The 115,343-nt window shown below is 40.0% G+C and carries 110 protein-coding genes and 1 riboswitch (2 of these 111 running past the window's edge); of the genes, 71 read left to right on the forward strand and 39 right to left on the reverse strand.

Features of this window, described 5'->3' with window-relative positions:
• The 4 genes in view from FPV17_RS09900 to FPV17_RS09915 are tightly spaced (at most 35 nt apart) and all read left to right on the forward strand, a layout consistent with a single transcriptional unit that may run on beyond the window.
• A protein-coding gene (locus tag FPV17_RS09900; protein WP_144558878.1) for an AbgT family transporter crosses the window boundary here: on the forward strand, window positions 1–1,246 show its 3' portion. Its footprint begins 293 nt before the window's first position; the window shows 1,246 of its 1,539 coding nt (coding positions 294–1,539); its start codon lies beyond the left edge, outside the window; the stop codon is at window positions 1,244–1,246.
• 23 nt (window positions 1,247–1,269) lie between these two features.
• On the forward strand, window positions 1,270–2,463 hold the full coding sequence (locus FPV17_RS09905) for a M20 metallopeptidase family protein (protein ID WP_035398762.1): 1,194 nt from the start codon (window positions 1,270–1,272) through the stop codon (window positions 2,461–2,463).
• A gap of 3 nt (window positions 2,464–2,466) precedes the next feature.
• On the forward strand, window positions 2,467–3,759 hold the full coding sequence (locus tag FPV17_RS09910) for an amidohydrolase (protein WP_144558879.1): 1,293 nt from the start codon (window positions 2,467–2,469) through the stop codon (window positions 3,757–3,759).
• A 35-nt stretch (window positions 3,760–3,794) separates the two neighbouring features.
• On the forward strand, window positions 3,795–5,111 hold the full coding sequence (locus FPV17_RS09915; protein WP_144558880.1) for a hypothetical protein: 1,317 nt from the start codon (window positions 3,795–3,797) through the stop codon (window positions 5,109–5,111).
• Window positions 5,112–5,144: 33 nt separating this feature from the next.
• Here FPV17_RS09915 and FPV17_RS09920 read toward each other — a convergent pair whose 3' ends face one another.
• Window positions 5,145–6,071 (reverse strand): RNPP family C-terminal domain-containing protein, encoded by a 927-nt coding sequence (locus tag FPV17_RS09920; RefSeq protein WP_144558881.1) that lies wholly within the window; start codon window positions 6,069–6,071, stop codon window positions 5,145–5,147.
• Window positions 6,072–6,450: 379 nt separating this feature from the next.
• Here FPV17_RS09920 and putP point away from each other — a divergent pair, with 379 nt between their 5' ends.
• Both putP and FPV17_RS09930 read left to right on the forward strand, forming a co-directional pair.
• Window positions 6,451–7,965 carry a sodium/proline symporter PutP gene (putP, locus tag FPV17_RS09925; protein WP_246117165.1) on the forward strand — a complete coding sequence of 505 codons (1,515 nt, stop codon included), beginning with the start codon at window positions 6,451–6,453 and terminating at the stop codon, window positions 7,963–7,965.
• A 123-nt stretch (window positions 7,966–8,088) separates the two neighbouring features.
• Window positions 8,089–8,484, forward strand: coding sequence for a hypothetical protein (locus tag FPV17_RS09930; RefSeq protein ID WP_144558882.1), 396 nt, complete (start codon window positions 8,089–8,091; stop codon window positions 8,482–8,484).
• 46 nt (window positions 8,485–8,530) lie between these two features.
• On the opposite strand, the gene pucG is transcribed toward FPV17_RS09930, so the two are convergent.
• Both pucG and allC read right to left on the reverse strand, forming a co-directional pair.
• Window positions 8,531–9,766, reverse strand: a complete 1,236-nt coding sequence (gene pucG / locus FPV17_RS09935; RefSeq protein WP_144558883.1) for a pyridoxal-phosphate-dependent aminotransferase family protein — start codon at window positions 9,764–9,766, stop codon at window positions 8,531–8,533.
• 12 nt (window positions 9,767–9,778) lie between these two features.
• Window positions 9,779–11,011 carry an allantoate deiminase gene (allC, locus tag FPV17_RS09940; protein WP_144558884.1) on the reverse strand — a complete coding sequence of 411 codons (1,233 nt, stop codon included), beginning with the start codon at window positions 11,009–11,011 and terminating at the stop codon, window positions 9,779–9,781.
• Between the two features lie 148 nt (window positions 11,012–11,159).
• Here allC and FPV17_RS09945 point away from each other — a divergent pair, with 148 nt between their 5' ends.
• The 3 genes from FPV17_RS09945 (at window position 11,160) to allB (ending at window position 15,855) form a co-directional block, all read left to right on the forward strand.
• Entirely contained in the window at window positions 11,160–12,785 is a 1,626-nt protein-coding gene (locus FPV17_RS09945; protein WP_144558885.1) for a PucR family transcriptional regulator, read from the forward strand.
• A gap of 261 nt (window positions 12,786–13,046) precedes the next feature.
• Window positions 13,047–14,486, forward strand: a complete 1,440-nt coding sequence (locus FPV17_RS09950; protein WP_144558886.1) for a YfcC family protein — start codon at window positions 13,047–13,049, stop codon at window positions 14,484–14,486.
• Window positions 14,487–14,505: 19 nt separating this feature from the next.
• Window positions 14,506–15,855 carry an allantoinase AllB gene (gene allB, locus FPV17_RS09955; protein WP_144558887.1) on the forward strand — a complete coding sequence of 450 codons (1,350 nt, stop codon included), beginning with the start codon at window positions 14,506–14,508 and terminating at the stop codon, window positions 15,853–15,855.
• 55 nt (window positions 15,856–15,910) lie between these two features.
• Here the strand turns inward: allB and FPV17_RS09960 are convergent, their stop codons facing one another.
• The 3 genes from FPV17_RS09960 to FPV17_RS09970 form a co-directional block, all read right to left on the reverse strand.
• A complete protein-coding gene (locus FPV17_RS09960) occupies window positions 15,911–16,693 on the reverse strand; it encodes a PAS domain-containing protein (RefSeq protein WP_144558888.1) in 783 nt (260 codons plus the stop codon).
• A 282-nt stretch (window positions 16,694–16,975) separates the two neighbouring features.
• Window positions 16,976–17,452 carry a FixH family protein gene (locus FPV17_RS09965; protein ID WP_144558889.1) on the reverse strand — a complete coding sequence of 159 codons (477 nt, stop codon included), beginning with the start codon at window positions 17,450–17,452 and terminating at the stop codon, window positions 16,976–16,978.
• A gap of 32 nt (window positions 17,453–17,484) precedes the next feature.
• Window positions 17,485–18,834 (reverse strand): PepSY-associated TM helix domain-containing protein, encoded by a 1,350-nt coding sequence (locus FPV17_RS09970; RefSeq protein WP_246117166.1) that lies wholly within the window; start codon window positions 18,832–18,834, stop codon window positions 17,485–17,487.
• Between the two features lie 212 nt (window positions 18,835–19,046).
• Here FPV17_RS09970 and FPV17_RS09975 point away from each other — a divergent pair, with 212 nt between their 5' ends.
• The 6 genes from FPV17_RS09975 (at window position 19,047) to FPV17_RS10000 (ending at window position 24,872) form a co-directional block, all read left to right on the forward strand.
• Window positions 19,047–19,583, forward strand: coding sequence for a TetR/AcrR family transcriptional regulator (locus FPV17_RS09975; protein WP_060705926.1), 537 nt, complete (start codon window positions 19,047–19,049; stop codon window positions 19,581–19,583).
• Between the two features lie 64 nt (window positions 19,584–19,647).
• Window positions 19,648–20,784: an MFS transporter gene (locus FPV17_RS09980; protein WP_144558890.1), complete on the forward strand. Its 1,137-nt coding sequence runs from the start codon at window positions 19,648–19,650 to the stop codon at window positions 20,782–20,784.
• 129 nt (window positions 20,785–20,913) lie between these two features.
• Window positions 20,914–21,660: an IclR family transcriptional regulator gene (locus FPV17_RS09985; RefSeq protein WP_060705924.1), complete on the forward strand. Its 747-nt coding sequence runs from the start codon at window positions 20,914–20,916 to the stop codon at window positions 21,658–21,660.
• Between the two features lie 41 nt (window positions 21,661–21,701).
• A complete protein-coding gene (locus tag FPV17_RS09990; protein ID WP_144558891.1) occupies window positions 21,702–22,331 on the forward strand; it encodes a bifunctional 4-hydroxy-2-oxoglutarate aldolase/2-dehydro-3-deoxy-phosphogluconate aldolase in 630 nt (209 codons plus the stop codon).
• Between the two features lie 14 nt (window positions 22,332–22,345).
• Complete coding sequence (dgoD, locus tag FPV17_RS09995; RefSeq protein ID WP_060705923.1) at window positions 22,346–23,494, forward strand: galactonate dehydratase; 1,149 nt, start codon at window positions 22,346–22,348, stop codon at window positions 23,492–23,494.
• Window positions 23,495–23,522: 28 nt separating this feature from the next.
• Entirely contained in the window at window positions 23,523–24,872 is a 1,350-nt protein-coding gene (locus FPV17_RS10000) for a GntT/GntP/DsdX family permease (protein ID WP_144558892.1), read from the forward strand.
• An 81-nt stretch (window positions 24,873–24,953) separates the two neighbouring features.
• Here the strand turns inward: FPV17_RS10000 and FPV17_RS10005 are convergent, their stop codons facing one another.
• Complete coding sequence (locus tag FPV17_RS10005) at window positions 24,954–26,192, reverse strand: MFS transporter (protein WP_144558893.1); 1,239 nt, start codon at window positions 26,190–26,192, stop codon at window positions 24,954–24,956.
• Between the two features lie 470 nt (window positions 26,193–26,662).
• On the opposite strand from FPV17_RS10005, the gene FPV17_RS10010 reads away from it, so the two are divergent.
• From FPV17_RS10010 to FPV17_RS10035, 6 genes are all read left to right on the forward strand, one after another.
• The gene (locus FPV17_RS10010) at window positions 26,663–27,745 is read left to right on the forward strand and encodes a response regulator aspartate phosphatase (protein WP_035398071.1); all 1,083 of its coding nucleotides are present in this window, start codon (window positions 26,663–26,665) and stop codon (window positions 27,743–27,745) included.
• Window positions 27,742–27,966, forward strand: coding sequence for a hypothetical protein (locus tag FPV17_RS10015; protein WP_144558894.1), 225 nt, complete (start codon window positions 27,742–27,744; stop codon window positions 27,964–27,966). The genes FPV17_RS10010 and FPV17_RS10015 overlap by 4 nt, the downstream gene beginning before the upstream one ends.
• A 331-nt stretch (window positions 27,967–28,297) precedes the next feature.
• The gene (locus FPV17_RS10020; RefSeq protein WP_052008264.1) at window positions 28,298–28,861 is read left to right on the forward strand and encodes a TetR/AcrR family transcriptional regulator; all 564 of its coding nucleotides are present in this window, start codon (window positions 28,298–28,300) and stop codon (window positions 28,859–28,861) included.
• 87 nt (window positions 28,862–28,948) lie between these two features.
• Window positions 28,949–32,065 (forward strand): MMPL family transporter, encoded by a 3,117-nt coding sequence (locus FPV17_RS10025; protein ID WP_144558895.1) that lies wholly within the window; start codon window positions 28,949–28,951, stop codon window positions 32,063–32,065.
• Window positions 32,066–32,219: 154 nt separating this feature from the next.
• A complete protein-coding gene (locus tag FPV17_RS10030; protein WP_144558896.1) occupies window positions 32,220–32,993 on the forward strand; it encodes a hypothetical protein in 774 nt (257 codons plus the stop codon).
• Window positions 32,994–33,052: 59 nt separating this feature from the next.
• Window positions 33,053–34,294 (forward strand): MFS transporter, encoded by a 1,242-nt coding sequence (locus FPV17_RS10035; protein ID WP_186370775.1) that lies wholly within the window; start codon window positions 33,053–33,055, stop codon window positions 34,292–34,294.
• A 216-nt stretch (window positions 34,295–34,510) separates the two neighbouring features.
• Here the strand turns inward: FPV17_RS10035 and FPV17_RS10040 are convergent, their stop codons facing one another.
• Window positions 34,511–34,897 (reverse strand): RidA family protein, encoded by a 387-nt coding sequence (locus FPV17_RS10040; protein ID WP_144558898.1) that lies wholly within the window; start codon window positions 34,895–34,897, stop codon window positions 34,511–34,513.
• A gap of 109 nt (window positions 34,898–35,006) precedes the next feature.
• Between FPV17_RS10040 and FPV17_RS10045 the strand changes: the two genes are divergently transcribed.
• Window positions 35,007–35,342 carry a winged helix-turn-helix transcriptional regulator gene (locus FPV17_RS10045; protein WP_035396099.1) on the forward strand — a complete coding sequence of 112 codons (336 nt, stop codon included), beginning with the start codon at window positions 35,007–35,009 and terminating at the stop codon, window positions 35,340–35,342.
• 265 nt (window positions 35,343–35,607) lie between these two features.
• Here FPV17_RS10045 and FPV17_RS10050 read toward each other — a convergent pair whose 3' ends face one another.
• From FPV17_RS10050 to FPV17_RS21895, 3 genes are read right to left on the reverse strand one after another with little or no spacing between them, the layout of a single operon-like run.
• Window positions 35,608–35,823, reverse strand: a complete 216-nt coding sequence (locus FPV17_RS10050; protein ID WP_144558899.1) for a hypothetical protein — start codon at window positions 35,821–35,823, stop codon at window positions 35,608–35,610.
• Entirely contained in the window at window positions 35,820–35,972 is a 153-nt protein-coding gene (locus tag FPV17_RS21890; RefSeq protein WP_186370776.1) for a hypothetical protein, read from the reverse strand. The genes FPV17_RS10050 and FPV17_RS21890 overlap by 4 nt, the downstream gene beginning before the upstream one ends.
• Window positions 35,973–36,137, reverse strand: a complete 165-nt coding sequence (locus FPV17_RS21895; protein ID WP_186370777.1) for a hypothetical protein — start codon at window positions 36,135–36,137, stop codon at window positions 35,973–35,975. It abuts the gene before it with no gap.
• Between the two features lie 321 nt (window positions 36,138–36,458).
• Here FPV17_RS21895 and FPV17_RS10055 point away from each other — a divergent pair, with 321 nt between their 5' ends.
• The 5 genes from FPV17_RS10055 to FPV17_RS10075 all read left to right on the forward strand — a co-directional run bounded on the left by FPV17_RS10055 (window position 36,459) and on the right by FPV17_RS10075 (window position 42,036).
• Window positions 36,459–38,117 (forward strand): ABC transporter substrate-binding protein, encoded by a 1,659-nt coding sequence (locus FPV17_RS10055; protein WP_144560461.1) that lies wholly within the window; start codon window positions 36,459–36,461, stop codon window positions 38,115–38,117.
• Between the two features lie 63 nt (window positions 38,118–38,180).
• The gene (locus FPV17_RS10060; RefSeq protein ID WP_035396107.1) at window positions 38,181–39,137 is read left to right on the forward strand and encodes an ABC transporter permease; all 957 of its coding nucleotides are present in this window, start codon (window positions 38,181–38,183) and stop codon (window positions 39,135–39,137) included.
• A gap of 45 nt (window positions 39,138–39,182) precedes the next feature.
• Window positions 39,183–40,079: an oligopeptide ABC transporter permease gene (gene opp4C, locus FPV17_RS10065; protein WP_035396183.1), complete on the forward strand. Its 897-nt coding sequence runs from the start codon at window positions 39,183–39,185 to the stop codon at window positions 40,077–40,079.
• Between the two features lie 14 nt (window positions 40,080–40,093).
• Window positions 40,094–41,074: an ABC transporter ATP-binding protein gene (locus FPV17_RS10070; protein ID WP_035396185.1), complete on the forward strand. Its 981-nt coding sequence runs from the start codon at window positions 40,094–40,096 to the stop codon at window positions 41,072–41,074.
• Window positions 41,071–42,036 (forward strand): ABC transporter ATP-binding protein, encoded by a 966-nt coding sequence (locus FPV17_RS10075; protein ID WP_035396110.1) that lies wholly within the window; start codon window positions 41,071–41,073, stop codon window positions 42,034–42,036. The genes FPV17_RS10070 and FPV17_RS10075 overlap by 4 nt, the downstream gene beginning before the upstream one ends.
• Before the next feature lie 86 nt (window positions 42,037–42,122).
• On the opposite strand, the gene FPV17_RS21900 is transcribed toward FPV17_RS10075, so the two are convergent.
• The 8 genes from FPV17_RS21900 to FPV17_RS10110 form a co-directional block, all read right to left on the reverse strand.
• Window positions 42,123–42,284: a hypothetical protein gene (locus FPV17_RS21900; RefSeq protein WP_164468421.1), complete on the reverse strand. Its 162-nt coding sequence runs from the start codon at window positions 42,282–42,284 to the stop codon at window positions 42,123–42,125.
• 172 nt (window positions 42,285–42,456) lie between these two features.
• Window positions 42,457–42,861: a VOC family protein gene (locus FPV17_RS10080; RefSeq protein ID WP_035396113.1), complete on the reverse strand. Its 405-nt coding sequence runs from the start codon at window positions 42,859–42,861 to the stop codon at window positions 42,457–42,459.
• Window positions 42,862–42,978: 117 nt separating this feature from the next.
• A complete protein-coding gene (locus FPV17_RS10085; protein ID WP_144558900.1) occupies window positions 42,979–43,755 on the reverse strand; it encodes a PepSY domain-containing protein in 777 nt (258 codons plus the stop codon).
• Window positions 43,756–43,848: 93 nt separating this feature from the next.
• Window positions 43,849–44,517, reverse strand: a complete 669-nt coding sequence (locus FPV17_RS10090) for a PepSY domain-containing protein (protein WP_144558901.1) — start codon at window positions 44,515–44,517, stop codon at window positions 43,849–43,851.
• A complete protein-coding gene (locus FPV17_RS10095; RefSeq protein WP_144558902.1) occupies window positions 44,504–45,880 on the reverse strand; it encodes a HAMP domain-containing sensor histidine kinase in 1,377 nt (458 codons plus the stop codon). Before FPV17_RS10095 ends, FPV17_RS10090 begins: the two co-directional genes overlap by 14 nt.
• Window positions 45,877–46,578, reverse strand: coding sequence for a response regulator transcription factor (locus tag FPV17_RS10100; protein WP_144558903.1), 702 nt, complete (start codon window positions 46,576–46,578; stop codon window positions 45,877–45,879). Before FPV17_RS10100 ends, FPV17_RS10095 begins: the two co-directional genes overlap by 4 nt.
• Before the next feature lie 320 nt (window positions 46,579–46,898).
• Window positions 46,899–47,243, reverse strand: coding sequence for a DMT family transporter (locus tag FPV17_RS10105; RefSeq protein ID WP_052008077.1), 345 nt, complete (start codon window positions 47,241–47,243; stop codon window positions 46,899–46,901).
• 20 nt (window positions 47,244–47,263) lie between these two features.
• Window positions 47,264–47,581 (reverse strand): DMT family transporter, encoded by a 318-nt coding sequence (locus FPV17_RS10110; RefSeq protein ID WP_186370778.1) that lies wholly within the window; start codon window positions 47,579–47,581, stop codon window positions 47,264–47,266.
• An 89-nt stretch (window positions 47,582–47,670) separates the two neighbouring features.
• On the opposite strand from FPV17_RS10110, the gene FPV17_RS10115 reads away from it, so the two are divergent.
• Window positions 47,671–48,249: a CGNR zinc finger domain-containing protein gene (locus FPV17_RS10115; protein WP_035396124.1), complete on the forward strand. Its 579-nt coding sequence runs from the start codon at window positions 47,671–47,673 to the stop codon at window positions 48,247–48,249.
• Window positions 48,250–48,305: 56 nt separating this feature from the next.
• Here FPV17_RS10115 and FPV17_RS10120 read toward each other — a convergent pair whose 3' ends face one another.
• Both FPV17_RS10120 and FPV17_RS10125 read right to left on the reverse strand, forming a co-directional pair.
• A complete protein-coding gene (locus FPV17_RS10120) occupies window positions 48,306–50,153 on the reverse strand; it encodes a serine hydrolase domain-containing protein (RefSeq protein ID WP_144558905.1) in 1,848 nt (615 codons plus the stop codon).
• 177 nt (window positions 50,154–50,330) lie between these two features.
• On the reverse strand, window positions 50,331–50,939 hold the full coding sequence (locus FPV17_RS10125; protein WP_144558906.1) for a DUF4352 domain-containing protein: 609 nt from the start codon (window positions 50,937–50,939) through the stop codon (window positions 50,331–50,333).
• Window positions 50,940–51,178: 239 nt separating this feature from the next.
• On the opposite strand from FPV17_RS10125, the gene FPV17_RS10130 reads away from it, so the two are divergent.
• The 7 genes from FPV17_RS10130 (at window position 51,179) to FPV17_RS10160 (ending at window position 57,273) form a co-directional block, all read left to right on the forward strand.
• Window positions 51,179–52,042, forward strand: coding sequence for an AraC family transcriptional regulator (locus FPV17_RS10130; protein ID WP_144558907.1), 864 nt, complete (start codon window positions 51,179–51,181; stop codon window positions 52,040–52,042).
• Window positions 52,043–52,498: 456 nt separating this feature from the next.
• Complete coding sequence (locus tag FPV17_RS10135) at window positions 52,499–52,837, forward strand: hypothetical protein (protein WP_144558908.1); 339 nt, start codon at window positions 52,499–52,501, stop codon at window positions 52,835–52,837.
• A gap of 303 nt (window positions 52,838–53,140) precedes the next feature.
• Window positions 53,141–53,455: a hypothetical protein gene (locus FPV17_RS10140; protein WP_055735192.1), complete on the forward strand. Its 315-nt coding sequence runs from the start codon at window positions 53,141–53,143 to the stop codon at window positions 53,453–53,455.
• A gap of 32 nt (window positions 53,456–53,487) precedes the next feature.
• Window positions 53,488–54,306, forward strand: coding sequence for a YfjC family protein (locus FPV17_RS10145; RefSeq protein ID WP_144558909.1), 819 nt, complete (start codon window positions 53,488–53,490; stop codon window positions 54,304–54,306).
• Window positions 54,307–54,324: 18 nt separating this feature from the next.
• Complete coding sequence (locus tag FPV17_RS10150; RefSeq protein WP_144558910.1) at window positions 54,325–54,777, forward strand: PH domain-containing protein; 453 nt, start codon at window positions 54,325–54,327, stop codon at window positions 54,775–54,777.
• An 8-nt stretch (window positions 54,778–54,785) separates the two neighbouring features.
• Window positions 54,786–55,172, forward strand: coding sequence for a YwqH-like family protein (locus tag FPV17_RS10155; protein WP_081762264.1), 387 nt, complete (start codon window positions 54,786–54,788; stop codon window positions 55,170–55,172).
• Between the two features lie 187 nt (window positions 55,173–55,359).
• Entirely contained in the window at window positions 55,360–57,273 is a 1,914-nt protein-coding gene (locus tag FPV17_RS10160) for a serine hydrolase domain-containing protein (RefSeq protein ID WP_144558911.1), read from the forward strand.
• 272 nt (window positions 57,274–57,545) lie between these two features.
• Here FPV17_RS10160 and FPV17_RS10165 read toward each other — a convergent pair whose 3' ends face one another.
• Window positions 57,546–57,995 (reverse strand): VOC family protein, encoded by a 450-nt coding sequence (locus tag FPV17_RS10165; RefSeq protein WP_035396150.1) that lies wholly within the window; start codon window positions 57,993–57,995, stop codon window positions 57,546–57,548.
• 80 nt (window positions 57,996–58,075) lie between these two features.
• Here FPV17_RS10165 and FPV17_RS10170 point away from each other — a divergent pair, with 80 nt between their 5' ends.
• Window positions 58,076–58,996 carry a helix-turn-helix transcriptional regulator gene (locus FPV17_RS10170; protein ID WP_144558912.1) on the forward strand — a complete coding sequence of 307 codons (921 nt, stop codon included), beginning with the start codon at window positions 58,076–58,078 and terminating at the stop codon, window positions 58,994–58,996.
• Window positions 58,997–59,003: 7 nt separating this feature from the next.
• Here the strand turns inward: FPV17_RS10170 and FPV17_RS10175 are convergent, their stop codons facing one another.
• The 5 genes from FPV17_RS10175 to FPV17_RS10195 form a co-directional block, all read right to left on the reverse strand.
• Complete coding sequence (locus FPV17_RS10175) at window positions 59,004–59,576, reverse strand: YdeI/OmpD-associated family protein (RefSeq protein WP_144558913.1); 573 nt, start codon at window positions 59,574–59,576, stop codon at window positions 59,004–59,006.
• Window positions 59,577–59,672: 96 nt separating this feature from the next.
• Entirely contained in the window at window positions 59,673–60,380 is a 708-nt protein-coding gene (locus tag FPV17_RS10180; protein WP_144558914.1) for an ABC transporter permease, read from the reverse strand.
• Between the two features lie 14 nt (window positions 60,381–60,394).
• Window positions 60,395–61,318 (reverse strand): ABC transporter ATP-binding protein, encoded by a 924-nt coding sequence (locus FPV17_RS10185; protein ID WP_144558915.1) that lies wholly within the window; start codon window positions 61,316–61,318, stop codon window positions 60,395–60,397.
• A gap of 93 nt (window positions 61,319–61,411) precedes the next feature.
• Window positions 61,412–62,347, reverse strand: a complete 936-nt coding sequence (locus FPV17_RS10190) for a sensor histidine kinase (RefSeq protein WP_060705895.1) — start codon at window positions 62,345–62,347, stop codon at window positions 61,412–61,414.
• A complete protein-coding gene (locus FPV17_RS10195; RefSeq protein WP_035396196.1) occupies window positions 62,347–63,042 on the reverse strand; it encodes a response regulator transcription factor in 696 nt (231 codons plus the stop codon). Before FPV17_RS10195 ends, FPV17_RS10190 begins: the two co-directional genes overlap by 1 nt.
• A gap of 205 nt (window positions 63,043–63,247) precedes the next feature.
• Here FPV17_RS10195 and FPV17_RS10200 point away from each other — a divergent pair, with 205 nt between their 5' ends.
• On the forward strand, window positions 63,248–64,573 hold the full coding sequence (locus FPV17_RS10200) for a right-handed parallel beta-helix repeat-containing protein (RefSeq protein WP_144558916.1): 1,326 nt from the start codon (window positions 63,248–63,250) through the stop codon (window positions 64,571–64,573).
• A gap of 81 nt (window positions 64,574–64,654) precedes the next feature.
• On the opposite strand, the gene FPV17_RS10205 is transcribed toward FPV17_RS10200, so the two are convergent.
• The 3 genes from FPV17_RS10205 to FPV17_RS10215 all read right to left on the reverse strand — a co-directional run bounded on the left by FPV17_RS10205 (window position 64,655) and on the right by FPV17_RS10215 (window position 67,497).
• Window positions 64,655–64,921, reverse strand: coding sequence for a hypothetical protein (locus tag FPV17_RS10205; protein ID WP_144558917.1), 267 nt, complete (start codon window positions 64,919–64,921; stop codon window positions 64,655–64,657).
• 484 nt (window positions 64,922–65,405) lie between these two features.
• Complete coding sequence (locus FPV17_RS10210) at window positions 65,406–66,800, reverse strand: sensor histidine kinase (RefSeq protein WP_035396160.1); 1,395 nt, start codon at window positions 66,798–66,800, stop codon at window positions 65,406–65,408.
• Window positions 66,790–67,497, reverse strand: coding sequence for a response regulator transcription factor (locus tag FPV17_RS10215; RefSeq protein ID WP_035396162.1), 708 nt, complete (start codon window positions 67,495–67,497; stop codon window positions 66,790–66,792). Before FPV17_RS10215 ends, FPV17_RS10210 begins: the two co-directional genes overlap by 11 nt.
• Window positions 67,498–67,651: 154 nt before the next feature.
• Here FPV17_RS10215 and FPV17_RS10220 point away from each other — a divergent pair, with 154 nt between their 5' ends.
• The 5 genes from FPV17_RS10220 (at window position 67,652) to thiC (ending at window position 73,663) form a co-directional block, all read left to right on the forward strand.
• Entirely contained in the window at window positions 67,652–68,419 is a 768-nt protein-coding gene (locus FPV17_RS10220; protein ID WP_144558918.1) for an ABC transporter ATP-binding protein, read from the forward strand.
• Window positions 68,406–70,274, forward strand: coding sequence for an FtsX-like permease family protein (locus FPV17_RS10225; RefSeq protein ID WP_144558919.1), 1,869 nt, complete (start codon window positions 68,406–68,408; stop codon window positions 70,272–70,274). The genes FPV17_RS10220 and FPV17_RS10225 overlap by 14 nt, the downstream gene beginning before the upstream one ends.
• A complete protein-coding gene (locus FPV17_RS10230; protein ID WP_144558920.1) occupies window positions 70,271–70,639 on the forward strand; it encodes a YxeA family protein in 369 nt (122 codons plus the stop codon). The genes FPV17_RS10225 and FPV17_RS10230 overlap by 4 nt, the downstream gene beginning before the upstream one ends.
• A 402-nt stretch (window positions 70,640–71,041) precedes the next feature.
• The gene (locus FPV17_RS10235) at window positions 71,042–71,470 is read left to right on the forward strand and encodes a thioredoxin family protein (RefSeq protein ID WP_144558921.1); all 429 of its coding nucleotides are present in this window, start codon (window positions 71,042–71,044) and stop codon (window positions 71,468–71,470) included.
• A gap of 185 nt (window positions 71,471–71,655) precedes the next feature.
• Window positions 71,656–71,770: riboswitch (TPP riboswitch) on the forward strand.
• Between the two features lie 120 nt (window positions 71,771–71,890).
• Window positions 71,891–73,663, forward strand: coding sequence for a phosphomethylpyrimidine synthase ThiC (gene thiC, locus FPV17_RS10240; RefSeq protein WP_144558922.1), 1,773 nt, complete (start codon window positions 71,891–71,893; stop codon window positions 73,661–73,663).
• A 243-nt stretch (window positions 73,664–73,906) separates the two neighbouring features.
• Here the strand turns inward: thiC and FPV17_RS10245 are convergent, their stop codons facing one another.
• Complete coding sequence (locus FPV17_RS10245) at window positions 73,907–74,926, reverse strand: exosporium glycoprotein BclB-related protein (RefSeq protein ID WP_281284339.1); 1,020 nt, start codon at window positions 74,924–74,926, stop codon at window positions 73,907–73,909.
• A gap of 340 nt (window positions 74,927–75,266) precedes the next feature.
• Here FPV17_RS10245 and FPV17_RS10250 point away from each other — a divergent pair, with 340 nt between their 5' ends.
• The 3 genes from FPV17_RS10250 to FPV17_RS10260 all read left to right on the forward strand — a co-directional run bounded on the left by FPV17_RS10250 (window position 75,267) and on the right by FPV17_RS10260 (window position 77,508).
• Window positions 75,267–75,494, forward strand: a complete 228-nt coding sequence (locus FPV17_RS10250) for a hypothetical protein (RefSeq protein WP_035398821.1) — start codon at window positions 75,267–75,269, stop codon at window positions 75,492–75,494.
• Between the two features lie 32 nt (window positions 75,495–75,526).
• The gene (locus tag FPV17_RS10255; RefSeq protein ID WP_144558924.1) at window positions 75,527–75,937 is read left to right on the forward strand and encodes a DUF4181 domain-containing protein; all 411 of its coding nucleotides are present in this window, start codon (window positions 75,527–75,529) and stop codon (window positions 75,935–75,937) included.
• A 65-nt stretch (window positions 75,938–76,002) separates the two neighbouring features.
• Window positions 76,003–77,508 carry a hypothetical protein gene (locus FPV17_RS10260; RefSeq protein ID WP_144558925.1) on the forward strand — a complete coding sequence of 502 codons (1,506 nt, stop codon included), beginning with the start codon at window positions 76,003–76,005 and terminating at the stop codon, window positions 77,506–77,508.
• Between the two features lie 56 nt (window positions 77,509–77,564).
• Here the strand turns inward: FPV17_RS10260 and FPV17_RS22525 are convergent, their stop codons facing one another.
• Window positions 77,565–77,717 carry a zinc-binding dehydrogenase gene (locus tag FPV17_RS22525; RefSeq protein WP_081762446.1) on the reverse strand — a complete coding sequence of 51 codons (153 nt, stop codon included), beginning with the start codon at window positions 77,715–77,717 and terminating at the stop codon, window positions 77,565–77,567.
• 242 nt (window positions 77,718–77,959) lie between these two features.
• A complete protein-coding gene (locus FPV17_RS10270) occupies window positions 77,960–78,628 on the reverse strand; it encodes a TetR/AcrR family transcriptional regulator (protein ID WP_144558926.1) in 669 nt (222 codons plus the stop codon).
• 190 nt (window positions 78,629–78,818) lie between these two features.
• Here FPV17_RS10270 and FPV17_RS10275 point away from each other — a divergent pair, with 190 nt between their 5' ends.
• From FPV17_RS10275 to FPV17_RS10300, 6 genes are all read left to right on the forward strand, one after another.
• Window positions 78,819–80,324 (forward strand): BCCT family transporter, encoded by a 1,506-nt coding sequence (locus FPV17_RS10275; RefSeq protein WP_144558927.1) that lies wholly within the window; start codon window positions 78,819–78,821, stop codon window positions 80,322–80,324.
• A gap of 2 nt (window positions 80,325–80,326) precedes the next feature.
• Window positions 80,327–82,381: a CocE/NonD family hydrolase gene (locus FPV17_RS10280; protein WP_144558928.1), complete on the forward strand. Its 2,055-nt coding sequence runs from the start codon at window positions 80,327–80,329 to the stop codon at window positions 82,379–82,381.
• A 246-nt stretch (window positions 82,382–82,627) separates the two neighbouring features.
• Complete coding sequence (locus FPV17_RS10285) at window positions 82,628–83,875, forward strand: Zn-dependent hydrolase (RefSeq protein ID WP_060705737.1); 1,248 nt, start codon at window positions 82,628–82,630, stop codon at window positions 83,873–83,875.
• A 197-nt stretch (window positions 83,876–84,072) separates the two neighbouring features.
• A complete protein-coding gene (locus FPV17_RS10290; protein ID WP_144558929.1) occupies window positions 84,073–85,098 on the forward strand; it encodes an extracellular solute-binding protein in 1,026 nt (341 codons plus the stop codon).
• Between the two features lie 71 nt (window positions 85,099–85,169).
• On the forward strand, window positions 85,170–86,264 hold the full coding sequence (locus FPV17_RS10295; protein WP_035398345.1) for an ABC transporter ATP-binding protein: 1,095 nt from the start codon (window positions 85,170–85,172) through the stop codon (window positions 86,262–86,264).
• Window position 86,265: 1 nt separating this feature from the next.
• On the forward strand, window positions 86,266–87,918 hold the full coding sequence (locus FPV17_RS10300; RefSeq protein ID WP_210244253.1) for an ABC transporter permease: 1,653 nt from the start codon (window positions 86,266–86,268) through the stop codon (window positions 87,916–87,918).
• Between the two features lie 39 nt (window positions 87,919–87,957).
• On the opposite strand, the gene FPV17_RS10305 is transcribed toward FPV17_RS10300, so the two are convergent.
• A complete protein-coding gene (locus tag FPV17_RS10305; protein WP_186370779.1) occupies window positions 87,958–88,929 on the reverse strand; it encodes a LacI family DNA-binding transcriptional regulator in 972 nt (323 codons plus the stop codon).
• A gap of 144 nt (window positions 88,930–89,073) precedes the next feature.
• Between FPV17_RS10305 and FPV17_RS10310 the strand changes: the two genes are divergently transcribed.
• The 8 genes from FPV17_RS10310 to FPV17_RS10345 all read left to right on the forward strand — a co-directional run bounded on the left by FPV17_RS10310 (window position 89,074) and on the right by FPV17_RS10345 (window position 99,470).
• Window positions 89,074–90,075: a TRAP transporter substrate-binding protein gene (locus FPV17_RS10310; RefSeq protein WP_144558931.1), complete on the forward strand. Its 1,002-nt coding sequence runs from the start codon at window positions 89,074–89,076 to the stop codon at window positions 90,073–90,075.
• The gene (locus FPV17_RS10315; RefSeq protein ID WP_035398343.1) at window positions 90,072–90,590 is read left to right on the forward strand and encodes a TRAP transporter small permease; all 519 of its coding nucleotides are present in this window, start codon (window positions 90,072–90,074) and stop codon (window positions 90,588–90,590) included. The genes FPV17_RS10310 and FPV17_RS10315 overlap by 4 nt, the downstream gene beginning before the upstream one ends.
• 18 nt (window positions 90,591–90,608) lie before the next feature.
• Window positions 90,609–91,907, forward strand: coding sequence for a TRAP transporter large permease (locus FPV17_RS10320; protein WP_035398341.1), 1,299 nt, complete (start codon window positions 90,609–90,611; stop codon window positions 91,905–91,907).
• A gap of 25 nt (window positions 91,908–91,932) precedes the next feature.
• Window positions 91,933–94,329 (forward strand): glycoside hydrolase family 31 protein, encoded by a 2,397-nt coding sequence (locus FPV17_RS10325; protein ID WP_144558932.1) that lies wholly within the window; start codon window positions 91,933–91,935, stop codon window positions 94,327–94,329.
• Entirely contained in the window at window positions 94,329–95,723 is a 1,395-nt protein-coding gene (gene uxaC, locus FPV17_RS10330; protein WP_210244254.1) for a glucuronate isomerase, read from the forward strand. The genes FPV17_RS10325 and uxaC overlap by 1 nt, the downstream gene beginning before the upstream one ends.
• Window positions 95,724–95,950: 227 nt before the next feature.
• On the forward strand, window positions 95,951–97,621 hold the full coding sequence (locus FPV17_RS10335; RefSeq protein WP_144558934.1) for a sensor histidine kinase: 1,671 nt from the start codon (window positions 95,951–95,953) through the stop codon (window positions 97,619–97,621).
• A 4-nt stretch (window positions 97,622–97,625) separates the two neighbouring features.
• A complete protein-coding gene (locus tag FPV17_RS10340) occupies window positions 97,626–98,384 on the forward strand; it encodes a response regulator transcription factor (protein ID WP_035398339.1) in 759 nt (252 codons plus the stop codon).
• 81 nt (window positions 98,385–98,465) lie between these two features.
• Complete coding sequence (locus FPV17_RS10345; protein WP_144558935.1) at window positions 98,466–99,470, forward strand: NADP-dependent oxidoreductase; 1,005 nt, start codon at window positions 98,466–98,468, stop codon at window positions 99,468–99,470.
• A gap of 46 nt (window positions 99,471–99,516) precedes the next feature.
• On the opposite strand, the gene FPV17_RS10350 is transcribed toward FPV17_RS10345, so the two are convergent.
• Both FPV17_RS10350 and FPV17_RS10355 read right to left on the reverse strand, forming a co-directional pair.
• The gene (locus FPV17_RS10350) at window positions 99,517–100,653 is read right to left on the reverse strand and encodes an MFS transporter (RefSeq protein ID WP_144558936.1); all 1,137 of its coding nucleotides are present in this window, start codon (window positions 100,651–100,653) and stop codon (window positions 99,517–99,519) included.
• 158 nt (window positions 100,654–100,811) lie between these two features.
• Window positions 100,812–101,390: an RDD family protein gene (locus tag FPV17_RS10355; protein WP_144558937.1), complete on the reverse strand. Its 579-nt coding sequence runs from the start codon at window positions 101,388–101,390 to the stop codon at window positions 100,812–100,814.
• Between the two features lie 150 nt (window positions 101,391–101,540).
• On the opposite strand from FPV17_RS10355, the gene FPV17_RS10360 reads away from it, so the two are divergent.
• The 4 genes from FPV17_RS10360 to FPV17_RS10375 all read left to right on the forward strand — a co-directional run bounded on the left by FPV17_RS10360 (window position 101,541) and on the right by FPV17_RS10375 (window position 105,569).
• Window positions 101,541–103,094, forward strand: coding sequence for an ABC-F family ATP-binding cassette domain-containing protein (locus FPV17_RS10360; RefSeq protein WP_144558938.1), 1,554 nt, complete (start codon window positions 101,541–101,543; stop codon window positions 103,092–103,094).
• 143 nt (window positions 103,095–103,237) lie between these two features.
• Entirely contained in the window at window positions 103,238–103,774 is a 537-nt protein-coding gene (locus FPV17_RS10365) for a D-glycero-alpha-D-manno-heptose-1,7-bisphosphate 7-phosphatase (RefSeq protein ID WP_035398908.1), read from the forward strand.
• A 29-nt stretch (window positions 103,775–103,803) separates the two neighbouring features.
• A complete protein-coding gene (locus FPV17_RS10370) occupies window positions 103,804–104,643 on the forward strand; it encodes an MBL fold metallo-hydrolase (protein ID WP_035398910.1) in 840 nt (279 codons plus the stop codon).
• 80 nt (window positions 104,644–104,723) lie between these two features.
• A complete protein-coding gene (locus FPV17_RS10375; RefSeq protein WP_144558939.1) occupies window positions 104,724–105,569 on the forward strand; it encodes a PhzF family phenazine biosynthesis protein in 846 nt (281 codons plus the stop codon).
• 47 nt (window positions 105,570–105,616) lie between these two features.
• Here the strand turns inward: FPV17_RS10375 and FPV17_RS10380 are convergent, their stop codons facing one another.
• Complete coding sequence (locus FPV17_RS10380; RefSeq protein WP_052008355.1) at window positions 105,617–106,357, reverse strand: carbonic anhydrase; 741 nt, start codon at window positions 106,355–106,357, stop codon at window positions 105,617–105,619.
• Between the two features lie 327 nt (window positions 106,358–106,684).
• Here FPV17_RS10380 and FPV17_RS10385 point away from each other — a divergent pair, with 327 nt between their 5' ends.
• Together FPV17_RS10385 and FPV17_RS10390 are read left to right on the forward strand one after the other, a co-directional pair.
• Window positions 106,685–107,011 carry a hypothetical protein gene (locus tag FPV17_RS10385; protein ID WP_035398916.1) on the forward strand — a complete coding sequence of 109 codons (327 nt, stop codon included), beginning with the start codon at window positions 106,685–106,687 and terminating at the stop codon, window positions 107,009–107,011.
• 94 nt (window positions 107,012–107,105) lie between these two features.
• Window positions 107,106–107,897: an ABC transporter ATP-binding protein gene (locus FPV17_RS10390; RefSeq protein ID WP_144558940.1), complete on the forward strand. Its 792-nt coding sequence runs from the start codon at window positions 107,106–107,108 to the stop codon at window positions 107,895–107,897.
• A gap of 11 nt (window positions 107,898–107,908) precedes the next feature.
• Here FPV17_RS10390 and FPV17_RS10395 read toward each other — a convergent pair whose 3' ends face one another.
• Window positions 107,909–108,214 (reverse strand): hypothetical protein, encoded by a 306-nt coding sequence (locus FPV17_RS10395; protein WP_144558941.1) that lies wholly within the window; start codon window positions 108,212–108,214, stop codon window positions 107,909–107,911.
• 145 nt (window positions 108,215–108,359) lie between these two features.
• Between FPV17_RS10395 and FPV17_RS10400 the strand changes: the two genes are divergently transcribed.
• The 6 genes from FPV17_RS10400 to FPV17_RS10425 all read left to right on the forward strand — a co-directional run bounded on the left by FPV17_RS10400 (window position 108,360) and on the right by FPV17_RS10425 (window position 115,197).
• The gene (locus FPV17_RS10400) at window positions 108,360–109,409 is read left to right on the forward strand and encodes an NAD(P)/FAD-dependent oxidoreductase (RefSeq protein ID WP_144558942.1); all 1,050 of its coding nucleotides are present in this window, start codon (window positions 108,360–108,362) and stop codon (window positions 109,407–109,409) included.
• Between the two features lie 95 nt (window positions 109,410–109,504).
• A complete protein-coding gene (locus FPV17_RS10405) occupies window positions 109,505–110,554 on the forward strand; it encodes an iron-siderophore ABC transporter substrate-binding protein (protein ID WP_144558943.1) in 1,050 nt (349 codons plus the stop codon).
• Window positions 110,555–110,607: 53 nt separating this feature from the next.
• Window positions 110,608–111,585 (forward strand): FecCD family ABC transporter permease, encoded by a 978-nt coding sequence (locus FPV17_RS10410; protein ID WP_144560462.1) that lies wholly within the window; start codon window positions 110,608–110,610, stop codon window positions 111,583–111,585.
• A 26-nt stretch (window positions 111,586–111,611) separates the two neighbouring features.
• The gene (locus tag FPV17_RS10415; RefSeq protein WP_246117168.1) at window positions 111,612–112,628 is read left to right on the forward strand and encodes a FecCD family ABC transporter permease; all 1,017 of its coding nucleotides are present in this window, start codon (window positions 111,612–111,614) and stop codon (window positions 112,626–112,628) included.
• On the forward strand, window positions 112,628–113,431 hold the full coding sequence (locus FPV17_RS10420) for an ABC transporter ATP-binding protein (RefSeq protein ID WP_144558944.1): 804 nt from the start codon (window positions 112,628–112,630) through the stop codon (window positions 113,429–113,431). Before FPV17_RS10415 ends, FPV17_RS10420 begins: the two co-directional genes overlap by 1 nt.
• A gap of 392 nt (window positions 113,432–113,823) precedes the next feature.
• Window positions 113,824–115,197 carry a sodium-dependent transporter gene (locus FPV17_RS10425; protein ID WP_144558945.1) on the forward strand — a complete coding sequence of 458 codons (1,374 nt, stop codon included), beginning with the start codon at window positions 113,824–113,826 and terminating at the stop codon, window positions 115,195–115,197.
• A gap of 37 nt (window positions 115,198–115,234) precedes the next feature.
• On the opposite strand, the gene FPV17_RS10430 is transcribed toward FPV17_RS10425, so the two are convergent.
• Window positions 115,235–115,343 carry the end of a DUF2705 family protein gene (locus FPV17_RS10430; RefSeq protein ID WP_144558946.1) on the reverse strand. 824 nt of this gene lie beyond the right edge of the window, so the window shows 109 of its 933 coding nt (coding positions 825–933); its start codon lies beyond the right edge, outside the window; the stop codon is at window positions 115,235–115,237.

The raw sequence follows: 115,343 nt of genomic DNA on the forward strand, positions 1-115,343 counted from the left end.
TGGGATTGGACTTGCGCAACAAGTCGGACTAGTCGAAACGTTTATTAAAAGTACGATTTTAAGGGCACCAGCAAAATTAGTAACAGTCGCTGTTGTAACAACCGGTATTATAGGAAACATCGCTTCAGATGCGGCTTACGTACTCGTTCCACCCCTTGGTGCGATGATCTTTTATGCGATCGGTCGACATCCTTTAGCGGGTATGGCGGCAGGCTTTGCTGGGGTAGGCGCAGGCTTTACAGCCAACTTCCTTCCTGCAGGTACAGATGTTCTTTTGTCTGGTATTTCGACGGAAGTCGTTCAAACCATGAACCCTGATATGGTCGTTCATATGACCGATAACTACTTTTTTATGTTTATTTCATCTATTATGCTTATTATTATTTGTACGGTTATTACAGAAAAAGTAATTGAACCAAGACTTGGAAAATTTAATCCTGCATACGGAGCGAAAGAATATGTCGATCAAGAATTAGAGAAAGTGGGACCAAAAGAAACGAAAGCATTGCTTATAGCGGTTTTTACTGGATTTCTTTATTTAGCGATAGTTTCATTCTTTATTGTTCCAGAAAGTGGCATTCTCCGAGGTGAAGGTGGAAGCATTGTTCCTTCGCCATTTATTAGCAACATCGTCCCTATTATTTTGTTCTTGTTTTTAACCGTATCAATTGCTTATGGCGTTGCAGCTGGTGTCATTAAATCAACTCGTGATGTGCCAGAAATGATGGCAGAAGCGATTAAAAGTATGGCAGGTTACATTGTATTAATCTTTGCAGCAGCTCAATTTATTGCTTATTTTGATTGGAGTAATATTGGTGTTTGGATTGCTGTAAGTGGTGCGGAATTTTTAGAAAGTGTCAATATGACCGGTATAGGTGTGCTCGTTGCTTTTATCTTTTTAACAACATTACTAAATTTGTTTATTTTTAGTGGATCCGCTCAATGGGCGCTTATGGCACCGGTTTTTATTCCGATGTTTATGCTACTAGACTACCATCCTGCGCTTGTTCAGTTAGCCTATCGAATTGGGGATTCATCAACGAGTGTTATAACGCCAATGAATCCATATGTGCCAATGGTTCTCGCATTTATGAAAAAATATGATTCTCGTTCGGGCTTTGGGACGTTATTTTCGATAATGCTTCCATATACACTTGTCATTTTGGCGCTTTGGATTGTTCTGTTCCTCGTCTGGACATGGTTTGGACTACCAATTGGTCCTGGCGTAACAGATTATAAAGGGTAGCGCAAGAAAAGAGGAGAGATGAGATGTTCTACAAATCAGCAACAGCCATTCACGAGCAAGTGATCGAGTGGCGACGTCACCTTCATCAATATCCTGAGTTAAGTCATGAAGAGAAAGAGACACGGGAATTTATTTGCCGTGTCTTGGATGATGCAGGAATTGCCTATGAAACAATGAAAGCAAGTTATGGGGTTATTGGTATAATTAAAGGAGAGAAACCTGGCAAGACGGTTGCTCTTCGCGCAGATATGGATGCCCTGCCAATTCGTGAAACAAATGACGTTCCATATCGATCAAAGAAAGAGCGAGTTATGCACGCGTGTGGCCATGATGCACACACGGCGATGTTACTTGGAACAGGGGTAACCTTGCAAGAGAATAAAGATGAAATAGCTGGAACCATTTTGCTACTATTTCAACCGGCTGAGGAAGATGCACCTATTGGTGGTGCACAAGCAATGATGGAAGATCCGGCGTTCCTTCAGTGGAAACCAGATGCTATCTTTGGCCAGCATGTTTGGCCAGATTTACCTGTTGGTCAGATTGGTGTACGAGACGGGGCAATGATGGGTAACTCGGATCGGTTTTCAATTGTTATTAATGGTAGAGCTGGGCACGCAAGTATGCCACACCAAGGTATTGATGCAATTGTTGTAGCCAATCAAGTGATGTCGAGCTTGCAAACGATTGTAAGTCGGAACGTAGATCCGCTAGATGCTGCTGTTATTACAGTTGGCAAAATTACTGGTGGAGATCGGTACAATGTGATTGCGAGCGAGGTTGTGTTAGAAGGAACCGTTCGCACGCTTTCATTGGCAGTGCGTGAACAGGTTGAAAAGCGATTAGTGAGCCTTGTTGAACAGGTTGCAGCTGGTCTCGGAGCGAAAGCGTCTGTAACGTATCAAAAAGGATATGTCTCAACTATTAATACAAGTAAATGGGCAAGTCATATTAAAGAACAAGCGAGACACTTATTCGGCGAGGGAGCAGCACCGGATATAGATCCAAGTCTTGCAGGAGAGGATTTTGGCCGGTTTTTACAAACGTACCCAGGTGCGTATTTTTGGTTAGGAACGGCGATTAAGGAAAGATCAGTTCAAAGTCCGCTTCATGATGCGTCTTTTGATATTGATGAAGAAGCGCTTGTATACGGTGTCAATTTAATGGCTACAACAGCAGTTACGGCTTTAGAGCAACTCAAAAGAGAGGAGAGCTAGCCTATGAGTAACGAGATTGATCAATGGGTGAAACAAAAAGAATCAGACATAAAAACATGGCGTCAAGAGATGCATAAAATCGCCGAAGTTGGTTTCTGTGAGTACGAAACGACTTATTATATTTTTCAACAGCTGGAGGGGCTTGGCTTTACCCTTCATACAGGTCGTGCAGTGATGAACGAAGAAGCACGTTTTGGTGTTCCGAGTGAAAAAGAATTGGCAAAACATGAAGAACGAGCGTTAGCGAATGGTGTGCCTGCGGCTTTTCTTGAAACGATGAAAAACGGCTTTACAGGTGTCATTGCTGTTCTCGAAACAGAAAAAGAAGGATCCCACACGGCGATGCGATTTGATATTGATGCGCTTCCTATTGAAGAAGAGATAGCAAATGAACATATTCCTGCTAAGAACGGCTTTCGGTCACGTAATGACGGAATGATGCATGCATGTGGACATGACGGACATGCAGCCATTGGGTTGGGAATAGCAACGTTTCTGTCAACGTGGAGAGGTCACTTATCAGGAACGTATACGCTTATTTTCCAACCGGCTGAAGAAGGAAGCAGAGGTGCTAAAGCCGTTGTTGAAAACGGCTGGCTTAACGGCGTGAATTCTTTTTTAAGCGGACATCTTGGCATACGTTCTCAACCGGTAGGGACGCTTGTCTCTGGTGCAACCAATATATTAGCGACAACGAAAATTGACGCTCGTTTTACTGGGAAAACGGCCCATGCTGGAATGGAACCGCATAAAGGAAAAAATGCAATGCTAGCGGCAGCAACAGCTGTTTTAAACTTGCATGGCATTTCTCCACACGGGGAAGGTGAAACCCGTTTAAATGTTGGTCGCTTTGATGCCGGGAGTGGAAGAAATATCGTTCCTGGCGAAGCGTTCTTACAGCTTGAAACGAGAGGGAAGTCTACTACTGAAAATGCGTATATGAAAGAGGAAGCCGTTCGTCGTTTAGAGGGTGCGGCTCATATGTATGATGTAGCTCTAGAGTATGCCATTGTTGGAGAAGGACTCGCGGCGGAAACAGATCAGTATTTTATTGATAAAATTCCTAACGCTACGGAGAAGAGTCAGTTTGTTAACGAAGTAAAAGACCTCATGCCATTAAATGGTTCGGAGGATGTAACGTATATGATGCGTCATGTTCAAGATCAAGGTGGATTTGCATGCTATATGATTTTTGGAACACCACTTGCTGCTGGCCATCACCATAAACAGTTTGACTTTGACGAGGATGCGTTACTCGTTGCTGTTAGTGCGCTTGCTCATCTAATCATTGAATAGGTTGTAGATGCCTTTAATTTGAAAGAAGGAATTGTATGACAACGCAGATTGGTTTAGTTGGGCCAAAAGATTCGGTACGACAAATGCAGCGGATTATTAAAGAATACCCGAATTTTGTCGCTGTGCCGATTATTTATAAAGAACTAGAAGAAGCTCCTACCTGCTTAAATCAGACGAATGTGACGATTGATCAATGGTTATTCTCTGGCCAAGCGCCTTTTTCTTTATGCTTGCAAAAAGGACTAATTACGAAAGAAAACGCATGGTTCGTTCCCCATGAGGGGTCAAGCTTATTAGGAACATTTTTAAAAGCTTTCTACCATACAGAACAAAAACATACTCATGTTAGCCTAGATACGATCTCCCCTGAATATACAAATTGGTTAATAAGCGAATTTTCCTTAGCCCATTTATCAATTACGCTCTTTGATTATCCGGACTATGTAGAAGAGGACAAATTGATCGCTTTTCATAAAGAAGCCTTTAGAACTGGAAAAGCAACGCTCGCTTTAACATGTTTAAGAGGGGTCTATCGTGCATTAAAGCAGTTAGGGATACCGTGTTACCGCATTAAGCCTGCAGAACCAGTGACACGGAACATTTTAGGAAGAATTCAAGAACGAGTAAATTTTCTATATGTAAAAAAAGCTCAAATTGCGGTTGTTGGCGTACTTGTCTCGTTCACGCAAACAGAGCAGAAGGAAATTGCCTATTCGTATAAATTAAAGCATCAAGAGCTACTCGTCAGAAAAAGACTGCTAGACTATGCAGAGTCTTTACAAGGGTCCTTTTTAGAGCTCGGTAATGGTTATTTTGAAATATTCACGACCCGTGGTGAGATTGAAGACCAAGGGTGGCCATATGAAATCATTGAAGATATCAAACAGGCGGCTAAACTAACGGTTTATTTGGGTGTTGGGTACGGTCGAACGGCTCTTGCCGCATCTAAACACGTACAAGTCGCGATTGATTACAGTAAGCGAGCAGAAGACGATATGATTGTGTTAGTTGACGAAGAGAAGCATGTATCAGAAGCAAAACGAAATGAAGAAACTCTTCATTATCAACAAGTACAGCTAGGTCACCATGTCACAAATATAGCCGTTAGCCCAGCGACGATTTCTCGTCTCTATGCAAAAGTATCTCAACAAACCTATACTTATTTCTCGTCACAGGATGTGGCGTCTTGGCTGAACAGTACTGAGCGAAATGCCAGACGCATTTTACACGAACTGGAAAAAGGGAATGTCATTGAGCAAGCAGGGGAAGAGCAATCTGGAAGACGAGGAAGACCAAGAAGAGTTTATCAATTTAAAAGTAAACCTACTAACAACCAAGCCACCCATGTTTAAAAGTAAACAGGGTGGCTTCTGTGTATTCCGTTTTTAATCTTCCGACATAGATTCAGTTGGCTTCAATTTTGATAGCGTATGTTCAATGATTGATACGAGCTTCTGATTGTCTTGTAATGTGACAATAACAAGTGATTTCTCAATGTAATCAATACCTTGCTGTGTATTTCCTAACAAGGAATGAGTGTAGCCGATTTGATAGAGGGCATCTCCTAATAAGGAAAGATGATTGCTAGATACCGATAGATCTAATGCAGCTTTGGCATGGCGTAATGCTTTATCGTACTCTTTTTTACGGTTGTAAACATTTGATAAATTGAAGTGTATTTTAGTCATTACTTCATAGACAGACGAATCGGTTTCTAATTCTTGGATCTTCTCTAAACACTCGAGTAACATGTATTCGCTTTCACTATAGTGTTCTTCTTCATAATAAATACTTGCTAAGCTTAATTCAAGCTCTACTCGCTGGACTAAATCAGCTTTTTGATTGGTCGTTTGTAAATCAAGTGCACGTGTATATATACTAATAGCTTCGTCAACGTTCTTTCTTTCATAGTAGCTGCAAACGGCTTCGTGCCACAACAAATATTGCCTTTCTGCATTTGATAAATGGACGGACTTGTTCTTTTCATTTTCTACAATATAGTTGAGCGCAGCGTAATCACGTCTTGCTTTTAGATTTTTGATTATCTTGCTTACTTCCGACTGACGAATATCTTTAGATGTCGGTAAATGCTCACTATTCTCTTGTCCGTATAAATAGCTCATTGTTACACCTAAGCGCTCACTTAATTGAAAAAGAATGTTTGATGACGGGTTCTCTTTCCCATTCTTCCCCTCAATATTGCTAATAACACCTTGTGTACAAATGCCTTTAGCTAATTCACTTTGTGTATAGCCTCTCATTTTTCGAATGGTTCTTAATCTTTCACCTAATACAAGTGTTTGTTTTTGCATCAGATTCTCCTTATAAAGAATTTACTAATAATTATATCATAATAATGAATGATGTTAATATTAACGTGTTGATAAAAAAGCAGTTTCTAGAAGGTGAACTCGACATTTATTGGGAGTATTAGAAAGAATAAAGGAGGAATTAGAAGCTTTTAGTAGAATCACAGAGCTGAGTTGTTTTGACTAAGAGAGGCTCATTCTAATTCTGTTTAATGTATAATCAAACCGTTCGATTTTTATATTGGAGGGATGCTATGATAATGCAGTGCTTCTGGGGAGCAATTCTTAAAAATATGAGCAACTGGCGAATAGCAATAAGAAAGGGAAATCTCGTTAGGGCTGACCTTAATCGAATAAGGCAGTTTCTTTTTTTACAGAAAGGATGTCGATTCACATTTCAATGCAAATAATTGCAGCTATTATTGTTTATTTACTAATTATGATTTTAATCGGATGGTATGGGTACAAAAAAACAGCTAGTCACTCAGATTACACATTAGGTGGTAGAGGGCTTTCTCCTGGAGTGGCAGCTTTAAGTGCAGGAGCATCGGATATGAGCGGTTGGCTGATGCTAGCACTACCTGGCTCAATGTATTTAACAGGATTAGGTGCAGGTTGGTTAGCGTTAGGTCTTATTATTGGTGCATACTTAAACTGGATCTTCTTAGCTCCGCGACTGCGGATTTATACAGAAACGGCAAATAACTCCATTACGATTCCTGCTTTTCTTGAAAACCGTTTTATCGACTCAACTAAGTTATTGCGAATTCTATCAGGACTCATTATTATTTTCTTTTTTACCATTTATGTATCTTCTGGAATGGTATCAGGTGGTCGTGTATTTGACTCTTTGCTTGGTATTAATTATCACGTAAGCTTGTTGATAGTGGCTGGAGTTACGATTCTGTACACATTGTTTGGTGGATTTTTAGCGGTGAGCTGGACGGATGTTGTCCAAGGTGGTATTATGATGCTTGCTTTACTACTCGTTCCTGTTTTTGCCTTAGCCGAAGTAGGTGGTGTAACCACTACATTCGATCAGGTTCGTAGCATAGACCCGCAATTGCTAGATGTCTTTAGAGGTGTCACAATTATTACCATCATTGGTTCCCTTGCATGGGGGCTTGGTTATTTTGGACAGCCACATATTATCGTTCGCTTTATGGCGCTTCGTACAGCGAGAGAAGCAAAGCCTGCGCGCCGGATCGGGATGGCGTGGATGATTTTATCTATTGTTGGTGCGATGATGACAGGCTTAGTTGGTAGAGCTTATTTAAATAACGAAGGCATTTTTCTTAACCCTGATAACGATAGTCAGCATGAAACCGTTTTTGTCGTTCTTGGTGAAATGCTGTTCCATCCATTTATCATTGGATTTATTTTTAGTGCGATTTTGGCAGCTGTCATGAGTACAATCTCGTCACAATTACTTGTCACGTCAAGCTCTTTAACGGAAGATCTGTATAAGACGTTTTTGAAACGGAAACCAGCAGATCGTGAACTTATTTTCCTAGGTAGAGGAGCTGTTCTTATTGTTGCTCTGATTGCATTAGCTCTTTCTTGGAATCCAGATAGTTCGATTTTAGAACTTGTTAGCTACGCATGGGCAGGGTTTGGTGCGGCTTTTGGTCCTGTTATGCTTCTGAGCTTATATTGGAAAGGGATGACAAGATGGGGTGCGCTGGCAGGTATGCTTTCAGGTGCTGTTATGGTCATTGTCTGGGCAAATACAAATTTGTATCAATTACTTGGTATGAATGAACGTGTATATGAATTATTACCAGGCTTTATAATCGCTACCCTGATGATCGTTATTGTTAGTAAGTTTACGAAGAATGACCAACGTGTCGATCAAGGCTTTAAAGAGTTCAAAGAAGAATTAAAAGCGAATAAATAACGATGAGCCCTCCAATAGGTACTTATTGGAGGGGCTTTTATAGCGTTTAAAAGATCTGGTGTTTGACTTTGGATCGAATGGGTAAAAATAGGATGGAGCTTAAAAGGAAAGGAAGTAGTCAGCATGAAGAGTTGGACACCGATGAGCATGATCTTTGTGACGGTAGTCGCTTTAACCGCTTGTAACACAACGAATGAGGAAGAGCCTGTTAATCAAAATAATGAAAGGGTAAACGAAAATCAACCTGTTGGTGAAGAAGACGAAACGAACACGATTGAAGGATTCAATGAGGAATGGACAGAAGTTGCCATTGTGCAAGAAGAGGTAGATGACACCATTACTCGTGTTGACATGCAAAATGATCGTGGTGGCAGTCGAGTCATCCTTTATTTCACAGATGAAGAGGGACCACGCTACAAATCAATACTCGTTAAAGCGGAGAGTCGTATAAAGATTATTTCTATTAACGAGGACGGTGAAGGGGAAATCTTTAATGAAGTTGTGGAAGATCAACTATAGTAAAAGGATAAATGCCACGGTGTAGAGAACTACACCGTGGCATTTTTTATGAAGGAACGTTTACTATGGCTGACTCATAGTAAGCAAGCGCTGCTTGAACGGCTTTACCACTATGAACAGGTACATCTTTATAAAGCAGTGCTGCTTCAAGAGCTGAAAGTGCAAAAAGAACATTTTCTTTTCGACAGCTATACCCCATTGAACCAATACGCCAAATCTTCCCGTGCAATGGCCCAAACGAGCTTGCTATTTCAACTCCAAAATGAGTAAGCATAAATGAACGAACAGCGTCCGCATCCACTCCAGCTGGAACTGTGATGCAAGTGACGACAGGCAATTTATGTTCATGTTCTACGAAGAGATCAAGCCCCATCGCTTTTATTCCGGCCATAAGTGCTTGCTCGTGAAAAATGTGTCGTTCAAATCGATTCTCTAAGCCTTCATCCAGTAAAACACGAAGCCCTTCATGCAACCCATAAATCATAGATGTTGCTTCGGTGTGATGGTTTAATCGTCTAGGACTCCAGTAATCTTGTAGTTGACTAAGGTCGAAATAGTTACTTCGAATAACAGACCCTGAAAATGGTGTTGTTTGATCTTGATCTGTAGCAATGCCACGTTCTACTTTTTTTCGCCGGGCGATGACGGCTTCGGCACGGCTGTTATACGTGATAGGGGCCATACCCGAAGGTACAGATAAACATTTTTGAGTTCCGCCAATTGCTGCATCAATGAACCAGTCATCGACTTTAAACTCGACCCCGCCAATTGTAGCGACAGCGTCAACGACGAACAAGCAATCTTCTTCGCGACACGTCTTCCCAATGTTTTGTAGGGGCATGACACAACCAGTAGACGTTTCTCCATGTACACAGGCAACAATTTTTGGCTTTACTTTTTTGATTTCTTGGATGACATCATTCTCATCAAAAACGGTACCCCATTCGCATTCCATTGTGTGAACAGACGCATCCAACCGTTCGCAAATTTCAACAAGTAAGTGTCCAAAGCGACCGTATATAGGAACAAATACACGATCACCAGGCTCGATTAAACTCGTTAAAACGGCCTCAAGTCCAGAGCGTGAAGTACCATCAATAGGGAAGGCCCATTGATTATTTGTTTGGAACAAGTCCCTTAACATCTCCATTGTCTCGTTCATCATTTCGGTAAACGCAGGATCGAATTGACCTAATATTGGGGCGCTCATGGCTCTTAATACACGTGGCTCAGCTTCTACTGGACCAGGCGTCATTATGGTTCGCTTCGCTAATTGACTCATCGTATTCTCTCCTTATTTGTAAGCCAGTTGATAGATAACATGCTTTAATGCGCTGACACCAACTTGTAAGTCACTATGATTGGTAAATTCGTAAGGGGAGTGACTAATTCCCTTAACGCTTGGTACAAAGAGCAAGCAAGTAGGTACCACAGCCCCTAGTATTTGAGCATCGTGACCAGCCCCGCTATACATATAGCGGTAGCTTAGCTGTTGTTGCTTTGCGTAGTCGTGAGCGATTGCTTGTAAAGATTCTTCCATATCGACTGGAACAACATCTGAATATTGTTGAACCGATATACCGACATCTGAGCCAGCCAGTTCCTTCACGAACGTATTGATATGTTCATGATACGTGTCCAGCGTGGTTGAACGATGGTGGCGGATATCAAGGGTGAAATCGACTTTTCCGGGAATGACATTCGGTGTATTAGGAGTGACGGTCATTTGACCAACCGTCGCTACGAAATGGTCATCCATCTCATGTCCGGTTTGGATGAGCTTATGTACGAGTTGACTCGCCACACTCATAGCATCTTTCCGTTTATTCATAGGAGTTGTACCCGCATGGTTGCTTTCACCAGTCACAGTGAAAATAAAACGTCTTTGCCCTACAATGCTTTTGACAATACCGAGGGTTTCACCCGCATCTTCTAAAATAGCTCCTTGCTCAATATGTAGTTCAACAAAACACGCTACATCATTCCTTAGCGGATCCTGAAAATGACCAAGTCCAAACCCTTTCTCATGCATTGCGTCAATAAACGATTTGCCATGGATATCGCGCACACTATGGTAGTCTTTGCCTTCGTGAATACCCGTTAATTTACCAGAACCCCAAAAGTTTAGAGGGAAACGGCTACCTTCTTCTTCGCAAAAAGCGATAACATCAATCGTACGTTTTGGTTGACCGTGTTCTTTTACTAATTCGGAAACGGCAACTAAGCTAGCGAGTACGCCATATGCGCCATCATACTTACCGCCATTTACAACCGTATCAATATGAGAGCCTGTTAAGACAACAGGTTCTTCTTTGTTTGTTCCTTCTACACGCCCATATACATTACCAATATCATCAAAAAAAGGCGTTAGTCCTTGTTCGTCGAACCAATCCTTAATTGTTTGCTGAGCTTGAAACCACTCGCTCGTGTAAAGTAAGCGCGTGACGCCACCGTCGTCGGTTTGGCCGATCTTGGCTAAATCTTCAATCATCGTCTTTAACGATAATGTCGTTTGCCCTGTATTCATGATAGTCGCCTCACTTTGCTTTAAATTAAAAAAATGATTGAATCGTTGTACAATTGAGTGTACTGTTAAGTTACTTATAAAACATTGGAATATTTGCTATTTATATTGAAAACCATTGTGCATGTTAACTAAAGAATGGAGAGTTGGAATGAATATAGATATGTTTGTTCAATTACCAGAATTAAAACAGGCACGAATTGTAGCAGGGATTCGGGGCAAGACGCGAAAAATAAGCAATGTAAAAATGATGGATGCGCCTGATATTATTCATTATTTAACAAAGGGAGATTTGCTTGTCACGACTGCTTATCATTATGCTGGGAAGCCTGAACGATTATTAGAACTTGTAAAAGCAATGCATGAAAAAGGCTGTGCTGGATTAGGCGTAAAACAAGAACGTTTCCTTGGCGAAATTCCAGATGTTGTATTGGCTTATGCAGATGAAACAAGTTTTTCAATTATTGCGTTACCTGAACAAATTGGATTAAGTTATGTTGCTAATCAAGTGCTGAGTACCATTTTGGATCAGCGTACAAACGAACTGAAGACCGCACTTGATACACATCGAACGTTTTCAAATCACATCGTGAGTGGAAAAGGGTTACCTCATTTACTAGAGAATGTCGCTCAGTTGGTTGGTTCTCCTGTTTTGCTCATGAACGAACGGTGCCAACTATTATCTTCCTCTAACACTTCCAGCCCAGTTGTAAACGGAATGGAGTATTTACATCGTATGGGCTATGCGTTTTTCACAGACGGAAGTCGATATTCAAGCTTTACATTGTTAATGAATCAACCAAAGACGGTAACTGTATTTCCGGTTTACACCGATAAAGCGAAAAAAGGAATTCTCGTCATTCTAGGCTCTTTCCTACATGAAGAGCGTCAGTCGGTATTACTTGTGGAACAAGCGACGAATGTCATTGCATTTGAGTTAATGAAGGAAAACGCATTAAAGCAATACACGAAACGAGCAAAAAATGAATTTTTTCTTCACTACTTAAATGGTCAATATGCGTCAAAAGAAGAGGTCATTAACCGTGCAAAGGAATTTGGGCTCCATAACGATCGTCCGTATAAATGTGTGGCAGGAAGATTAGATCAAGAGGAATTAAATTTAGGCTTTAAAGACAACCATATTGAAAGTGAGAAAGTATTCGACTTCGTTGAAGAAGAATTATCGATCTTTCCATTTCAATCTCATTTATTTATAAAAGGAGAGATGTGCTTCATTTTATTAGAAGGGGAGGAAGGTGATACAACAGGTGAGTCGCTACAGTCAATTGAGTTTGCACTGGAAATGATACAAGATCGTGTCGCCCTTCATTTTAAACGATCCATTTCATTTGGCTACAGTCACCTGTGTCGCCAATTTTGGGACGTGCAAGAAGCTCATAAAGAAGCCCTAAATGCGCTTCATTCGGGTCGTTTATCTGGAAATCGTCAGTTTGTTCAAGGATATCAAGCAAAAGACTTAGCGAAGCTTATTCGCATGATACCGCAGGAGGATTTAGTCGAGTTTTGCGACTTTAATTTAAAAAAATTAACGGAACCAGGTGTAACGGAAATGGCTCTCATTCAAACATTGGCTGTTTACCTTGAAACGCATTGTCAAATTTCTGAAACCGCAAAACGACTCTATGTTCATCGGAACACCATTATCTATCGTCTTGAGAAGATTGAAGAATTGTTAGGAAAAAGTTTAAAAGATCCAGATACAACCTTGCATCTACGGTTGGCACTTCGTATTCAGCATACACTCGAAACATCATAAGGCATGTGCGCTGAATCGGTAAGGGGAAACGTTGTGGCCAAATCCATGACGTTTCTTTCTGTATCAACCAAGACAGTTGTAAGAAAATCTAACAAATGAGCGTGTAATTTTTTGCAACCTCTTCTCTATTTTTTTTAATAAATTGTACAGGGTATCTAATTTGAGAATTTGTTTTTAGCTAATATAACCAATGACCTTTCTTTAGTGCGTCAGTATGATGGTGAAATAAAACTGAAGCGAGTAAAGTGAGGGGATAACTAGATGGAACTACCGAAAAGTCAGGATATACATAAGCCAAGTCCATTAGAAAAGAAAAAAGATCGAATGCCTCATATCTACGTCTTGTTGTTTATTATTAGTGGGTTAGCAGCATTGCTTACTTATCTTATTCCAGCTGGTTCATTTGAACGTGTTCCAGGACCAAATGGACGTGAATCCATTGATCCGAATTCATTTGTGACGGTAGATGCCTCTCCGGTTTCATTTATGGATTTTATGTTAGCGATTCCTGTCGGTATGGCTAGCGCAAGTGAGATTATTTTCTTTACCTTTATCATTGGTGGAATGTTTATGGTGCTGCGACGAACGGAGATTATTGAAATCGGTGTCGATCGATTAGCCAGAAAATTTCAACATAAAAGCATTGCAGTTATTCCGGTATTGTTAACGCTCTTTGCAGTTGTTGCAACGACCATTGGCACACCTGAATTGTCTCTTGTTTATATTCCAGTATTAATTCCGCTCTTCATTTCACTCGGCTATGATTCAATGACAGCTGCTGGAATAGCATTAATATCAACTGCGCTAGGATTTACAGCTGGTGTAATGAACCCAGGAACTGTTGGAATCTCCCAACAAATTTCTGGACTCGAAACTTACTCGGGTTTTGGATTACGAGTTGTTGTGTTACTCGTAATCGTACTTATTGGAAGTTTCTATATTATGAGATATGCAAAAAAAGTAAAGCAAAATCCATTGAAAAGCTATACACACGAAGAAGATGAAATAAAGCGAGTTAAATATAAAGATGCCTTAAAGCAACCAGCTAAACGCGCAACGAAGCGGCAATTGGTTGCGATTGCAACATTGCCGATTTTCTTTGGTATACTTGTATATGGTGTAACGCAACTCGGTTGGTTTATGCTTGAAATGTCTGGCTTATTTATTTTTATGGGCATTCTGGTAGGAATCATTTCAGGGTTGTCGCTTACAAAAGTATGTGAAGCTTTTACAGAAGGTTTCAGAGAAGTGCTGATGGGCGCCATTATTATTGGGATTGCTAGGTCGGTTGCAATTGTGCTAGAAGAAGGACAAATTATGGATACGATTGTATATGGTCTTGGCAATCTTGTTGGCCAATTACCGAGTACGTTAAGTGCAATCGGCATGATGACGGTTCAACTTTTTATCAATTTCTTTATACCGTCGGGAAGTGGACAGGCACTCGTTACGATGCCTATTATGGCGCCTCTTGCAGATATGCTTGGTGTTACACGCCAAACGGCGATCTTAGCATTCCAATTCGGAGATGGCTTTGCTCATATTTTGTTCCCGACATCTGGTTACTTTATGGCAGCTTTAGTCATTGCCGGTATCGGCTGGACAAAGTGGGTGAAATTCTTTAGCCCGCTATTCTTTATCTACATGGGTGTTGGGGTTGTCTTTTTAATTTATGCACAGTTGACAGGATGGACTGGTTAAACGTTGGAGGAAAAATAAGATGGTCGATATACGTATTTGTGGAGGTCGAGTTGTTTTAAACGACGGAATTTTAGAAACGGATATTGGAATTACAAATGGTGTAATTGAAACAATTGGCGCTGTCGATTCAGCAAAAAAAACAATAGAAGCAAAGGGGCAACTAGTTTTTCCTGGTGGAATTGATACACATGTTCACTTTTCAGAGCCAGGTCGAACAGAATGGGAAGGCTTTGAAACAGGAAGTCAAGCATTAGCAGCTGGTGGCATCACAACATATGTAGAGATGCCTCTTAATGCACTGCCAGCAACAACGAACGCTGAAAATTTACAGCTGAAATTGAATCGAGCCAAGTCAAAAAATGTAGTCGACTACAGCTTTTATGGTGGCTTAACGTCAGAAAATCTCGGTGATATCGAGGCATTAGCTGATCAAGAGGTAGTAGCATTCAAATGTTTTCTATCAACGTGTGGGTCTGATCAACCAGGTGACTTTTCAAATGTAGATGATGCGACCCTTAAAAAAGGTATGGAAATTTTAGCGCGAAAAGGAAAAATTCTTTGCTTGCATGCGGAAGACGCGTCGTTAACCGATCAACTTGAAATGGAATTGACTTCTCAAGGGAAAACGGATGCACAAGCATTTGTTGCCTCTAGACCAATCGAAGCGGAAGTACTTGCTGTAAAGAAAGCGATCGCTTGTTCAAGGGAGACAGGTTGTGCCATCCATTTTGTTCACATCTCATCGGCTGAAGCCATTGCGGAGATTCAACAAGCAAAAAGAGAAGGGCTTGATGTAACGGTTGAATCGTGCCCTCATTATTTCGTATTCTCTGCAGAAGAATTACCCAAATTAGGAACACTGGCTAAATGCCAGCCGCCGCTTAGAAAAGAAGAAGAGGTGACTAAATTATGGGGTTGCCTGTTGAGAGGAGAAATTGATTGGTTAACATCTGATCACTCACCATGCACAATCGATTTAAAAGAAGGGGACTTTTTTACTGCTTGGGGAGGAATTACTGGTTGTCAGAATACAATTGACATCATGTTTGATGAAGCGGTGAAAAAAAGGGGAATGTCAGCTTCAACTTTCGCTAAACTTATTGCTACGACACCAGCTAAGCGATTTAAACTTGAGCAAAAGGGTGAACTTACAGTTGGGAAAGACGCTGACTTTTTCTTTCTGGATGACACGATGTCTTACACACTTCAGCAAGGAGACTTGTACTACAAAAACCCTTATTCACCCTATGTTGGGCGAACCATTAATTGTCGAGTAACAAAATCGATTGTAAGAGGTCAAGTAGTCTATGATATAGAAAAAGGATGCAGTAAGGAAAATGGTGGAGCATTAGTGACAGTATCTAGATAAGAAAACGAAAATGAAAAAAGAGGATGGAGGCCAAAGACGGCATCATCCTCTTTAGTTACGACCATTTATTTTTATCAAATTTTAATAAAAGCTCTTGCGTAGAGGCTGCTCTGTTCAGTTTACTTGATAGAAAGGTAGGCAAATCTAGTGGAGCCACAAGTTGATGTTCTGCAAAACCAGTTACAACCATTTCTGTTCCTACCGAATGAAGATGATCATGGAGATCTAAAAGGGCTTCGAATGTTGCTTCATTAACGGTATTAATACAACTCACATCTACAGCAAGTGTTTTAATCGTATGGTCATGAATACTCCGTTTTGTTGCCTCTATTAGATTAGAGATTCGTCCTTTTGTTACTAAACCAACAATTGGCATAACGCCTATATCATGTAGTAGGGGAATGATGGGGCAAGGCAAATGATGATATTCTTTTATCGTTTCCAAATGAGCCAATTCAATTGTTTTGCGTTTTGTGATGTCTTTTTGAACACCGACAAAGTAGGTTTTATCGTCTTTATTGTTTTTAGCAGGGTCAATAGACAGTTCATTCCAGAAGGGTGTGCCATCTTTTTTATAGTTTAAAATTTCCGTTTTATAGCTTCCGAAGCGACTCATTGTACGCTTAATTTTAGCTACTTCATCTTTATTCGTATCTTCACCTTGCAAGAAACGACAATTTCTGCCCATTACTTCTTCTAGATGGTATTGTGTAATATCGGTAAAACCCTGGTTAATAAAAATGATTGGATTATCTTCTAAACTAGGATCCGTTATGGCAATCCCGATCCCCGTGTAATCAAGGCTATTTGAGAAAAAAGTCGCATCTAAATTAATCATAATCCCCTATAAATTCCTTTTCGTTTTAATCCTATGATACATAAAACGAACAGATTAATCAAACTTTCCCCTCGATCAATAGCTCATTTTGAGACATGATTCGTTTACCGACTCGTTATAAATAGGTTGTTTGAATTCTGGTCTTTTTACACATGTCCTTCCTACTACTTTAGAAAATAAGACCAACCAACATGGCGAGTAACGAAAATGGAACTGGGGATTACGAATACATGTAAAGCAGCTTACTAAACCGAGTTTCCTGTAAGACAGATTCGATTTCAATTAATGATGGTGATGTTTGCTTTCTTGAGCATCGTTCGGTTTATTGCCATTTTCAATAAACGCTTCTATCGTTTCATCTGAAACATCCCCAACAACAACCATTTGTTTTGGCATAACGTGCATATCACGAGCTGTAATATGCGACTGAACAAGATAAATGCCGTCTTCTAGAAACTCATGTTCAATGGTGTATGTTCCTGAATCTATGTATACACCATCTTGAAGTTTGCCTTCGTCTCGTTCTTGATCTTTCCAAATTTCAAACACAACGTCCTCTGCGTCATCGACAATCTCTTCTCCTTGTGTCAACGTGACGCTCAGGTTAGTCCTTACATGGGTATCGATTTCAAGCGGACTATCAATCTTTGCTCGAACAACCTCTAAAGAGGGTGTCTCTAGTGAGGAGTCGCTACACCCCGTTAGTCCAACAAATATAGACGTGATGAAACTGATTCGTACGAATAAATAGGCTCTCATTCCAATCCTACTTTCATTTTTAATTAGGGTAGCTAAGCTGAGTATCGTGTTCTATTACTGTGTTTCTTTTTCTGAACAATTGGCCGTATGATAAAGTCAAACAAAAGCAATACGATTAAGGAGAACCCAACAAGCGGCATCAAAACCCCAAAGCCGAACATGATGCTAAAGACAATCCATGTGGTTTTCTTATCTTTTGATCGTTTAGGTGCGCCGACTGAACCTTTTGGAGCTCGTTTTCGCCAGATAACATAAGAAGTTCCGATTATGCCCATTAAGCCCATGCAAGTTAATAAACCTAGGAATTGATTGAACCAGCCAAACAACCTTCCTTCGTGAAGAGCGATCCCGGACTCTACTAATTTAGCACCAAAGGAAAAGTCATCATACCGGACATCCGTTAATAGAACACCGCTATATTGATCCATATGGAGGGTAGCTAAATCTTTCGGTTGATTCATATGCGAAGCTGTATAAACGCCTAATTCTCCTTGAGGCATTGAGACTGTATATGGTTTTTGTATTTCTTTTCCTTCAAAAAGATCAATGGCTTCATCAATTGATAAAGGAAGATAGTGATGTTGATGTGAAGAAGGGACAGGTAGTGCTTGATTCGCCCAAGGTACTTCGTCAACGATGTCTTCAGTTAGCGTTATCGATTTCGGTTTATCACTAAAACTATAGGCGTACTCAGGGGCTGTTGCCATACTCTGTATAGTCGGACCTAAAACACCTGTCCACGGTAAGCCTGTTGCAATTAAAATGAACACAGATCCAGATAACCAAAATGCAGGTACAGCATGCAGATCTCTCCAAAACACTCTGCCTTTTTTGTTAAGTCGTGGTAGAAATGTTCCCCAAATTGCTTTTTTACTTCGAGGCCACCAAATATACAATCCAGTTATAAGCAAAATAATCCCCCAACATGCCGCAAGCTCAACCATTCGATTTCCAATAGTTCCAGCTATCCAAAGCTCACTATGTAGGCGCTTAACTATTTCTGTTACTTTTTCTTCATTGTTGACTATGCCAGTAATGTCTCCGCTGTAAGGGTTAACAAAGATGGAAGAGCCTACACCGTTGTTATCAACAAGAAATTCAGTTGCTTCTGTTTGGTCGCTAATCTTTACAGAGCTAATCGTTGCGTCTGGGTAAGACATGTGAAGGGATTCAGCTTGTGCCGAGTAAGGCAGGTAATCTGTCTCTTTTTCCTCAATGGTTGTGTATTCACTGTAAAGAAATCCTTCAATTTGCGGTTTAAATAAATATATCCCACCACTAAAAGCTAAAATAAATAGAAACGGAGCAACTATAACCCCTGCATAAAAATGCCACCGCCAAATCATTTGATAAAAAGAAGAGCTTTGCTGTTTCTTTTTCACAATCGTTTCCCCTTTAATTGATATCTGATACAGCAGGGTAGATAGGAATTTCTGCTGTCAACGTTACAATACAGAAAAAATGTGTGAGAAAGATGAAGTTTAAAAAATTGTATGAAGTGGTAGTTTGTTTTCATAAGCAAATCGGTTGCAAAAAAGCGAAAAGATCATTATTCTATTTAGAGTGATCGTTCTATCATAAAAGAGGTGAAGTGATGAGTAAAAAGCGAGAACAGTTACTTGCTCAATCTGAACGTTTATTTGATCAGCATGGATTTCATGCTGTTGGTCTCAAGCAAGTCATTAAAGAAGCAGAAATATCATTAATGACCATGTACAATCATTTCGAGTCTAAGGAGGCACTTATACTTGAAATCTTAAAAAAAAGAGAAGCGAGATATTTACAAAAGCTAAACCAGTTTACTGAAAAGAAGAATGGAAAGACGTTTATGCTTGCGCTAGCAGAAGCGCATTTAAATTGGATTCGTGAAAATGGATCGAATGGCTGTATGTTTTTGCGAGCGAAAGAAGAATATTCATTAGCAAAAACCGAACAATCAGCCATTGTCCTATTTGCAGATCAGCACAAACATCGGTTAACAGCATTTATTAGCAATAAAGGATTCACAAAAGAAGAGGCGATACGTGTCATGATTATACTGGAGGGTGCAACGGCAATGGCTGAAGTATTTGACGTTGAAGAAGTTGCCACTGGAGTGACACGTACAATGAAAGCGTTGTGTACAGATTAAGTAGCAACGTCTTTTCATGCACAAAAATAGAATGATCGTTATATCTAATGAGAGAGGTGGAAGTATGTTGAAAGTAGTCTTGCCTGGCATAGCCATGATTGCTGTCACGTACGCAATGGCGCGGTTAAGTTTCGGTTTATTTCTTCCTGATCTAACAGCTGATCTACAATTAAACGAAACCGATGGAGGTCTTATCGGTTCTTTAGGTTACGTAGCGTACACGCTTGCGCTTTTCTTATCTGCCTTTTTAATAACTGAAGTCGGATCAAAGCGTGTCAACGTTATCGCAGGAACAACGGCTGTTGTTGGATTAGTTGCTATTGCGACTGCACATTCCTTTTTGCACTTAAGCTTTGGCGTTTTCATTGCTGGCTTAGGAAGTGGACTCGCTTCACCTGCTCTAAGTCAGCAGGCAAAGCTACTTCTTCCTAAAAAGCAAGTTGATCAGGGGAATACGTGGATCAATAGTGGAACAAGCTTTGGCTTAATCTTAACGGGACCAGTGGTATTATTATTTACTGAACAATGGAGGCTCTCTTTCTGGCTGTTTGCTTGTATTGCCACAGCTGTGTTGATTTGGAACGTTCTCTCTTTTCCTGCTACGGGTCCTACTAACAGAGGTAAAATGTACACAAAGAGACAATGGTTTCGTATGATAAGTCAAGCACGGTATTTACTCATCGCCTCATTCGGATTGGGTATGAGTTCGTCTGTTTATTGGACATTTGGAAGAAGCTTTCTTACAGCTGAATATGGGGCTACCGCAACTGAAAGTCTTGTGTTTTGGGTAATCATTGGCATGGCAGGTATTGTAGGTGGACTAGCAGGAGGGCTCATACAAACGATTGGTTTATCTTGGTCGTATCGACTTATTCTTGTCGTTTTACTTAGTTCAATGATGATGTTAAATCTGCCTCACAGCCTTGTTGTTTTTTCATCAGCTGCTTTGTTTGGTGGGGCTTATATTTTTTTAACAGGGTTGTTTATAGTTTGGGCAACACGTATATATGAAACGATGCCATCAATCGGTGTAAGTCTTTCGTTTCTAGCATTAGGAGTAGGACAATCTCTCGGCTCTTTAGTAGCAGGGAAAATGATTGAGTCCATGTCTTATTCCGTAACCTTTACACTGTTTTCATTAATAGGATTAATAGGTCTTATTGTACCAATATCGGAAAGAAACAGGGAGCATTTGGGCTAAAATGCTTCTTGTTTCTGCATGTAGAAATCTATTATGAAACCAACGCATTGTCACACTAATGAAAGCGTGTTACACTTTCAGTGGAAAACGCATACATGATGAGTAATCACATATGTGATGGAGGGTGTTATGTCAGTAAAGTCAGCGGTTCGTGTTTTACGAATTTTTGAACTCTTGAGTACACATAAAGAAGGCTTAACAATAAAACAAATTAGTACGTTGTTGCATTTTCCTCAGAGTAGCACGTCAGCGCTTATGCAAACCCTTGTTCATGAGAACTATGTAACGATTCAGCAACGTCAGCTGTATATACTTGGACCTAAACTAATCCCAATTGGTCAGGCTGCGCTCGAATCTATTGATCTGTTATCTTTAGCCACACCTTCACTAAAGCAGTTACAAAGAGCAGTACGAGAAACCGTTTTTATGGCAACGCTTGTTAATGGTGAGTTAATCTATATTGCAAAAATGGATAGCGACCGATCCATTCGTACATCAGCTTATTTAGGGGCGAAAAACCCTCTTTACTGTACTGGCTTAGGCAAAGTCTATTTAGCGTTTATGGAAGATACTGAACGGGATGACTATTTTGAAAACATTATTTTGGAACCGATTACAGAATGTACTATGACGAGTAAAAGCGATCTTCGTGCACGTTTAACGATGTATCGAAGTCAAGGCTACGCAATTGATAATGAAGAACATGAAGAAGGATTGGTTTGTTTTGCTGCACCTATTTTTGGAAGTGTAGGCTCCATAGAAGCAGCCGTTAGTGTAGCAGGACCTAAAGAGAGAATGATAAAACACAAACATTCTATTATAAGGCATTTAAGAGAAACGACGACACTCATTTCTAGCAACCTTGGCTATAAATAGGTTTCGTCTACTAAGCGGTAAAAAAATTAGGAGGAAGTCGAATGCATACGCAAGCGAAAATTCATGAAGAAAAGCTTATTGCCATCATTCGAGACGCGCAACCAGAAGATTTACTAAACATTAGTGAAGCGTTACTAAAAGGGGGTATTTCTTTAATTGAAGTGACACTAAATTCTCCACAAGCTCTACATGGTATAGCTCGTTTAAAAAAAGCATTTGGAACGGAAATCATCATAGGTGCTGGCACCGTGCTTGATCCTGAGTCAGCAAAAGCCGCTATTGATTCCGGGGCTGATTTCCTATTGTCCCCAACGGTTAATGAAGAAACGATCAAATTAACAAAGCGTTACGGAAAAGTAAGTATTCCTGGCGCTTTTACACCGACGGAAATTCTTTCAGCTTATGAATGTGGTGCTGATTTTATTAAAGTATTTCCAGCTCGAATGGGGCCTGAGTATATAAAGGATATAAAAGGACCGTTGCCTCACATTCCGCTTGTTCCTACTGGAGGAGTAAATGAGAGGAACGTTCAAGCTTTTCTTAGCGCAGGCGGTGTGGCATGTGGGATTGGAAGCTCATTAGTAAACACATCGGAAGCCATAACAAAACAATCTTTGGAAGAACTAACGCGGAAAGCGGAACACTTCGTTTCGCTTACAGTAAACAGTTAGAGGAGGGCACCACCGTGAAATTAACAAACTATGAGCTATTCCAAGTTCCGCCAAGATGGCTTTTCTTAAAACTTGAAACAGATGAAGGAGTCGTTGGCTGGGGTGAACCTGTTATTGAAGGACGAGCAGCTACGGTTAAAGCAGCTGTTATGGAATTGATGGACTATTTAATTGGTAAGGATCCTTTGCAGATTGAGGATCATTGGAATGTTCTCTATCGTGGTGGCTTTTACAGAGGTGGACCCATCTTAATGAGTGCACTTTCTGGAATTGATCAAGCGCTGTGGGACATTAAAGGAAAGCATTTAGGTGTGCCTGTACATCAATTGTTAGGAGGCAAAGTCAGAGAATCGATCAAAGTGTATTCTTGGATCGGTGGAGACCGACCATCCGATGTCGGAGCAGCTGCAAGGGCTGTAGTGGATCAAGGGTTCAAAGCTATAAAGATGAATGCAACGGATGAAATGCAGTATGTAGACTCCTATGAAAAAATTGATCGAGTGCTAGAAAATGTAGCTGCTATACGTGATGCTGTCGGGCCTTACATTGGAATTGGCATTGATTTTCACGGAAGAGTTCATAAGCCAATGGCTAAAATTCTTGCAAAAGAATTAGAGGTTTTTAGACCGATGTTTATTGAAGAACCTGTGTTGCCAGAAAATAATGAAGCGTTACGGGATATTGCCAATCATACGGTGATCCCAATTGCTACAGGTGAACGAATGTATTCAAAATGGGATTTTAAAGATGTATTAAAGGATGGATATGTGGATATCATCCAGCCAGATTTATCCCATGCTGGTGGTATTACGGAAAACAAAAAAATCCTTTCAATGGCTGAAGCTTTTGATGTTGCTGCTGCTCCTCATTGTCCGTTAGGTCCAATTGCATTAGCGTCGTGTCTCCAAGTAGATGCCACCTGTCATAATGCATTTATTCAAGAACAAAGCCTTGGTATTCATTACAATCAAGGTTCCGACTTACTCGACTATGTAGTGGATGCGCATGTCTTTGCTTACGAAGATGGATACGTTAAGATCCCTAATCAACCTGGACTAGGGATAGATATTAATGAAGCACATGTAAGAAAAATGGCGGAGATAGGCCATAATTGGAAGAACCCTATTTGGAGACACAACGACCAAAGCGTAGCCGAATGGTAATAGAGAGAAAGAAGGAGAGGAATTTCATATGTCTTCTTTAGGGTTAATACTCGTAACAATTGTTGGAATAGCCGTTTTACTTTATTTAATTATGCATTCTAAAATGCAAGCATTCCTAGCCCTACTCATTGCTAGTATCTTTATTGGTATATTTACTGGAATGGATCCAATCTTTTTAATTGAAACGATGGAAGTAGGGATGGGTGGAACCCTGGGATTTATTGCGATTGTTGTCGGGCTGGGCGCCATGTTTGGCGAATTGCTCCGTACATCTGGTGGAGCTGAACGTTTAGCATTTACTCTAGTGGATCGATTTGGTGAAAACCGTGCACAGTGGGCATTAGCATTAACAGGCTTTATAGTCGCTATTCCTGTTTTTTTAGATGTTGCGCTTGTAATCCTCATTCCGATTGTCTATAGTTTGGCTATGCGTACAGGGAAATCACTTCTTTACTATGCCATTCCTTTATTAGCAGGGCTTGCGGTTGCGCATAGTTTTATCCCACCAACACCTGGACCAATAGCTGTAGCTACTGTACTTGGAGTAGATTTAGGCTGGATGATGTTGTTTGGTATCATTGCCGGAGTACCAGCGATGATTATTGCTGGACCTGTATTTGGTCGGTACATAGGAAATAAAGTACACGTAGGGGTTCCTGCACATATTGTCGAAGCTGCTAAGGAAGAAGGGGAAAGGAAGCAACTCCCGAGCTTTGGCCTCATTTGTTTTATTATCTTATTGCCGCTTGCGATGATTTTATTAAATACTGTTGGGGGTGTGATACTGAGAGAAGGATCCACTACCCATCAACTGCTTACGTTTATTGGGCATCCGTTTATTGCTTTAATTGTTGCAACACTGATTGCTATGTATTTTCTTGGGAAACGTCGTGGTTTATCAAAACATCAAATACAAACGATGACAACAAAAGCACTTGAGCCTGCAGGGATCGTCATTTTAATTACAGGTGCAGGAGGGGTTTTTAAGGAAGTTTTAATCGAAAGCGGTGTAGGAGATGCGATGGGAGAATTAATGGCTTCATCGGGGTTTCCGCTTGTTTTACTAGCCTTTTTAATTGCAACATTTGTTCGTGTAGCGCAAGGGTCTGCCACAGTCGCCATGATTACGGCAGCTGGACTCATCTCACCAATCATTGACATGGTTGATTTATCTCAGCCTTCACTTGCGCTAATTGCAATTGCCATTGCATGTGGAGCGACAGTGCTATCACACGTAAATGACTCTGGTTTTTGGCTTGTAAACCGCTTTTTAGAAATGTCAGAAAAGGATACATTGAAATCTTGGACAGTTATGGAAACGATTATTGGAGTTGTTGGGTTTCTAGTTGTATTTGGATTAAGTTTCTTTTTTTCATAGTACAAAAGAAAAGGGAGCAATCCCTTTTTCTGTTGGGCAAAAAGAAACAACACGCTGCTGCGCGTTGTTTCTAGTCGTGCTTTATTTAACCGTTTTATGAAAGGTTGTGCGCATTAAACAGAGGAGAATAGCGGTTGAAAAGACAATGTTTACGTAAAAGATAACACGTATATCAAAGAATTCCGCCCACAGGCCGCTAAGAATGACTCCGAGAGGCATTGTTAATTGAACAATTGTTGCGACTGAACCAGAAACCCGACCAAGCATGTCATTAGGCGTTAATTCTTGTCTGACAGCGTGATAAATCGTATTGGAAATAGCTGTTGAAAATGAATACAGGGCCATTCCAATTGCAATCATCCACCATGAGGTGGCAAAAGCCAACATGACGAAAAAAAGAATATCGAATATGTTGGTGTATGTATAAATTTTTCCACGTGGAAAGCGATCGACTAGTCTTTTAACTGCAAACAAACCGAGCAATCCGCCAATCCCGCCAATACTAAGGTACGCACCGATCTGCTGTGGCGTTGCTTGTAAATAATCAACAGCAAAAAATAACAAAATACCAATAGTTAAGCTAAAACCGAAATTTTGAAAAAATATCACGTATGTTGTTACACGTAGTAAAGGGTTATGAAAAATCTCATGAAATCCTTCTTTTGTTTCTTTCCATATCGAACGTTGTTCTTGCTTTTTTACGGTTTTTATTTCTAAAGACGGTAAAAATAAAACGCAACTTAACGTGACCGTTACAAAAAGCAATTGGATTGACATAGCTCCAGCGTAGCTAAGGGTCGCTACAGATGCTCCAGCGACTAACGGACCAAAAAGACGAACACTGTCTTTGAAAATTCCGAGTTTTGCATTTGCTTCTGTTAACTGATCTTTCGCTACTATTTGCGGTAACGCAGCGTGACCAGCATTTGTATTTAATAGACCGGACGTGAAATACAGAAAGCCAAAGAAGTAAAGCGCCCATAGCTGAATGTTTCCCATAAATAAAAATAAGGTCAATGTTGCAATGGTTATCCATTGAAGTACAGCAGCACTGATAAGAGCGGTTTTTCGATTGATTCGATCGACGAGCACACCAGCAACAACCCCAAGTGTACCACCAACTAAAAATTCGAGTAATCGCATGGTGCTGATGAGAAGAGGGCTTTGTGTCATACTGTAGAGCAGTATTGGGATAACAAGGCTATACATAAATAAGCCGAGACTACTTGACGTGGTGCTCCCGATTAATAATAAAAAAGGGCGATTCTTCCAGAGGGAACGGGAAGGGACGACGTCAATTTTTTGTTCAGGGTTTTCCAATGTGAATGCCTCCTAGACGATAGTAATAAGAATAGTTGAAATAAAATGATTTGTTTTGTTCCTCTTTCTCTTTAAAATAACCGTTTATGAAAGATACAACTGCTTAACCAACCAATTGAAAAATCAAGATTCTTCCATAATACCTGAAATAGCTTCTTATTTCAGTAGTTTCATATTGGGAAATATGAATGAATGAATAATTTCCCTTTTGTCGAATAAAGTTTTAAATGCTGCATCTTGTCAATTTTTTTTACCCAATTATGACAACGTTTCTAAAGAATCTGTCGCAATGAAACGCAATCTAACAGCGTTAACGAAAAAATGTCGGTAAATGATAAAAAGATAAATATTTTAATTTTTCTAATTAATTTGTCAGTTGGTGTTGGGAAATATGTCAGAACTATATAAGTTCCTGTCGAAGTCACTTATAATGAGAGCAATTACATGAATCTGGAGAAGAGGGATGTAACATGATTATTGCTTTATCATCTAGTATTGTCGGTAGCAAAATAGTGGAATGGCATAGTTGTTTAATAGCAAAAGATATGGTTCGTGCACAACTAACCAAGGAAGAATCAAAAAGCCTTATCATGCAAATGGAACCAAACGAAAAAATTATTGCGTACTATCAACTAGTCAGTTTTAAACATGATTTGTTGTCTACGTATGAAAAAGGTGAATTGCTAGAATCCACATTGCTCACTCCAATTGAAACAGAAAGAGACGACTACCTTCATTTTATGTATTATTTCGTATCCGGGCAGAACGAATTTCTAAACGAACGTTACAAATCTGCGATACAAATGTATAAAATTGCAGAACGGCTTATTGAAAAAGTAAATGTACCTGCTGAAAAGGCTGACTTTTATCAAGAATTAGGTATGAGCTATTATCGTATTGATCAATATACGTTCGCAGCTTCTTATATGGAGCAAGCACTAGAGTTTTTTGAGCATAACAATATGTATGTCGTGAATGAGATTCGCTGTAAACTCGTTTTAGCAGCGATTGCCACTGAGCTTGGTAAACAAACATTGGCTGAACGCATTTACAATGAAATCATACTCATATCGAAACCATTTCCATATTATCACTCCTTGGTTCTACATAATGTAAGTCAAAATCGTTTAACGCAGCGAAGAGTCGAAGAAGCGATTGATTTATTAGAGGAAGCATTATCAATAAAAGAGTTCTCTCAATCCATTACGGGTTTAAAAGCTAAATACAATTTACTCAATGCACGATTGAGAAATAAAACGTATAAAGGAGGGCTGGACGAGTTAGAATTCAGTGCGAAAGCACAAAAATTAATGGAGATTAAAGCGAAGTGTAAAGTGAGCAGAGGGCTATATTTAGATAACGATTTTTCGGAAGTTCTAATAGGGGTAGAGATGTTAAAAGCTAACGAAAAATACTTCGAATGTTCAGAAATATATGATGAAATATCGCAATACTTTGAATCAAAAGGGGAATTGGCAACAGCGCTTAAGTATGCACGGTTAGTGCATACAATGAGCAAAAAACAATCAAATGTTGGGGAGGATTTAATATGAAGAAAATGTCTTTCAAAATGATGGCAGTGATCATCCTTGCATCGACATCGTTATCAGGGGGATTCACAAGTGCAGCTAGTGGAACTGTGGATCAGCAGGGCAGACACGATTTTCACCAAATAGCAGGAAAGCATGACTTCCACCAGCAAGGAAAACACGATTTTCACCAAATAGCAGGGAAGCATGACTTCCACCAGCAGGGGAAACATGATTTTCACTAAGTAGTAGAAAGTACTTAAAAACTTATCATAAACCATTACAAGAAATAGACCTTCATAAAACGGTCTATTTTTTGTAGGTTCAATTCTATTTAGGTTATCCTATATTAGTTAGCTAGTTAAGATCTAGTTAAATGAAACATCTCTTTATGTTTACCTATTCTGAGGCTAGGTGTACCACTGCAAGGAGAAAAAAGCCACAGTATTGATACAAAGAGTGAGCCCTTTTGATAAGTTTCCAGAAAATAATATATGATCGTCTGTTTAACTTGCTTTTTAAAAACTTTTCTTATAAGATGAGGAATGAATATTCATTCCGAAGAGGTGTTGAATTTTGGGCGACAAACAAGAAGATATAAAACAGGCAGCTATCACGTTGTTTGCTAGAAGAGGTTTTGATGGCACAACTGTACCGCTAGTAGCTGAAGAAGCGTCTGTAGGTGCGGGAACTATTTATCGTTACTTTGAAAATAAAGAAGTATTGTTAAATGTTATTATGCAAGATGAAATGTTCAGACTTGAGGAATCATTAAAAGCGAAATTCCCTTTTGAGAAAACAACAAGGGAGCAGTTTAGCCACCTTTTTATCACATTAATTCGTTACTCTCAGGAGAATTTTGATGCCCTTATGCTTATTAATTCGCATACAACAAGCAGGCATATAACTGATAAGACAAAATGTGACTACACGTCTCTACTGACTTTTGTTTCAACCATTGTCGAAGCTGGCCGAGAGCAAGAGATGATTGATCGTGACTTGCCAATTGAAGCAATTGTGGCCATTACGTTCGGTGCCGTCGTCGAGCTTGCGAAATGTTTTAATGGTGGTGAACTATTGCTAACAGACGCATTATTAAAAACGTTAGATGAAAAACTATGGCGAGCGATTAGCCGTTGATTCGGTTGACGCTTGACCTTTCTATAAAAAAAAGGAATGAATATTCATTCCGTATTATAAGAATAGTAAATGATGGAGGTTTCATAGATGAACATGTTTCGTACAAATAGATGGACTGCGTTAATAGTGTGGGTTCTAATCTCTGTACTGGCTTTCTTTTCTTTGCCTGATTTAGGTCAACTTGTTCGGGATAAGGGTGAAATCACGCTGCCTGATCATGTACAAAGTATTGTGGCAAGCAATCTAGAGTCGGAAATGAATGGGAATCAAGGAAGCACGTACGATCTCATTCTAGTGTTTGACGAAGAAAGTGAAGTAGCGCTTTCAGATGATCAAGTCGCTGAAATAAAATCAATTATTCAATCATTAAAAAATGAAAAAGAAGATTTAGGAATTACATCTATCGTCAATCCCTTTGAGAATCCTGAGGTAAAGGAGCAACTTGTTTCAGAGGATGAATCTGCGGCTCTTGTACAAATGTCTGTTCGTCAGTCATTTGGGACAATTGATGAAGTAAGAGAAGTGATAAAACCGTTCGTCGAAACAGACAAAGTTGATGTATACGTAACCGGTTCAGATCTTATTGCTGAAGACTTCACAAAAACAACAGAAGACGGCATTAAGAAAACCGAAATAGTAGCTGTTGTGTTTATTATTCTTGTTCTTATTGTTGTGTTTCGGTCTCCTATTGTACCTGTTGTATCGCTTATTACGGTAGGTGTCTCGTATCTAGTCTCAATGGCGATTATTGCGGGGCTTGTACAACATGTTGATTTTCCATTTTCTAATTTTACTCAAGTGTTTTTAATTGTCATTCTGTTTGGTGTAGGAACAGACTACAATATTTTGTTGTATACAAACTTTAAAGAGGAGCTAAGTAGAGAAGAGAATGTCGCTGTAGCGATAAAGAATACGATACGCTCATCTGGAAAAACCGTTTTATATAGCGGAATTGCTGTTTTAATTGGATTTGCGACGCTAGGGCTTGCCGATTTTTCTTTCTATCAATCTACATCTGCTGTTGCAATTGGTGTAGCCATTCTCATTCTCGTATTGATTACATTAAATCCATTTTTTATGCACCTACTGGGCAAAAGGATGTTTTGGCCGAGCAAGCGCTTTGTTGGGCATGGCGACAGTCGCTTATGGGCATTTTTAGCAAGTCATTCTGTCCTCAGACCTGTTGTTAGTTTACTGCTTGTAGCTGTTTTTATTGTCCCGGTATTGATGCTATCAAAAGGGGACGTCCATTATAACGATCTATTAGAAGTTGATAATGGCTATTCATCTAAGCAAGGCATCCAACTTATACAGGATAAGTTCCCAAGTGGATTTTCATCGCCAGCAAGTCTCGTCATTCAATTAGACGAACCATTAGATACACAATCCATGTTAACGGAAATGGATCAATTAACAGATGCAGTTGGAAAAGTGGATGGTGTTGCTGAAGTCATGTCTCCTACCCGGCCAACGGGAGAAAAGATACAAGAGCTGTATATCGATGACCAAACGAATACAGTTGGGACGGGTGTTGACGAAGCGAATGGTGGCGCGAAGGAGATTCGTTCCGGCTTGTCCGAAGCGGAGCAACAGCTCTCTGAATCAAATGACAGTGACTTTGACCACATTCAGTTATTGATTGACGGTACTGCTGAAGCGTATCAAGGCAGTGTTGCTTTACAAGACGCGGTCTCTCAAATAGCTTCTGGCGTTTCAGAAGGGGCTAATGGAGCGGCGGAAATTGAATCGGGTTTAACCTCATTATCTACTAATTTGACAACGGTATCAGCTGCAACCACTGAGCTTTATTCTGTCTATAGTCAAATTGAAGCTGGCTTGCGTACATTTAGTGAAACATTTACGAGTGCGGTTGCGTTGTTCGAGCAAGGCATTCATAATATGACAACCGTACAAACAGCATTAGAGGTGTTTTTAAGTGAGAATCCCGCTATTGCGTCCGATCCTGCTGTAGTGGAAGCCCTTCAGAACGTTAGCGGAGAGGCAGAGCAAATGAATCAGCTCTCGGCACAGCTAACGGAAGCGACCCAAGAACTGGAACAAGCGTTAACAGCATTTAGTGAAGCCAATCAATCTCTCAATCAAGTAAATCAAAGTATGATTGAAATGAATGCAGGAGCTAACCAATTAGCAGAGGGTTCTAGACAATTGCAAGGTGCGCTTAGAGACGGTGCAGAGGGAGCGCAAACAGTTGAATCAGAGGCAGGTAAGTTGGGGGCAGGACTAACGCAAATTCAAACCGGCCAAGAGCAGTTGCAAGCAGGCTTACAAGATTTACAAGGTCAAATGAACGTTTTACAAGAAGGATTACTTGCTAGTACAGAAGGACTTGATGAACTCTCGGCAGGTCTCGAAAACGCAGAACAATATCTAGGGGAGGTTAGTCATTCCACATCGGCACAACGCTTTTTTATACCTGAAGATATCCTCGAAAGTGACGAATTTCAAGAGGGATTATCCATGTATCTTTCGGATGATAAACAAATCGCACGATTTACGATTATATTAGACGCTGATCCGTTTTCAGCGGAAGCAATGGATGTCGTTCGAGAGATTCAAGAGGCTGGGGAAGCTTCAGTTAAAGGTACAGCGCTAGAAGATGCGAATATAGCTGTAGGAGGCCAGTCTGCCGTCAATGCAGATCTACGCGACGTTGCGAATGGTGATTTCTTATTCACCGCAACCATTATGTTAGGAGCTATTGCCCTATTCCTTATGGTTATTACGCGATCCATCCATTTGCCTTTGTTTATTGTCGGCATTTTAGCTGTTGCGTATTACACTTCGCTTTCCATCACGGAAATGGTGAGTGGCTCATTATTTGGTGTTGAAGAGCTAAGCTGGAATGTTCCCTTCTTTGGGTTTATTCTCTTAGTGGCTATTGGGGTAGATTATAGTATCTTCTTACTAATGAAATACCGCGAAACCGAAGGCGATGCACTATCTGCGATAAAGCTTGCTTCACGTCATATTGGTGGAGTCATCATCTCAGCAGCGATCATCCTTGGTGGAACGTTTGCCGCTCTTTATCCATCTGGTGTTCTCACGCTAATGCAAGTAGCGACTCTCGTGATTGTCGGTTTATTTCTTTTAAGTATTCTATTTTTACCTGTAGTGTTGCCAGCATTAATGAGCGTAACGAACAAGTTAGGTCGTTGGGCAAAACCAAATAAACAAGAAGAGTAAAGTGGTTGAGGCAGCACAGGTGATGTGCTGCCTTGCTTTTAAAAGAGCTATTTTATTCGCACAAATGCCCATAGCCTACATAGAATGAAGAACACTATTAGATGAACAACCTACCATATGATCAAACGATTGCCGCCAATACATGATCGGGTGCATGTTTACGCTTGGTGGTTCAGAAATTTTAGTATTTAATACAAGTCTAATTGGTAAGACTTTCTGTATTGCAGATATTTTAAATAGAGTTAAGGGTAAATCCAACCTTATGATAATTGAAAGTAGGTCATTGCTTAAACTGGAACAACAAGGAATGGAGTTTTGTAATAGTGGGTTAGTTCAAACATTTCTACCTGAAAAAGCTGTTAAGTTAACAAATTATGTCTATGAACATATGAAAAAAAATCGTAGTGTAATGGGCACTAGTGTTAATTTTTATGAATTGTGTCTAATAGATAATGTACTTTTTATAGGCGATAATAATTATGCAAACGATGTTTTGAATAATAACAAGTATTTTCACAGCAAATTATTACATACAAATGGTATATTTATCGATAGGATAATCTATCCTTATAAAGATAATGACCCAGATTACCATAGAACACCTTATATATATATTAAGTTAACAAAAGATAAAAAAGAAAGCTATGAATTACTTTATAATTTAATTGATAAAATTTTTAAGGATTTTGAATTAAGTGGTGTTTTTCGAAATAGTTTTGGTTTTAGGAATATTTCTATGGAATATTTTATGAATTTAAAAGACAAATCTTTAGTATTTAAAATTGCTCCTGGAAAATTAAACGGAGTTAAATATTTTCTTTCGTTAGTTATTTTTAATTATTTACTTAAGTTTCCAAACAATAAAGAAAAAAGATTGGAGTATATTGAATTTGCTGCAAATTGCGAAGGTGAGTTGGATGAACTTTAAAGCTAAAAAGGCAATTATATAATTTTAAAAAAATAAAGATTAAAGTGGTGTTTGTCGTGGTGAGAAATAAGAATTTTCTAGCATTATTATTTACAAGAATTTTTTCTAATATGGGAGATAGTATCTTTTATATCTTGTCAATGTGGTTTATATTCGATGTCACGGGTTCAAGTTTATATGTAGGTATTGCCGGAGCGTTATTTACGATACCACCAATTTTAAGCTTTTTCTTAGGTCCAATCATAGACAACAATAATCCAAAAAAATTATATATTTTATTTAGCACGGTACAAGTTATTTTATTACTCATATTTGTATGGATTGTGAGTGCAGAGAACTTTTACTTAGCATTTTTCTTTGTCATTCTTTTTTTAATTGCTACTTTATCTGAAAGCACCTATCCACTTGAACATGTACTTATCCCACAGGTTGTACAGAAAAAAGATCTCGTAAAAGCAAATTCTGTTATGTCCATAGCTTATCAAGGGTTGGATTTTTTATTTAATGGACTTGCGGGAATATTAATCGCGTTTCTTACAGTTACATATTTATACGGATTAAATGCCGTATTGTTCCTGCTGCCTATTTTTACGATTTTAATGATTAAAATCCATTATCCAGTAAAAAAAAGAAGCGCTGTTAGAGAGGGGTTTGTGCAGTACAAACAAGATGTTAAAAGCGGGTTAGCTTTTGTGATGCACCCTTTAATCTTGAGATTACTATTACCACTTGTAGCTGTTAACTTCTTATTTGCAATTGTTTTAGTCACACTTCCAGAATTTGCAGATCACATAAATGGTGGACCAACAATGTATGGCATTATTCTAGCTGGACTTGGTGCAGGTTCAATTATTGGTGCACTTATAGCTGAGAACATACAACGAAAATGGCGCTTAGGCATCCTATTACCTGCAGGTTTTTTCTTTTCTGGTATCTCATGGTTTGTTATGGTTTTTATGGCTCAATTTAGTCTCGTTTTATTATTTGTTTTTTTAGTGTTGTCCTATATTTTTGTTGGTATTATCAATGTGTTGTTCACAACATTATTCCAGACCTTACCTGAAACAAATATGCTAGGGCGGGTAAACACAACGGTTGAAAGTGTCATAAGCATATCAATGCCATTAGGTTCTCTCCTTGGAGGCTATATTGCGACTCTATTACCAATTTCATATGTCATTGTTTTATTTGGAGTTGGTTTAGTGCTTTTAAGTATTTATTATTTATGTAGCTCTAAGGTTAGGAATTTGCCAAAAGTATTGGAGTTGAGATTAGAGGCCATTGAGAAAGTGTCAAAGTAATTACCATTATTTATACAGTATAACTATGAACGTGGAAAGTCTAGAAAAGAGCGCAACCATGTGCTTTTTTTAACGTTATGTAGTTTGCTTTTTCTTCTTTTTCCTAAGCAAGATCAAACAAGCAAGAAGAGTAAAGAAGCTTAAGCAAAATCGGCAGCACATCATCTGTGCTGCCTTGCTTTTTGTAAGAAACCAATTCATTGAGGGGTAGGAAGATCAGCTATCAGCGTGTGCAACAGCACTTATTTCAATTAATTGCTCTGGAAAAGCTAAATAGGTAACGCCAATGAGGCTACCAGCAGGGCGGTGATCATGTAAGTGTTCCTTTAACATCTGAATGACCGTTTCCGTGTGCGCTTGTGGGTTTGTTAAATATATTTCGATATAGGCGAGGTTGGAGGTTGTCACATCGAGTTCCTTAAGGACACGATCTAGATTTTCAAATGTTCGTTTCGTTTGCGCCTCGATCCCTTTTTCGCTTTCAAAGTTCCCTTCCTCATCGTACGCAAATTGGCCTGAAACGTAGATGGTGCCGTTCACACTATACCCTTGCGTAATTCCATGATCCCAAAGATTGTGATTGTAGGTCTTGACAATACTCATAATGAAATCTCTCCTTCAATTTAAGATAAAGTAAGTATAGTATTGATGTATACACAAGAATAGTACGCACTTTATTGATAGGTACTACCAGGGAGGAAAGTGTCAAAATATGAGTATGGCTGAGTACAATGAAAAAGGTTCAATCAAGGAGACATCTTTTGGGTATGCAATGTCAGTGATTGGTGGGAAGTGGAAACTGCTTATTCTTTATTTATTAGCAGAACAAGAGCCTGTTCGTTTTAATGAAATGAAAAGACAAATCGGACCAATTACGTATAAAATGCTGAGTTCACAACTTAAAGAATTAGAAGCGGATGGAATGATAAAGAGACAAGAATATCCTCAGGTTCCGCCGAAAGTCGAGTACAGTCTCACTTCTAAAGCAGAGGAGCTTTTACCTGTACTGGAACAGCTATGTGAGTGGGGAGATCAAAATAGAAACTAGAAGAATTTCGGGAAATTGGTTTACCATTTCTAGAGCGGGTAATCAGAAGAAATTTAATAGTAAAGTATGTGCGAATACGCTTATCGTGTGCAAAAGGGCTTTACAAAAAGCGCCTTTAGCAGTAAAAACCAACCTTTTCATAAAGGTTGGTTTTTACTATTCATAGAAGCAATCCATTCGGAAGCAGGAAAGATCTACTGCTCATCCCAAAGAAGGCATATGAATAAAAAAAGAGTTTAGAAGATGTAGATTGTTCTCTTGCTCATTATTCTTCATCTGTATTCGTTGGGTACTTACTACGACGATAAGACATGGTGCCTAACAATACGTAGATAATGGACATGCCAGTAAAAATAAATACCCCTGATTGTCCATTTAAACCAAATGTAGGAAGGATAAAATAACTAAAAAGAGCGATTAGTATAGAAATAACCGAAGAAATAAAATAAATGATGTGAGGTGGGCGTTGTTTCCTCTTCATCGTTTTCTCTCCTCTCCTTCCAATTGATTCATTCTTTTCTCTAATTGTTCCATTCGCTTGTTTTGCCTATTCAACTTTCCTTGAAAGGAAGCTGTATAACTGAACGTGCCGACTGCAATCGAGACTGCAAGAGCAACATAAATGTCCATCTACTTACCACCCTCTATTTGCTTTTTTTCCATCATGCCAGATAGGAAGTAGATAAAGGCAAGGGCAAAGCTTGAAAAAGTAAAAAGTAAAGGTTGATTATAGATAACCTTCATGATTCCAGAGACAAGGAAGATAGCCGAAGCGATAAAATAAATTTTTTTCATTTAAAACACCTCACGTTCTTTACGAATGGAAACTACAAAGGTTTCATAGCTATTTACTCGATCTTGCTTCGTTCTCGTTGAACAATCTCAGTAGGAGCACCTCTTTATAAAATGGCACTTGAGTAAATTATAAAAAATCAGATTTTTTATAATCGCTTGTTGACTTATCGGAATTATATGTTTTAATAATAAGAGAACTTTTTTACATAAAGATATGAAAAATTATGGGATTAAAAAGGGGGAGAAATAGTGAAAAAACGATGGACACTTTCTTTATCAGTAGCTGCTTTTACAGTGGTGCTTGGCGGCTGTAACACGGAGATGGGTAGTGACGAGCCAGCAAACAGTGATCGTGAAGAGGAAACAGCCAGCATTCAATTCGTGGAAGATACGCAAGTTGAAGCCAGTAATCCAGCTGCATCGCCAGCACTTGCAACAAATAGGGGAGAAACCATTGTCGTTGGCCTTCAAGAACCTGGGGGTGTATTTACACCATACTTTAATACAAGCGGATATGATGGAAATGTTCAAGCTGTCATGTTCCCACCGTTGGTTGATATTGATGAAAATGGCGAACCTTTCGGTCGATTAGCAGAGAATTGGAATGTTTCTGACGATGAGTTGACCTTCAGTTATACGCTACGAGAAGGCTTAACATTTGATGATGGTCGTCCATTCACAACTGAAGATGTCGCCTTTACTATTACGCTTCTCTATGACCCGAGCTATCCTGGATCAACCGACATCACGGAAACGAATTTAGTTGGTGGTTTGGATTACAAAGATGGAGACGCCGATGAGATAACGGGTATTACGATTGTGGATGAGCGTACAATCGAGTTCGAACTTGAAGAACCAAATGCACGTGCGCTCACCATGCTTGGTGGTCAAGTTTTAAGCAAAGCCTACTACGGTGAAGAATATGAAAAAGGAAATCTTGATTACATAAGCGATTTCCATCTGCGACCTGTTGGCGCAGGCCCATTTACGTTCGAAGCGTATAACCCAGGTGAAGAGATTCGTTTTACTTCAAACGAACATTACTATAAGGGCGAACCAGAAGCAGATGCATTTATTTATCGAACGACAGAAGGAGATTCCCAGCAGTTTTTCCAAACTGGAGAGCTTGATTATGGAACATTTGCGGCAGATCAAGACAATTTTGACATGCTTCAATCGTTAGAGTTTGCCGATATTAATTTGTATACGTCTTCCAATTACAGCTATATCGCCTTCAACCATGAATCTGACATTTTTAAAGATGCAAATGTCCGTAAGGCGTTTAACTACGGATTTGATCGTCAAACGTATGTGGATATTCGTTTTCAAGGGTTTGCTCAAGTCGCAAATGTCCCAGTATCACCAGTTTCATGGGCTTATACAGACGAAATTGAAGGCTTTCCCTATGACCCTGAGGAAGCGGAACGCTTACTTGAAGAAGCTGGCTGGGTTGAAGGTTCGGACGGAATTCGAGAGCGTGATGGAGAGAAACTACGTGTTTACTTCTTTACGACAGAAGCGAGTGGAGCTAGTGATGTCCTCGTAACGAGACTTCAAGAGGATTATCAGCGTATTGGCATTGACTTGCAAATTGAACAAATGGATTTTAATGCCTTGCTAGCACGTGTGGATAATGGAGATCATGATTTAGTCAGTTTCTCCACAACTATGCAGCCAGACCCACATATTGGTGTGCAAGCATTCCATTCGGATCATACAGGAAATACATTCCGTGGCTACAAGAATGAAGAAGTCGATGCACGAATTGATGCTGCAGTTGCTGTAAGTGATTTAGATGCCAGAGCAGAATCCTACCATGAATTATATGAAGCGCTTGAAGAAGATCCACCAATGATTTTACTAGATTATAATAAGGTCTTGTCTGCTACAAATGCACGCGTACAAGGCTTTGAGCCAAACGGCTTCCGGGGAATTTCACTTAGTCTCGAAGACTTACAAGTTGTTGATGTTGCTGAATGATTAGGAAAGGAGGACGGGTCGTCTGTCCTCCTTTTTTATTGAAGATAAAGGGGGTAGCTCGTCTTGCGTCATTATGTAGTTAAACGCTTGCTTTATTTAATCCCAACTTTAATTGGGGCATCCATCTTAATTTTTTTCCTGTACTCGCTTGTTCCTGGAAACTTTATTGATGCTGACCCGAATTTAACAGCTGAGCGAAAAGCAGAATTATCAGCCTTGTATGGCTTCGATCAACCAACGTTTATTCGCTATTTTATTTGGATGGGGAACCTCTTTCAAGGTGATTTAGGGTATTCGCTTCAATTTCAGCGTCCTGTATCAGAGGTCCTTGGAAATTACATATGGAGTTCGTTTATTGTTGCTTTTGCTTCGCTTTTTTTAACTTGGGGCATCGCGGTTGTTATCGGTGTTGTATCAGCTACAAAACAATATTCCTTTTTTGATGGATTTGTTACCTTTCTCGTATTTGCGGCAATGGCAACCCCGTCCTTTTTCCTTGGCTTAATCGTTATTAAACTGTTTGCTGTTGATCTCGGTTGGCTTCCGGCGGGAGGGATGACAAGTTCAGGGATGAATTACACGGGATGGGCACGAATGAAGGATATTTTGGAGCACATGATTTTGCCTGTTCTCGTTTTAACCATGCTAGGGATTGGTGGGCTCACTCGTTATTTTCGTACGAATATGCTTGAAGTCATCAAGATGGATTTTGTGCGTACCGCAAGGGCGAAGGGTTTAAAGGAAAAAGTAGTCATTTACAAACATGCGTTGCGCAACGCTCTATTACCAGCAATTACGCTGTTTGCGTTTGAATTACCAGCGCTATTTAGCGGAGCAATTATTATTGAGCAAATTTTTAACTGGCCCGGAATTGGCGCGATTTACATGCAAGCCTTTTCGGTTCGTGATTATCCGTTATTAATGGGCTTCACAATGTTTATTGCTCTTTTGACCGTTATTAGCAATTTACTAGCTGACTTGCTGTATGGTGTCGCTGATCCGCGAGTCCGGGTGAAGTAAGGGGGGAGAAGGTTGGAAAATCGTCCAAATGTACGATCATCACACATGTTTGATCTTGAAAAAGGACAAAAGTCTTCTCTTTGGAGGGAAGTAGGGCGTCGCTTTATTAAAAATAAAATGGCGGTTGTCGGACTCCTTTTTCTTTTGTTTATCTTTTTATTTAGTTTTGTTGGGCCATTTTTTTCACCTTATATGACGAGTGGGACGAATTCTCAAATGATTCATCAAGCGCCAAGTGTAGCGCATTGGCTTGGAACGGATCATTTAGGTCGTGATGTGCTGACGCGCTTAATGCTTGCTGGTCGAATTTCTTTAACTGTCGGTATAGGGGCTATGCTATTAGCAGTATCAATAGGTGGGATACTTGGCATTTTAGCTGGTTATTACAAAGGGATTCTGGATCAGCTCGTTATGCGGCTTGCAGATATTTTAATGACGTTACCTAGCATCCCACTTCTTTTTATTATGGCAGCAGTTATGTCTGAGTGGAGAGTGCCTGCGGAACAACGTCTTTACGTGGTTATGATTATGCTAAGTCTCGTAAACTGGCCAGGATTAGCCCGTCTTGTTCGTAGCCAAGTGTTAAGTTTGCGTGAGCGTGAATTTATGCAGGCAACAGAAGCATTAGGACTTAGGGATCGACGCAAAGTGCTAAACCATCTCCTTCCAAATGTAGTTCCGCTACTAATTGTAACCGCGACTTTAAGTGTTGGAGGTGCCATTTTGAGTGAATCTGTTTTAAGTTTCTTTGGACTCGGTGTCGTCCCGCCTACTGCATCATGGGGCAACATGATCAATACGGCGAATAGTTTAATTGATTTTACCAATCGTCCGTGGCTATGGATTCCGCCTGGTGTTGCCATATTTGCCACCGTCATATCTGTTAATTTGCTTGGAGATGGGCTTCGTGATGCGATTGATCCGAACATGAAAGGACGTTGATACCGGTGGAAAAAGTGAATCCGTTGTTAGAAATAGAAGAAGTACGCACCCATTTTCATACTGAGAAAGGGATCGTAAAAGCTGTTGATGGGGTAAGCTTTACGGTTCATCAAGGGGAAACGGTTTGTATTGTGGGAGAGTCGGGCTGCGGTAAAAGTGTAACCGCGTTGTCTATTATGGATCTTATTTCAGGATCAGGAAGCGTTTCTGGATCAATGAAATTAGCTGGTACAGAATTACGAACATTGTCAAAAGGAGATATGAGGCGTATTCGCGGAAATGAAATGGCAATGATCTTCCAAGAACCTATGTCTTCGCTCAACCCTGTTCTCACGATTGGAGAACAATTGATGGAAACGATTGTCAACCATACGGCGTTATCCAAGAAAGAAGTTAAGAAAAAAGCCCTTGATCTTATTGAACTCGTAGGGATTGGGCGTGGGGAATCTATTTTGAAGTCGTATCCGCATCAAATGAGCGGTGGTATGTTGCAGCGAATCATGATTGCCATTGCGCTTTCGTGCAATCCAAAGATGTTAATTGCTGATGAACCAACCACAGCGCTTGACGTTACCATTCAAGCCCAAATTTTAGACCTTCTTCGAATGCTAAAAGAAGAACAACAAATGTCTATGTTGTTAATTACTCACGACCTTGGTGTTGTTGCGGAAGTAGCGGACTATGTCGTTGTCATGTATGCGGGGAAAGTAATTGAAAAGGGCAAAGTGGAGGATATTTTTGAAAGTCCTAAACATCCTTATACAAAGGGTTTGCTTCAAGCTAAACCTATTCTTGGGTCACGTAGACAAAAACTTTATACAATTCCTGGTCAAGTACCACAGCTTTTAGATTTACCAGAATCCTGTTATTTCGCTGACCGATGTGAACACTGTATGGATATTTGCACAAGCAAAGCACCAACTTTAACAAAGGACGGGCAGAACCAACATGAAGTTGCTTGCTGGCTTTATGAAGAAAAGGAGGCGGTGCAATGAGCGAGCCATTCATAGAAGTAAATAGCCTCGAAAAAGTTTATAGTACGAAAGCATCTTTCTTCAATCGTAAACCAGAGAGAGTGATTGCTGTTGATCATGTGAGCTTCACTATTAATCAGGGTGAAGCATTCGGACTTGTAGGAGAGTCGGGAAGCGGAAAAAGTACCATTGGAAAATCATTACTTCGCCTTCATGATATTACGTCAGGTACTGTAACATATAAAAGGCAAAACGTGCATGAACTATCTAAAAGCGATATGCGTCGCTTGCGTCCTAAATTGCAGTTTGTTTTTCAAGATCCTTTTAGTTCTCTTAATCCACGTTTACGTGTAGGAGAGGCGCTTGCAGAGCCATTACTCGATCACGGCTTAGCTACAAAAGCGACTGTCAGAGAAAAAGTGCTAAATGTCATGGAACTATGTGGGTTACCTACATATCATATCGACAAATTTCCGCATGAATTTAGCGGTGGTCAACGACAACGCATTGGTATTGCTCGGGCTGTCATTATGGACCCAGAATTTATAGTTGCAGACGAGCCGGTATCTGCTTTGGATGTATCAATCCAAGCGCAAATTATCAACTTATTCCAAGAACTGCAAGAAGAGAAAAATATGGCCTATTTGTTTATCTCTCATGACTTAAGTGTAGTGGAACACTTATGTACCCGTATCGGTGTTCTTTACCTTGGAACAATGATGGAAATGGGAAGTAGGGACCAACTTTATCAAAATCCTCTTCATCCATATACAAAAGCACTCCTTGCCGCTGTCCCTATACCTGATCCCAAGCGCAAACGACAGCGGGTTCCTTTGAAGGGAGATGTCCCAAATCCTGCAAATCCACCAACTGGATGTAAATTTCACACACGCTGTCCAATTGCCACAAACGCATGTGCCAGTAAAGTACCCTTATTCCGTGAGGTTGAATCAGGTCATTATGTAGCGTGCCATTTTGCTTAAACACAACCAGTTGAATGAGGTTTAAGAAAGCACCAAGCGTTTTTAGCTTGGTGCTTGTATGCGTTGCGTTTAATGCAAGAGGATCTTTATAATGTGTTAGTGGAAGTCATTAACCGTTGTTTATCTGTATCAAAATAAATATCTAAAAATGTATTGTCTGAAAACTTTATTACAACAGCACTTTCCGTTATTTCTAGATCAGAAACAGCCTTACCTTTAAGTTGTTGAACGATTCCCTCATTTTCCATATTCATTCTCCTCTCTTTTTGTGTACTAGTGTTCTACTTAGATGGTACACTTAACAAATGCCAAAGTAAAGACTGATAAACAGATTTTTTTATAATAGATAAAACCATTTAGCAAAAACGACAAAAAAGCCTTAACCCATGTCTTTGGTTTAAGGCTTCTATTTGTTTAGGGTCATTGAGTAGGTGCCATCCACATCGGTTCAAGGGTGTTGCCATCTAGATCTAGTACTTCAAGGCCAAACATGTGCTCCTCTGGGATACCGTGATCAATGCGATAATAATGACCGCCGTTCTCTTTCGCTTTTTTAGCGAATTGTTTTATGGCGTCTGCGCTTTTCATTTCAAAAGCAATTAAAGCCGCACTTGTTTTCTGTGTGTCTGCAATTGTTTTACCTTGAAGAAATTGTTTATAGAAATCATGTGTTAACAGCATAATCCAAAAACGATCGTCCCACATCATGGCACTTGCGTGTTCATTCGAAAACATTTCATTTTTCTCAAAGCCCAGCTGTTCATAAAAATGTGTTGATATTGCTAAATTGCGAACAGGAAAGTTTACGAAAACTTTTGTCGTCATTACAGCACCTCTTTACTCGTCATACAAGTAGTGTAACCTTATTCTGTGTGCGTAACCAGGTGTATGTAGTAAAAAAGCTACCGCCATTTACTAAAACGGGGCGATAGCTTTACACAATTATTCATCACGTTCTTGTTTTAAAATATCACCAGTCTCTGCATGAAGATCGATGTCATACTCAACGTTATCAACCATGACTTCAAGCTCATAAAGGGGGATGCCATCGTCGTAATCACGTTCACTTTCCAGTATTGTCACATGTTCACCTAGTTCCGACTGGATAAAAGCAGTTACTTCATCCAATGAAAGAAAAGACTTTGCTCCGTCCTCAGATGTACTGTTTAGGAGCTCATCATCCATTTTGACAATATCACCCGTTTCCGCATCGATAACCAAGTCGACGTCGTCGTCATATTGGGCGAATTCAATCTTATAAACAAGGAGCCCCTTTTCTTGTTCTAATTCAATTTCCTTTACATTTGCTAAGCCGCTTTTTTCAACCGCAATCGTTTCAGCCTCTTGTTGTGTTAAAGCTGGCTTTGCTTTGTTCTCAGTTAGAAGCAAATCACCATCAATGTCAATTAGGTCACCAGTTTGAACATCGAATGTAAATTCATACGTTTCTTGAGGCGTACGAACATCGACTTCATACACATCGACCCCATCTTCAACATCTTGCTTCGCTTTAACCATATTGCCTCCAACATACTCTTCCGCTTGCTTAACAGCTTGTTCTAATGATAGAGAGGAAGCAGTCGTTCCTGCAACTGCTGTTGATTGCGCAGTGACTTCTTTCACAGCAGGATCTTCTTTGGCATTTGCAATACTCCAAGTTGCCCCTCCAGCTACTAGTAAAGCGCATGTCCCGGTAATCATAACGGTTTGTTTTTTCATCTTTCTGACCTCCAGTTGTTTTTGATAGCTTTACTATAGCCTCTACAAATGAAGGAACCGTGAAAGGAAAATGAAAGTTTGATGAGAAATTCATTAATCCCAAATAACCGAAATAATCTCACCAGTATACGCATCAATAATGACGAGGGCATCGTCATCACGCCCTGTATCTTCCAATTCTACTTCATAGACAAGTCGATTGTTGCGAGTTTCCTGTTCTACATCTTCAACTGTTCCTGGTATCTCAGAAAGAGCAATTTCGATTGCCTGATCCGGAGAGAGGATCGCTTGTTCTTCTTCAAGGCTAGTGCGGATGATGTGACCTGTAAAAGCATCCACCTCGACCTCTCCAGTCCGACCATCTACGCTATAGTCCACATAATAACGGTTATCCTGTAAGTTCATATTGGATATTTCAATCCCTTGTTCTGGATAAGCCTCTAACAAAATCGCCTCGATCTCTTTTTCACTTAACGGGGTCTCCCGTTGATTTAACAAGCGCAACGATTGAATAGAGCCTGATGTCGCATCTAGTGTTAGTTCATATTCCCCTGACCCTTTTAAAAAAGTGAGCTGGTAGACGTGTTCATCACCTTTATACGTAAATGATTCCATTTCGTTTGGATCAAATCGTTCCATGACAATGGCTGAGATTTCCGCATCACTTAAGGTCTCTTGCTGAAGCCAGCGATACATAAACATACCTGTGACAACCAACAGGCAGCAAGCGACGAGAAGAAGCCATTTCCTAATACGTGTCATCGTGATACTCCTTTCTCACTAATGGCAGCGTCACGTAAAACGTAGAGCCATGGTTTTCAATACTTTCCAGTCGAAGCAATCCATCATGTTCTTCTACAATCTTTTTCGCAATAGACAGACCTAATCCGCTACCACCTGTTTCTCGAGAGCGTGCTTGATCGACACGATAAAACCGTTTGAAGATTGCTGCTTGCTCTTCTTGACTGATGCCAATTCCCTGATCCTTAACGGAAATCATGCATTCCTCTTCTTTTAGTCTTTCTACAGTGACAGTGAGGGCATCATCTGAATACTTAATCCCGTTATCAAGTAATAGGAAAAAGAGTTGTTTCAATAAATGTTCGGAGCCTAGAACGTGAAGGGTCTGGCCTGTATCAGCAAACGTAATTGGCCTCCCAAAAGCGATGCTCATTCTTTCACATGTCTCTTTTACAAGCTGATTGATGTGAAGAGGCGTTTTCTCATGTGCTGGTGTTTCGCCTTTCGCTAGTAGCAGCATCTGCTCTGTTAAAGCTTTCATCCTTGTTGATTCAGACAGGATTGCGTCAACGGCTTCATCAATCATAGAAGGATCGTGTTTTCCCCATCGCTCCAACATTTTGGCATAGCTTTCCACAACCGTGAGTGGTGTCTTTAGTTCATGGGAGGCATCTGACACAAATTGTTGCTGCTGATCGGCATGTTGTTGAAGTAAATCAATCATATGGTTAAAAGAATGGCTTAAGTCAGCCAGTTCATCTTGTTTCGTCGGGACATCAGCTACTTTTCTTAGTGTACCTTGATGACGGATGTCATTCATCGTTTCAGCTAAAGAACGAATAGGCTTTAAAATAAATCGTCCTAATGCTTGACTTGCTAAAAAAGTTGGAATGAAAACAACGAGGGACGCAATCAGTAAAATCATCCCAAGCAAGGGCAAAGTTTCATCTAGATAATCAAGCTGCTGAGTAAGTTGCAAGGAGACGACTTGCCCATCTGACCATATAAGTGGGGTAGAAGCAGTGGCGTACCGGTCGTCATCAACGTGCACTACATCAGCTGTTTCCTTTGATGAAAAGGATGAAGGCCAGTCAAGCAAATCGTCATTTTTCGTGACAGTTAAAAGAGAAGCGCCGTTCTCATCAACAAGCCGTAACATCCCGTTTTCAGGGGCATACGTATGGATAAATTGATTGCGCGCCTCAGGGCTTGAGTTTGCTTGGTCAATCCCAGTGGAAATAGAGACAGCTTGACTTGCAAGCCGATCCAATTCACTGGTTGTTAAGTTTTCTTTAAACAGCGCATAAACAGACAAGTTGACTATAAGAAGCAAAATCGTCACAAGTCCAGTTGAAAATAAGGTAATACGCCATGACAATGTCATGAGCTTGATTCCTTTAACATGTAACCAGCTCCGCGAACGGTTTGAATAAAGGCTAAGCCAAACGGCTTTTCTACCTTATTGCGTAAGTACCGAATGTACACATCAACAATGTTTGTTTCTCCATAAAAGTCATAGCCCCATACACGCTCCAGCAATTGTTCTCGTGATAACACTTGATGTTGATGTTCAAGTAAACAGCAAAGTAGCGTATATTCACGATTGGTGAGGGAGACCTCGTTCCCTTTAACGTAGACTTCATGGGATGCGGTATCAACACGAAGAGAGCCAGCTGTTAATAGAGAAGAAGTTGAAGGTTTTTCAGCGATCGTAACAGGACGCAGAGACACACGAATGCGTGCTAGTAACTCTTCAATTTCAAATGGTTTGGTCATGTAATCATTGGCACCAAGGTCAAGCCCGGTTACTTTATCAACGGTGGCATCTCTAGCCGTTAGCATAATAATTGGTGTTGAATCATCTCGACTACGAACCCGTCGTAATAATTCAATGCCACTTAATCCAGGGAGCATCACATCAAGAAGCAACAAATCAAACGAGTGGGACTGGAGTGCTTCCCATGCATCAAATCCATTATGAAAAATGGTTGTCGTATAGCCTTCATGAGTTAATTCTAATTGGAGCACGCGAGCAATCCGGTGCTCATCTTCAACGACAAGTATATGGCTTTTCCTTTCCATAGGATCGTCCCTTCCACCAAGATGTATTCTTGAACGTAGCGTACACAAAAAAAGGGAACGTGACAAGTTAAAATCAGATGAGAGAAGGGAGCGGGTGCTTAACCAAATAAAAATTCGAAAAAAGGTAACGATAGCGAAAGGCAGAAAATGATAAAGGAATGAAATGTTACCAACATCGTTTCCTTGCCCACTAATCGGCAATGAATAAAAGCGGAAATACGCGGTACAAACAGTTCAACAAAGATTTTCCATTCTATTAAAGGTAGAAGCGTAAAGTTTGAGATCGAGTTGAAGAAAGGTACATCGAAGGTAAAAAAAGACTAGTTTTCGTTCCGAATAGGTTTTTTCTTTCTTAATTGAAGTAGAACAATCCCTATTATGATGAGAATCGTGCCTACAATTTTGATAATAGAGAGTGATTCATTAAAAAGAATAACACCAAATACAACAGACATCGCAGTACCCACCCCGCCCCAAATAGCGTAAGAAATGGATAAAGGTAGTTTCTTAACAGCAAAGGCTAGGAAACTAAACCCTAGAAAATAAGAGGCAAGGCAGCCAATGGTAAAAAGAACCTCTGTAAAGCCATTTGTATACTGAAGCAGAATTTGTCCACATAATCCAAAAAAAATCGCTAATGCCAAATACAAATAGTGTTTCTGCAAAACCATCCACCTCAATCTTTTTAAGAACTACTATTCAATAAAATAATTCCGGAAAGCAAAATCGTTAACGCCACAATGGATTGTTTACTAACTCGCTCATTTAGAAAAAAAAGGGAAAACAGAACGGTTGATGCTATTCCTAAGCCCGACCATGTCGCAAAAACGATACTCATAGGTAAATAGATGAGAGATCTTGCTAGAAAAAAGAACGCTAAACCGTATCCAAAAAAAGTTAATAAGCTCGGTACAATGAATTTTAGGCCGTTAGAATGTTTTAACTGAATTGAGGCATAAACCTCAATGACAATGGCAAGAAAGAGAAAAAGGTAACCGAGCACATTATAACCTCCTAAAATACTTTTGACAGTTATATACTAACCCTTTAAACTACATTTAGCAAGCTGAAATGATGAGGAGAGCGGTAACAATGAACGAAATGAAACCTTTTGAATTAAGCAAACGTACTGGGAATATTGGGTTAGATTTTATCAATTCAGCAAACTTTCACCGCACTGAAAATCATCAAGAGTGGTTTAATAGTGAGATGGATGTGATGAAGTGGGCGGATTACACCGGGATTTCTGTAGAGGAAGACTCCGGCTCTGCTATGAGTTTGGCTGAAATGATTGAGTTAAGAGAAGTAATGTATCGACTAGCGCTTCATGCCATAAAGCGGACAATAGCGGCTGTAGATGATCGTCGTACATTCAATGAATGGATCAAACAAGCCCATAAGCATACGGAAGTTACACAGAATGAGGCTGGAGTATTTGAAAAGAAGTTAATAGGAGCAGGAGGGTTAACAAATATTGCTTATGTCGTCGTCCTAGCATTTGGAGACTTGATCATGTCAAAGACAATTCAGAAAGTAAAGCAATGTCAAAGTAGCCGTTGTGAGTGGCTTTTTATTGATCAAACAAAGAATCAAAGTAAACAATGGTGTTCGATGAAGGTATGTGGCAATAGAGAGAAAGCGAAACGATTTTACCATTCAACGAAAAAGTAAAGGTCACACGTTGCTGAGTGAATTAAATAGTAAAAAAAGATGGGGCTTACACCCCATCAACCGAGCATTCTCCAATAAATAAGCGAGCTAGCAAATAGTACAAACATAACAAGAGACAGTATTCTTAAAAACAGTAGCCCTTTGCTCGTCTTCTCTCGTCGTATGCGTTTCATACAGAAGAAAAAGAATAGGAAAGCGAGAAGCAGTAACACATAATTGAGTCCGATTTGAACATAAAACTCACTGAAACGTCTTGCTGTGTCTGTGAGCATACGAAATGCCATGATGCCAACATTTACAATAAGAGCGAACGACAGCAGATGCAAGCCAATAAACGGTTTCGTGCTTTTTTTGTTTGAACGGCGTATCTTCCGTATGAGAAAGGCAACCGGAATCGTTAGCGCAGCTATAATTAGATAAAGACAAGATACAACCAACAAAATAAGAAGGGCTTGATTCATCCAAGAGTTAGGGAAATAATCACCTGCTGAGCTTGATACTTTGACGAGTTCGCCATCTTCCATTTGGGCATAAAGATAAGGCATAGTTAGAAACAGTGGGGCACCTTCATCCAATGCGTACACATAGGGTTGCACTTGCTGGTAAATGGCGGATTCACCTCCAAAGGAGACGACAATTGACTCATTGTCATGTGGTTCAATTGACATCATTAGGAGCGAATAATAAAGACGAATAAAAGAGGAATCCATCTTTCTTGACTGTTGGAAGGAACCGCTTACTTCGCTCGTGTCTGGCAAGGAACTAGTTGTTTTAGTCGTATCTAAACCGACTAGAGTTGTCATGAGCTCCTGTGTGAAGTGCAATTCCCCACCTTGATTCGTCAACACAATGACCCCAAATCGTTCATCAGGAACAAGCTGAAAATGACTAGAGAACGTTGCTGTATTGCCGCCGTGACCGACCGTCCTTTGTGAACCTGGGAATTCCCAAAAACCATGGGCCAATCCAGGAAAATTGTCTGTAGGTGCATACGTTTGTGTAAACAGCTCCTCTAACGTCGATTCAGACTGAAACAGTGGTGATTCGCCATCTTCCGGCATAAGGGCGAGAGCAAACTGCGCTAAATCAAGGGCAGTTCCATTTAAGCCGCCAGCAGGGTAAATCGACACATAAAAGGGGTTCCCCTCAATAAACTCACCTACACCGGCTGGCAAATATCCGTTTACTTTATTCGTTTCAACCGTGCTTGTCGGATCATTTGGAACAAATGCAGCCTCTACTGGCTCATCGTACGTAGAAAAGATATGATCGTGCACATACTCATAAAATGGTTGCTCCGTCACAAGTTCAACAATGTACCCAGCTAGCGCATTCGAGTAATTGGAGTAAGCAACCACTTCACCTGGTGGATAAATCTGCTTAGGCTCACCACGTTTTAAGCCTTCTTCCAATGATTCAACAAGTGCCTTATCACTGTAACCAAGATCAAAGACATAATCCTCGAAGCCAGCCTGATGATTGATTAAATGCATGATTGTAATCGGCTCATCATAGTGAAGCCTTGTTAAAAAGCCTTCTGGTAGATACGTCCGTACATCCTCTTGTAAATCAAGTTTTCCTTCCTCAACAAGCTGCATCACAGCTATGTAGACAAACAACTTGCTAATGGATCCCCATTCAAAAACGGACGTTTCAGCATCAATAGGCACGTTGTTTTCAACATCCCCTTGACCGTAGCCTTTAGCTAACACAATCTCCCCATCTTTAACAATGACAACACTCGCTCCGACGGTGGATTGCCCAATATGCTCAGAAGCAAATTGATCAACAACGTCTTCAACCTCTTCTAAAGGTATACCTGAGGGGGTGGAGGCAGCCATTGCGAGAAAAGGGTTTACCAACAGAATACAGATAAAAATAATGGGAAAGATGAATGATTTCATAAAGTCTCCTTAAGGTTTCGTCGTTTATTTGTTGTAATACGTTTGAAGAAGGGAAAAGGTTCAATATAAATTTGCTATCCTTTTTTTTATCGGAGAAGAGAGGGTAACCATTGAGCGATAAAAACGTAGACAAACAAAGAAGGTTCCTCATATGCAGAGAAACCTTCTTTGCGAAACTTAATTTTCTAATTCATCACGGGTAAATGTAAACGTCGCATCGTTGATGGCGCTAATACCGGTTAAACCGGGCTTCACGCGGAGATGATTTTCTTCATCGATATAACCTTGATAAACCGCCGTCCCAGTCATTTCATCTCCCGGAGCAATCTCTCCCTCGACACCGTCATATTCATCGTACCACTCAGAATCATCTGGCATGCCTGGTCCTTCTAGATAATCGGTGTACTCAAACGTTCGAGATGTTTCCAGAGCGTCAATGGGCTCATCACCAATGTTTTTAATGGTAATCGAAGCAATAATGTAGCCATCTAATTCCGGCATTTCGCCATCGATCTCCTCAACCATGTCCACACTATTAAGGGTAAATTCAAAAGAAGCAATGTTGCTGTGCATAATGGCTGTATCTCCGACAACAAGATCTAGTTGATCTTCGCCTTCTTCTGTCGTAGCACCGGTGTCAGCTATCTCATCCTCGACGCCATCATCTGTACTTGTAGGTGATTCTTCAGCTGGAGTGCTTGAAGCGTCGTCATTTGAATCGGCGCAAGCTCCTAAAATGAAGGGAATAGCGACCATTGTAGCTATCAAACTAGTTGTACGTTTCATATGTATATTCTCCTCTTATTTAATTGTTCTCTCTTGACATAACCTTTTTTTGATTTCTTAAACATTTTGTTAAAAATTGCTGATGGGATTGTATAATAAATTCATATTAAACGAAACGTTTAGATTTGGATAGGGAAGATTAAGATGTACTTCTAGCTGCAAAATTGGTTACAACCGGGCACAAATAGACCAGATTCGGTTGAGGAATCCCTTTAAGATAAAGCCAAGGAGTTGAAGGTATGGCAATGATTGATGTATTACAAGAAACGATTGACTATATGGAGACGCATTTGCTTGAACCACTAACAATCAGCGAGATCGCAAAACAAGCCAATGTGTCCCCGTTTCATTTTCAACGGTTGTTTACCGTGTTGACGGATATGTCTGTGGGTGACTATTTACGCAAACGGCGCTTAACATTGGCAGCACAAGAATTGGTCAGCTCAGATCTGAAAATCATTGATGTTGCGTACAAATACCAGTACGAAACGCCAGAAGCCTTTACAAAATCCTTTCGTAAGCAACACGGGGTTACACCAAGTGCCATTCGGAAAGGGCTTGGTAAGGTAAATGCGTACAATCGGCTTGTTGTGCACGTACAATTGAAGGGAGCAAATCCAATGCGCTATCGAGTAGTAAAACGAGATGAATTTCAAATAATTGGAACAAGGAGGACATTTTCACTTAGAAACGATAAAAATACGAGAGACATACCGAAGATGTGGGATCAAGCTGCACAAGATGGCACCATTTCAACGTTGGCTGGATTAAACAATGGAGAAATTAAAGGTTTGTTGGGCGTATGTGTAGACAACCAAGTGAACACAAGTCTAGAAAAGGTAGAATACTGGATTGCGGCAGAGTCATCTGCGAGTGAATCAGACGAGTTCGAGAAGCTTGTTTTACCAGCATCCACGTGGGGCGTATTTGAAGTACACGGACCAGCTCCAAGCGCAATTCCAAAAGTATGGAAAGAGATTTTCTCAGAATGGTTCCCATCGAATCCATACGAGCACGCAGGCACTCCCGAGCTTGAAGTCTATGTAGATGAAGATGTGATGAAAGAAGATTCTTATGCGGAGATTTGGATTCCGTTGAAGTGAGGAAGGGTGGGAGTAGAGCAACGTGTTAAAAGAAAGACTCCCTCTCAAATACCATAGCTATTAAGAATGGTGTCTATTAAGTGCTTTCAATAGACATCTTTTTTATGATTGATTTACAAGCAAACGAAAGGCTTTTTAGAGTAAATAATCATATTGTCTAGTAGATTTTGAAACTACTAAAACTAGATTGCCGTATAGATAATAGAGATAATCATTTCGAAGAAAAATAGTCCCTCTAAACTATTCATTTTAAAAACTCATCTATTTTTATTATTTACTCTATTGGGATTAAATGGAATGTTGAGTTTAATCATTTTTCGAGGTTTAGGCATTATTTATTTACGGATAGTCTTAATTGAAAATCGAAAGTATTATACGGATTAAAACTTAACTTGGCAATCGGAGTTGGTTAAGATGTAGTTAAAGGAGCAATTACGAGACCATGGAGCGAATTAAATGATTGTTTATGCTGGCGTTATGTTTTTATTATCAATTAGTCTTGCTTTTCAATATATAACAGCACTTGTTTTTCTTGTCCTTGGAAGAAACAATCCATATGCACGATTTGTGGAGAACTTCTATGAGCACCATCCGAAAGACTGGTACGATAAGTTTATGAATTTTTTCTACATAATGAACTATGGGGTTGCACATCGTGTTTATGAGAAAGTCATGACCAAACATGGTGGTATTAAAGGGAAACTTCGCTATGCGGGATTGGTTTTTATGGCGACAATTGTATTAATTATTATCGGTAATATCATTAATGCTATTGAAACTAGTCTTACTAGTTAAATAAAAGGAAAAAAGCTTTAAAATAAGGTATCACACTAACATCTACAAGATAAGGAGAATACTAGATGAAACCATTTATATGTAGTACAACTGAAGAATAAATTTTACTTTTTACAATATGTGGATATGAAACAATAGCTGAGTTATTTGGATAGATAGTATTTAGGAGAAGTCAGAATAGAACTGGGGAATGTCATTTAAAGTGGCGCGCATCAGCTTATGCAGCTTAAAGGCGTTTATGAGAAAACTTTAAAAGTTGGTTGGTTTAGATAATTAAATATTTGAGATGGAGCTGTTGAAACTTTGATAGATGTTTTTGCGTTTATAATAGGTCTTGCTATAGCTTTTCAATTGATTACGGCGATGCTGCTTTTTATTCTAGGAAAGAATACGCCTTTTGTCTTCTTAGTTAATAAACTGTATGAAGAAGAACCGAAGGGTATATATGATCGGTTCATGAATGGTTTTTACTATATGTTTTTTGGAATTGCAGTTGTTTTATTTCGACGTTCGACTGAAAAACATGGAGGAATAAAGGGGCGTTTTATTTTTCTTTTAGAGTGGATTGGAATAACAGTAATGCTATTCATTCTTGTCAACATTCCCCATATGTTTTAACGCAACCATTTAAACGATAAGAATATGAATAGATGAAACTATTTATGCGTTGCACGACGGAAGAGTGGATTGTACTTTTAACCATGTGTGGCTATGAGTTAATGGCTAAGTCATTAGGAGAAGCAGTGTTTGGTGAAAAGTCGGAAGAGAGCTGGAATACGTTGTTTGAAGGTGCGACTCATCAACTTATGCTTAAAGGTGTGTGGGATGATGAAAAGGCAGAAAACGATGAAATTCCACTTAGTGAGGGATTGCAGTCTTTTGTCCGAAGTGTCGCAGAGGCGAAACAGTTAATTCGTCTTGTCAATCCCCTTTCTAATGAAGCGCTTTTATTCAGATCAATCGGTGATGATAAATGGGTGGAACATTACATACAGCAAGAAATTATACAAGAATTTAATCCGGTTGAACCAGGGGATATCGAAAAGAAAATGCATCAGTTTATTCAATATGAGCAACTGGAGCCTGATGAGGAACTGTCCTTTACGATGTCAAATGGTGCTTTCACAGCGCTAAGTGATCAGCGGCATGTGGCTGAAGTGAAAAGGTACTGGTTAGAGTCAACAAAACAAAAGGAAGCATGGTTTGATGAATTCACAGAAGCACTCGTTGCGAATGAATGGAAGTTTTTTAATACAAGCGTCATGCGGATTTCACTTGAAGGAGACCAAACAGAAACGGATTTAAATGATCTCTTCTTTCATATGCCTGGAAAAGACGGGGTTTGGTTTGTGCACTATAGAGATGTCCACTCAAATGATGACGTTATCATTCAAAAAACTTCTTTGAATAAATGGAAAGATGTTAGTGGGAAATTGCTTAATCGTGTGCTGAAACAACCTGTGAAATAAAGGAGGGAGAACGTCTACATGAGTGTATATAAAACAACAAGAGATAAAAAAGTAATAACGGGCTACAGCAGTTTAGTGGTGGGACTAACTGCCATTATGGCGATCTTTGTAATAATGGATGATTCCATCGGACGCCTGTTGTTTTTTGGTTTTTTCTTTATTGTAGGCATGATTTATTTTGTATCGGGCATGGTGTTTATTTCCTATGAGTTCAAAGAAGAAGGGTTGGTTGCCCAAGCAGGCTTTATTGGCAGGGTTTTTCCCTATGAAAGCATGACAGCCATTGAGCCAATGGGCAGCCCTTTCTCGGGTAATGAGCGAATTCTTGGCTCTTCCCATGGGTTTACGATTAAACATACAGGTCCAAAAGGGGAAGTGAAGATCTCTCCCGAGCGTATGGAAGAATTTAAACGAGAATTAGTGAAACGGGCACCTCAGTTGGATGACCGTATGGAAGCAAAGGTAAGATAGGAGGGAGTATGGTGTCGGTTGAAATCATGCGAAGTCGAGTTCAATCAACAGAAAACTTTATTGAAACAGCGAATGATAAAATCAATCGTTTACGAGCATGCCGAGCTCGTTTAATGGGTCAAGAAATCACAATGGCGCATGCGAAGCACACATTTAAAGAACCAGCACTAACAAAAGATACGTGGTACGGTAAACATGCAAATGAATTTGATGCTGAACGAGAGGCTGAAGTTGTCAATTCGTATAATGATCTTTTAAACGAAGTAGGCGAAACAATAGAAAAAGCAACTAGAGAGATTCAGTCAACGCAAGAGGTGATTCACCATCAGCATAGCCTCTTAAGTGACTACAGAATTGGACTTGAACGAGCGATCGAGCGCGAAAAAGAAAGGTAGAAAATTTATGGTTGTTCACAAAAAAGCTACAGTACCACTCACACCATGCAGGTAAACCGTCCTGCATGGTTTTTTCTTATTTAGACTCCTTTTTTATTCGTTAGAAAAACGTGAGATTTGCGATAGAGAAAAGAAAGGTTGGATCCGTATACTCATGAGTGAAAGAATTGCAAAGGAGCGAATGTAAATGAAGAAACTACTTTTACTGGTGATTGTATCGGTCATGGTTTCCCTCTATCCTTCTATAGGATATGCTGAAAGTCTATCGACACCTTCTGGTATACCGACAGCTGACATTGAAGAAACCGTTGATGCCATTATGGAGGCTTACATTGAAGAAGACGTACCAGGAGCCTCTGTTTCGATTGTGCAAAACGGGGAGATTGTTTTTCAAAAAGGGTATGGGTTAGCCAATAGAGAGAAGGAACAACTGGTTCATCCTGAAACCACGTATATGGAAGCTGGTTCGGTATCTAAGTTGTTTACGTGGACTGCGATCATGCAATTAGTGGAAGAGGGGCAACTCACCCTTGATACGGATGTTCGACCGTATTTAAAGGGAGGGGAGTCAGCGCTCACCTATGATGAACCGATTACAGTGGCTCATTTGATGACCCATACAGCGGGATTTGAAGAACGGGTAGAGGATTTGACGGTTTACGATCCTGACCATCTGTTTAAATTGGAGGACTACTTAGCTCCTGATAGACAGCCGAAGCAACTGTATCCGCCTGGAGATGTGGTGGCTTACTCCAATTTTAGTACAAATCTTGCAGGTTATATGGTTGAGGAACTGACAGGTATGGCTTTTGCTGATTATGTGGAGCAATTGATTTTAACGCCTTTAGAAATGGAGCACTCCACATTTGATGTGCGCTATGATCGCATTCCTGGTTTAATGGACGAGAAGGCGGTTGGATACACGAAAAAAGGAACGGAATGGGTTGCTAAACCAACTGCTTATATTAACGATAATCCGGCTGGTGGTTTGACGACAACGACAAATGACCTTGCTCATTTTATGCTGGCACACTTAAATACGGAGCAATCTGGCTCGTACGTATTGTTTAACGACCCACAAACATTGGATACGATGCACCAGACATTATACACGCCTCATCCTGATATGGCAGGAAATGCACACGGGTTTTGGGAGCGTCAAGCAGGGGATTATCGTGTCTTAGAGCATGGTGGAAATACAGATGCGTTTAGCGCACTTCTTTCCATCGTACCTGATGAACAGTTTGGCATTGCCGTTATGACAAATATGGATGGTGAGATGGCAGGTGCGAGAAGAGAACTAACCGATGTTTTGATTGGGAAGTCGACAGAAACGCCAGAAGCGACAGATGATGTGAATCATAGTGAAGCAGTAGAGGGTCGCTACCGGTCTGCACGCTCTGTTGAAACAGGGCCAATGAAAATCATGCCTTTTCTCTCTGATGGTGACTCTGTTATTTCTGCTAATCAAGAGGGTGGGATTACGTTATCCATTGCTGCTCTCGGCGTAGAACTAGACTATGTGGAAACGGCTCCATACTTGTTTGAAAAAGTGACAGAAGAATCGTCTTTACTTGATAACGCTGGAATGAATACGGATCACTTATTCTTTAAAACGAACGATGCCGGTGAGGTGGAGCAATTATCGTATGGCGTCATTGCAGATGAATTACCGATATCGTGGCTAGCGTCACCTTATGTCGCTTATGGAATAGTAGGAGGCGCTGCACTGTTTTCACTTGTTGGTCTTGTATGGGGAATGGTTGGCTTTATCCGAAAAAGAAGGCACCAAACCCTCATCACTTCTTTGCATAGAGGGGAAATAGCGTGGTCTTTCGTTGGTGTTCTGACTCTTGGTCTTTTTGGCACCATTGTTGTTCAATTGGCGAGCAATCCGTTTCAGCCTTGGTCTAATTTTACCTTCTACGTGATCGGATTTTGGCTACTTTTCTTCGCATTTCTGGCGGTGCTTTATCCAATTGTAAAAGGGTGGCGTAAGCAAAAAGGCTTCTACTTAATAAAGGCTTTCGTTGTGCTACTAGGCTGTTTATTGGCCAGTTTGTTTTCCTTGTTATTCTTTCTTAACTTTCTCTATCTCTAAAGGATAAAGAGGCTGGGACAAAAGTAGATAGACAGACCAAAATGACGAACATTCCTGAAAATAGGAACGTTCGTCGTTTGTTTTATATGAAAATGAGCAGAAGGAGAATCCGAAGACTCCTGGGGGATCAGCACGTGTCTGAAGACTCTGAAGTGGCGGTTTTCCACGGAGGAGGCTGAGGCCGTGTCCCCGGAAAGCGAAGGATTCTCCTGTAGACTATTCGTCTTTTCAAATACTACTTTTAGTTATGTCTCGGCCTCTTTTTAATGACGTTAAACGAGTCGATTCAAAAAGCTACTTGCATCGCTATTGAATTTCCACGTCATCCCGAACTTGTCTATCAGCATACCGAAACTAGATGACCAAGGAACAGAAGAAATCGGCATTAGGATCGTCCCACCTTTTGAGAGCTTCTCAAAATAACGTTTATTCGTTTCGTCGTCTCCATCAATCATGCTTATGATGACGTTGGTTCCTCTTGTTACGTCGCCTATGACGCTTTGCATAGAAGGGAGTACGTCAGAGATCATCAGGATGTTATCGGAAAACGCGATTTGAGATTCCATAATCATCGCCTGTTCTTCACCACTAAGTGGAGCAGAAGGGTCTTGCGGGATAGAACCAAAGTTCACCTTCTTAACGGTTCCTTGTAATGCATCTTGATAAAAATCGAGTGCCTCTTGTGCTTGCCCACTAAATTGTAAATATGCGATTGCGTTCATTTTGTCTAACCTCCTCATTGGTCTATTCGTAGTATACTGGACAATAGGTGACAACTGTCTGTCGTATATAGGAGGGCGTTATGCAAAAAGTTGAAAGACTTCTTTCCATCATCATGATTCTGTTAAAAAAAGAGGTCGTGTCTGCATCAGAATTTAGTCAGCTCTTTCAAGTGACAAAACGTACGATTCAACGGGATGTGGAAACATTGAGTTATGCAAACATACCCATTTATGCAAAGCATGGCCCGAGTGGAGGGTATGCGCTAATGGAAGAATACAAATTTGATAAGCGGTTGGTGAATCAGAAAGACATTGAACATATCTTAGTGGCGTTAGATGGGTTTGAACAATTGACAACGAACAGCGCTATCCAGTTGACGATTCAGAAAATAAAGGGCATGAGTCCAACGAATCTAGCTTCAAAGATGGATGTGACGTTTTATCAGTCGATTGGGAGAAGTGAAACAAACGAAGAGCTGTCTTATTGGATGAAGGCGATTGATCACCATTGGCTACTAGCGTTTGATTATGTGGATCAACAAGGGCGAATCACCCATAGGCTCGTTGAACCGTATAAGGTTCAACTGAGGGAGATGCACTGGTATGTCGTGGGCTTTTGCCTAGAGCGTAACGATTTTCGAACATTTAAATTAACGAGAATAACAGATATGGAGAAGAAGGGCTTCTTTACCCCTAAAACGGAACAAGAAGTGACTCGAAATCAACAAATGACTAAGAAAGACCCTGTAAAACCTACTGTGGCGAATGTCGAAATTGAGATTGATATTGGTGTTCGAGATCAGTTCATTGAACGGTTTGGAAGAGAAGCTGTTGTGAAGAAGACAAAAAGAACGTGCATGGCGACCATTTCATTACCTGAGAACACATACGCGTATCAGTTTCTTGCGGGATTTGGGAACAGGATAAAAATCATTGGTCCTACCCATTATCGTAATGGCTACACGTCTTTTTTAAGAGAAGCGTTAGCATTGTATGAATGAGAGCTGTTTATTCGTAATTAAGAAGCCGTCCATTGTCATGCCATTGGCCATATTGTTTGTTTTCTTTTGTATTCGTTATAAATTTGTCTAACCTCTTTTCAAATAAAGCACGATCCTTTTTATAGCTCTGAATCGTGTCTATTCGAATTCTGTTGTAAAGCTCAGGGAAGTGATTGAAATGGCGGTAGACGTCTTCGTCTGACATGATTTGTTTCTTAATTTCTTCGTCTATGGTAAAGGAGCTAAGGTTCATGTCAGGTAGAATTCGGAGTCCTTCTTCTTTCATTAGACCTAATGTTTGTAGGCGTCTTACTCTCTCTTTGTTTAATTCTGTCCAATGGCTGTTCTTCTTTCTAGGAGAGAGCCTTTGGGCTAATTGAGTGTCCGAGACTTTTTTCTTGATGCCGTCAATCCAACCAAAACATAGTGCTTCTTCCACTGCATCTAAATAATAAATCGTTTGCGGCTGTTCAGTCATACTTACAATAATCCAACAGGAAGTGTCAACTGTTGACTGTTGAACGAACCAATTTCTTAATTCTTGTCTCGTTTTTAACGGAAGTACGTTTTTTAATTCCATCGTTTATCAGCCTCCTCTTTTTGTCTGAAATAGTGTGGTCTATCATCGTTCTTTCCTTTACGTTGTGAAAAGCTATGGACCTATTGCCCATAGCCTTCATACAGGTTCATTTAATTCTAAACGATTAATCGTTTGTATAGATACGCATGCGATGATCAACCCAATGAATGCTAGCGCTAATGGGATGTAAAAGATGTTAATTAAAGAGAATTGGGGTCCTAAAGAAGAACTTGTAACGATCACGATTAGAACCGCGGAAAGGATGGTAGCAGGCGTTGAAAAATGACGCATCCCAAAGTAAAGAGGAACGAGAGACGTACCAGCTGCTGCTACGTTAAAACCAATTAAACGTAGTAATTCTTGTAAAAGTTGTTCCTGAGTAACGTGTAAGTTGGCAGAAAAGCCAATGAACGCATTGAGTCCAGTAAAGCTCGCTACAATAAACAGCGTCGAAAGTGTCATCATTATGAAGGTTAAGCTAAAAATAAGAACAAGTTTGGCGACTATTAGTTTCTTTCGGTTGATTGGGTACGAGAATAAAACGAGACTGGTTCGATGTTTAAATTCATCAATGACGATCTTAGTGATAAGAACGGATGCAAAGATAATAAATGTTCCTCTAATTAACACGCCGGTGAACATAAAAAATTCATCACTTGTTTGGAAAATAACGTCGTTTTCAAGTTTTTCAATAACAGTGAAGAAATAGAGCATGGCAAGAATACTTGCATTCGCAATGAGCGTTCCTTTTATATACCAACCGATTTTATGTTTTTTCAATTCAAGCTTTATTAAACGATACATTAACAAATCCTCCTTTATTGGTCATTTTTACGTAAACCGATTTTTTTAATAAAATACTCTTCTAATGTCGTTTGCTTTGTTTGGATAGAATGAATCTCGATGTCTTCTAGTATTAACGCTTTTGAAATTCTGGCATGAGAGACGTCTGTTGAAAAAATACGAATCGCTTGATTCTCAACAATTTTAAAGTTTGTTATGTTTAGTTGATCATGTAAGAGAACCGCTGCTTTTTTAGGAGAGCTTGTGACGAGCTCGATGTATTCGGTATTCTGTTGCTTTAATAAATCCATTGATGTTTCTTCTATTAATTTTCCGTCTTTAATCATACCGATCGTGTCCGCAATTTGTTCGATTTCACCGATGATATGACTTGAAATAAATAGGGTCATGCCATATTCTTTGTTCAGTTTTTTAAACAATCTTCTCATGGATTGAATCCCCTCAGGGTCAAGGCCGTTAATGGGTTCATCAAGGATGACGAATTCCGGTTTTGTGAGGATGGCTCTTGCGACGCATAGGCGCTGTCTCATACCTAATGAAAATTGATGAGGTCGTTTATGCGCATCTTTAGAAAGCTCTACCCACTCTAACACATCGGAAATCGTTTGTTTGTCGTGATAGCCCATGTAGGCGCAGTGTAGCTCTAAATTCTCCCGAGCAGTCAATTTCTCATAAAAGATAGGGTATTCAATCATGCTCCCGATACGTTGTAAGTAACGAAAGGAATCTTCTTTTATGGGGGAACCGAATAGCTCGATCTCGCCATTGGTTGGTTTAATCGCGTTTATAAGCATCTTCATGATTGTTGATTTTCCTGCGCCATTAGGACCAAGAAAGCCGTAAATCTCACCTTTTTTAATAGTCAATGAAACGTCCGATACAACAGCATGTCCATCGTATCGTTTCGTAAGACCTCTCGTTTGAACAATATAGTCCATGTTGCGCCTCCTTTATTTCCTATACTCTTACTGTAACGGTTGACTATTTCTTTTCTCTATCGTAAACCTCACAAAAATCTCAAGAAAAAAAGACTAGCCCTTCTCGCGTTTTAATTTGCAAATAAAGGACGTTTTCTCGTGAGGAATTGACGACACAGAGATGGTTCCTTGCATTTGTTCGATCAGTTTCTTTGTAATGGTTAACCCTAATCCACTTCCTTGAAAATCTTTATTCCTGGATTCCTCTAATGTATACATACGCTCAAAGATGTGTTGTTGATCGGACTCAGGAATGCCAATCCCTTGATCGTACACTTCAATCACAACAAAGTCCTCTTCCGCGTACACGTGTAATCCAATCACGTTTCCATCGGCTCCGTACCGAAGGGCATTTGATACTAAATTGGCTAAAATTCGATGTAACGCTTCCTCGTTGCCGAGTGCAAAGACAGGTGAATCTGGTAAGTCAATATGAACGTCTAATCCTTTCGTTTCAATGAATTCATAAAACAGAAGAATGGATCGTTTACAGATTTCCGTTAGATTGACGGCCTCTAATGGTAAATGCTTGTCTCCTGCTTCAAGCTTCGCTAAATCAAAAAAAGAATCGATTAATGTGGTCATTTCATCTGTTTTCTCATGAATGTGAGAAAGAATACGTTCGCGCTCTTGGTTGGGCATGTCGACTTTTTCGTTAAGCATTTCAGCATACCCAGAGATAACAGTTAAAGGGGTTTTCAAGTCATGGGAAATATTGGAGAGCATGCGCTTCATTGATTGTTCTGTTCGAATAAATTGACGAGCATGCTCTCGGTTTTGATCAATGAGTTTATTCATTGAAACAAGTAGCTCTGCGATTTGTTTATGGTCCGTTCCTATAAGCACAGGGCCGCTTGCTTGACCATGGACAATGTCGGTTAGCTGCTTCTTAATGGAACGCAGCTGTTTTTGAAGCGAACGTTTTAAGTACACTTGAAAACCAATCGTAAAAAGTAAAAGGGTAATGAGGAGTAAGAGAAAAGCAATCATCAAAATTCACCTAATTTATAGCCAATACCCCAGACGGTTTTAATGTACAGTGGCTTGGCTGGATCATCTTCAATTTTTTCGCGCAGTCGGCTCATATGAACGTTAATGACATGATCGTCTCCATAATAGTGATCCTCCCAAACCGAATAATAAATTTGTTCTTTCGTCATCACTTTTTTAGGGTTTTCAATGAAGAGCTTTAATAGCTTCCATTCTTTTGAGGTGAGATGGATCACTTGATCTTTTTTCTTGACGATAAACGAATGAAGATCCATTTCAATCTCGTGGACACGTACAATTGCTGGAACGTCGGGTAGGGTAGCATTTTTATACTGGGTCGTTCGACGAATGGCTGCTTTTACTCTTGCTAATAGCTCAATCATGGAAAAAGGCTTTGTGATGTAATCATCAGCGCCAAAACCTAGACCGACTGCTTTATCAGACTCACTGTTTTTTGCGGACATAATAATGACAGGAACGTAACTCGTTTTTCTAAGGCTTAGTAGGAAATCCATTCCATTTAATTCAGGTAACATTAAATCAAGTAAGACTAAGTCATACGTATCGGTTGCAAAGCGCTGAACGGCTTCCTGCCCGGTAAATGCAGGAACAACAGTAAAGCCTTCGTTTGTAAGATAGGTTTGAACCATTTCACTAATCGCTGCATCATCTTCTACAAGTAATAATGTATTCATTCTAGCACCGTCTTTCTCGTTATAAAGTATAGCTCTATACATTAAAACACATCTTAGCAAATTTTATCGTAAAGCTGTCGCTTTTGTCATAATCAGCTTTGAGGAGAATTGACAAAATCAAGAAAGATAATCATTAGGCCTTCTCACAGCGTGGTATAATGAAACTATAGTAGAGTAATTTATTTCCAGAGAGGAACGAAATGAATTGAAACAACAAGTTTTTTTTATAGGAGTCATCCTACTAGCAGGGATGGTTTTAGCAAGTTGTCAAAGTCAGTCGGCAGAAGAAATCCTTTATGTTGCACCAGATGGTGATGATCGAAACCCTGGTACAATGGATCAGCCATTGGTGAGCCTACAGGTGGCAGCAGAAAAAGCGACAGCTGGTACAACGGTTTTCGTTCGAGAGGGGACGTATGTGGAACCTCTTCTCATACAGCATAGCGGAACGGAACAAGAGCCAATACGTTTTGAAGCGTATCAAGGAGAAGACGTTTTTCTAAGCGGTAAGGGAATGGAAGACGATTTAGACGATGTAGCTTTAATAGAAATCGATGGTCATAGCTATATTACGATTGATGGCTTTACAATCGGAGACGTCACGACAAACCATGTTGACAAAACGGTAATAGGCATTTTGATTACTGGTGCAAGTCAACATATTGAGATCGTGAATAATACAATTCAAGGAGTCTCGACAACGGCTGTTGGAGGAAACGCTCATGGCATTGCCGTTTACGGAAATGAATCGATTACAGATATTCGGATTAACCAAAATACGCTAACAGATCTAAGGTTAGGGTTAAGTGAGGCATTAGTCGTGAACGGAGATGTCAGTCATTTTACCATTAACGACAATCACGTTTATGAAACAGATAACATTGGAATTGACGTGATTGGCTATGAAGGCATCGCCATAGATCAATCGAAAGACTATGCGCGTCATGGTGTTATTCAAGGGAATGTTGTTCATCATAATTCTAGCTATGAGAATCCAAGTTATGAGAAGGATTATAGTGCTGGCGGAATTTATGTAGACGGTGGAAGTGATGTGTTGATACAAGGCAATAGGGTTTATCAGAACGATATTGGTATAGAAGCGACGTCTGAACATAAAGGCAAGTATGCAAATCACATAGACATCCTGAACAACGTGGTCTTTGAGAATAGCTATACTGGCATCGCCATAGGCGGGTATGATACAGAACGTGGAGGGACTACAAACACGGTTATTGCAGGAAATGTAGTGTCACATAACGATACAGTCGGGCTAGAGGGCGCACAACTTTTAGTGCAATACGATACGTTTTCAAACCGAATTGAACAGAATCAATTTAGTGCAAGCCAAACAGGTCTTTTTATTAGTAACGAATACGATGAAAATGAAAACATGTTCTTTAGTGAAAATGAATATGTGATACAAGAAGGTGTTAAGGCTAGGTGGCTGTGGGAGAATAAGGACGTGGATTCACTGAAGGAATTTCAGCGCTTGACTGGGAGTGATCGCGGGGCTGTCTTTCGTGCTTTATAAAGGCGATGGATACACCGCAGGTGACGAATAAGTAAGTACGAAAAAAGGCTATGAATGCATAGCCTCTTTTTCGTAGTACGATTAGTTTTGACGATGCCCATCGTCTAAATGCTTGGTTTCTCGTCTTTCTTTTTTTATAAAAAAGTAAGCCCAGTATAATGATCCAATAAATCCTGGCAAGGCTGCTACAAAAAATGCGCCTAAATACGTTATGGATTCAAATAATTGATCGTGCCAAATCAATCGCGATAGATAGAGCAGACCCACTCCAGTAATACCAGTTAGAACAGAGCCACCTATAGCAAATAGAATGAATACAACGGTTATGTGTCGTTTGCTCGTTTTCATATACAATCTCTTCCTTTGCGTTGATATTCTAGGATGTATGACTGTTAGACAACATTGACCTAGTAAGCACATGTCACTCAATCTGTTAAAAAGGGGAGTAGACGAAGATTGTGTTTATATGTGAATCGTTTGTTTCGTCAAGCGATTATGACGTTATCCATTTATAACCGTTACGAGCTAGAATAAAACTAAATGATTATTTTTAATCGTCCATTTATTTTGTGGGTATTCATTTTTAGGGACGTGAGCAGCTATTGAAAATGGATGATGTTTATACGCCGCTTTTCAGGGAATTATAAGCGTATACCATTCAATAGGAGTGATCGATATGTTGGTTCGGAGAATTCTTGCTTCGGCTATAACAACGGTGGCAATAGCAGGTGTGAATCGTATCGTGCGCAGAGTCATTTTAAAAAAATAAAAAGATCTCGCCTTGTAATCAACAAGGCGGGGTCTTTTTTTCTTCTGCAAACAGTGAAGATGACTAGCCAAACAAGATTCTGATGCTTGTCCCTTTGCCTTTTTGACTAGTCAGTTCAACCGTTGCTCCGTGTGCCTCCATTATATCTCGGGCGATTGCCATTCCCAATCCGGTTCCATTAATATTGGTTGTATTACTACCGCGGTAATAACGATCGAAGATATGATGCAAATCGCCTTGTATACCTTCGCCGTTATCTTTAATTAAAATAAAGGTAGACGTCACGTTTACATGGACAGAAACGCCTTCCTTATTATGGATCAGGGCATTGTAAATAAAGTTGAGTAGTCCTCTTTTAAGAAGATGTTGATCCACTTGACGTGTCAGCTGAGGTGCTTCACTTGTAAACGTAATCGATGCGTCTTTAAAAGTTGGTTGATTTAACACATCAATGACAATTTCACGTACAAACGGTTCAATACGAGTGTCTCTTAGCTGTAAGGGCATTTGCTGACTGCGTAAGCGCATGGTCAAATTAAAATCATCAATTAAGTTTTGAATGTAGCTTGATTGACGTTCAATAACTTCCGCGTAGTCCATTCGTTCCTGCTGAGAAACGTCATCACCTTTGAGCAACTCTGCGTATCCGTAAATGGAAGCGAGTGGTGTTTTTAAATCATGTGATACGTTGCTAATCCATTCATTGCGTAGCTTTTCAAGTTTATGTTGTTCCGCTTCGTGCTTTTTGAGCGTATCTGAAACATCATTTAAGTTTGAAAAAACCGAATGGTAGATTCCAGGTTTTTTCAAGTGCTGCTGTTTAAAATTTCGATTCTTCAGTTGTGAAATTCGTTCAATGATGGCTTGAATGGGTTTAGTCAATTTAGCGCTAAATAAAAGACCAATACTACAGGCGATGATAGTGTCAATAAGAATGATGGCGAGTAACGCTTCCGATAAAAAAGACAGAACGGTTTCTGGATTTAAAGTAAAAACGTAGCGCCGATCATCGGAATAGGGAACACCCACAATATAACTAAACGACTCATAAGCACCGACGAAGTACGTATTAAACTCATCATCCATATACTTGTACTTATGAACAAGATCCATCGGTGTGTAGTTGCTAGAAGCAGTAGATGGTGCTAAATAGGAGTCCACGACGACGCCGTTTTCATCAAGTAGTTGAAACCACGCTCCGTAGTTTTGTAACGCATCCTGACCTTCTTGGGATAAGATGGGTTCTCCATCATCAAGTGCTAAATAGTGACTAAAACCTCGTGCAAAGACTTCTGCTGAATTCTGTTCCTCTTCAGCCGTGTTGCTTAGATGTTGATTCATTAAGTAAAAAACCAAAATAAATGTATTAACAAACAGTATGATTAACACAATAATCACTATTGAAATCAGGTAGCTACCAGTTAATCTCCATCTCGTTTTTGTTAACTTAGTTCCCATGTAGACGGTAGCCTAATCCTTTTACAGTGGTAATCCACTGCGGATTGGAAGGCTGCTCCTCGATTTTTTCACGTAGACGCCTAATATGAACCATTAACGTGTTGTCCGCCCCATAGAATTCTTCTCCCCATACACGTCTAAACAATGTCTCTTTGCTAAGAATTTGATTTGGATTCCGCAAAAAGCAAGCCATTAAACCTACTTCTTTTGCGGTTAACTCTAAAAGTTGACCGTCTTTTTTTACTTCGGTTTCATGCTCATTCATTGAAAAAGGACCGACTGTCAGTACGTATTGGTGGTTCGGCTGCTCGAACTCATTCGCGTATGTTCCAGCACGTCGGAGCTGAGCTTTTACACGGTAAGCTACTTCTTTTGGGCTGAAAGGTTTCGTGATGTAATCATCGCCACCAATAGCCAACCCAAGAATCTTATCAAGTTCGTCTGATTTTGCAGATAGAAATAAGATCGGTATACGGGAAACGGTGCGAATACTCTTGCATAAATCGTAGCCTTCGCCATCAGGTAACATGATATCTAGAATAGCCAAATCAGGCTTCAATCGCTGAAAACGATCCCATCCTTCTTTTATACTTCCAGCCGTTTCAATTTGTGTGAGGCCTTCTTTTATTAAGCTTGTTTTGATTAACTGACATAAATCATGTTCATCATCCACAATTAAAATGCGAGGTTGTTCCATCTTCATCATCCTTTCAAAAAAAGAGGAGCGTTTTCTCTATCATATCAGTGTCTGCCGGTTCTTACATGTATTTAAGGTTTTTGTAAGGTTAACGTGATTTTGATTTAAGAGTGAAGAGATAAAGTAATAGACAGAAGAAAGAGGTGCTTGGCAAATGGATTCGTTACTCAGTGTTAACCAAATTGAAAAAACATATGGAAAAGGCTCAACTCGTTTTCACGCCTTAAATCAGATTTCCTTAACGATTGATCATGGAGAATTTGTAGGAGTGATGGGGCCGTCAGGTTCTGGGAAATCCACGTTGTTGAACGTGCTTGCAACAATTGATTCCCCTACATCAGGTGACATTTTTCTTGGAGAAGAAAATCTAGCGAAGATGGACACGGAAAGGCTTGCTGATTTTCGTCGAACACACCTAGGGTTTATTTTCCAGGATTATTTCTTGCTTGACTCATTAACGGCCAGAGAGAATATTCTCTTACCTCTAGCTGTAGCAAAAGAGAACGCTAAAGCAATGAATGAAAAAGTAGAGGCTATTGCAACGATGTTTGGCATTGAATCTCTACTTAATCAATTCCCGTATCAGCTTTCAGGTGGACAGAAGCAGCGCGTAGCCACTTGCAGAGCGATGGTGACAAATCCAAAAATCATCTTTGCTGATGAACCAACTGGTGCACTTGATTCAAAAGCCGCATCCGATTTACTAGAAAGCATGAGTAGGCTAAATCAAACTCACGAAACAACGATTATGATGGTGACGCATGATGCGTTTGCAGCAAGCTTTTGCCGTCGGATTTTATTTATAAATGATGGTCACGTACAGAAAGAATTGATTCGTGGAAATGAATCAAGAAAGGCATTCTTTCAAACAATTCTTGATGAACTTGCACGTTTAGGTGGTGATGGAGATGACATTCGCTGATATTGCACGGAAGAATATGAAACGGAACGTAAAAAGCTACGGCTTATACATTGGTTCTACCATTTTTTCCATCATTGTATACTTCACTTTTGTTACATTGCGATACAACGACGACATTCTAGTAGCATCCGAACAGTCAAGGCAATTAAGTAGCCTTATTACGGCTTCTACTTTCATTCTGATGGTTTTCGTCGCCATTTTTATTCTGTATTCGAATTCGTTTTTTATTAAGAAACGTAAGAAAGAAATGGCTCTCTACGCTTTATTAGGGATTCGCAAGAAAACGATCGGGTGGATGCTGTTTTTAGAAAATATGACAATTGGTATTCTTTCACTTGTTATTGGGGTCGGATTAGGGTTTGTTTTATCTCAATTTTTTCTTTCTCTACTAATGGCGTTAATGGGACTGGATTTTACACTGAGCTTTTCATTTTCTTTTGAAGCGGTCCTTCATACCGTATTGGTGTTTTTCGTCTTATTTTTAGTGACATCCTTTCAGGGATATCGTGTAATTTATCGGTTTGCACTAATTGATTTGTTTCATGCTGAAAAAAAGGGAGAGGCGCTTCCACGTGCTCGGCTACTATCGTCGATTTTCGGGATTCTCCTCCTTACAACTGGATACTGGATGGCGTTGCAAGATCTTGCCACATCTATTGTTTGGAGACAACTTGGGATTGCAACGCCTCTCGTTATAATTGGGCTGACGGTATTAGGCTCGTATCTGCTTTTTCGAAGCGTGCTCGTCTACTTGCTCCATGTCATCAAAAGACAAATCCATTGGACATGGAGTGGGTTGAATTTACTGACCGTATCGCAATTGCTTTATCGAATCAAAGGAAACGCGCTTACGTTAACCATTATTGCCACATTGAGTGCAACAATCCTTACTGCAGGTGGTGCCGTCTTTAGCATGTATTACAATGTTGAGAAGGATGTTGAGAGGTATTCACCCTTTACCTTTATGTGGGAAGGCCCCGCGCTAGAAATGGATCAGGAACAAGTTGAGTATGAAACGTCTTTTGTCAGTAAATCGGCACGGGTTATGCTGGGAGACCACGAGTTCGACTATGCCGTTATAAGCGAATCGACTTTTCTAACCCTTTCACACCAACTTGAATGGGAAGTAACAGAAGAGCTAGCAGATGACCAAATGATCATCGTTGATGCGTTTTATGATGAACGGTGGTCTGCTAATGTAGAAACGGTGCAGCTGCAGGAGAATGACTACGACGTGATAAGCATGTATGCAGATGCTCTTTTCAATGTTCGAACAATGGGTGGAACTGCGCTTGTTCTATCAGATTCACAATATGATGCTTTAGAAGCAGAGGAAAAAAGCTACCAAGCAATTCAAGTAGGCAATTATCAGAATAAGGTAGAGCTATCCCAGGAATTAGCTTCTTCTTCTGAAATAAATCAATTCTCAAGCGCAGTGCAAGATTACAGAGATTCAATGGAATCATCTGGGGTACTGATGTTTGTTGGTAGCTTTTTAGGCTTAGTCTTTTTAGCCGCAATGGGAAGCATTATTTACTTCAAGCTCATGACAGAAGTAGAAGAAGATAAGAAAGCATTCACCATTCTTCATAAAGTAGGTGTATCTAAAAAAGATATGAAGCGAAGCATTCGCCATCAGGTTGGAATGATTTTTGTTGCTCCTCTTCTTTTAGGATTGCTACATGGAAGTGTTGCTTTAACAGCCTTTTCTAAACTGCTTGATCTTCAGTTATTTGTTCCGGTTCTTTTATGGATGCTTGCCTATACGCTCATTTATATAGGTTACTATGTTGTAACCGTACAGAGTGTGAAAAAAACAATCTTTACAACGTTTAAAGGAGGTACTTCAAAATGAAAAAAGGGATTGGTATTGTACTTGTCATCGTCCTGCTCTTTGTTGGAGCGGTGGTAGCATTGGCAACAATGGATCTAAACCGTCTTGGCAAAGAGAATATGTATGTTCAAATAAGTGATTATGTTGAAATGGAAGAAACTCGTCTTGACTCTGGTGAAGTGGTATCCCGGTATTGGTATGAACTTCCTGCTATTGATGAAGCAGGTAATTCCACAATCGTACAATTTTCAGCTACGAGAGAATTACGAAAAGAAGCTTACCTGATGCTTTATGTGAAAAACGACGATGACGTAACGTCTTATGACGAAGTAAAGTGGGAAGACATTCCTGCTGGGGCACAAGACAAATTGTTACAGGTGCCATAAAGTTTGATTCTCGAAGAAAAGAAGCAGTAAAGAGTCCAGGGTGCAAAGATGCACCCTGTTTTTGTTGTACGTATCTAGTTGAATAGGGATGACACGCATCACCATCCTAAAAAAAGAAAGAAATTAGCGTTTCATTCCCATTATGACGGGGGAGGAGTTTAACGAAGTGTTCACTTCCGCTTTTATTATAATTTTTAGTAAACAATGGTAAACCAATATATGAGAAGATTCGATCTTATCATTAATAACGGTCATTTTTATAACTCATGATTTAGATTTGGCAACTTCGTGCGATAAAATCTATTCGCTAAACGAGGAAGGAATGAACGTAATAACTTCTCAATCAGAAGGAAATTTGTCTCAAACGATTATGAATTCTCTTGAAAAGGGAAGGTGATTAAAGTGAAAAAAATAACGGTCATTTTGGCTGCAATCTTAACAATGGTATTTATTGGTTTCGTCTCTGTAAGTAATTTAGTAGCAACTGAAGCATCGTTATACAAAACAGTAACCTCAGATCTGCTAAAAGAAAAGCAAGAGAATCAAGATAGCTTTATAGCGTATTTCTATCAGAAAAACTGCGCACCATGCCAACAAGTAAGACCAATTATTAATGATTATATTGAGGAAACACAAAATGAAGTATTAGCAGTTGATATAAATGAGGATGAAAATAAAAATCTCTTAATAGAGGGTTTTGATATTGATAGTACGCCAATAGTCATTTTTGTTGATTCAGGAAAAGAGCAAGAAAGGTTTTCGTCTGTTTTTGGTGAGGAAGAGTTTAAAGAGAGAGCAAGTAAAGTTTATTCCAAAGACGGGGTTAACTAAAGACTAATTCAAGATTTAGTAATCTTTGAACCTGAAATTATTTAAGAAGGAATGAGAGTCAATAGGATGTTAGGAAGTAGTTGAAATGCTATTGGTTATGAAAAAGACCAGTTATTGTAAAAGGTTTGCGGATAATTGATTGACATTTCCTTTTATTGCAACTAAAATAATAACTGAATTCAATAATTACTAACTAGGGGAGTCCAATGAGTTGGGCTGAGAGGGAAGCGCGATGAAGCTTCTTGACTCTTTGGACCTGATCTGGATCATGCCAGCGTAGGGAAGTTAACGGTTATGCACTTTACGCGTACCGTCTTCTATTTATGTATGTGATGCTAGGTTCAAAATGAGAACCTAGCTTTTTGGCGTGGACGAAGGTTCGATCTTTGAATTCCATTTTTGGGAAAAGGAGAGAACAACATGACGACATCCGAATTAAATGAGAAACGTGTAAGCATTATGTCAAATTTTGAAGGGAGTAAAAAAGTATACGTGCAAGGCTCACGACCAGATTTACGTGTTCCTATGAGGGAAATCACACTGGAACCTTCGATAGTAGACGGAAAAGAAGAGACCAATGAAGCACTGCGCGTTTATGATACGAGTGGGCCTTATACGGATAAGACTTATAAAGCAAACTTAAAAATGGGCTTACCTCGAATCCGAGAAGAATGGATTAATGAAAGAGGCGACACGGAGCTCTATATGGGGAGAGCGGTTCAACCGAGGGACAACGGATTTCGAAATAGAGATGCAATGGAGAAGATAGCGCCAAAAAGTGGACGAATGACACTGAAGGCGAAACCAGGTCATTTTGTGACACAGCTTCACTATGCGAGAAATGGACTCATTACGCCTGAAATGGAGTTCGTGGCAATAAGAGAGGGAGTAGAGCCTGAATTTGTACGAGATGAGATAGCGAGAGGGCGTGCCATCATTCCTGCGAATATTAATCATCCTGAATTAGAGCCGATGATTATTGGTCGGAATTTCCATGTGAAAATCAATGCGAATATCGGTAATTCGGCAGTATCATCATCGATCGAAGCGGAAGTCGAAAAAATGACTTGGGCCACTCGCTGGGGAGCCGACACGATTATGGATCTTTCAACTGGTAAACATATTCACACCACTCGAGAATGGATCATTCGTAACTCTGCTGTTCCTGTGGGTACTGTCCCTATTTACCAAGCGCTTGAAAAAGTAAATGGCGTTGCACAAGATCTTACGTGGGCCATTTTTCGAGATACGCTTATTGAGCAGGCAGAACAAGGTGTTGATTATGTAACCATTCATGCAGGTGTCTTACTGCGTTACATTCCGTTAACAGTAACGCGAATGACGGGAATTGTTTCACGTGGAGGTTCCATTATGGCGCAGTGGTGTTTGCACCATCACAAAGAGAGTTTTTTATACACCCATTTTGATGAGATTTGCGATATTCTAAAAGCTTACGACATAAGTCTCTCACTGGGTGATGGCTTACGTCCTGGTTCCATTGCCGATGCCAATGACGAGGCTCAATTCGCTGAGCTTGAAACGTTAGGGGAATTGACAAAACGGGCATGGAAATACGACGTACAGGTAATGGTGGAAGGGCCTGGTCATGTACCAATGCATTTGATTAAGGAAAATATGGACAAGCAGCTTGCTCTTTGTGATGAAGCTCCTTTTTATACCCTGGGTCCTTTAACAACAGATATTGCGCCTGGATATGATCACATTACGTCTGCAATTGGAGCAGCGCTAATTGGGTGGTACGGAACGGCAATGCTTTGCTATGTTACGCCAAAAGAGCATTTAGGGCTGCCAAATCGTGAGGATGTCCGCGAAGGAGTTATCACTTATAAGATTGCTGCCCATGCTGCTGATTTAGCAAAAGGTCATCTAGGTGCCCAGAAACGAGATGATGCCCTATCAAAAGCGCGCTTTGAATTTAGATGGCGTGACCAATTTCACCTTTCTCTCGATCCAGAGCGAGCAGTGGATTATCATGATGAAACGTTGCCAGCAGAAAGCGCAAAATCAGCCCATTTCTGCTCCATGTGTGGGCCAAAATTTTGTAGCATGAGAATTTCTCACGACATTCGTAAACATGCTACTGATGGAGACCTACGATCGAAAGCAGAGATCGATGAGGGTTTAAAAGCAAAGGCGAAAGAATTTAAACAGGCTGGAGGAAAGCTTTATTAATAAAGTAAAGGAGGAGTCTCTTAAGAAGAAAGTGTGCAGCTTGGACCGAGAGATGGAGCAGATACGACGGCGAATGATTGATTTGCAGAATCAAAAATATCTTTTGCAATCGGAATGCGAACATCAATTTTCTGGGAACACTCATTTCATTCGTTGCTACATATGCGGGAAAGTAGAAGTGCTTTATTATTAACTGGCTAAATAAAGAAAGCGGTCCGCATGAGCGAACCGCTTTCTTCGTCGTTACGTGATAGATAAACCTGCGCTTGTGTTACCTGTTAAAACCGTAATAAAGGTAATATCTGGTGATGCGATTTGTAAGACGAGTAATAGTAAGTCTCCAGCAAGTACAGGTTCAGCTAAGCCGGTTACTGTTCCAGTGAACGTATCACCAATTGTGATTAGCCCAGCCACAGCAGGTGTTAATGTGACTGTAGCAGTTGTTGGCAAGAATGGTGTTGATCCAAGTATAGCACCAGTTGCTTTGTAAACGGTTGCTGTTATGGCACCTGTTCCAATTGGTAAGGTTACACCTACTGTTGAGGTAAAGGACACAGATAACGAATCAATTGTGCCAGCTCGCGGTGCTCTGAAAGAGAACTCCCCTACATCTGCAACGGTAAAAGCGCCAAGTGTTACACCGGTAGAACTGCTTCCAAAGCCAACCAAGTTAACCGTCCCAACTAATCCACCAGCAATTGTTGATATAACAGATGGTACAATCCCTGATGCGAATGGTATGACGGCAGTAGAACCAGCGGCCCCAGTTGCTCCAGTAGAACCCGTTGGCCCAGTAATACCGATTCCAGTAGCGCCAGTCGGTCCAGTAGGTCCAGTAGCCCCAGTACCACCAGTGGCCCCAGTAGGTCCAGTAACGCCAATTCCAGTCGGTCCAGTGACACCAATTCCAGTAGCGCCAGTCGGTCCAGTAGCCCCAGTAGCCCCAGTTGCACCAGTCACTCCAGTAACACCCGGGTCACCAGTAGGTCCAGTAGCGCCAGTCACTCCAGTAACACCCGGGTCACCAGTAGGTCCAGTCGGTCCAGTCGGTCCAGTAACGCCAATTCCAGTAGCGCCAGTCGGTCCAGTGGCTCCAGTACCACCAGTGACCCCAGTTGGCCCGGTAGTACCAGATCCGCCACCACCAGGTCCAGTTGGCCCAGTCGGTCCGGTTGGTCCAGTGACACCATTTACTTGGGGTCTGTTAAATTTTTGTATATTTGAACAAGAACATTGAAAACGATGGCAGTGATTGCATGACATTTTCAATCCACCTCCTTCTTTGAAATAACCTCCACGCATAAATGGCTTATTAAATTTTCTTGAAATAAAAATGGAGGTGTATTATCCTATGAAACGAAAAAGAGTTTTGCCTGTGCTTTTTAAGTGTTTTATCATTCGGATTTAAAGTGTAAATATTTCATAAAAGTAAGCTGTAGGAACGAGTAGTCTCTTCATTTTATGAATTTAGTAGGACGGGTGAATGCTTTCCATTATAATGGAGACATTTGGTTTCATTAGTAAAACGATGAAACATACTAGCGCTTAGTACGTAAGTAAATGTTATGGTAATAGAAAATATAAAAGGAAAGAGTTGAACGTGATGTTGTGGATAATGGCACAAGACAAAGAGAGAATCAGTCATGTTATTGAGGTTTCGATTTCTGGAAAGAAAATTATGGGTGTTGGTAGTGCTGGATTAAATGAGTGGGGTAATTTGTTAGGGAAATACGATTCTAAAGAACGGGCGATGGAAGTGCTTGAGGACATTCATCGTACAATCGCGAATAGTAGCCAATTCGCTATAACGTATACAATGCCAACAGATTAAGAGCGCTCTAAAATGAAAGGAGGGCTAGTTTGATGAATACAGAGTCTGTTTTCGGAATCGAATTTCTTTTTATTAGTCTAGCTGTAGTTGTGCTGTTACTGTGGTTCTTTCAAATTGTCATGAGAAGGTGGTTTCAAGTGGAAAAGAAACCATTTTTCTCATATAACCATGTGAACCGAAAGCATGCAAAATGGGATTATGGTATTCGAATCTCTTTTATGGTCGTACTAATTGTTAATTTGGTACTGACTCTCAGCATGCAAAACTGGTTAATTGAACCTTGGTATCTACTTATTATTTTTTTAATTCTGTTAGCGTCGGTACGGGCTATTTTTGAAAAAAAGTATGCAGAGAATAAAAACGAATACAAATTAACATTGAGCCAACTTCTTTTTTCCGTTTTTCTAATAGGAATATTTATTTTTATTATGATAAATTTTTAGAATAATCGTTCGCCTTCTCTTTCTAGATTGTGAAGTTCGTATATGAAAAGAGAGGGGAAGTAAAAATGATTCATTTAACAAGTGCGCTTCAAATTGAACAGCAGATCATTGATATTGGAGACGGAGGGGAATACGAGACCATTACCGCAGCGATTGAAGAACTCCTTACAAGTGGGGCAACGCACAATAATTCAAGTATTACACTCAATCTTTTAAAAGGTTTTGTGCTAAAGGAACAAATTCACGTTGAAAATATGAATCTTGATTGGATTACAATTATTAGTGAAGATTCCGTTGTGCCGATTCAAGCATCAGCCATTTCAAAAACGTTAATTGAATCGAGGAGACCTGCTTTTTTTGGACGTAATCAAGCTACGCTGCCAACGATAGGCGTTTTATTTGAATATGATATGCAGACTGTTCGGTGTGATGGCATTACGGTAGCTTTTGGATCGAAAGTGCAATTACTTCCTGGTGCTGGTGTGAACTATGCTGATCGAGGGCTTGGTGCTTATTATCATTCTGAAGCTTTTTGCTATATGGAAGGCTTAACAGAAGGAGGAGGGGGAATAGGAGCTGGCGATGTAACGGGTGTATCCTTTCGTTATTGTTCCAATCGTGCTTTTATGGCGTCCTTTGGATCGAAAATAAATTGTGCCAGGTCTATTCTTGATTACTGTAGCGGCGACAATGCTGTTTATGCTATTTGGGGGTCTTTTTGCGATATTTATCAATCAAATGTGAGTCATGCTACAAATACAGCTGTCCATAGCAGAGATGGCTCGAAAGTAAATGCTCGTGAAACAAATGTATCCCACTCTAATAGAGGGTTTCATGCGCTTCACAATGGCACTATTAATGCACGCTATTCTGCTACGAAGTGGGCAGGAGATGGAGCAAAGAACTGTAGAGGCTATGGTGTCATGGCAACATACAATTCACAAATCGATGCTGCTGATTTACCAGTAGATGGCTCACATAGAGGATTCCATGCTTCTACTGGATCAACCATTAACGCTAGTACATCATCTGCCAAAAATTGTACAATCGGCTACCATGCTACAGGGGCGAGCACGATTAATGCTCAAGAAAGTGATGCGAGTGGAGCAAGCTGGGAAGGCTTTTTTGCGGAAAAAGGAAGTATAATAAATGCTGATCGATCCGCTGCGAATGATTGTCGAGAAGGTTTTAGTGCCCGATTTAATTCAACGATTAACGCAGATACATCTAGTGCCCAGCGAGCGAGAAATCATGGATTCCTTGCTAACGAAACGTCTACCATTCAAGCAAGAAACAGTGTCGCCAGTCAAGCGATGATAAATGGGTTTCTTGCAACAAGATCTTCAACGATTAACGCTCGTGGTTCGAATGCCCGTTTATGCAGTGGGAATGGGTTTAGGGCAGAGGAAGGGTCGAGTCTAAATGCTAATTCAGGAGATGCTTCAGGTAGTGGCGAAGAAGGTTTAGATGTTTTTAGAGGATCTTTTATTTCGGCTCAAAACTCTATCGGCAGTCTTAGATCGCCAGAACGATTAAATCAGCTTACGCGAGAAGGGGCCATCTTTCGTTAATGTATAGACTTAGTTAAAGAAAGCACCGACACATTGTTGGTGCTTTCTTTATGTAACTACCTATTCTGCGCCTTGACTGTTGTTGCTTTTAGCATTTTTTTAGAAAAGTCTTCTTCTTTATAATGAATGAGAACATTGGCACCTAATGAACGGCATAATACGAACTTTTCCTGAGAGCCAGCAGTAACAATAACAGATGCGCCTCGCAACCTTTTTTCTAGCTAAATGGCGACGGTACGACAACACGCGCACTGACGCGATTGATGACCGTCTCTTGGTGTTTGAATTTACATGAAAAAATAAAGTTTGATAAGCGGTGAGAAAGACTTTTGTACTAGTAGCAGCTTGTTGAAAGGAAAGGGTCTTAGGAATTTGTTTGATGGCATAACCACCTCCGTTAACAAGCCCATGATAGAGTCGCCTTCCTTATATTTACTTTCTTCAAGCGTCATTACTTAATCGTTTCAAAAAGGTGAGCGTGATAAACAATATTTCGAATAGAAACCATTGTTTCTCGTTTCGCCTCTTTTGATGTTAAGGACGTTTGGTGATTTAAAATACTTGTAAGCATGCCTTGCCAAATAAGTGTGGTCATCGTGCTGATCGTTTTCACTTTTGAGTGTGAAATCTCTCCTTTATCGGCAGCTGCCTTTAATAGAGATTCACCTCTAATGGCAACGTTTCTTTCATATAAAGCAGGCTTTAAGGTGTCGGGAAACTCGACAATATCAGCTTCGTACAGGTCATAATACTGTTTAAACAGATCTTCAGGCTCTTTGCTAATATTCATCAAAAAGATGGTGTGAAAGAGTCTGGGATCTTGATAAGAGAATTCACAAAAGCATTCCCAACCGTTTAGATATTGTTCAATGATCGACTTATTTTCTTCTATTGTATTAATAAAAGCTGATGTATAGGGCTTTAAAAATCGCATGGATGCAAAAAAGGTTAAGTGGCTTAACTCAGAAAAATAATTATAAATCGTCGCGCTATTGTAACCTGCTTTATCGGCAATTTTTCGAATTGTAATGTGATCGTAACCCTCTTCTTCAATAATAGCAGCAGTTGCTTCAATAAAATATTGCCACATCCGTCGCCGCTTTACGTCTTTTTTATTCACATCAAAAACTCCTTATTAAAATGACCTATCTTTTATTTTAAGCGATATCGCTCTTATTTGTCAGTTGACCAAGTTTCGACAAAAATATATAATCATGATTATTAAGTAATCGTGATTATTTTATAATCATGTTTATTATTTTGCAAGAACGTTTCTCTATGAGTCAAAATTTTATTAAGAGGGTGTTCAAATGAATCGAGCTAAGATTGATCCTTTAATTTTTTGGTCATCTATTGTTGTCATTCTTATTGCTTCATTGCTTCTTGTGTTAAATCAAGATGTAGCAGAGCCTTTTTTAAACGATGTGATGAATGGCATAACCACTCGAATGGATTGGGTATTTCAGTTCGTTACGTTTGGGTTGTTTATTGTATTAGGTTGGCTAGCGTTTGGGCCATACGGACGTGTCCGTTTAGGAGAAGGAAAGCCAGAATTTTCAACCTTTAGTTGGGGCGCAATGCTTTTCTGTGCTGGAATGGGAACAAGTATTATGTTTTGGTCTATTCTAGAACCGCTCTATTATTACACTGGTCCTCCTTTTGGTCTTTCACCTGAAAGTACAGATGCAGCTGATTGGGCAGTTACATATGGGCTGTTTCATTGGGGGCTATCCGCCTGGGCGCTTTACGCTCTTCCTACTGTAGCGATTGCGTATTCTTTTTATGTCTCTAAACGACCATCACTTAAAATTAGCACAGCACTTGAAGGCGTGCTCGGGAAACATGCGCATGGTTTGCTTGGTAAAATAATAGATATTCTTGTAATTTGGAGTCTTGTAGGAGGACTAGGAACGTCACTAGGCTTAGGAGTTCCGATGGTCTCAGCTGTAATTGGTGATTTAATTGGAGTGGAGCAATCTCTTGGGCTAAGTATTATCATTATTCTATTTTGGACAATCATTTTCAGTGCGAGTGCGTATTCAGGTCTTTATAAAGGTATTCGTAAATTAAGCGATATCAATGTGTATTTAGCTTTAGCTCTTGCCGCTTTTGTGTTAATTACTGGACCAACCTTATTTATTTTATCCAACTTCACAAATAGTCTTGGATTAATGCTACAAAACTTTGTATACATGAGCTTTTACACTGATCCAAATGCAAACAGCGGCTTCCCGCAAACATGGACCGTGTTTTACTGGGCGTGGTTTGCTGCGACTGCTCCATTTATTGGCTTGTTTGTAGCTCGTATTTCACGAGGGCGCTCCATTCGTCAATTGGTCTTATCTATATTATTATGGGGAACCGTTGGAAGCTGGCTCTATTTTGCTGTATTCGGTGGTTATGCCATTCATCTTGAAACAAATCAACTTCTTTCGCTTACGGACATTTTAGCAAACGAAGGAGAACAAGCGGTTATCGTTGAAATGCTTCGCTCTCTACCAATCAGTACGATTGTCATGACTTTTTTTGTTGTTTTGGCATTTATCTTTTTAGCAACGTCTCTTGATTCGGCAAGCTATGTGTTAGCATCCATCGCAACAAAAGAGTTAAAAGACGAACAAGAACCGGCTAGATGGCATCGTGTCATTTGGGGCGTTATTCTTTCTTTACTTGCCATTTCATTAATTAGTGTTGGTGCGCTACGGGTTGTGCAAACATCCGCAGTCATTGTAGCGGTTCCTGTTGTTGTGTTATATGGCTTATTTACGGTTTCACTTGTTCGCTCATTAAAAAAAGATTTTCCTAAAGGAGGCTAACGATGGTTTTTAATGTTCGAGATTCAAAGCTTCATATTAAAGAAGATTACCCTTATGACATTGAGGTAATGGAACACAGTTGGATACCCATGTCTGATGGAACCAAGCTAGCAGCAAAAATATGGCTTCCGAAAGGAGCTCAAAACCAACCGGTTCCTGCAGTGCTTGAATATTTACCTTATCGAAAAAATGACTTTACTGCTTTACGTGATTCCATTCGGCACCCATACTTTGCCGGTCATGGGTATGCAAGCATTCGTGTTGACATCCGTGGAACCGGTGATTCAGACGGGATTTTGCATGATGAATATTTGCCACAGGAACAAGAGGATGCGCTTGAGATTTTAGCGTGGCTAGAAGATCAACCGTGGTGTACTGGTGATGTAGGCATGATTGGTAAATCATGGGGTGGATTTAATGGCTTACAAGTGGCTAAACATCAGCCAAAACAGTTAAAAGCTGTTATTACGCTATGCTCGACGGATGATCGTTACGCGGATGATGTGCACTATATGGGAGGGAATATTTTAGCGTCAGACATGCTGTGGTGGTCGTCAACAATGTTTGCTTATAACGCAAGGCCGCAAGATCCCGTTGTAGTCGGTGAATCATGGTACAAAAATTGGCTTGAGCGGTTAGAAAAAACACCCCCATATGTAGAGAAGTGGCTAACCCATCAACACCGAGATGACTATTGGAAACAAGGGTCTGTCAATGAAGATTATGAAGCAATGACTGTTCCAGTATTTGCTGTCGGTGGCTGGGCTGACGGTTATACGAATGCGATCTTTAGAATGCTAGAACATTTCTCGGGTCCGAAAAAAGGGTTAATTGGGCCGTGGGTACATGAATATCCTGAAGTGGCAATTCCAGGTCCAGCAGTTGGTTTTTTACAAGAATGTGTACGCTGGTGGGATCACTGGTTAAAAGGGATAAATACAGGCATAATGGATGAACCAATGCTAACCGCTTGGCAACAAGAAAGCATCAAGCCTGCCGTTCATTATGAAGAACGTCCAGGTAAGTGGATTTTTGAGGACTCTTGGAAAGATGCAGAAAGACAGCAGCAAACCTTTTCATTAACAAGCGCTGGCAAGCTGACGCTTGAAAGAGCAGAGGATGCGACTATTTCTTTAGCAAGTGTTCAACAGCATGGCTTATACAGTGGCGTTTGGTGTCCATTCGGGCAAGAAGGGGATATGCCGTCAGATCAGCGAATGGAAAAAGGTTTAAGTACAACGTTTACGACAGAACCACTTGACGACGCGCTTCATTTACTTGGTCTGCCGAAAGTGACTATTCAGTTCAAAAGTAATAAAGCGGATGCGCTCATTGCCGCAAGACTATGTGATGTTGCCCCTGATGGCGCAGAGACCATGATTAGCTTTGGCATGTTAAATTTGAACCATTTACATGGTCATGCGTTTCCAGAAGCGCTTGAGCTAGGACAAGAATACACGGCAACCATTCAGCTCAATGCAGTCGGTATTCGTATTCCGAAAGGTCATCGCTTGCAGCTTGCTTTATCGCCAACGTACTGGCCCCATGCATGGCCATCGAAAGAAGAAGCAACTATTGAAATTGTGACTGGCACAAGTACGGTGCTCCAATTGCCGGTTCGCGATGATGGCGCACATGCACAAGATGGGGAATGGCCGTTTGAAAAGCCAGAAGCTGCTCCAGTGATGGGAAGAGAAATTTTAAGAAAAGAATCTAGATACCGTCACATCAACTATGATCTTCTAAGCGAACGTTGGGTGCTAGACGACTTCTCGGATGAAGGCAAACGGAAGCTACCTGCAAATGGACTAGAATATGGTAGTACGAATCGTAACGTTTACACGATACGTGAAGGCGATCCGCTTTCTGCAGAAGCCCACTGTACATGGGAACTCACCCTTGGACGAGGTGATTGGCAAACAGAAGTTCATACAGACAGTAAAATGACCGCTGACAAAACCAATTTCTATTTAGAAAACACTTTAAAAGCATACTTGCGCGATGAGTTAGTCTTCGAGAAAACGTGGGAAAAGATGATTCCGCGTGATTTTCAATAATAGTGTGCATAACCCTTCCTAGATTGCAGGAGGGGTTAATTTACCCATTCATTTATAAAATAGAAAGAAAAGAGTGCGTTGCGTTTAAAAGCACGAAAACGAAACACTTTTATCTGTCTTTTCAATTAACTTTTTACTTTTGACTGAATCCTATGCTAGGATAAACGTAGCTTCTCTCGTAGAGGCTTTTTCTTTTTTAGTCAATGAAATGGCTACCATAGAAACTAACTAAAATGAGGGACAACGATGAATCAAGCTATCGATCATTTAGAAACAATCAATCGATTTACATCAACAGCTAATGAAAAAGAGGGGATTACACGACTAGCTTATAGCCTAGAGGAAAAAGAGGCGAAGCAATGGTTAATGGATTCTTGTGAGCAATTAGGTTTAACAGTACGAGAAGATGAAGCTGGAAACATGATTGCGAGACGAGAAGGAAAAGACGCAAATCTTCCGGCAGTAGCGTTTGGCTCTCATCTTGATACAGTCTATCAAGCAGGACAATACGATGGTGCATTAGGTGTCATCGCTGGATTAGATGTATTAAGACAATTAAATGAAGAAGGAATTAACACCGATCATCCTCTTGAATTAATCGCGTTCACATGTGAAGAATCAGCGCGATTTGGTGTGTCTACTGTAGGAAGTAAAGCGATGGCTCAACAAGTCGATAGAGTAGCATGTCAATCCCTCGTGGATAAAGATGGAACGACCTTTACAGATGCGCTAGCAAGTGTCGATTTATCGGTGGATGACATAGAGCGTGCAGAAAGGCAGCCAGATGAATTAAAAGCATTTGTCGAACTACATATTGAGCAAGCAAAGCAACTCGAAAGACAAGAGAAAACGATAGGAGTCGTAACGGGTATTGCTGCGCCTCATCGACTTTTTCTTGTTGTGAAAGGAGAAACCTCTCATTCTGGCACGACGGCTATGGAAGACCGTCATGATGCTTTACTCGCCGCTGCGGAGTTGAGTTTAGAATTAGAACATCAATCGATTATGGAAAAAGATTGGAATACGTTTGCTACGGTAGGTACACTTCACGTGGTTAATGGTGCCATGAATACTGTACCTGGAAGAGTCGAGTTGAAAATCGATATTCGCAGTCAATATGTTCATTCACGAAATCGTATCATCACAAAGTTAAAACAAAAAATAAGCGATGTCCAAAAACAAAGAGGTGTGGTCATTGATATTGAACATGAAGAAAAAACACAACCTGTACAAATGAATGCGCGCATTCGTAGCCTAATTACGACGATTTGTAAAGAAAAGAATATACCACATATGGCGTTACCTAGTGGAGCTGGTCATGATTCAATGAATATGGCAAGGCGTTGGCCAACGGCAATGGTTTTTGTTCCTTCGGTAGATGGGGTGAGTCATCATCCGTCTGAATATACAAAAGAAGAGGATTGTTTAGTTGGAATAGAAGTGCTAAAAGAGACGGTTATACAACTTGCAAATAAAGATGTTTTACTAAGTTAGTGGAATTTTTTTATATAGAAACGATTTCTTTAACTGCACGTAATAGAGGAACCGCAAATCTTAAATGGATTTGTGGTTTTTTAGCATTGTGCCACTAAGTCACGCTTATAAATAATGGATATATTTTAGTGATTTTAGGATTTCAGCTTTGCTGTTCTTGCGATAGGATAGAGCTAGAAACAAGAGGAGGGGTTATTGTGAAAGCGCTTAAATTAATTGGTTTTTCTCTATGCGCCGTAGTGGCTTTAACGGCTTGTGGTGAATCAAGCTCAGGCTCAGGTGAAGGGGAACTCGTTATTTATACAACAAGAAGTGAAAACTTAAATGAAGCGGTTATTCCGAAATTTGAAGAAGAAACGGGCATTAAGGTACAAACCATTTCAGCAGGAACAGGAGAGGTGGTTACTCGAGTAGAGTCAGAGCGTAATAATCCACAAGGGGATATATTATGGGCAGCTGATGTCACCATGCTTCATGACAAAACGGATTTATTTGAGGAGTATGTATCTCCTGAAGATGAGTTTATGATGGAAGGATTCAAAAATACAACAGGCTTTTTCTCGCCAGCTTTTTCAGATCCAACTGTCTTTATTGTGAACACGGACTTAGTTGGTGATGTTGAAATTGACAGTTTCCAAGACTTATTAAACCCAGCATTGAAGGGGCGGATTGCGTTTGGCGATCCTGTTAATTCAAGCTCTGCTTTCCAATCGTTAGTAGCGATGCTTTATGCGGCAGGTGATGGCGATCCCTTAGCTGATGAGGCTTGGACATTTGTAGAAGCGTTTCTTGAAAATCTAGATGGAAAAGTCCAAGGAAGTTCAGGACAAGTGCATAGAGGGGTAGCAGACGGAGAATATACAGTGGGACTAACATGGGAAGATCCAGTTATTCATTATATTCAAAGTGGTGCACCTGTTGAAGTTGTTTTCCCAACTGAAGGTGTAGTGTATCCAGGTCAATCTGTTCAAATCATAAAGGGAACCGATAATTTAGAAGGTGCGAAGAAGTTCATTGACTATGTCTTATCTGAAGAAGTGCAAAGTCGTACAGGCATGGAGCTAACGGTTCGTCCTTTACGTGAAGGTGTTGAAGTTGCCGATTACATGACGCCTCAAGATGAAATTCATCTATTTGAAGAATACGATGAAGATTATATTATCGAGCATACAGATGAAATCACGGCACGCTATGTAGATGTGCTTGAACAATCAATGAATTAAGAAATAGGATATGCAGGGTACGGTTAGGCTCTGCATATCTCTTTTTAATAGATATAAAGGGGGAACCATTCATGAGTGTTGCCATTCATATAGAAAACGTTGTCAAAAAATATGAGAATCAAACTGTGATTGATGGACTGTCATTAGAAATAAAAAAAGGAGAACTGTTTACTCTTCTTGGCCCTTCTGGTTGTGGAAAAACGACATTACTACGCATGATTATCGGCTTTAACTCCATTGAAGGAGGCGCAATAAAGCTAGATGATGAGGTCATTAATAACATCCCAGTGAACAAGAGAAAGATGGGAATGGTTTTTCAAAATTACGCTATTTTCCCACATATGACTGTTGCGGAAAACATTGCATTCGGGTTGAAAGCACAACATCAAGATAAATCATCTATGAAAAGCCGAATTGAAGAAATGATGAAAGTTGTTCGAATTGAAGAGCATCAGGCTAAAAAACCGGATAAGCTTTCTGGTGGACAACAGCAACGAGTTGCGCTTGCCCGCGCTTTAGTTATTAATCCGAAGGTATTGTTAATGGATGAGCCTTTATCGAACCTGGATGCAAAATTAAGAGTGGAGATGCGAAATGCGATTAAAGACATTCAGCAAGAAGTCGGCATAACAACGGTTTATGTAACCCACGATCAAGAAGAGGCGTTAGCGATTTCTGATCGTATTGCGGTAATGAATAAAGGTGTTATTCAACAAATCGATAAGCCGGAAACGATTTATTTACGCCCGCGTACCCTTTTCGTTGCTCAATTTATAGGCACGTCAAACGTCATCAAAGCAACTGTTGAAAAGGTCGGGGATGATAGCTACCTTGTATTCAATGAACAGTATAAAGAGAAGCTTACTACGTTAAGTGATGCTGCAAAAAATGGGCAGGAGGTATTGGTTTCCGTTCGCCCTCAAGAATTTGTTGTAACGTCTGATGTGAATACAATCGCTGGAACAGTCAATAAAACGATGTTCTTAGGAATTAACACACATTATTTTGTTACATTAACGACAGGAGAAACGGTAGAAGTTGTACAAAATATTGAAGATCATGCCATTATTCCAGAAGGAACAACGGTACAAGTAAAGGTGAAACCAGCACTTATTAACGTGTTTGATTCTTCAACAGAAGAGACGCTAATAAAGGCAGGTGGCTGAAGTGCTTCGTAAATATGCAAATGGATGGAATCTGATTACGCTTTTTATTCTGTTATTTTTCGCGTTGTTCATCTTATTTCCAGTCGTCCTTGTGTTAAATAAAAGTGTGTACAATGCAGAAACCGGATTTACGTTGCAACATTTTGCCCATTTCTTTGATCGTAAATTTTATTGGGTTACGTTGTGGAATAGTATTAAAGTGACCATTGTTGCAACATTACTTGCTGTTTTAATTGGGCTGCCACTTGCTTATATCCTAAGAAGAGTGAAAATCTTTGGCAGTAAAGCGATCCAAATTTTAATTATTGTTTCGTACATCTCTCCGCCATTTATTGGTGCCTATGCATGGATTCAGTTGCTTGGACGTGGTGGGGTTATTACAAAGTTTGTAAACGATACGTTTGGTTTGAATTATGATGGCATTTATGGGTTTGCAGGAATTGTCCTTGTGCTAACGTTACAGTCCTTCCCGTTAATTTTTATTTACATTTCAGGTGCGTTGAAAAATGTTGATAATTCGTTAATTGAAGCCGCGGAAAGCCTTGGATATTCTGGGTTTCAGCGGATGTTAAAAATTGTTGTACCACTCATTACACCAACCCTTTTAGCCAGTGCGCTTCTTGTTTTTATGCGCGTTATTGCTGACTTTGGTACACCTATGCTGATTGGTGAAGGCTACCGAACCATACCCGTGTTAATTTACACGCAGTTTATGAGTGAAGTTGGTGGAGATGCTGGCTTCGCAGCAGCCATTGCAACCATTTTTATTATCGTAACAATCGCTTTGTTCCTTGTACAGCGCATTATTTCGAGACAATATTCGTATTCAATGTCGGCACTAAAGCCGATGGAGGTTAAAAAATCATTTGGGATAAAGAACGTGTTAAGCCATAGCGTTGTGTATGTGATTGCACTTTTATCGATCTTGCCACAGCTTGTTGTTATCTATACGTCCTTTTTAGAAACAACTGGTGGTCAAGTCTACACAGGGCGTTTTTCACTTCAAAATTACGAAACCATTTTGTTTAATCGTGATTTATCAATGATTTTAAATACGTATAAGCTAGGGTTTTTTGCGATAATTATAATCGTCATTATCGGGATCTTTATTTCTTACCTAACGGTCCGGAAGCGTAACCGCATTACGTCTACACTTGATACCATTTCGATGCTTCCATTTGTTATTCCAGGTTCGGTGCTTGGTATTGCGCTCGTTTTTGCTTTTAATGATGCACCCTTTTTCTGGACTGGAACAGCATTTATCATGGTGTTGGCCTTTGTTATTCGTCGAATGCCGTATACGATTCGCTCAAGTACCGCCATTATTAGTCAAATTAGTCCGAGTATGGAAGAAGCTGCGATTAGCCTCGGCGCATCAGAGAAGCGTACATTCTTTAAAGTGGTCGTTCCAATGATGATGCCTGGCGTATTAGCGGGGGCAATTATGAGTTGGATTACAATATTAGGCGAATTAAGTGCATCCATCATTCTATACTCTAGTAATACCCAAACCCTCGCCGTGTCCATTTATTCTGAAGTGATCAGAGGGAACTTTGGAAATGCGTCTGCTTACTCAGCGATATTAACGATCACATCCATTCTATCTCTATTACTATTTTTTAAATTAACAGGAAAGAAAGAGATGAATTTATGATAGAAGCCCAACCGGTTTATCCGGCTGGGCTTTTGTTTTTTATTGCTTGGATATATGCGATGATGCGCGCACAACAAGCTCCGGAACAAGCTCTCGAACAAGTCCTTCTTCTCCTGCGATTAACCGCAATAGTTCTTGAACAAGGGATTTTGCAAGTTTTTCAACCGGTACACCGACTGCTGTAAGAGGGACGTCTGCTTCAGCTTGTTGAGGAATATTGTCATAAGAGACTAGGGCAACATCCTCTGGAATAGTTAAACCGGCCTGACGAATTGCTCGAACCGTACCGACTGCAATGTCGTAGCTTGAACAAATAAGTGATTCGGGTAACGGACTTTTAGCAAGGAGAGCAGATAGAGCGGTAAAGCCATCTATACTGTTAAGTCCTTTTGTATCAATTAAAATAGGCTTCAGACCGCGTTTTTTTAGTGCGTCTAGATAGCCAGTTTGTTTAGCTAGCTGGCGTCGACCAATACCGTCAACCATCCCAACATAACCGATTGAAGAGTAGCCGGATTCAACAAGTGTTGAAACAGCTAATTCCATCGCATATTCGTGCTGTACACCTACGGTTGGAAACTGGTTAATACCTGGCACACCATAAGACAGAAGGGGCATATCAAGCTGAGCAGGTAATTGATTTTGAGGGATATCTTCTTCAAATAGAAGAATGGCATCACTACGCATTCGCGAAAAAAGAGCGATCGCTTCGGTTGGATCACTAATGGATAATAAAATATTCTTTCCTTCATCAGCCATCATTTTGTTAACGTGTCGAGCAAGCTCTGTTAAAGCAACACGGTTTATTTCTGGCCAAACGAGCCCAACTGTATTCGTTCGCTTCGTAACGAGATGTTTAGCAGCAAAATTTGGTGTGTAGCCAAGCTGCTTTGCCTTGTTTAAAATCGTTGTTTTCGTCTCGGGTTTAACGAGCGGGCTATCGTTTAGCGCTTTGGACACCGTAGAATAGCTAACATTGGCTGCTCGAGCGATGTCTTTTATCGTAACCATGGTCCATTTAACTCCTTTATGTAACCTCATTTCTTATTATTTTACGTAGTTTTTACGAAAATAACAACGTTTTCATTGATTTTGGACACGCTTTCATTTATATTAAAAATAACAACGTTGTTATTATCGGAGGAGGAACGAATTATGCGTCGTTTATCGATTGGATTTGTAAGCGCATTAACATGCTTTTTGGCTGCCTGTTCAACACCGACAGCATTATCAAGTGATGTTACCGTTATGCGCTTACCTCACAATATGAATGAAAGTCATCCAATCCATCAATCTTTGGTCCATTTCGCTGAACTAGCAGAAGAAAAGAGTAACGGGACGCTACGGTTTGATATTTTTCCAAATGGCCAATTAGGCTCTGAAAGAGAAGCAATTGAGTTAACTCAAACTGGTGCCGTAGATGCAACGAAGGTGAGTGCAACGGCGCTAGAAAGCTTTTCGCCATTCTATGCATTATTTAGTATTCCTTACTTATTTGTGGATCAAGATCATTATTATGAGGTGATGGAAAGCTCTATTGCTACTGATATCTATGATTCCACTTCTGACAGCGGTTTTTTTGGACTGACCTATTATGACGCAGGAACACGCAATATGTACACTATTAATCAACCGGTACGAGAACCAGAAGACTTAGCAGGTTTGAAAATTCGGGTACAGCCAAGCGAAACCGCCATACAAATGACACGTCTTATGGGTGGGGCTCCTACGCCAATGGCTTTCGGTGAAGTATATACTGCCTTACAACAAGGTGTAATTGATGGAACTGAAAACAATGAAACCGCTTTAATATCAAATAATCACGGTGAAGTTGCAAAGGATTATTCGTATACAGAGCATGCGATTGTGCCTGATTTACTCATTTTTAGCAAATTACGTTGGGACAGCTTCTCCGAAGAAGAACGTGCCATTATTAAAGAAGCTGCCGATGAGTCCAGCCAGTTTCATAAAGAGCTATGGGCAGAAGAAATTGAGTGCTCTGTTGAAGCTGCAAAAGAATTGGGCGTAACGTTCCATGAAGACGTGAATAAAGAAGCCTTTCGGGACCTTGTAGAACCGATGCATGAAGCCGTTCGCTCAAACGAAGAAATGGCAGAGTACTACGAACGTATCCGAGCTATGGAGAGGGGGGAGTGATTGTAGTGATTGAAAGGATAAACAAAACGATCGGGAAAATTATCATGTTTGTTTCAACAAGTATGTTCGGTGTAATGGTTTTAGTTGCCGTATGGCAAGTGGTAAGCCGTTACGTTCTAAATGCGCCAAGCACGTTTTCTGAAGAGTTTCTGCGCTACTCCTTAATCTGGGTGACAATGATCGGTGGTGCATATGCTTTTCACCTAAAAAAACATATTGCCATTGAAATGGTCGTCAACCGTCTAAATACTCGATTGCAAAAAGCCGTTCGCTTCTTAGCGCAACTATTTTTGCTAGCGTTTGCCTTAGTCGTCATGGTGTATGGAGGCATCCAACTCGTGTCTTTAACGATGACACAGCAAACCGTTTCCTTAGGTATTCCAATGGGGTACATTTATTTATCGCTGCCCATTTCAGGTGTGCTCATTACATGGTTTTGTTTAACGGAACTGTTTACTAGAAAGAACGGAGCGCCGCACGAACAAACCGAAACCATTCAGTTGAAAAACGATTAACTAGAGAAGGAGATTCAAATGGCCTTACTTGCAGGAATTAGCCTCGTTGTTGTGTTTTTACTATTGCTTGTAATCGGTGTTCCTATTGCGATAAGTGTTGCAGGGGCATCGATTGTGACAATGCTCCTTATTGCCCCTTTTGATGCGGCGGTCTTCACCTCTGCTCAGAAGATGGTAACAGGAATTGATAGCTTTACATTACTAGCTGTGCCATTTTTCTTATTAACTGGCATTATTATGAACCAAGGAGGCATTGCGCTACGATTGGTTAACGTTGCTCGTCTTCTAACTGGTAAATTACCAGGGTCCTTAGCTCATACAAATATTGTCGGGAATATGTTATTCGGTTCTATTGCGGGCTCTTCTGTTGCATCCGCAGCCGCTATTGGCAAAGTGATGCATCCCCTTCAGGAACAAGAGGGCTATGACCGTAAGTTTTCAGCTGCTGTCAACATTGCATCAGCACCAACAGGGTTAATTATTCCGCCCACTGGACTCTTTATTATTTATTCTCTCGTTAGTGGTGGAACGTCTGTTGCGGCTTTGTTTTTAGCAGGCTACATACCAGGTATTTTATGGGGACTAGCAACAATGGTTGTGGCGTATATTCTCGCCAAACGCAAAGGGTATACAGCGAAACGACATCAGGCTGGTAGTAGTCCTTTAAAAGTCATTTGGGAAGCGGTCCCAAGCTTGTTCCTTGTGATTATCATTATCGGAGGAATTATCGGGGGGTTTTTTACGGCAACAGAAGCGTCGGCTATTGCGATCATTTACGCGTTGCTCTTATCGTTTGCCTATCGAAGTCTATCAGTTAAACAACTGCCTGGTATTTTCAAGGAAGCTGTTGAGTTAACGGTTGTCATTATGTTCTTAATTGGGACATCTGCCATGCTTTCTCTCGTTATGGCGTTTACAGGCATTCCTAGTGCCATCAGTACAGGCATTTTATCATTAACGGATAATCCTATCTTCATTTTGTTACTTATTAATCTCATTCTATTGCTTATTGGTATCGTAATGGATGTGACACCTGCCATTTTAATTTTTACGCCTATTTTTCTACCAGTTGTTATGGAGTTTGGTATGGACCCTGTTCATTTTGGTGTTATTTTAATTGTAAATCTGTGTATCGGTAATATTACGCCACCTGGGGGAAGTGCTTTATTCGTAGGAAGCACAGTTGGAAAAGTGAAAATTGAAGAAGTCGTGCGACCGCTTGTCCCGTTTTATATTGGGATTATCATCGTATTAATGATTGTCACAATGATTCCTGCGCTGAGCACATGGTTACCAACACTCGCTGGTTTAATGTAATACGATAGAAAAAGGAGAGAAACCCATGAATATTCAAGCACCCTATCAATTTGAGCTGAAAGAAAAAAAAGGCTCTTTACTATCTTTTTATAGTTCGGAAGCGCAAATGACAGCATATGTATTTGTACTTGAACAAGGCATATTTCGAGTTCTTTTTGAAAAAGAAGAGGGTTTAGAAGTACCGCAAACATGGAGCATTGCTCCAGGCTGCGATGATGTACCAGTAGAAGGACGTCCGCGTTTCAGCACTGAAGGGTTTACGTGTCCGACGTTTGCGACGAAAGAGTACGATCGTCATATAGAAATCGCTACAAATGAACTGAAAGCAGTGATTCAAAAAGAAGGATTTCGCATGGCATGGTTCCAAAAACAGCAAGGTGAGTGGGTTGAATTTGCCAGTGATCGAATGACTCAAGCATATAATTTTAAAGGCGAGTTAGGGAAATCGCTTAAACATTATTTAAAAAGAGATATTAGCGAGCACTATTTTGGGCTAGGAGAACGAACAGGGGAGTTAAATCGTCACCATGGTCGTTTCCGTAATCTAACAATTGATGCAATGGGTTACGACGCTCAATATTCAGACCCGCTATACAAACATATTCCCTTTTATATCACGCGCAATCCGAAAACGAGTTATTCCTACGGCTTGTTTTATGATAATCTTGCACCAGGCTATATCGATCTTGGAAGAGAATTAGATAATTACCATAGTTTGTATCGTTACTTTGAAGCAGAAGCTGGAGATTTGGATTATTATATGATCGGTGGTCCAACAGTAAGAGACGTTGTGCAAACGTATACGTGGCTTACAGGAAACACAATGATGCCACCAAAGTGGAGCATCGGATATTCTGGATCAACCATGAGCTATACAGATGCGTCCAATGCGCAAGAACAGCTTTATCAATTTATCGCTGATTGTGAAGAGCACGATATTCTCTGTGACTCTTTTCAACTATCTTCTGGTTACACTTCTATCGGAGACAAGCGTTATGTGTTTCATTGGAACAAAGAAAAATTTCCTGACGCCAAAAAACTAGCGGCGGATTTCCGTGAAAAAGGCTTGCGGCTTGCAGCGAATATTAAGCCAGCTTTTTTAGCAGGTCATCCTGCATATGAAGAACTTGAGGAAAACGATTATTTTATTACTGATGGTCAAGGGAAAACCGAGTTAGCTCAGTTTTGGGATGGTGGTGGCGCCTATCTTGATTTTACGAACAAGCACGCATTCAACTGGTGGAAGACACAAGTGACAAACCAGTTGCTTGAATACGGTATTTCATCCACCTGGAACGATAACAATGAATATGAAATTTGGAATGAACACGCACAAGTGAATGGATTTGATCACGCGCTACCATTTCAGACCATTCGCGGGCTGTTTCCACTATTAATGATGAAAGCGTCATTTGAGGCACAAGAGGCATTTACAAAAGAAGAGCGGCCGTTTCTTATTTCGCGTTCTGGAGGGCCAGGAATGCAGCGTTACGTTCAGACTTGGACAGGTGATAATCGCACAGAATGGAAAACGATTCGCTTCAATACGAAAACCGGTCTAGGATTGAGTTTGTCAGGTATTTACAACTATGGTCATGATGTCGGTGGATTTGCCGGACCAAAGCCAGATCAAGAGTTATTTATCCGTTGGGTACAAAATGGGATCTTTCATCCACGCTTTACCATTCATTCTTGGAACGAGGATCAAACCGTAAATGAACCATGGATGTATCCAGAGGCGACATCAGCCATTCGCGCACTCATTCAGCTTCGTTCCATGTTAACACCCTATTGGTATACGACGTTCTATGAAGCGCGCACGCGCCATGAGCCTATTATGAAACCAACATTCTTTGATTTTGAAGGGGATGCCAAGACTTGGGAAGAAAATGATGATTTCCTCGCTGGACCAGCATTTTTGGTTGCATCTGTCGTAGAGCCTGGTGTAGATGAGAGGCGTGTGTATGCACCGAAATCCAAAGGGGGCTGGTTTGATTTCTATCGGGGAACAGCTGTTACTGGAGGAACTGAAGTGACATTGCCTGCACCGGATCATGAAACGCCTTTACTTGTAAAAGCAGGCTCCATGATACCAGTGAATGGTGCCGAACGAACGTTTAAAAAGAAAGATGAGGATGTACGGGGCTTCCTTTTGTTTCCGGAAGAGGGTGCGAATCACCGCAGCAGCTATACGTTATATGAGGACGATGGGATTTCACGTGATTGGAAAGAAAACCATGCTCTTGTTCATTTAGACATGACTACTACGGCAGACACAATATCTATAACTGTTACGGTAGATCACCATGGGTATGTACTACCTTATAAAGAAGCCATCTTTACTATTGCAACAGGAGATAGACGAACACTCATAGTTAATGGTAAAACCATTGAATCGGGTCAAAGAGGAGTGATTTGCTAATGTTTATACACGAAAACTTTATGCTTCAAAACGAGTATGCAAAAACGCTGTATCACAATTATGCCAAGACAATGCCTATCTATGATTTTCATAGTCACCTAGATCCAGAGTCGATCGCGAATGACAAATCCTATGAAACCATTACCGAGTTGTGGTTAGGTGACGATCATTATAAATGGCGCGCGATGAGAGCATGTGGTATTGAAGAAAGGCTCATTACTGGTCCTGCAACGGATAAAGAAAAATTCTTCGCATGGGCAAGAACGGTTCCTCAACTTCTCGGCAATCCTCTGTATCATTGGACGCATATGGAGTTAACACATACGTTTGGCATTTCAACGTTATTATCGGAAGAAACAGCAGAAAGCATTTGGCAAGAGACCAATCGTCAGCTACAAGAAAAAAAAGTCACAGTGCGGTCTTTGCTTCAGCAAGCCAATGTAGACACACTTTGTACAACCGATCAAATTATCGATTCATTAGAGGAGCATGTTCGAATTGCTCAAGATAAAACAATTGTAACAAAAGTGTTACCAACGTTTCGTGCAGATGCTGCTTTGCAAGTAGGTGGAAAGAACTTCCGAGATTTTCTTGGTAAATTAGAAAATGTGACTGGAATTGACATAAACAATGTATCGTCGTACCTTCAAGCATTAACGAATCGAATTGATTACTTTCATGAACGTGGCTGTCGAGCAAGTGATCACGGTATTGGTCAATTTCGGTTTGAAAAAGCTACTGTTCAACAGGCAGAAGAGCTATTTACTCAATTGCTGCAACAAAAGCGCTTGAACGAACACGAACGAACACTTATTCAATCTATTGTTCTCGAACATTTAGGGAAAGCTTACGCTGATAAGGGCTGGGTCATGCAACTCCACATTGGTCCTCTTCGTAACAACAATAGTGCTGCTTTTGATACCATCGGCCCAGATAGTGGATTTGATTCGATCCAAGATGATTCGTATGCCATTTCATTAAATCGTTTCTTTAATGAGCTTGAACAATTGGACAAGCTACCAAAGACGATTTGCTTTAATCTCGATTGGACGAAAAACGAAATGATTGCGGGTGCACTTGGCAACTTCCAAAAAGAAGGACTGCCAGGAAAGATGCAGCTCGGATCAGGCTGGTGGTTCAATGATACAAAAGACGGTATGCGCCGCCAAATGACAAGTTTGGCATCTGTTGGAGTTTTGTATCATTTTGTTGGAATGTTAACAGATTCGAGAAGCTTTCTGTCTTTTGCTCGCCACGATTATTTTAGACGTATTCTATGCCAATTTATCAGTGAATGGATGGAAGATGGAGAGATTCCAGCTAATTTGCCACAAGCAGGAAAACTCATACAAGCTATTTCTTACCAAAATGCAAAACGATATTTTGAATCTTGATCAGAAAGCCTTTCTAAAGAGAGGCTTTTTTTTGTCTTATGAAAGAATTATCTGAAAATAAATTCGTTTTTCAAAAAAGCAAACTTATTCAAATATGGAGATTGTGCTTTATGATGGAATGATAACGCTTACTTGATGAAAGGAGAGAACTAGTAAATGAGTTTATAGGAGGAGAGATATTAGCGAAGAAAAAAAGCTATACGCATCGTTACAGGAGGTGAATCGATATGAAATCAAAGAAAATGAAAGACGAGATTAAGCGCTCCTTTTTCACCTATGCCATCGTGGTGGTTACTGTTATCTTTTTTATTTATTTATTATTATTATCAATCGTATTTCGTTTAACAGTTATTGAGCCTAATGAAGCAAATCATGAGCATGTTTTAGCTGACGTAGAATCTGGATTCGCAGCCTATTCTAATGGGATGGAAGAGCTAGTTAATGCTTCATCAACGATTCACACCTTTTTAGAAACAGGAGAACAAGCAAGTGAGGCTTATAAAATCTTGTATGATTTTCGAAATCATCAGTCCTTACATGCAAATTTTTTGTTGTTAAATGATGATGAAGAAGTGGTGGCTACAAGCTTTTATAGCGGAACAGAGGAGGAGGCAAGAAATGGTGTTGCTTTAAATGCTCTTACTCATAAGTTAGAAGGCGCTGGTGTCGTTGGGACGCGTTTAACGAGCCCATTACGAGATGTTCATCATCGCTCTTCCTATGTTTTCTCAGCGGCAATCGGTGGAGAGGAAGGCTTACTTGGGTATTTGTTTTATTTCCTCGACTTACAGTCGTTTCCAGATCAACATTATGTGTACGTAACCGATTTGTTTGAGAATGTGATTTTTTCTAATTATTCCTATGGATTGACGACCCTAGGAAAACTTGACGTGAATCGAAAAGGGAACTGGATTACGCATGACGGAGACATGTTTTATAAAACACAAACGACTCTTTCTAAGCAAGGGATTCAGATCATTACAATGACACCAATATCCATTTATCGTTTACTGGTGTTATATGGTGTATTGACAATGATGATAAGTAGTATTGCTATTCTACTCGTTGTTTGGTTTGTTGCACCAAAGATTGTCGCGAAATCATTGCAGCCATTTGATGGATTAGTCGCGCTAATGGCATCAAAAAAGAAGTATAGTCATCTTGATCACGAGCCGAATTATGAAGAAGTCGAAATTATTTATGAAGAATACCGAAGTCGTGTATCTGAGGTTGAGCGATTGTTAGATGAAAATCAAATTATAATGGAGAAGAAGCGTATCAGTGAATTAAAGCATCTTGAAGCAAAGTTTAATCCTCATTTTCTTTTCAATGTTCTTGAAATGATTAAATATGAACTTATGGCTGATCCGCAAAGTGCTTCTGACATGGTAGTGAAAACAGCAACATTGATGCGCTATAACGCTAACTTTGGACAAACATTAGTGCCGCTCGGAGAGGATATACGTTATCTTAACGATTATTTTTCTTTACAAAAAATGAGATATGGAAAAAGGCTACACTATGAAATGACGTTCATTCCAGAATCTATATTAGACGAAGCGTCTATTCCAAAATTACTCATTCAACCATTAATTGAAAACGCAATCAAACATAATATTCATAAAACCCATTCTTTATCGATTGAAGTAACGATCAAGACAGACGGTGATCTGCTAACGATTGAGATTAAAGATAACGGAATGGGCCTTGCTAAAGAAAAAGTGGAAGAAATTAAAGCGATTTATCTTGGAGAAAAAGAAGCATCAGAACAAACAGGTCTTCATACTGTACATCAGCTTATACAGCTTTTATACGGAGATGATTATGGTTTAATGATGCACTCACAAGTTGAAGATGGAACAATTATGACAATTACGTTGCCACTACAAAAGGGGTGAAACCATGTTGAAAGTCATTATTGTAGAAGATGAACCAATTATTTTAAAAGGATTACTTTACCGAATTGATTGGCTCAAAACGAACTGCATTGTCATTGGTACGGCAGAAAGCGGAATCGAGGGCTGTCAGCTTATTTTGGAGAAAAAGCCAGATATTGTGATTACAGATATTCGTATGCCCTTTAAAGATGGCTTGGAAATGTTGCAAGAAACAAAAGACGTCTGTCAGTACGAAGCCATCATTCTTTCAGGTTATGGAGAATTTCAATACGCACAACAAGCGATTCGACTAGGTGTGCACAATTATCTATTAAAGCCTGTTGATTTAAAAGACTTTGAAGCGACACTTCATGAGTTAGCAATGAGTGTACAAGAAAAAAGATCATCGAGCCAATCGAACAGTCATCGCCATGTACTTGATTTAAAAGTAGAATGGACAGAAGGTTCTAGTTATGCTGCAGATGCGATTCGATATATTGAAAAACACTATGATCAAAAAATTAGCTTGGCGATGGCTAGTAAAGTGATTGGTCTTTCAACTGTAAGCGTGAATACAAAATTAAAAGAGCGAACGGGGTATAGTTTTAATGAGTTACTAACCCGTTATCGATTAACTAAAGCGATTCAAAAATTGCAGCACGAAAATAGTCTAGTCTATGAAGTGGCTGAACAAACGGGGTTTAGCGATTACAAATATTTCAGTGCAGTTTTCAAAAAGTATATTGGTACTTCACCAAAGCAATTCCTCAAAAAGGGTATGTGATGGACGTTTTTGATCCATCTGTTTAATACGAGGATTAACGTGGAATAAACCAATAGATGGATATAAAGGAGGAAAGACAAGATGAAGCAACAACAAATTCGACTGCGTGAACGGCCTGACGGGTGGCCTAGTGAAGAGACTTTTTCGTATGAAGAGGGGGAAGTGAAAGAGCCTACACAAGATGAAGTGACGTTAAAAACCCGCTATCTCTCAGTTGATCCGTACATGCGAGGAAGAATGAACGATACAAAATCGTATGTAGAACCCTTTCAAATAGGAGAACCTTTAAACGGTGGAATTGTGGCAGAAGTCACGAAAACAAAATCAGAAAAGTTAAAGGTTGGCGATATTGTTTCAGGTGCATTAAATTGGCAAGAATACAATACTGTTCCTGCAGACACTGTACGTAAACTTGACCTACACGGAGCACCGATGTCAACAGCGTTAGGTGTGTTAGGAATGCCAGGGCTCACGGCGTACTTTGGTATGTATCACATTGGCGAGCCGAAAGAAGGCGAGACTGTCGTGGTATCAGGTGCAGCAGGTGCCGTTGGGTCCATTGCAGGGCAATTAGCTAAACGAAAAGGTGCACACGTTGTGGGCATTGTTGGTTCAAAGGAAAAAGCAGACTATATTCGTTCTATCGGGTTTGACGAGGCTATTGACTACAAAGAAAAGCATGTGGGGCAAGCATTAGAACAAGCATGTCCAAATGGAATTGATGTTTATTTTGAAAATGTTGGTGGCGAGATCTCAGATCAAGTCTGGCCGCTTCTTAACTCATTCGCTAGAGTCCCTGTTTGTGGTGCGATTTCTTCGTATAATCTAGAACAAGGAGAAGAAGATATAGGAAGACGGGTGCAAGGATACCTGGTAAAAGCTCGTGTGAAAATGCAAGGTTTCCTTGTAGGTGATTTCCAAAGTCATTACAAGGAAGCGTACGCGGATTTATCACGTTATTTACAAAACGATGAATTACAGTTTGAAGAAACGATTCATGAAGGATTCGATAAAGTACCAGAAGCTTTTCTTGGTTTATTTAAAGGGAAAAATATAGGCAAGCAGCTTGTAAAAGTAGAGAAATAAAAAGAAGCGTTCATACGATCGTATGAACGCTTTTTCTCGTCGACTTTTATTTCATTTTCACAGCGATAATCGCAACAATTAATCCAATGACAGCAAATAAACCGCCTACAGGGGCATTAAAATCGACCGTGTATACATCAATTGTCAATCCACCAACAACCGAGCCAATGGCCATACCAACATGAGTAGCAGAGTTGTTAATACTTTGTTGGATGTCAGACGTTTTCGGTGCAGAAGCAACGAGATGTCCTTGTATAGCCGGTGTAATCGTCCAGCTTAAAAAGTTCCACAACATTAAAAGTGGAATAAGTAGTATCCCGCTGTTTGAAACAAGCGGTATGATAAACAGGACAAAGGCAAAAAAGGATAATGCGACAACCATCGTCTGTCGATTGCCAAATCGATCCGATGCATATCCCCCAAACCAACTTCCGCAAATAGCCGCTATACCGAATAACAAATAAAGAAAGCTTAGGGCATTCCCTGATACATGTAACGTTGATTGTAAGAAGGGTGTTAAAAACGCATATAGTGTTAAATGACCAATAAAAAACAAAATGGAAACAGAATGTACCATCAAAATAGTTGGTTTCCGTAGGGCACGTAGTTGTGTCGATAGAGGCACATACGGCTTTGGTTCAATGGGATTTAATGTGAACTGGATCAATACCATTAAAATAAAGGTTACAACTACAATAAAGACAAACGGCGCCCGCCACCCCCATTCGTTTCCAAGAAATAGACCTAATGGTACACCTAATACTAACGAGGCACTTACACCCATCAATACAGTTCCAATGGCTCTGGAGCGATAGGCTTCTGAACTAATTTGCGATGCAATGGTTAAACATAACGAAACAAGGAGAGCCGCACCTGATGCCGATAAAATACGTGATACAAGAAGTACGAATAAACTATTGCTGATGACCGCAATACCATTTGAAAACAAAAATAGCACGAGAACAATCATAATTAATTTTTTTCGTTCCACTTTTGCAGTAAGGGATAGCAAAACCGGACCAGCAATCGCAAAGCTGAGAGAAAAAGCAGAAATTAATAAGCCGGCTTGACCTAGTGTGATATCTAAATCAGCTGCAATGAAAGGTAAGATACCTCCAATAATTAATTCAACTAGGCCTACAATAAAGGTAAGCGTTGTTAATAGGTAAATTCTTTTGTCCAAAACGGTTCCTCCCCAAATAAAAACAGGACCTCCTGTGAAACGGGAGGCCCTGCATTAAAGCATACATGTGCTAATTCGCTAACATAACGCCCATAGTTATGTCGCCTGAATACGTAATTACTCATAAGTTAGCACGGCTTTAAGGAAGTGTCAATCGGTCAATGTTCATTTGCTTCTTTGTCAATCTTCTCTGTTTCTGCTGGTGACTGCTTCGTAACATAGGTGCCTGCAATAAGGTCATGTATGGAGCGTCTTGATTTTGATAAGCCAACCATAAACGCACTAGCAACTAATAAAATTAAAGATGGAAAAAAGCCAAGAGCTAGTATGGTGAAATCGAATCCAGATAAAATGAATTCCTCACTCAAATCGTTGTTTTGTACGAATGTTAGCCATATTCGTGTATCAACAGTGAAAGAGAGGATTGTAACGCTAATAAGTATAGGTAACACATAGATAAGGCCGCCAATAATAGTACGTTTAATCATTGTCCAAATTCCTACGTTTGTACCGTCCATGTGAATGATGCGAATCTTAAACACCCGTTTACCGACCGTGTAACCATACCAAAAAACTGGTAGTAGTAGTGCGTACAAAAACTGTGCTAATTCTGTAATACCATCTTGCCAAGCTGCTAGTAAGAATAATCCTAGAAGAAATGCCAATCCATTAAATAAAATACCATCAAGTAAAAGGGCCCCAAGTCGTATCCAAAATCCTGCTGGTTTTGTTTCCATATGATCCCTCCTTTCCCTTTTAGAATATACCATATATTCTCTACTTTTATATAGCCTGACAGGAGTGTAAGCTTACACTGTATGGATAGTTGTGGTACAATTGTTTATTGGAAAAGCAGATAACGCTTACGCATAAAGGATTGATAATAGATGAGTATTTTAACAGTGAAAAATTTAAGCCACGGCTTCGGTGATCGTGCCATTTTTCAAGATGTTTCGTTTCGATTATTAAAAGGCGAACATATTGGATTAATTGGTGCAAACGGTGAAGGAAAATCAACGTTTATGAATATTATTACCGGTAAGCTTATGCCAGATGAAGGAAAAGTAGAATGGTCAAAGAAAGTTCGAGTTGGCTATTTAGACCAGCATACCGTTCTTGAGCGTGGAATGACCATGCGGGATGTGCTAAAAGGTGCGTTTCAGTATTTGTACGACATGGAAACTGAAATGAATCAAATGTACGAGAAAATGGGAGACGTCACTCCAGAAGAGCTGGAAAAGCTATTAGAAGAGGTTGGTGTCATTCAAGACACGCTGACGAACAATGATTTCTATACCATTGACGCAAAAGTGGAAGAAGTTGCTCGTGGTCTAGGGCTAGATGATGTCGGTTTAGAAAAAGATGTAGAAGATTTAAGTGGTGGACAGCGAACGAAAGTATTACTGGCGAAACTATTACTTGAAAAACCGGACATTCTTTTACTAGATGAGCCGACAAACTATTTAGATGAACAACATATTGAATGGCTAAGACGATACCTACAGGAATATGAGAATGCGTTTATTCTTATTTCTCATGATATTCCATTTTTGAACAGTGTTATTAATTTAATTTATCATATGGAAAATCAAGAGTTAAACCGCTATGTTGGGGATTATGATCACTTTCTAGAAGTGCACGAAATGAAAAAGCAACAGCTTGAAGCAGCGTATAAACGCCAGCAGCAGGAAATGTCTCAGTTAAAAGACTTTGTTGCTCGGAATAAAGCACGAGTTTCCACACGAAACATGGCTATGTCTAGGCAGAAGAAACTGGATAAAATGGATGTCATTGAACTTGCAAAAGAAAAACCAAAACCAGAATTTCATTTCAAAGAAGCTCGTTCAACAAGTAAGCTTATTTTCGAGACAAAAGAGCTTGTTATTGGGTACGATGAGCCATTATCTAGACCGCTTGATTTACGGATGGAGCGTGGGCAGAAAATTGCTTTAGTTGGAGCGAACGGTATCGGGAAAACGACCCTTTTGAAAAGTTTACTTGGCATTCAAAAGCCTATTTCTGGTGCAGTCGAACGAGGCGATTATCAAGAGGTTGGTTATTTTGAACAAGAGGCAAAAGCAACGAATAATACGTGCATTGAAGAAATTTGGCAAGAGTTCCCTTCTCTCGGACAAGGAGAAGTTCGTTCAGCTCTAGCAAAATGTGGCCTTACTACAAAACACATTGAGAGTAAGATGGTTGTGTTAAGTGGGGGCGAAAAAGCCAAAGTCCGCTTATGCAAACTGATTAATCGAGAGTCGAATATTTTAGTCCTGGATGAGCCAACAAACCATTTAGATGTAGATGCAAAAGAAGAACTAAAACGCGCATTAAAGGCATACAAAGGTAGCATTATGTTGATTTCCCACGAACCAGAATTTTATCAAGATATTGTTACGGAAACATGGAACTGTGAGAGCTGGACGACAAAAGTCGTCTAATACGAACGAAAACGAAGATGACAAGCTCATCTTCGTTTTTTTCTATATTTATACAGAAAAAGACCGTTTGTATAAATAAAAAACACATAATTTAGATTCAAGAACAAATGCTAGGACAAGAAAAGAACGAAACGGAGGATGACATGAATCAAGCCGTATTTTTAGACCGAGATGGCGTTATTAATGAGGTTAAAACGAACAGAGTAACGTTTGTCAATAAACCAACTGACTTTTACTTACTTGATGGGGTTGGAGAAGCCATTCGATCTTTTAATCAATCTGGTTTCGCTGTTTTTGTCGTGACAAATCAAGGTGGTGTAGGTCTTGGCTATATGACAGAAAAGACACTGCGCACGATTCATGAAAAAATGGTTAAACTCCTAGCTCAACATGGTGCAACCGTCAACGATATCGCATATTGTATCCATCGACCAAATGAAGGTTGTCATTGTCGAAAGCCAGGCCCGCTTATGATCAAGCAATTAAGCGATATGTATGGAGTCGATCCAACAACAAGTATCATGGTAGGCGATCGAGAACCCGACATTAAAGCAGGTAAGAAGGCAGGCTGTAAAACGGTTTTAGTCGGTAGTCGAACGAATGCAAATTATGGTGCAGATGCCGTTTTTAAAACTTTGGCTGATGCTGTTCCTTGGATTTTAAAAGAGAAAAGCCTATAAAGGCAGATGTATTCTTAAGGAGGATGAAAATGAAAAACAAGATGTCCTATGGTGATGACTACAAAACACTCCCACTAACAACAATTGGAAATGGCGTGACCATTCAAGTATGTGAAGATGTCTTTCAATATACAAATGCCTTTGTAAATGTTTTCTTTATTGGCCATTCAAACGTCGGTGACTACGTAGTCGTTGATGCAGGTGTTCCAGGTGGAGCAAAAGATATTATAGAAGCTGCTCAATCAATATATGGCACAAAAAAACCAAAAGCCATTCTATTAACCCATGGTCATTTTGATCATGTTGGTTCTATTATTGAACTTATTGATTATTGGCAAGTACAAGTATATGCACACCCTTTAGAGTTGCCATATCTGACTGGAAAAGAACGATATCCAGAGCCAGATCCAAGCGTCGAAGGTGGTCTATTGGCAAAGATTTCTTCTTTATTCCCTAACGAACCCATTCAAATAATTGAACATGTCTCTGCCTTACCAGAGGGAGAAGTCCCTTTTTTAGAATCATTTCAATGGATTCATACTCCAGGTCATACCCCAGGACACGTTTCCTTTTTTCGTGAACACGATCGGTGTTTACTTGTGGGAGATGCATTCACTACGGTTCGACAAGATCAATTATATGAAACGATTGTTCAAAAACAAGAAGTAAATGGTCCGCCTCGCTATTTTACGACTGATTGGAATGAAGCAGAAAAATCTATTGTAAACTTACAGAAGCTTGAACCGCTAGTAGCTGTTACTGGTCACGGAGTCCCCGTTTCTGGTGAAGAACTAACGTCTGGGTTAATTGCGTTAATAGCAAATTTTAAAGAAGTGTATAAACCAGATTACGGAAGATATGTTGAATAAGTAGCAATCAGGTCTCATGGTATTTTCACTTTCAATTTAAGCATTCTTGCCTTATCCTTTTTTAAAAGGAGTGAATGTTTATGGGTTTTGATTTTCAACAAGTCGATGTATTTACAACTAAGCCGTTTAAAGGAAATCCTGTAGCCGTCATACATAATGGAGACGGGCTATCGACCGAGATTATGCAGGCTATCGCAAATTGGACAAATCTATCTGAAACCACTTTTGTCTGTAAAGCAGATTATCCACTGGCAGATTATAAACTGCGTATCTTTACCCCTCATAGTGAGCTTCCTTTCGCTGGTCACCCAACGATTGGTTCTGTAGCAGCCGTTATGGAGCGGGGGTTAAAGCCAAAACAGGAAGGACGTATTATTCAAGAATGTCAAAGAGGTCTTGTTACAATTATACAAGAGGATGATAGGTTTTTCTTCGAATTACCTGAACCAAAAGTAGAGCATGTTGATGAAGAAATCGTCCAACACATAGCAGAAGCTATTGGAGTTAGCAATGAATACATTGAAGATCGTTTGATTATAGATGTAGGCCCTGTCTGGTTAACATTAAAAATAAATAGAGACGTTAATATTAAACGTCTTAGACCAGTTATGAATCAATTAATGAAGGTTATACCTTCAGGAATAACAGGTGTAACCATTTTTGGAGACAGTAGTAATGTAGACTCACTGTTTGAAGTTCGATCATTTGCTCCAGGCGAAGGCGTACCGGAAGATCCTGTTTGCGGTAGTGGAAATGGAGCAGTAGCTACTATGGTGCGTAAGATGGCATTGCCTGTAACGGAATTTTCAACCAGCCAAGGTAGTTGTGTAGGTCGTGATGGGAAAGTTGACATTCGCTATCGAGACGGCCACATTTTAATAGGTGGCAGGACAGTCACCTGTATAGAAGGGAAGTTAACAGTATAAACAACGATTATAAATTAAAAAGCTGGCATAAGTAGCCAGCTTTTTTATCAATGATAGTGATACCCGACTTCTCGGTTACCTAAGTCTTGAACAGGGCGATAGTTAGATGGATAGATCGATTGAAAGCGATCAAGTTGCTCTCTTGAAACCTCTATTGGCTCATCCAAAACTGTCCATTTTACCCCTTCATCACATGGAGGCGTTGTTAAAGAACCTTCGTATTGAAAGGAATTCAATTCGCCGGGGATGAAATCGTTAGGGTCGAGTACAACGGTTTCCGTAGCTGTACCTTCCTCCGTTGGCATTAAGTCCCATACTTGGTCCAGTGCTTCGTGATGGGCTCCTTCTTCCATTAGCACCCCTAAAACTGCTAAATTATCATTTTTGTCTACATGAACGAGATGTAATTCCATTTCGAAATGTTCATCTTCTAGTGTGTGCTCACTTGGTGTGTGAAAATGAAATTGAGCGAGTGTATACGGTACACCGGCTAGGCGAAGGGTGCTTCCCGTCGATCCGTGCACATCTGCTTGAATGGTATGGCCGTTGTTCTGAACAGAAAATGTTGTTGGTTGATATGTATTGATAAGCGGCCATTTTGCAGAAGATAGATTGCTATACGATAATGCAATTGGAGATTGTTGCTCACCAATCGAACACATCGCATAAGATTCATCGAGTTCTCCCCAATGTTCTGGTCCTGTCTCCCCTTCATAAGACCAAGAAGCTTGTAAGGCTTGAACAGGACCTTGATACGTGAGCGTACTAGCTTGAACAGATGAAGGCAAAAGCGTTGTAGCGGCAATACTAGAAAGAGATAGAGAGATTAATAGATTTTTAATTGGAAACGCCTCCTTTTTTAACTTACGTTAAGATTATCCCCTATAAAAACCCATTAATCTACATCGTTTTCCATTTTCCCAACATGAATCTACCGGTTTTTGTTAAAAAAATAGAAGCCTTATCGATTTTTAAAGCTTCTGTAGAACACTAAGGTTCCTTTTTTAGTGCATAAGTATAAATAGAATCCAATACTTTTTGTTTCAGGCTTTTTTCAGTGCTTGCTGCCATTCTAGGTTCATATAATAATGGTGATAATGAAAAGGGTGATCCGAATGGAGAATCAAGAGGAACAAGAGAAACTTAGACTATCAGAGGATTGTTTTTACTTCGAAACGCTTATTGACGTCATTTCATCGACATTGTTTTTTTTAGGCGTAAAAATAGGAAGAGATGTTTCAAGAGTCAATCAAACGACAACGCCATTATCTGATGAAGACATGGAAGAACTTATTGTCTTTTCTGGGGCATCTTCAACAGTAGGTGGGCTACGTCATTATCAGGATATAGAAGATCTACTCGTTTCATTACAAAAAGATTTACATCATGTTGAGAGAGAATTGAACGAAATGAAACGAAAAATGAATCACTATTACCGTTGAACGAACATGAGAAATCAATTAGATTGAATCGTGCAAAAAATGTGTGAAAATGATACGATAGGAAGATCCTTTTTAAGCGAATGGAGAATGCGAAATGACTCACATAGTCACGTGCCGAAATGTCACATTTAAAAGAGATGGACAGCAGGTGTTAAACGATATAAATTGGACCATTAACCAAGGGGAGCATTGGTGTATACTCGGATTAAACGGGTCTGGGAAAACGACTTTACTGAATTTAATCAACGGCTATGCTTTTCCGACAACAGGAACGATATCCGTATTAGGGAATGAATTCGGTAAAACAAATTTACCTAATCTTCGAAAAAGAATTGGTTACGTCAGTAGTTCGTTAGACCGCTTTTTGCATATTATGCAAAATGAAACTGCAGAGGAAATAGTAGCAAGTGGTAAGTACGCTTCCTTCGGCTTATATGAACATTTATCCGATCAAGAATGGCTGCGTGTGAATGATATTCTTGAAGCACTTCGTTTACAACATTTGAAAGGCAAATCATTTTCTGTTTTATCTCAAGGCGAAAAAAGACGGGTCTTAATTGGACGAGCTTTAATGAATAATCCTGACATTCTCATTCTAGATGAACCGTGTACAGGTTTAGATGTATTAACACGTGAAGAGTTAATCAACGTAATGAATGAAATTAGTGCAAGAGGAAGTCACATCATTTATGTTACGCATCATATTGAAGAAATATCTGATGTCATAACCAATGTATTAATGGTTCGTGATGGTGAAGTGATAGGATCTGGTCGGAAAGACGAAGTACTGACTAATGAATCATTGTCCGCTACCTTTAAATTACCGGTGAGTGTAAGATGGTTGCACGGTCGCCCCTGGCTTAATATTTCTATACAAGCCAATTAAACCTCTCGAAATTATGAGAGGTTTTTGGCTGTTTTTCGACGTTGGTGTTGAAGGGTGAAGCCGTAAACAATACAAGAAATGAGAATAAGTATCCAGATGAGGTCGCGATATGTATCAAAAGAAAGGGTGAAAAAGCGGTGGCTCATTTCGAAGAGGAACCATCCTAATGGTAATAAGGGAAATGCATAGATACTCGCTTTTCGATAGCCTTCAGTATTTGTTTCTTCTTTTGCTTCTTTTGATTGAAAGAATTGGAGCTCTTTGTATCCATAATAAAAAAATGGAATAAGCAAGGACGCTCCTATTAGTACGATCATGTCTATAGCCCCCTTTATCTATCCGGTTATAGAAAGGGTATCATGGCATTGGATCAATGTAAAAACGAGATGGGAGAAAAAAATGATAAAATATATTGATAATGAGAATCTTTATCAGTATTATTAAAGAGAGAGGAGTGATTGTATGCAGAATGAATTACAGCTTTATGATATCACCATTGTTGGTGGAGGACCTGCAGGCCTTTTCGCTGCTTTTTATAGTGGTATGCGCTCAATGAAAACAAAATTAATCGAAGCAAGCCCTTATTTAGGAGGGAAATTAAATAGCTATCCAGATAAGATGATATGGGATGTTGGAGGACAACCGCCAATTAAAGCAAAGCAACTCGCTAGGCAGCTTATAGCGCAAGCAATGACGTTTGATCCAACTATTGTCTTAAATCAACAGATTCAAGATATTGAACGTACAAGAGAAGGGTACTATATCATCCAGTCCAGTACAGGTGAGTGTCACCTTACACGTACCATCGTTCTTTCGATCGGGTATGGTACAAAAAGTGCAATAAAATTATCGGTTAAAGATGCAGATAAATATGAGAATTCAAACCTTCATTACACTGTAACAGACGTAAAACAATATAAAGGGAAGCGTGTATTAATTTCTGGTGGTGGAGACTCTGCTGTTGATTTTGCGAACGCTTTATATGGTATCGCCCATGATGTAATGGTTGTTCATCGTCGAAACGAGTTTAAAGGACATGAGCGAAATGTAGAAAAAATGTTTACTAATCGTATTCGGGTTAAAATGCCGTTTGCCGTTAAACGACTTGATGGTGATCAAGCAAGGATTAATGCTGTAGAGATTGATCAAGTAGATGATAAAGGTGTCTTTTTGAATAGATGTGAGCATGTAAAAGTAGATGCAGTCATTGTCAATCATGGAATGAAGGCAGACATTGGAGGAATTCGAAACTGGGGTCTAAAAACAGATGACAGACATATTCTCGTCAATAATAAACTCGAAACTGGAAAAGATGGAATCTATGCTGCTGGTGATAGCGCGATGTTTGGCAACAAAATTCATCTGTTGGCAGGTGCATTTACCGATGCGGCTACAGCAGTAAATCATGCAAAGACTTATATAAAACCAGAGTCAGCCATGGACATTTTCATTTCTTCTCATAATCCTGTTTTTGATGAAAAAAATGAAAGGATCGAACAGGCTGCAAAATAAAATTGACTTTCGGAGGAAGGTACACTAATATAATTGATATCGATTATCATTTTCAATTATAAAGAGATGTACATAGGAAGAGGAGAACGTACGATATGATTAAGCTTAACCACTCATCTAAACTATTTTTGTTTTCTACAGCAATGATTGCTGCACTAGCAGGTTGTTCAGATAGCTCTAATGACACGTCTTCAGACGATACAGATGCTACTGTTGATAGCAGTACGGAAGAACAAATTGTCATTGAACATGCATTTGGAGAAACGGTACTTGACTCAGTACCTGAACGTATTGCCACCGTGCAATGGGGTAACCAAGATGTAGCTTTAGCATTAGGTGTTGTGCCCGTTGGATTCTCTGCTGCCAATTTCGGTGTACAAGATGATAGCGGTTTACTACCATGGACAGCAGAAAAGCTTGAAGAACTAGGTGAAGAAGACCCAAATGTTTATCAAGACACAGATGGGCTAGACTTTGAGGCTATTGCTGATTCACAACCAGATGTGATACTCGCTGCTTACTCAGGTATCACAGAGGAAGATTACAATCTTTTAAGTGAAATCGCACCAGTTGTTGCGTATCCAACTTCTCCTTGGACAACGTCTTGGCGTGATCATGTGTTGATGAATGCAGAAGGCATGGGTTTGAAAGAACAAGGCGAGCAACTGATTGAAGATACAGAACAGCTCATTGATGAAAAATTAGCTGAATACCCAGAAATTGAAGGGAAGACCGTCGCTTGGGTAAACTTCTCTGCAACGGATACGTCTAATTTACATTTATATACACCTGCAGATACACGGGTTGCATTCTTAACAGAAGAATTAAATATGGAATTTCCTCAAGAAATTAAAGATGAGCTACCGAACGAAGAAGACTTTTCATTAAGTTTAAGTGCTGAGAATGCAGATATCCTTAATAATGTTGATGTTATTCTTGGTTATGGAGACGATGAATTATTTGAAGCGTTACAAAAGGATGCTCGTCTTGGTCAAATTCCTGCTATTGAAAGAGGATCAGTGGCATTTATTAATGGTGGCTCTGAATTAGGAGCAGCTGGTACACCGAATCCACTGTCGATTGCTTATACTATTGATGAGTATCTAGAGTTAATTGGAGATGCGCTGAATCAGGCAGAGGAGTAAATCTGGTGAAGGTCGATGTGAAACGCCATCGCTATTCACCTAAGCACGCAACAATGGTTATCGGCTTTTTATTAGCGATGCTACTTGTTAGCGTGCTTTCCTCTGTTGCTTTTGGCTCCCGTGTCATTACATGGAATGAATTACTTTCTGGCTTATTTGACTCTGAATACGACACTTATAGCGCAAGTGTCGTACGAGAACGAATTCCGCGGACAATTTTTAGTTTACTTTGTGGAGCCGCTCTCGGCGTATCAGGTGCACTTATGCAGGCTGTGACACGAAATCCAATTGCTGACCCTAGCATTTTAGGTGTGAATACTGGGGCAGCCCTATTTGTTGTAGCAGGGTTAGCCTTTTTTAATATCAGTACAACGAATCAATATATATTGTTTGCCATTGTGGGAGCAATGCTCACAGCCGTATTTGTTTATGGAATTGGTTCCATGGGACGGGCAGGCGCCACGCCTCTAAAACTTGTATTAGCAGGCGTAGCTACAAGTGCCGCACTTTCTTCTATCGTAAGTGCCATTATGCTGAATCGGACTTATGTGATGGATCAATTCCGCTTTTGGCAAGTGGGTAGTGTCGGATCGGGAAGTTGGGAATCCATTTCGACTTTCTTACCTTTTCTTGTTGTTGGACTTTTTGTAGGAATCCTTTCTGCGTCTGCATTAAATGCACTAGCGCTAGGTGATGAAGTTGCAACCGGTCAAGGCGTTCGTACAGGATTACTGCGTATAACGGCTGCATTTGCTGGTGTTATTTTATGTGGAGCTACTACAGCTTTAGCTGGCCCAATCGGGTTTATTGGACTATTGTCTGCTCACCTCATTCGTCTATTACTTGGCGCTGATTTACGCTATATTATTCCGCTTTCTGCCATTGCAGGAGCAGTTATTCTAACGATTTCCGATGTTGCTGGCCGCTTAATTGGCAGTCCTGGTGAACTTGAAGCCGGTGTCATTACTGCCTTTATAGGAGCACCTATTTTAATCTTATTTGCGATGCGCATGAAAGTACGTTCACTATGATGAGACATACACGGAACACCCATTCTATGAAAAAGATTCAATTAGGACGTAAGAAAAGACAATTTCGCTGGTGGGCGGTCAATGTTACCTTATTTAGTACTGGTGTTTTACTTTGCGGTGCTATGCTAATGCTAGGAAATACGATCTACCCTGCAAATGACGTATTTCGCGCTTTGTTAGGAGAACAACTCGGGAGTATAAACTTTGCCGTTAATACGATTCGATTTCCTCGAATGCTTGCTGGTTTATTTGCTGGTTTTGCTTTCGGTATTGCCGGAAACACCTTTCAAACGATGTTACGGAATCCCTTAGCCAATCCAGATGTACTTGGCATTACCGCAGGTTCTAGTGCTGCTGCTCTATTTTGTATTCTTGTACTACAAACGAGTAATAGCATCGTTTCGATTGTAGCGATTCTTGCTGGTCTCGCAACCGTTGTGCTAATTTATGGTTTATCAAAAGGAAGAACGTTTTCAGTCGGACGTCTTATTCTTGTTGGAATTGGCGTACAAGCAATGTTAAGTGCAGTCATCTCCTATTTACTAATGAGAGGGGCGCAAGAAGATCTTCCTTCAGCAATGCGTTGGTTAAGCGGAAGTTTAAACGGTGCACAACTAGACGCTATCTATCCACTCATGTTAACGGTTATCATTTGTTCACCTGTTGTCATGTTGTTAAGTAAGCACTTGAGCATTTTGGAATTAGGAGAGCAGTCTGCCACATCCCTCGGACTAAATACTGATCGTACCCGCATGCTGCTTATTTTTGCATCCGTATGCATGATTGCGCTCGCTACAGCAACGACAGGACCGATAGCATTTGTAGCATTTTTAGCTGGTCCAATTGCGAAACGCTTAGTTGGATCGGGTCTTTCAACCGTTCTACCTGCAGGGCTTGTAGGGGTAAACTTAGTTTTAGCTGCTGACTTAGTTGGCCAATTTGCGTTTGAAATTCGCTTTCCCGTTGGAGTGATTACGGGTATGTTGGGAGCGCCATTCCTGCTTTATTTACTTATACGTATGAACCGGAAGGGAAGTTTATAATGAAAGGAACTCACCAGTTTGAAACAAAAGACATTGTAGCAGGCTATGATGGGACAACCATTTTAAATGATGTCAGTTTAGTGGTGCCAAACAACAAAATAAACGTTATTATAGGAGCGAACGCTTGCGGCAAATCGACCTTATTAAAAACGATGGCACGTTTATTAAAGCCGGATAAAGGTTCCATTACCCTTGATGGCAAAAAAATTCATGACATCCCCCCTAAAAAGTTGGCAAAAGTACTCGGTCTTTTACCGCAATCACCTATTGTTCCAGAGGGAATCACAGTAGCCGATCTTGTTGGTCGAGGAAGATTCCCTCATCAATCTATCTTTAAAGGCTGGTCAAAAAAAGATTATGAAGCGGTTACGGAAGCAATGGACATGATGAAGATTACAGAGCTCGCTAATCGTAATATCGATGAATTGTCTGGTGGACAAAGGCAACGCGTTTGGATTGCAATGGCGTTAACGCAACAAACTGACATTTTGCTTCTTGATGAACCGACTACATTTTTGGATATTACGTACCAAGTGGAAATTCTTGATCTGCTAACGGACTTGAACCGTAAGCATGGAACGACAATTGTTATGGTTCTACATGATATTAACCTTACTGCCCGTTACGCTGATTATATCTTTGCTTTAAAACAAGGCCGTCTTATAGCAGAAGGCTTACCAGGGGAAGTCATCACGAGTGAACTTATCCAAGAAATCTTTGAATTAAAATGCGATGTAATTGCCGATCCTGTTTCAAAAACACCATTGGTAGTTCCAAAAGGACGTCATCACGTAAATGTGTGAACGAACCATGCTGACAGCTGTCAGCATGGTTCGTTGCTATGTATAACCACTTCTTTACATTACCTCCTCGTCATAATAATGCGTGTTAGCAAAGGAGGCGGAGGACGCTTTAGTTAGTCCATCACATAATAACTGGAAACGGTAAAAGACTAAGAGGAGAAAGAAGTGAAAAATGTTCTTGCTGAAAAGACATGTTTTTGTTACGATTAGAAAATGTTTTTAAATAAATAGGATCTTCATTGGAAAAACTGAAACAACCGGAAGACATGCTAGCGATTCAATTGTCAGAACAAGCTGACATAAAAATAAATGTCTGTTTCAAGTGGACATATCTGTTTTGCTATCTAGTGGTGTTTTCACAAGGATCTAGAAAAAAGGAGCAAGTTTACAACATGTCAACAAAGCAACAATGGTCCTCAAAGTTAGGGTTTTTATACGCAACTGCCGGAAGTGCAATTGGACTCGGTGCAATATGGAAGTTCCCATATATTGCAGGCACAAGTGGTGGGGGCGCTTTTTTCGTGCTTTTTTTGCTGTTTACACTTTTAATTGGTGTTCCTCTGCTAATTGGTGAATATATGTTGGGGAGACATTCTCAGGCGGATGCTGTAACAACGTTTAAACAAATGGCACCTACATCAGCGTTTCGTTTTACTGGATGGCTAGGTGTGGTGACTTGTTTTCTGATCCTGTCTTTTTACAGTGTTATTGGTGGTTGGTCCATTCTTTATTTAGGCTCGTCTCTTTCTGGACAACTACATTCATTAGATGCTGATGGGTACGCCAAACGTTTTGGTGAATTAATCGCAAGCCCTTATTTAGCAGTAGGTGCGCAAGCAATCTTTCTTGCTCTTGCTGCGGGTATTGTATCAAAGGGTGTGCAAAAAGGAATTGAAAAAGCGAGTAAGTGGATGATACCGATTTTATTTATTCTCTTGCTTATTCTAGCTGGTTACTCATTGACATTGGATGGGGCTCAAGAAGGATTGAGGTTTTTATTTTCACCAGACTGGAGTACTGTATCAAATGACGTCGTTCTGTTTGCGTTAGGGCAGTCTTTTTTTGCTTTATCTCTTGGAGTGTCCATCATGATTACATTAAGTTCCTATGCATCAAAGCAACAAGATCTTCCACTATCAGCGATTACCCTTGGAGGAATGAATATTCTCGTTGCTATGCTTGCAGGTATTATGATCTTTCCAGGCGTGTTTACCTTTCAATTAGAACCTACTGAAGGGCCCACTCTTATTTTTGCAGCAGTACCAACCATTTTCTCACAAATACCGTATGGACAAGTGCTTGTCGTATTATTTTTCATTTTGTTTTTCTTTGCAGCTTTGAGCACAGCTTTTTCGCTATTAGAAATAGTAGTTGCAGCGTTTATAAAAAAAGATGCTAGCAAAAGACGTCAAGTCAGCTGGACTGTTGCTTTGCTTGTCTTAGTAATGGGTATTCCATCTACTTTATCGTTTGGCGTGATGAGTGAGCTTAATCTTTTCGGAATGCCGTTTTTTGACCTTATTGACTACACGGTATCTAATATACTTATGCCAATCGGTGCATTGATCATTAGCCTATTTTTACTATTGAAAGTACCAAAATCGGTTTTAAAGAAGGAGTTCCGACAAGGCAGTATGTTTGGACGGAAACTATTTGTTATTTGGTATAGCGTGATGGTTTTGATTGTGCCAGTGGCGATTACAGTTGTGTTAATGGATCAATTGTTCGGTCTAAATGTACTATCTATTTTAACAGTCTTATTTTAAAGAAAAAAATTCAGCTCATAGAGCTGAATTTTTTTCTTTAAGAAGGTTTAATCTCGCGCTTATGAAAGACCAATAAAGCGATTCCGATAAAAAGCAACCAATAACAAAATAGGACGATAGAAGAGAAGAGAGGACTAATTAACTCG

This window comes from Shouchella miscanthi (assembly GCF_007725405.1).
In the GTDB taxonomy this organism is placed as follows: Bacteria; Bacillota; Bacilli; order Bacillales; family Bacillaceae_D; genus Shouchella; species Shouchella hunanensis.

Coding starts and splice junctions, on each gene's coding strand:
- FPV17_RS10080 (WP_035396113.1), bottom strand. CDS start 42,861: ATGACGACAAAAGTTTTCGTAAACTTTCCTGTTCGCAATTTAGCAATA.
- FPV17_RS10345 (WP_144558935.1), top strand. CDS start 98,466: ATGAAGCAACAACAAATTCGACTGCGTGAACGGCCTGACGGGTGGCCT.
- thiC (WP_144558922.1), top strand. CDS start 71,891: ATGACGACATCCGAATTAAATGAGAAACGTGTAAGCATTATGTCAAAT.
- FPV17_RS10155 (WP_081762264.1), top strand. CDS start 54,786: ATGGTGTCGGTTGAAATCATGCGAAGTCGAGTTCAATCAACAGAAAAC.
- FPV17_RS10370 (WP_035398910.1), top strand. CDS start 103,804: ATGAAAAACAAGATGTCCTATGGTGATGACTACAAAACACTCCCACTA.
- FPV17_RS10305 (WP_186370779.1), bottom strand. CDS start 88,929: ATGGTTACGATAAAAGACATCGCTCGAGCAGCCAATGTTAGCTATTCT.
- FPV17_RS10090 (WP_144558901.1), bottom strand. CDS start 44,517: ATGACACGTATTAGGAAATGGCTTCTTCTCGTCGCTTGCTGCCTGTTG.
- allC (WP_144558884.1), bottom strand. CDS start 11,011: ATGAATACAGGGCAAACGACATTATCGTTAAAGACGATGATTGAAGAT.
- FPV17_RS09965 (WP_144558889.1), bottom strand. CDS start 17,452: ATGAGAGCCTATTTATTCGTACGAATCAGTTTCATCACGTCTATATTT.
- FPV17_RS10250 (WP_035398821.1), top strand. CDS start 75,267: ATGTTGTGGATAATGGCACAAGACAAAGAGAGAATCAGTCATGTTATT.
- allB (WP_144558887.1), top strand. CDS start 14,506: ATGGTCGATATACGTATTTGTGGAGGTCGAGTTGTTTTAAACGACGGA.
- FPV17_RS10365 (WP_035398908.1), top strand. CDS start 103,238: ATGAATCAAGCCGTATTTTTAGACCGAGATGGCGTTATTAATGAGGTT.
- FPV17_RS10405 (WP_144558943.1), top strand. CDS start 109,505: ATGATTAAGCTTAACCACTCATCTAAACTATTTTTGTTTTCTACAGCA.
- FPV17_RS10325 (WP_144558932.1), top strand. CDS start 91,933: ATGAATATTCAAGCACCCTATCAATTTGAGCTGAAAGAAAAAAAAGGC.
- FPV17_RS10150 (WP_144558910.1), top strand. CDS start 54,325: ATGAGTGTATATAAAACAACAAGAGATAAAAAAGTAATAACGGGCTAC.
- FPV17_RS10260 (WP_144558925.1), top strand. CDS start 76,003: ATGATTCATTTAACAAGTGCGCTTCAAATTGAACAGCAGATCATTGAT.
- FPV17_RS10385 (WP_035398916.1), top strand. CDS start 106,685: ATGGAGAATCAAGAGGAACAAGAGAAACTTAGACTATCAGAGGATTGT.
- FPV17_RS10215 (WP_035396162.1), bottom strand. CDS start 67,497: ATGGAACAACCTCGCATTTTAATTGTGGATGATGAACATGATTTATGT.
- FPV17_RS09985 (WP_060705924.1), top strand. CDS start 20,914: ATGTCAGTAAAGTCAGCGGTTCGTGTTTTACGAATTTTTGAACTCTTG.
- FPV17_RS09905 (WP_035398762.1), top strand. CDS start 1,270: ATGTTCTACAAATCAGCAACAGCCATTCACGAGCAAGTGATCGAGTGG.
- FPV17_RS10055 (WP_144560461.1), top strand. CDS start 36,459: ATGGGTAGTGACGAGCCAGCAAACAGTGATCGTGAAGAGGAAACAGCC.
- FPV17_RS10045 (WP_035396099.1), top strand. CDS start 35,007: ATGAGTATGGCTGAGTACAATGAAAAAGGTTCAATCAAGGAGACATCT.
- FPV17_RS10420 (WP_144558944.1), top strand. CDS start 112,628: ATGAAAGGAACTCACCAGTTTGAAACAAAAGACATTGTAGCAGGCTAT.
- FPV17_RS09945 (WP_144558885.1), top strand. CDS start 11,160: ATGAATATAGATATGTTTGTTCAATTACCAGAATTAAAACAGGCACGA.
- FPV17_RS10075 (WP_035396110.1), top strand. CDS start 41,071: ATGAGCGAGCCATTCATAGAAGTAAATAGCCTCGAAAAAGTTTATAGT.
- FPV17_RS09910 (WP_144558879.1), top strand. CDS start 2,467: ATGAGTAACGAGATTGATCAATGGGTGAAACAAAAAGAATCAGACATA.
- pucG (WP_144558883.1), bottom strand. CDS start 9,766: ATGAGTCAATTAGCGAAGCGAACCATAATGACGCCTGGTCCAGTAGAA.
- FPV17_RS10310 (WP_144558931.1), top strand. CDS start 89,074: ATGCGTCGTTTATCGATTGGATTTGTAAGCGCATTAACATGCTTTTTG.
- FPV17_RS10210 (WP_035396160.1), bottom strand. CDS start 66,800: ATGGGAACTAAGTTAACAAAAACGAGATGGAGATTAACTGGTAGCTAC.
- FPV17_RS09980 (WP_144558890.1), top strand. CDS start 19,648: ATGTTGAAAGTAGTCTTGCCTGGCATAGCCATGATTGCTGTCACGTAC.
- FPV17_RS10030 (WP_144558896.1), top strand. CDS start 32,220: ATGTTTACGCTTGGTGGTTCAGAAATTTTAGTATTTAATACAAGTCTA.
- FPV17_RS09960 (WP_144558888.1), bottom strand. CDS start 16,693: ATGATTAATTTAGATGCGACTTTTTTCTCAAATAGCCTTGATTACACG.
- FPV17_RS10125 (WP_144558906.1), bottom strand. CDS start 50,939: ATGAAACGTACAACTAGTTTGATAGCTACAATGGTCGCTATTCCCTTC.
- FPV17_RS10010 (WP_035398071.1), top strand. CDS start 26,663: ATGATTATTGCTTTATCATCTAGTATTGTCGGTAGCAAAATAGTGGAA.
- FPV17_RS09975 (WP_060705926.1), top strand. CDS start 19,047: ATGAGTAAAAAGCGAGAACAGTTACTTGCTCAATCTGAACGTTTATTT.
- FPV17_RS10040 (WP_144558898.1), bottom strand. CDS start 34,897: ATGAGTATTGTCAAGACCTACAATCACAATCTTTGGGATCATGGAATT.
- FPV17_RS09950 (WP_144558886.1), top strand. CDS start 13,047: ATGGAACTACCGAAAAGTCAGGATATACATAAGCCAAGTCCATTAGAA.
- FPV17_RS10135 (WP_144558908.1), top strand. CDS start 52,499: ATGATTGTTTATGCTGGCGTTATGTTTTTATTATCAATTAGTCTTGCT.
- FPV17_RS10410 (WP_144560462.1), top strand. CDS start 110,608: ATGGTTATCGGCTTTTTATTAGCGATGCTACTTGTTAGCGTGCTTTCC.
- FPV17_RS10180 (WP_144558914.1), bottom strand. CDS start 60,380: ATGTATCGTTTAATAAAGCTTGAATTGAAAAAACATAAAATCGGTTGG.
- FPV17_RS09930 (WP_144558882.1), top strand. CDS start 8,089: ATGAAGAGTTGGACACCGATGAGCATGATCTTTGTGACGGTAGTCGCT.
- FPV17_RS10165 (WP_035396150.1), bottom strand. CDS start 57,995: ATGAACGCAATCGCATATTTACAATTTAGTGGGCAAGCACAAGAGGCA.
- FPV17_RS10400 (WP_144558942.1), top strand. CDS start 108,360: ATGCAGAATGAATTACAGCTTTATGATATCACCATTGTTGGTGGAGGA.
- FPV17_RS21890 (WP_186370776.1), bottom strand. CDS start 35,972: ATGGACATTTATGTTGCTCTTGCAGTCTCGATTGCAGTCGGCACGTTC.
- FPV17_RS10360 (WP_144558938.1), top strand. CDS start 101,541: ATGAGTATTTTAACAGTGAAAAATTTAAGCCACGGCTTCGGTGATCGT.
- FPV17_RS10025 (WP_144558895.1), top strand. CDS start 28,949: ATGAACATGTTTCGTACAAATAGATGGACTGCGTTAATAGTGTGGGTT.
- FPV17_RS10295 (WP_035398345.1), top strand. CDS start 85,170: ATGAGTGTTGCCATTCATATAGAAAACGTTGTCAAAAAATATGAGAAT.
- FPV17_RS10245 (WP_281284339.1), bottom strand. CDS start 74,926: ATGTCATGCAATCACTGCCATCGTTTTCAATGTTCTTGTTCAAATATA.
- FPV17_RS10195 (WP_035396196.1), bottom strand. CDS start 63,042: ATGAATACATTATTACTTGTAGAAGATGATGCAGCGATTAGTGAAATG.
- FPV17_RS10160 (WP_144558911.1), top strand. CDS start 55,360: ATGAAGAAACTACTTTTACTGGTGATTGTATCGGTCATGGTTTCCCTC.
- FPV17_RS10280 (WP_144558928.1), top strand. CDS start 80,327: ATGGTTTTTAATGTTCGAGATTCAAAGCTTCATATTAAAGAAGATTAC.
- FPV17_RS09915 (WP_144558880.1), top strand. CDS start 3,795: ATGACAACGCAGATTGGTTTAGTTGGGCCAAAAGATTCGGTACGACAA.
- FPV17_RS09920 (WP_144558881.1), bottom strand. CDS start 6,071: ATGCAAAAACAAACACTTGTATTAGGTGAAAGATTAAGAACCATTCGA.
- FPV17_RS10220 (WP_144558918.1), top strand. CDS start 67,652: ATGGATTCGTTACTCAGTGTTAACCAAATTGAAAAAACATATGGAAAA.
- FPV17_RS10335 (WP_144558934.1), top strand. CDS start 95,951: ATGAAATCAAAGAAAATGAAAGACGAGATTAAGCGCTCCTTTTTCACC.
- FPV17_RS10285 (WP_060705737.1), top strand. CDS start 82,628: ATGAATCAAGCTATCGATCATTTAGAAACAATCAATCGATTTACATCA.
- FPV17_RS10145 (WP_144558909.1), top strand. CDS start 53,488: ATGAAACTATTTATGCGTTGCACGACGGAAGAGTGGATTGTACTTTTA.
- FPV17_RS09990 (WP_144558891.1), top strand. CDS start 21,702: ATGCATACGCAAGCGAAAATTCATGAAGAAAAGCTTATTGCCATCATT.
- FPV17_RS10255 (WP_144558924.1), top strand. CDS start 75,527: ATGAATACAGAGTCTGTTTTCGGAATCGAATTTCTTTTTATTAGTCTA.
- FPV17_RS10185 (WP_144558915.1), bottom strand. CDS start 61,318: ATGGACTATATTGTTCAAACGAGAGGTCTTACGAAACGATACGATGGA.
- FPV17_RS10375 (WP_144558939.1), top strand. CDS start 104,724: ATGGGTTTTGATTTTCAACAAGTCGATGTATTTACAACTAAGCCGTTT.
- FPV17_RS10390 (WP_144558940.1), top strand. CDS start 107,106: ATGACTCACATAGTCACGTGCCGAAATGTCACATTTAAAAGAGATGGA.
- FPV17_RS10425 (WP_144558945.1), top strand. CDS start 113,824: ATGTCAACAAAGCAACAATGGTCCTCAAAGTTAGGGTTTTTATACGCA.
- FPV17_RS10225 (WP_144558919.1), top strand. CDS start 68,406: ATGACATTCGCTGATATTGCACGGAAGAATATGAAACGGAACGTAAAA.
- uxaC (WP_210244254.1), top strand. CDS start 94,329: ATGTTTATACACGAAAACTTTATGCTTCAAAACGAGTATGCAAAAACG.
- FPV17_RS21900 (WP_164468421.1), bottom strand. CDS start 42,284: ATGGAAAATGAGGGAATCGTTCAACAACTTAAAGGTAAGGCTGTTTCT.
- FPV17_RS10015 (WP_144558894.1), top strand. CDS start 27,742: ATGAAGAAAATGTCTTTCAAAATGATGGCAGTGATCATCCTTGCATCG.
- putP (WP_246117165.1), top strand. CDS start 6,451: ATGTCGATTCACATTTCAATGCAAATAATTGCAGCTATTATTGTTTAT.
- FPV17_RS10130 (WP_144558907.1), top strand. CDS start 51,179: ATGGCAATGATTGATGTATTACAAGAAACGATTGACTATATGGAGACG.
- opp4C (WP_035396183.1), top strand. CDS start 39,183: ATGTTTGATCTTGAAAAAGGACAAAAGTCTTCTCTTTGGAGGGAAGTA.
- FPV17_RS10120 (WP_144558905.1), bottom strand. CDS start 50,153: ATGAAATCATTCATCTTTCCCATTATTTTTATCTGTATTCTGTTGGTA.
- FPV17_RS10115 (WP_035396124.1), top strand. CDS start 47,671: ATGAACGAAATGAAACCTTTTGAATTAAGCAAACGTACTGGGAATATT.
- FPV17_RS10170 (WP_144558912.1), top strand. CDS start 58,076: ATGCAAAAAGTTGAAAGACTTCTTTCCATCATCATGATTCTGTTAAAA.
- FPV17_RS10275 (WP_144558927.1), top strand. CDS start 78,819: ATGAATCGAGCTAAGATTGATCCTTTAATTTTTTGGTCATCTATTGTT.
- FPV17_RS10205 (WP_144558917.1), bottom strand. CDS start 64,921: ATGAAAACGAGCAAACGACACATAACCGTTGTATTCATTCTATTTGCT.
- FPV17_RS10190 (WP_060705895.1), bottom strand. CDS start 62,347: ATGATTGCTTTTCTCTTACTCCTCATTACCCTTTTACTTTTTACGATT.
- FPV17_RS10095 (WP_144558902.1), bottom strand. CDS start 45,880: ATGACATTGTCATGGCGTATTACCTTATTTTCAACTGGACTTGTGACG.
- FPV17_RS10050 (WP_144558899.1), bottom strand. CDS start 35,823: ATGAAGAGGAAACAACGCCCACCTCACATCATTTATTTTATTTCTTCG.
- FPV17_RS10085 (WP_144558900.1), bottom strand. CDS start 43,755: ATGAAAAAACAAACCGTTATGATTACCGGGACATGCGCTTTACTAGTA.
- FPV17_RS10340 (WP_035398339.1), top strand. CDS start 97,626: ATGTTGAAAGTCATTATTGTAGAAGATGAACCAATTATTTTAAAAGGA.
- FPV17_RS10395 (WP_144558941.1), bottom strand. CDS start 108,214: ATGATCGTACTAATAGGAGCGTCCTTGCTTATTCCATTTTTTTATTAT.
- FPV17_RS10320 (WP_035398341.1), top strand. CDS start 90,609: ATGGCCTTACTTGCAGGAATTAGCCTCGTTGTTGTGTTTTTACTATTG.
- FPV17_RS21895 (WP_186370777.1), bottom strand. CDS start 36,137: ATGAAAAAAATTTATTTTATCGCTTCGGCTATCTTCCTTGTCTCTGGA.
- FPV17_RS10175 (WP_144558913.1), bottom strand. CDS start 59,576: ATGGAATTAAAAAACGTACTTCCGTTAAAAACGAGACAAGAATTAAGA.
- FPV17_RS10000 (WP_144558892.1), top strand. CDS start 23,523: ATGTCTTCTTTAGGGTTAATACTCGTAACAATTGTTGGAATAGCCGTT.
- FPV17_RS10355 (WP_144558937.1), bottom strand. CDS start 101,390: ATGGAAACAAAACCAGCAGGATTTTGGATACGACTTGGGGCCCTTTTA.
- FPV17_RS10100 (WP_144558903.1), bottom strand. CDS start 46,578: ATGGAAAGGAAAAGCCATATACTTGTCGTTGAAGATGAGCACCGGATT.
- FPV17_RS10415 (WP_246117168.1), top strand. CDS start 111,612: ATGAAAAAGATTCAATTAGGACGTAAGAAAAGACAATTTCGCTGGTGG.
- FPV17_RS10230 (WP_144558920.1), top strand. CDS start 70,271: ATGAAAAAAGGGATTGGTATTGTACTTGTCATCGTCCTGCTCTTTGTT.